This is a genomic window from Nocardia arthritidis NBRC 100137 (assembly GCF_001612765.1).
Lineage (GTDB): Bacteria > Actinomycetota > Actinomycetes > Mycobacteriales > Mycobacteriaceae > Nocardia > Nocardia arthritidis.
The window spans coordinates 228,636-315,312 of record NZ_BDBB01000002.1 but is presented as its reverse complement, the minus strand read 5'-3'; the positions used below and the strand labels follow the sequence as shown (position 1 = coordinate 315,312).

The following is an 86,677-nucleotide window of genomic DNA, read 5'->3' as shown; positions in this document are numbered from 1 at the left end:
GGCGTCGCGGGCGGCTCGGCGGCCGCGCCAGCCCAGCGAGGGTTTGCCCTCGGTGTCGGCCGCGGTGATCATCAGCCCCCCGAGGAGTCCGAGGTCCTTGAGGAACGCGGTCCGCTTCGCCGATTTGCGGGCCGGATCCTGCTCGTTCCAGAAGTCCTGCTCGGTAACGGCCGCGGGCACGACCGTCGCCGCGAGCACCAGGGCGGCCAGTCGCGGCGCCTTGCCCAGCGCCAGCAGCACGCCGCCGCTCACTTGGGCGAGGGCGTTGACCTGAACGACCGTCGTCGGGTTGGACGGCAATTTTGTGGCAATTTCTTCGGGCAGCTGCCGCTGCCCCCGTTCGAGCAGTGCGTTCGCGGCCTTGACCCGCTCATCCGGGCGCCGCAGCGTATCGACCCCGTCTACTACGAACGCGGTGGCCAGTAGCGGCCGGGCGAGTCGGCGCAACAACATGACAGAACCCCTTCCCTTGATGTAGTCACGATTCGGATTCCCGCGCGCTTCGTCACCAAACAAGCCGGTCCGCCGCCGTGTGAATGCCGCCTCATCCGGGTAACAGCTAATCGAGAGAGATCGATTCAGGGGGAAAGGCGCCGCGGCTCACGCTCCCGCCTCCCGCCCTGCTCCGCTGGAAGGTATCCGCTGTGAACACCCACACGGCCACAACGGCTTTCGAAGCCGTCGTCGCCGAGTTGCCCGCTGCACCGAGGTGCACGTTCCGCTTCGACTCCGTCCCGTGTCGTCATCGCGCGGAATGGTTCATCCGTAAACGGTCCTGCTGCCACCCGGCGGGTGTGGATTTCTTGTGCGAGACCTGCCATACCCGCATCCATTGGATGCTGGATATCGGCATGGTGTTCGAATGCGCCGGATGCGGCGTGCACTCCGACAGTTTCGCCGAACTCTGCCCGACCGCGGCTCCGCTCTGAGCGCGGCTCAGCGCTCGCCCGCACGCTCCCGCGCGCCGGTATCGGCGAGGAAGCCGGTGATGATCGAAGTCACCTGCTCCGGGGACTCCACCATGGGGAGATGACCACAGTCGGGTAGCTCCACCGACGTGTGCGGGCGCAGCCTGTGGTTGAGCCGCCCGCCCGCCTTCGCCGACAGAATGCGATTGCGCCGCCCCCAGATCGTGCAGATCGGCGGGAAGCCGGCAGGTGCATCGAAGGTGTCCAGCGCGCGGTAGGACGGGAAATCCTGGACCAAGCCGTGCAGGGCCAGCAGCCTGCCCCGATCCGTCCAATGCGCCCGCACGCGCGGCTCGTGCCGGAGGTTTCGGCCTCGGCCGCGGGGGCCGAGCTGATTGCCGACGATCAGCGACACAACCGGGTCCGGCAGACTGATCCGGCGGGCCAGTGGCGCCAGCGGCAGCCGTGCGTCGAGCCAGGCCAGGCCCGCCGATTGTCCCGAACTGACGGTGTCCAGGGTGAGCGGATTCATCAGCACGAGCGCGCGCACCCGCTCCGGATGACCCATGGTGTAGCGCAGCGAGGTGGCGCTGCCGAGGCAGTTGCCGATCAGCACCACGTCGGTGCGCCGGTGGGCGTCCAGGAACGCCGTGAGCATGTCGACGTAATCGGTGAGGCGGTAGCCCGTGGCGGGCTGGTCGGATTGCCCGTAGCCGGGGAGATCGAGCGCGAAGACCTCGTGCTCCTCGCGCAGCGCCGCGACCTGGTCGTCCCAGATCCGGCGTTGCGTGCCCGCGTTGTGCAGGAACACGATCGCGGACCCGTTGCCCACGCGGTCGTAGACGACGGCCCTGCCCCGATGCTCGAAAATGTCCACGCCGACCCCCTACCAACGACCGGCGACCGAGCCGCCGGTCCCCGCGATTCTACCGGCGGGCACGGCCGCGCGGGGGCGCTCCGATCACCGGACGGCGGTCGTCGCCCGCAGGAACCGGCCGGTCCGGCGGGTGCCGAGGATCGCAGCGGGAGCGCCGTCACCGAAGACCCGCACGCCTCCGACGAACACCGCGGTGACCGTGTCGTCGTTGCGGTTCACCATGCGCGGCAGGTTGTCGAACGGGGCGATCGGCGATTCCTGGTAGGCGTCGAGCGAATCGTCCAGGCGGGCTGGATCGAGGACGACGACATCGGCGCGGTCGCCCGCCCTCAGGTGCCCGGCGTCCAAGCCGTACCAGTCCGCGAGTTCGCCGGTGAGCCGATGCACCGCCTGTTCCACCGACAAGAACGGGCGGCCGCCGTCCGCGGCGTCCCGCACGCGGCGCAGGAAGCGGAGCCCGAAGTTGTAGAACGCCATGTTGCGCAGATGCGCACCCGCATCGGAGAAGCCCAGTTGGACGCCGGGGTCGGCGGCGAGCCGATCGAGCACCTCCGGCCGATGATTGGAGATCGTCGTGCGCCAGCGCACCTTGTTGCCGTGCTCCACCACGAGGTCGAGGAACGCGTCCACCGGATGCACGCCGCCGCGCTCGGAGCCCACCTGGCCGAAGGTCTTGCCGATCACGGTGGGGTCGGGGCATTCGACGATCTGCGCGTCGAAGAAGTCGCGGTGCCAAACTCGTGGACCGAACTTCTTGTCGTAGTCCGCGCGGAAGCGGCGCCGATAGTTCTCGTCGCGCAGCAGCTCCCGTCGTTTGTCCACCTGATCGGCCAGGTGCAGCGCTTCGGCGCCGGAACCGAACTCCTCGAACACCACCAGGTCGATGCCGTCGGCGTAGACTTCGAAGGGCACCGGAAGGTGCTGCCAGCGAAAATTGCCGCCCAGCTTGTTCAGCACCCGCGCGATCAGCGGAAACAGGTGCACGACAGCGGGAATCGCCTTGATGTCGGCGGCCGAGAGCAGGCTGACCTTCAGCGGCCTGCGCAACAGGCCGAGGCTACTGGCCGCCATGGTGATCAGGCTGTGCGGCCGGGACACATCCGGGCCGCCCTGCAGCGCCCCGCCGCGCCGTCGCAGCACGGTGTTGAGCCGGTGCCGTTCCCGCAGCGTCGCATAGGTGGAGGGCAGCGTGCGCGACCGGCACACCTCGCCGTCGAGTTTGTCGAACAACAACTGCTGAGAGGACATGCCGACGAATCCCGCGTCCAGCGCCTCGGTCAGTTTCGCCTCCATCCCGGCCAGTTCGGCGGCATCGGGCCGGACGTCCTTGCGGGTCGCGCGCTCCAGACCGAGTTCGGCGGCGCGAATATCCGAATGCCCGATGAACGCGGCGACATTCGGGCCCAACGGCAGCCGGTCCAGGGCGGCCGCGTACTCGTGCGCCGAGCGCCAGGTCTTGTGCTCGCCCACCGCCGCGACGACGTGCTTGCGCGGAATCGCCTCGACCCGGGCGAACAGGTCGCCCGCGTCGGAGGCATCGACGTGCACGGTCGACAACGAACACGAGCCCAGCAGCACCGTGGTGATGCCGTGCCGCAGAGATTCGGTCAGCGCCGGATGCTGGAGCACCTCCACGTCGTAATGGGTGTGGATGTCGAGCATCCCCGGGATCACCCATTTCCCGGTGGCGTCCACGACATTCGGGCAGGCCGGGTCGTCGATCGGCTCGGCCGAGATGGTCGCGATCCGCCCGTCGTGGATGCCGAGGTGCCTGATCGCCGAGGGCGCGCCGGTGCCGTCGAACCAGCGGCCGTTCGCGATGATGGTGTCGTACATGGATTCACACCTCGAGTTGGGCGCGGACGACCTTGCCGGTCGCATTGCGGGGGAGTGCGGTGGTGGTGAGCCGCCAGCGGGCGGGCACTTTGTAGTAGGCGAGCCGCTCGGTGGCGAACGCACGCAGCTCGTCTTCGCTGGTGGCCGTGCTGTTCTCGACCACGACCAGGGCGGCGACCTGCTGACCCAGGTCGGCGTCGGGCACGCCGAGGACCGCGCATTCGCGCACCGCGGGATGCTGCTCGAGGCATTGCTCGATCTCGGTGGGATAGACGTTCTCCCCGCCGCGCAGGATGAGATCCGAACGGCGTCCGGACAACCGCAGCCTGCCGTCCTCCAGGATCCCGATATCGCCGGTGCGCAACCAGCGATCCGCGGTGATCGCCGCCGCGGTCGCCGTCTCGTCCTGCCAGTACCCCAGCATCACGTAGGGGCTACGCACCCAGATCTCGCCTTCCGTGCCGTCGGGCACCGCGTTGCCCGCGCTGTCCCGGATTTCCAGCGTGACCCCGACGACCGGTCGTCCCACGGTGTCCGGGAACGCCGCCAGTTCGGCCGGACTCGCCAGCGTCGCGGCGGTGCTGCATTCGGTGAGCCCGTAGCTGGTCACCAGCGCGTTGCGGGCGACGGCCAGTTGATCGCGCAGCTTCTGCTGCAGCGCGGCCGACGACGGCGCCGAGTTCAATGAGAACGAGGCCAGCGAGGACAGGTCGTAGCCGGACAGGTCGAGCTCCAGCATCCTGGTGGCCATGGTCGGCATGGCGCCCCAGTTGGTGACCCGCTCGGTCTCGATCAGTCGCAGTACCCGGTCGGCGTCGAACGACCCTTGGTGGATCACCGCCGCGTCGCCGGTGACCAGCCGGGGGACCACCAGGTTGTGCAGGCTGGCGATGTGGAACAGCGGCGAGGTGAGCAGGAAGCGTCGCCCGCTGGGCAGCTCGCTCGCGCCGGTGAGCGCGGCGGCCAGCGCGTCGTTGAAGAGGTGGTAATCGGTGACGGCCACCAGGTTCCGGTGCGAGTGCACCGCTCCCTTGGGGCGTCCGCTGGTGCCGCTGGTGTAGAGGATCACCGCGGGGTCGTCTTCGTCGATTTCGGCGTGCGGCAGCTCGTCGGTCCGGTGTTCGGCGATGAGCGCGGGTACGTCGTGCTCCATGGTGAGCAGGGGAATCCGGATGTCCGATTCCGCCACCGTCGCGGCGCGCTTCGCGTCGGCGACGAGCACGGTGGGGCTGGTGTGCTCGAGGCCGTAGGCGATCTCGCGCGGCGCCCACCACGCGTTGTAACCCACCGCGATCGCGCCGAGCGTCTGGGCCGCCCAGAAGGTGAGGACCCACTCGGGTGTGTTCGCCGCGAGAATGCCGACGCGGTCGCCCTTTCCGACGCCGAATCGGTCGCGCAGGGCCGTGGCCAGTGCCGCGACCGCGGCGGCGTGCTCGGTGAACGAAATCCGGCGGTCCGCGGTGACCAGGTAGTCGTGGTCACCGTGCGCCGACCCGGCGACGAGTACCTCGCGCAGCGAGGACTTGCGGTGGCGTACCACCGGCATCGGTGCGCCGAGCACGTCCTCGACCACCATCTCGAATCGACCGCCGGGTCCGGTGAGCCGGCCCGCGGCCTCCGCCACGAACGCCTGCTGGTCGAAGGGCTTTGTCATATCGGGTACTTCCTCGTGGGTCGATTCGTCACGGCTCGGGGATCAGGACCGCTCGGCCGGTGACCAGGCCGCGTTCCAGCCGGTCCAGGGCAGCGCGCCCCTCGGCAAGGGGGTAGCGCTCCACCTCGACGCGTAGCTTGCCCGACGTGGCCAGTGCCACGCAGTCGATCAAGTCGGATCTGGTGCCGCCGTAGGTCTTCCGGACCGACGCGCCCCACGGCCAACCGGTGCCGTCGGCCGGCGCCGCGGTGATCTCCGGCGCGCCGCCGCCGAGGCCGATCATGCGGTATGCCCCGTTGGGCGCCACCGACTCCACCGCGAGCCGGGCGGTGGTCTCGACGCCGACGAAGTCGAACACCGCGTCCGCGCCGCGGCCTCCGGTCCGGTCGAGGATCTCTGCGGCGGTGTTGTCGCCCGCGACGAATCCCTCCGCCGCTCCGCAGCGCGCGGCGAGTTCGAGTTTGCCGGCGCTCACGTCCACGGCCAGCACCCGGGCGGCCGTGGTCGCGGCGAGGATCCGCACTGCGACGTGACCGAGCCCGCCGATCCCGATGACCACTGCCACCGACCCGGGGCCGAGTTGCTCGCGAGCGTCGCGGATGGCGTGATAGCTCGACAATGCCGCGTCGGCCAGCGGCGCGGCCTGGGCGAAATCGAGGTCGCCGATCGGCACGAACGAACTCGCGGGCACCCGGATGTAGTCGGCCATCCCGCCGTCGGGCCCGAGACCGGGGCACGGCGGCATGGCGGTGCGGCCCGCGGCGCGGCAGACGTTCTCGTCGCCGCGGGCGCACTCCCGGCAGACCCCGCACGACCAGCACAGATACACGACGCCGCGCTCGCCGGCGCGGCGGCCGCCCACCCCGTCGCCGACGGCCTCGATGGTGCCCGCGATCTCGTGGCCCAGGGTCAACGGCTCCTCGCGCATCCGGAACGGGATGTGCAGCACGTGCAGGTCCGAATGGCAGATTCCCGCCGCGCCCACGCGCAGCAGTAGATCGGTGGGGCCGATCTCCGGAATCGGCACCTCGCGCAGTTCCAGCACACCGGGTTCGGTCAGCTGCAACGCCCGCATCATCCGCGTACCGCCGCGAAGGTCGCGCGCAGATAGGCGTCGGCACGGTCGGAGCCGATCAGGCCCGGCGCCATCCGGTTCATGGTGTAGGCGAACGTGGTGCGGTGCTCGAGGTCGTTGACCACCATCGCGCCTCCGTACCCGGCCCACCAGCACACCCGGCCGTCGGGCACCTCCGGGGCGGTCTGGCGCTGCGGCAGACCGTAGCCGATGCCGAACCGCAGCGGCGTCGCGAGCGCGAGATCCACGCCGTCGGACTGCTGCCGGAAGATCAGCTCGATCGTGTCCTCCGACAGCAGCCGCCGTCCGCCGAGTTCGCCGCCGCAGGAGACCAACGACTGCACCCGCGCGACCGAACGCGCGTTGCCGTGACCGTTCACCGCGCCGATCTCGGCTTGCCGCCATGCCGCGCTCGCCGTCTCGGCGATGTCGAGCAGCGGGCTGGTGAGCGTCTTGACCAGCACGCTGTCCTGGTCGAGCGCGGCCATGTCGAATTCCGGCATGGTGGGCGGGACCAAGGTGGCGATCCGCCCATGGTGCTCGGGCGCGGTGCCGATGTGGAAGTCCGCGCCCAGCGGCCCGGCTAGTTCCGCGGCGAAGAACTCGCCCAGCGAGCGTCCGGTGACGCGGCGGATCACCGCGCCGATCAGGTGGCCGTAGGCGAGCGCGTGGTACCCCGAGGCGGTGCCCGGCTCCCACCACGGCGGTTGGCTCGCGAGGCGGGCGGCGGACGCCTCCACGTCGTAAATCTCGGCGAGTTCGATCGGCGGCTGCCACCCCGAGACGCCCGAGGTGTGCGCCAGCAGATGACGAATCTCGATGTCGCCCTTGCCGTTCGCCGCGAACTCCGGCCAGTACTCGGCCACCTTCGCGTACACGTCCAGCTCGCCGCGCTCGACCAGCAGCAGGGCGCACAGCGCCGTCATGGTCTTGGTGAGGGAGAAGACGTTGACCAAGGTGTCCTCGGTCCACGGCGCGGTGCGGCCGGGGTCGCGGTACCCGCCCCAGAGGTCGACGACCGGTTCGCCGTCGACGGTGACGCAGATCGAGGCGCCGAGTTCGTCACCGGAAGCGAGCCGGGTCTCCAGCTCCGTTCGGACCTGCGCGAATCGCTCGGCGCAGAAGCCCGATGTGGCGGTTCCCGTGGTAATGGTCATCGCCGCCTCACACCTGTTCGAGTGCCCGGGCCTGCACCGGCAAGGCGTTTCCCGCGGCGGTGGCGCGTTTCGCGCCACGCGCGAGTTCCCGCCGCAAGTCCCGCACGTACGGTTCGAATTCGATCTGGATGGTGTGCCGGGGCGAGTCGTAGTAGCGGCCCGTCCTGGCCGATTCCGCGGCCCGGATGGCCGCTCGCATCTCCTCCTCCGACGGCAGGTGGTAACGGCCGGTGAGGTAGGCGGCGACCAGCTTGCTCTGCTGCTCGGCGAAGTTCACCAGCGTGGGCAGCGGCTGGGCCAGCCCGAGGAAGAACAGATTGTCGATGCCGGGCTTGATCATCTGCTTGAACAGCGGGAAACGGTTGTCGCGGTCGGGCAGCAGCTCGGGGTCGGAGAAGAACGGGAAGCAGATGCGGTAGCCGGTGGCGCAGACGATCACGTCCACCTCTTCGACGCTGCCGTCGGCGAAGCGCACCCGCGAGCCTTCCAGCGCGGCGATCGCGGGCTTGAAGGCGATGTCGCCGCAGCCCGCGCGGTGCAGGAATTCCTCGCTCGCGGAGGGATGGGCCTCGAACGGCAGATGGTCCGGCTCGGGCAGGCCGTAGTCCCGCATATTGCCGCGGAACTTCCGGACGAATCGCTGCTTGAGCTTGAGACCGAGCTTCGGCGGCATCCACCGTGGCATCGAGCGCTTGTCGCCGACCTTGCCGTTGACGTACTTCGGCAGTACCCAGACCCCGCGCCGGGCGGAGACGTAGAGCTTCGCGGCGATGAACCGCTGCGACAGCTCGGAGGCGATATCCAGCCCCGAATTGCCCATGCCGACCACCACGACCCGTTTGCCACGCATGTCGACGGGGTCGAACGGGTCGTTGTAGGCGTGGCTGTGCAGCAGCGTGCCGTCGAATTCTCCCGGGTAGTCCGGCAAGCGCGGATCCCAATGGTGCCCGTTGCAGACGACGAGCGCGTCGTAGTCCTCGGTGTGCCCGTCGCTCGTCGTGATCAGCCAGCGACCGTCCGCGCCACGCTCGGCGGCGGTCACCCTCGTGTTGAACACGATCCGGTCGCGGATGCCGAAATGGTCGACGTAGTCGCGGAAGTACTGGAACAGCTGCGAATGATGCGGGAAGTCCGGCCACTGGTCGGGCGCGGGATAGTCCTCGAAAGCCAAGCGGAATTTGGACGTGTCGATGTGCAGGCTCTGATAGCAGGCCGACATGCCGTTGGGGTTCTTGAAGTACCAGTTGCCCCCGACTTCGTCGGATGCCTCGTAGCAGTCGAAGGGGATGCCGTGGTCGTTCAGCCGTTTGGCGGCGGTGATCCCGGAGGGACCCGCCCCGATCACGCAGACGCGCGGGAGTGCGGTTGACGTCATTCACTGTCCTCGTGCTGGAGGGCCGTCGTCGATGACGGCCGAACCGTCCGGCGGGGGTGGCGCCGGAGTGACGTAGGCAACAAAATAACACTCGCTAGACATTGCGTCCAGTAAGTGACGAGCTGTCTATCAAGACCGTCCGTGCGTAGACTCGGTCAGCGGAAGCAGCACGTCAGCCCGGCTTTACGGAGACGAGGTACCGGTTCACCATGCGGACGAACGCGAACACGAACCTGCGGGACGAGCAGAAGCAGCAGACCAGGGCCCGCCTGATGGAGGCCGCCAAGGAGCTGTTCGCCACCCGCGGCTACGCGGCCGTGCGGGTGGACGAGATCGCCGCCGCGGTCGGGTGCAGCCGCGCCACGTTCTACCTGCACTTCGCGGGCAAACTGGAGATCCTGCGCGCGATCGCCGAGCAGGGCACCGCGCCCACCGCGCTGCACTTCTATCAGGACCTCGACCGGGTGCTCGAGACCGGTTCGCGCGCCGAGTTCGCCGGCTGGATGACCCGCGCGATCGAATGGTTCCACGAGTACAAGGACATGCTGCTCGCCTGGGACGAGGCGACCGCACTGGAGCCGGAGTTCCGCGAGATCGCCCGCAACGGCATCCTCGCGCTGCCCAACGCGATGACCGCATACCTCGCCGGGTGGCCCGCCGGTCGGCGCGACGAAGCGAGGTTGCGGGTGGAATTGCTTGTCGCGCAACTGGAACGATTCTTCACCCGCTGGGCGATGCAGGGCACCATCGACGTCTCGGCGGACCAAGCCGTCGAGGTGCTCACCGACATCTGGTTCCCCGCGCTGCGCCCACCGACGGCGTCGAGCTGACCGCACCGAGGGGAATCCGGTGTGCGGTAGCGCCTCCGCGAGCGCCGTCGTATGCCGCGCATGGCTGATGTCGCGCGTTTCCGGATACCGATTCGCCGGTGCTGCTTACCGATTCACCGGAGCTGATCATGTCGTGCCGGAGGCGTCGGAGTCGACTGCCGGGTTACCGCTGGCGGAGCTCCCGATCTGTTGCCAGATATTCGCTGGTTGCGCGGGCCGGAGTATCCGCGGCCTCGATCCGACGGTGGCCCGCAAATCTGTCGGCGGCGTGGGGCATCATCTGTGCACGCAGCCAACCACGAAATCGCTCGGAGTCACCATGCCCTCCCCACGAACCAAGCCGCAACCATTGTCGGACAGCGAGATTCAGCAGATCGCCACGGACATCGCCGGTGGCCGCCCGCCCATGGTGTGGTTCACCGCCGCAGCGGTCGGCGTTCCGGAGGGGCGCTCGGGCAAGGTGATCGCCCTCGGCGACCCTGCCGACGGTGACTTCCTGCAGGTCCGGCCGACCGGATCGAAGGATGTACTGTCCTTCTCTCCCATCGAGGTGACCTTGACCAAGCCGCCGCGAGGGGCGGCGGGCGCCACCGCCCAGCCGAAGTCGACCCCTAGGAAGGAAACCCCTGTGAGCCAGTCGTCGACCACGACGAGCACCGCGACCCAGCCAGCGCAGGCGAGCGCACCCGAGCCGCCGGCGGGCCCGAAGCCCGCGGAGACCACCGCGGCGGGGAGCCGCGCCGAGAGCGCGGGCAAGCAAGCCGCGGCGACGGCGCCGAAGCCCGCCAAGACGTCCGCCGCCGCCCGCAAGACCAAGGCGCCCGAGGTCACCGTGACGCTCACCGGCACCGCCGACGGCGAGTGGTCGATCGACGTGGTCAGCGGGAAGAAGCGCACCCTGCGCGGCCTGCCGGTGGCCGGCTCCACGGTGGCGCAGGCGGCGAAGATCCTGCATCCCGAGGTGGCCGAGGTGGTCGCCGGGGTCCTGGACGCGTTGCGCGGTGTGCAGGAGGCCAAGGTGCAGCAGTTACAGGCCGAGCTCGAGGAGGCCAAACGCCTCTTGGACGAGCTGAGCGACTGAGTCACACCGCGGGACTGGCGGATCGGGCGGCCGCGCGCCAGATCCGGCGCTCGGCGCCGGGAGTCGCGCGCCGCACGTCGTCGTGGAACGCGTACCCGAGCGAGTACTGCTTCGCGTGGTACATGGCCGCGTCCGCGTCCCGCAGCAGGCCGTGCGCGTCGGTGTCCGAGCTGCGCGGACCCATGCACGCCACGCCCACGCTCGCGGTGATCGGGATCTCCCCCGCGCTCAGCCCGAACGGCCGGACGAACGCGCCGAGCAGCCGTTCGGCCAGCACGGCGGCCTCGGACCGGGGGAGCGGAGCGAGCACGACGAATTCGTCGCCGCCGTAGCGGGTCACCACGTCCTCCTGGCGCACCACCCGCCGGATCCGGCCCGCCGCCGTAGCGATCAGCTCGTCGCCGACGGCATGGCCGTAGCTGTCGTTGACCCGCTTGAAGCCATCGAGGTCGATGAACAGCAGGCAGATCGGTCGCTCGGCCCACTGTTCGCCGCGCTGCCGCAGCGCGCGCAGCAACGCGGCCCGGTTCAGCAATCCGGTGAGCATGTCGTGGTCGGCCTGGTACTGCGCGCGCCGCTCGCTGCGGGCACTGCGCACGATCGCGCGCTCGCTGCGCACCAGCATCCCGATCAGCAACAGCGCGAACAGCGACGACACCACCACGCGGTCGTGCGGGCGCAGGCTGGACCCGACCACCGGCACCAGCGAGGCCACGATCAGCGCGATCGCGATGAGGCTGGCGCGCTGCCGGGAGTGGTGCGGGTGGATGCGCCGCGGCATGCCGAGCGCGGCCATGGTCGGGTGCAGCGCCGCGACGCCCACGGTGGCGTAGGCGGCGAGCAAGGGAGCCAGCAGCGCTTCGCGCCCGAGCGCGGTCGCGCCCGCGGTCTCCAGGCTGTAGCCCAGGTCGCCGAGCAGCACCGCGATCAGCCCGGCGTGCAACAGCCACAGCGAGGTCTCCGCGCGCGTGGAGGTGGCCATCGAGTGCGCGACCAAGGTGAGCAGCAGTGCGTCGAGCACCGGGTAGGTGGCCGCCACCACCGCGTCGAGTCCGGTCTCGGTGACCTGCAGGATCGGGGAGATCAGGAAGGTCCAGGAAGCCAGCAGCGCGCCGAGCCCGATGAGGGCCGAGTCCAGCAGCAGGTCGTAGTTGCCGTGCACGTGGCGCGGCCACAACCAGATCAGCGCGGCGAGCCCGACGCCGAGATTACCGAGCAGGGTGAACGCGTCGTCGAGCGGATGCAGCGCATCGTCGCCGATGTCACGCAGCGTTGTGCCGGTGGCGAACAACACCGCCGAGCCGGACAGCAGATACCACGGCAACGGGCGCGCGGGCCGGTGGGTGCGCACGCCGACGGCGATCAGGGCAAGGGTCTCGCCGACGATGACGGCCATCGCCACGAACGCCACCACCTGCGAGTCGAGCGTCAGGTGGACCGCGATCGCGGCCCCGCCTCCCCCGAGAAGCACCGCGTACCAGCCCGATCCGATACCGCGCCGACAGCCGGGCTGTGGCTGTTCACTGGGTGTCATCAGCCCCCCTTGGTCGCTCCATCCCCGGTGAACCGGGCCGCGTAATCGATCTGGAATCCTCCACCGCGACTTCGACGTTCGCCTGTTCGTCGAGCACTGCCCGGATGCTGCCGGCGAACGAGAACCGAGTGTTGTTGTACGAGCAGATGTCCCAACCGACCGCAGCGCGCTCGGCAACCAATGCCTGGACAACTGATTTGATCATGGCATGGAATGCCGCCCCTTCGCGGCCAGTTGGCGCAACAAGGTGAAGCCGTGTGCGCCACATACTCGGCCTCGTGCTCGACGAACAGGCCCGCGCCGGATCAGGTCGGCTTCGCCCACGCCGAGCTCGCGCGGGCGCCGCGCCGGACGCCGACATGGCGGTCGATCCCGTCCTGGTCGCGGCGCCGATCTCGATCGTCAGCGGCGCCGAAAACAACGGGCGGCGCGTCTCGTACCCTGACACGACCGACGAGGACAGCGAGGGACGAGCTTGCGGACATGGGTGGCGCCGGGGCGGGTCAACATCATCGGTGAGCACACCGACTACAACGACGGTTACGTCCTGCCGATCGCGTTGCCGCTGGTGGTGCGGTGCGCCGCGGCAGCGCGCACGGACGGGCTGGTGCGGCTGGGCTCGCGGCAGCGGCCCGGCGAGCCGGTGCTCGTCGCGGTGTCCGATCTCGCCCGGCAGCGGGCACGGGTGCCCGGGTGGGCGCGCTATCCGCTCGGGGTGGTCGCCGAGTTCGCCCGGCGCGGTCACCGGATTCCCGGCGTGGATCTCGACCTCGACGGCGCGGTGCCGATCGGTGCGGGGCTGTCGTCCTCGGCGGCGCTGTCGTGCGCGGTGGCCGCCGCGTTGCGTGACCTGTTCGCGCCCCGCCTGACCGACCGGGTGTTGATCGACATGGCCCGGGCCGCCGAGAACGACTACGTCGGCGCGCCGACCGGCTTGCTCGACCAGTCGGCCGCGCTGCTGTGCACGGCAGGGCACGCGCTCTTGCTGGACGTACGGGCCTTCGCCGCCGACACGGCCACGCCGCGCGGGACCGGGCACGAGCAGATCCCCTTCGACCTCGCCGCGTTCGGACTCGAACTGCTGGTGATCGATACCGGGCAGCCGCACGAACTCGTGGACGGCCGCTACGCCGAGCGTCGCGACCAGTGCGCCGCGGCGGCGGGGGCGCTGGGCGTCACCGCCTTGCGCGATGTGGCGGCGGCAGACGTCGACCGGATCGCCGACGACGTGCTGCGCCGCCGCGCCAGGCACGTGGTGACGGAGAACGCCAGGGTGCTCGCGGTTGCCGAGAAATTGCGGGACGGCGTGGACCCCCGGGAAATCGGGCCGATACTCACCGCGGGGCACGCATCGCTGCGGGACGACTTCGAGGTGTCCACCCCGGCACTCGACACGGCGGTCGAGGCCGCGGTGGCGGCGGGAGCGCACGGCGGGCGGATGGTCGGCGGCGGGTTCGGCGGAAGCGCCATCGCGCTCGTCGACCGGGAGGGCACGGAGGCGGTGGTGGCGGCGGTGCGGCGGCGGTTCGCCGACGCGGGTCTGGCCGCCCCGCGCACCTTCGTGGTGGTTCCCGCCGCCGGAGCGCACCGGGCCGGCTGAGCGACCGATCTGATTGTGCGCGAATGTACCGCCCGTAGGGCATGATCACGCAGAGTGGTGTCATCCGACACCATTCGGCGGGCGGCGAGGAGGTCGCGGGCGCCGGGCAGGACCAGCACGACGCACGCACTCGCCACGACGGACGATCTCACTCGCCGCCCCGGTTTCACCGCCAGGAGGAACGCTGTGCCGCTCGCCGATCCGTCCGTTCTCGCCGCCGTGCCGATCGTGTCCGACCTGCACCCGGGCGCCTCACCCCCGCACCTGGTAGCCGCCGAGACCCTCCGGCTGGACGCGCAGCCGGTCGATTACGCGCTGGTCGCCCTGTATTTCGTGTTCGTGCTCGGCATCGGCCTGCTGGCCAGGCAGCGCGTGTCCTCCAGCATCGACTTCTTCCTGTCCGGGCGCTCGCTGCCCGCGTGGGTGACCGGTCTGGCGTTCATCTCCGCCAACCTCGGCGCGGTGGAGATCATGGGCATGTCCGCCAACGGCGCGGAGTACGGGTTCCCGACCTTCCACTACTTCTGGATCGGCGCGGTACCGGCCATGCTGTTCCTCGGCGTGGTGATGATGCCGTTCTACTACGGCTCCAAGGTGCGCAGCGTGCCGGAATTCATGCGCCGCCGCTTCGGCACCGGCGCCCACCTGGTGAACGCGCTGAGTTTCGCTGTCGCGCAGATCCTCATCGCCGGGGTCAACCTGTATCTGCTCGGGTCCATCGTGAACGTGCTGCTGGGTTGGCCGCTGTGGGTCTCGGTGATCGTGGCCGCGGTGATCGTTCTGTCCTATATCACGCTCGGCGGTCTGTCGGCCGCGATCTACAACGAGGTGCTCCAGTTCTTCGTGATCGTGGCCGCGCTGCTGCCGCTCACCCTGGTCGGCCTGCACAAGGTCGGCGGCTGGGACGGCCTGCGGGACAAGATCGGCGCGTCACCGGGCGGAGCGCAGCAGTGGGAATCCTGGCCGGGCAACGCCCTCAGCGGGATCGGCAACGACTTCCTGTCGATCCTCGGCATCGTGTTCGGACTGGGTTTCGTGCTGTCGTTCGGATACTGGACCACGAACTTCGTCGAAGTGCAGCGCGCCATGGCGACGCATTCCATCTCGGCGGCGCGGCGCACCCCGATCATCGGCGCCTACCCGAAGATGTTCATCCCGTTGATCGTCGTGATCCCCGGCATGATCAGCGCGGTGCTGGTGCCGCAGATGTCGGAGTACAAGGCGGCGGTGACCGCGAACCCGGACTTCGAGAGCGACACCACCTACAACCAGGCGCTGCTGTACCTGATGAAAGACGTGCTGCCCAACGGCCTGCTCGGGGTGGGGCTGGCCGGCCTGCTCGCGGCGTTCATGGCGGGCATGGCGGCCAACATCTCCGCCTTCAACACGGTGTTCAGCTACGACCTGTGGCAGCAGTACGTGCGCCGCGACCGCCCGGACGGCTACTACCTCGGCGTGGGCCGGTTGGCCACCATCGGAGCGACCGTGGCGGCGATCTTCACCGCGTTCATCGCCTCCGGGTTCAGCAACATGATGGACTACCTGCAAACCCTGTTCAGCTTCTTCAACGCGCCGCTGTTCGCCACGTTCATCCTCGGCATGTTCTGGAAACGGATGACGCCGACCGCGGGCTGGATGGGGCTGGTCAGCGGAACCGGTTCGGCCATCCTGGTTTTCCTCCTGCACAAGGCAGGCGTCTTCGAGTTGTCCGGGCAAGGCGCGAGTTTCGTCGCCGCCGGTGTGGCCTTCGTGGTCGACATCGTGGTCAGCGTCCTCGTCACCCAGGTGACGCGGCCGAAGCCGGCGTCCGAACTGATCGGGCTGGTGTACTCGGAGACGCCCAAAGAGGTCCGCACCGATCCCGAGGCAGGCACGCTGCCCTGGTATCAGCGCCCGGTCCTGCTGGCGGGCATCGCGCTCGCACTCGTCATCGCGCTCAACGTTGTCGTCGGATAAGGAGCCGCCACAATGCTTTTCGATATCCGCACCATCGTCGGCGCGTTGCTCGGTTGCTACGCGGTCGTTCTCGTCGTCACCGGCCTGGTGCACGACACCGCGGCGGAGCAGGCCAAGACCGGCGGGATCAACGTGAACCTCTGGGCCGGGCTCGGTATGGGGGCCGTGGCGCTCGCCTTCGTGGCTTGGGTCCTGCTGCGTCCGGTCCAGGCGCCGCCCGAACCGCGCCCGGCGGACGACGCCGATGAGGAGCGCGACTCCGCCTGACACGACGGTGCCCCCCGGGAAAACCCGGGGGGCACTGGTTGTCGCAAGGATCAGGCGTCAGGGGCGGGTGGTTCCGCCGGGCCAGGTGCCGGTTCCGCCGGTGCCCGGCGTACCACCGACGCCCGGCGTGCCGGTTCCGCCCATTCCCGGCGCGCCGGTCCCGCCGACACCAGGGGTGCCGGTCTGGCCGGCGCCGGGGCGCGCAGCCGCGCCGCGCTCCGTGGCGGTGTCCGCGGCGCCCGGTCGCGGAATATCACCGCGCCAAGCGCCTGTTTCGCGGCCTCGTTCTTCGACGAAGTGCTTGAAGCGCTCGAGGTCACCGCTCACGCGGTGCTTCAGCACCCCGAGCTTGTCGGCGACGTTCTCCACGAACCCTTCGGGGTCGACGTCCATCTGCGCGGTCACCCGGGTGTGGGTGTCGTCGAGCCGATGGAAAGTGACGACACCCGCGTGTTTGGGTCCGCTGTCGGACTTCCAGGCGATCCGTTCGTCGGGATGCTGCTCGGTGATCGTCGCGTCGAACTCACGCGTCGACGGGCCGACATGGACACGCCAGTGCGTGTGCCGGTCGTCGAGCTGGTTCACCGCTTCGACACCCTCCATGAAATGCGGAAACGACTCGAACTGCGTCCACTGGTTGTAGGCGGTACGAACCGGAACCTCGACGTCCACCGTGGCGGCCATTGTGCTCACTTGCTACCCCTTTCCTCGCCCACCCACACCATCGCGTGGACAGGCGTCTTTCGGTTGACAAGCGCTCCCTTGGGGGCGACTCGGGACATTCATCGCTTACCCGAGGGGTGGGAGGACAAACAGGGCGAGGTCTACACCAATACGGTCGCCGCGTAGAAGTCCAGGTCCCGGACCGGTTGTGTCGTGGCCCACGGTTCGAATTCCGCCCGGGTTTGCGCGTATGCCCGGCGCAGCCTCGGCGAGGTGTTCTGCGCGGCCAGCTCCAGGGCATGCCTGGCGGCTGCGCACGCACGGTCGACGTCACGTGGCACGGTCAGTTGCGCGAGGCTGAGATTCCACAAGGCCCGGTCGCGGGCCGCATGGGCCGGGATCAGTCCCAGCACTCCGTCGATCGTGTCGGCCGCCGCTTCGAGTTCGCCACCCGTTTCCAGGCAGCGGGCGGTCATGGCGCCGGTCGTCCACGCACTCTGGTAGTAGCAGTAGGACGCGTTCGGAGTCGTCTGCTCGGTGAATTCGTCGCGTACTCGAAGCAGCTGTCGCCACGCGTCGAGGGTGCGTCCGTCGGAGGCGAATGCCTGCGCGGCGCACAGCTTGCGAAAGTCGTCGACGCGACCGTCCTTCACCCGCGGCCGCAGCATTCCGTCCGCGAGGGCGGCGGCAGTTCGGAATTCGCGCATGTGGACCGCCAGTTGGGTCCGGTGACAGAGGATGCCGGTCGCGATATCAAGGTCACCGGATTCGTCCGCGTGCCGATAGGCGATTCGAAACTGCTTGTCCGCGTCGGCCAGATCGCCCTGATCCCACGCGGACCACGCGCTGCTGGCCATGGCCTCCGCGGTCAGCGATTGCAGTGCCGGGCGCAGACTCGCCGGACAGTCGCGCAGCAGCGATACGCATGTCCGCGCTTGTGCTTCGATGATCGGTCGCGCCGCATCCGACCCCAGCTGGTCATCCAGTAGTTGCGCGGAGTGCACGGTGTTGCGCAGATGGCCGATCGCGTCGGACGTGACGGCCGGACAACCACCGCTTCTGCCCATCGTCGCCACGCCGATGACCGCGCCGGTGGCGGCGATGAAGTGTCGCCGGTTCACGTCCAGGTCTCCGATCAACGCCCGGAAACGCTTCTGCGCACCATGGTCCGCATCTTTCAACACCGTGTCCAGCCGCGCTTGATGGCCGATACCGATGTGACGGTTCGGCCGGCTCTCCCAGAAGCTCACCGTCCGTTGACCGCAACGCAGCAGGTCCGCGAGGTCGCTCTGCGTCAACCTGCACGCGTGGCGCAGCGTCTTCACATCCGCGCCGGTCCACATCGTCACCTCTGCCACGGTGCCCCCTCGGCCCCTGCTGAACGGTCGTTGCTGCCGATTGCTCGAACTTGCGTGTCCGTTGCCTTCCACCAGGCATTTTGCCCCGGCATTGTGGCCTGTGTACCTGGAACCGGGAAACCTTGTCGCACAACCGAACCCTGTGCGGCGGGACGTCCGAATCGTGCACGACACATCGTGGCTGGTGGCGTTGCGTCTCTGGGCCCGGCTCGACCGACGATCGCGAGGGGCCTGTCCGTGCAGAACATTCCTGATGGGGACGCTCCGTCGTCCCGCCGCGGTCGACGGCCACCAGCGCGACCCAGAGGCGACCGCATGATCTACGACCAACGCGCCGAAGCCGAGATAGCCGTTCTCACCGACGTCATCGTCGCTGTCGACGCCGCACTGGCGGTCGCCGCGTGCGAGGGCCGCCGCCCCAGCGATCAGCGCGCTCACCTGGTCGCGATCGTGCTCTACGAGTTGATCGACAGTGCCCGAACGGTGGCCGGACCCGATACCGGCCGCCTCTACGCCGCCCCCCTTCTCGATCACCCTCTCGAAAACGCGGCACCCGACCTGTCCCCGCTCGACCTCTTGATCCCCCTCCTCATCGACCGCCACACCTCCTGACGCCCCCGCCTGCCGGAGCGCAGCCCCGATGCCTCCCTCGGCAGCCGCATGTAGGAATGATCAGCCCTCCCTGGATATCGCACGGGTGGCACATCGCCCGGCGAGCCGCGATACGCCACTCGCGAGATCAGCGGCAGCAGTTGGGATCCAGGACCACGCACAGTGCTGCCAGAGCGTCGCGGCGGGCGCGGTGGAAGGTGTTCATGCCGCGGCGTTCGGAGTCCACGAGACCGGCTTTGCGAAGTTGGCCGAGGTGGTGGCTGACCGTCGATTCCGACACTCCGACGGCTGCGGCGAGGTCGCCGCCGTTCTCCTCGCCGGGCGGGCTGGTCAGCAGCAGCGACAAGAGTTTCACGCGCACCGGGTCGGCGATCGCCTTCAGGCGCAGTGCCACTTCCAGCGCGGCAGCGTCGTCGACCGGTCCGGCGGCGACCGGCGGGCAGCAGACCGGGGCGGACATGTCGATCACGGGCAGCGTCTTGGGCATGCGATCAACACTACCGACTCTGTTGACATATGTCGAAAAGGTGGCAGACTCGGCACTGAAGAAGTTCTTCGATATATGTCACACAAGTGGAGGTAGTCATGTCCCGCATCCAGCTCGCCCTCAACGTCGACGACATCGACCGGGCCGTGCAGTTCTACTCGACCCTCTTCGCCGCCGAGCCCGCCAAGCGCAAGCCCGGCTATGCCAACTTCGCCATCGACGAACCACCGCTGAAGCTCGTGCTGATCGAGAATCCCGGCCATGGCGGCAGTGTCAACCACCTCGGTGTCGAGGTCGAGACCTCCGGCCAGGTGCACGCCGAGATCGCGCGCCTCTCGGAAGCGGGATTGTTCACCGAAGAGCAGATCGCCACCACCTGTTGCTTCGCCACCCAGGACAAGGTCTGGGTCGCCGCCCCGGACGCCGAACGCTGGGAGGTCTACACCGTCCTTGCCGACAGCGACACCTTCGGCGCCGCCCCCGCCGGTGCGGCCGAACTCACCGACGCCGAAGCGGTCCAGGCCTGCTGCGGCACCGCCGAGGAAGCCGCCGCCGAAGGCGCGTGCTGCGGCTCGACCGCGAAGAAAGCGGCGGTCGCCTCCGGCGCCACCTGCTGCAACTGATTCGGCCGGCTGAAGATTCTCACCCCCGAAGCCGTCGAAGCCTCCGATGCCGTCATCACCACGGGTGGCGGTGACGCTTGCCCCTACTATCCGGGAAAAACCCCGTTATCTCGACGGGAAACTCGACGACCCCGCCGGGCAAGATCACGACACCGTGCGTGCCATCCGCCACCAGATCGAACGACATGTACGCACCCTGCTCGCCGACCTCGCGATAGCGACGACATGATGTAGGCCGCGCATATCGCGCCCGGCGCGCTTTCACAGAGAAAGCCGGGCGGGTCCGTGACCCACCCGGCTCGTGTAGATACTTGGAATTCGGTCCTCCGTATCGATCAGAACGGCGTGAAGAAGAAGCCGAACCACGCGCCGACGGCTGCGCCGACCGCGCAACCGATGACGGCGCCGACGATGAAGAACCAGATGCCGATGGCAATGCCGATCGCGCAACCGATCGCCGCGCCGAGCACGGCGCCGCCGAACAGGGCGTCGTGCATCAAGCCCTGCACCTCGGGTGCGACCGCGCCGGGCGACGGCACACCGGCCGCCGGTGTCAGCGTCAGTGTCCTAGCCGACGGGTCGACCGATGGTATGACGCTGAAGTTCTGACCGGTCTCCATACGCAGTGTCGTCGGGATCGCGCCGACGATCGTGCCCTCGTCGGAGAGCACGTTGACCGCGGCCGGTGTGACTTCGAACCGTCCCGAAGCCAGGTCGACCGTAGCCGTGCGGTGATCCGCCGCGAGCGTTGTCGTGTAGGAGATAGGCCCATCCACCCCGTTCATCGTGAGGTCTGCCAGGGTGCCCTCACCGTGTGCTGTGGCCATTGCTATGCCCGTTGACGCGACGGCCAACAGGGCGGTAGCCACCAATTTCTTGATAAACATTGGAAGTCCAATCATCGGACGATGTTGTTGGATTTCCCCCGGACGGGCGACAGTGACCGTCGCGTATAATCTTTCACCCTCAACCTGAGCACTGTCGATAGGCGTCGGGTATGAGAAATTTTCGTATTCGCGGTCGGATTTTTCCCCTAAAGATCGACGCTGCCGCACTCCCGGGTCGCTACTCGGTGGCATGGAATCGGCGAAGCTCTAACCACGCGCAAGCCCTGTGATTCTTCTTGACCAGAAAACAGCCCGATGACCGAGTCGGAAATGAATACTCCCGTACCTCCCCGGCTCACGCCGAAGCCCCGGCACCGGTGCCGGGACTTCGGCGAGAAGGTTACTTCTGGGGTTCAGGTGCCTTGGGCATGGGCGAATTGATCGTGCTGAAGTACATGATCGCCGCGCCGATGGCGACCGGGGCCGTCACCAGGATCTGGCCCGCCACCGTGCCGAGGGCGCCGACGGCGACGATGCCGCCGAGGCAGCCGACGGCGGCGGCCGGGATGAACGGGCCGAACATGCCGACGATGGTGGCCGCGGCGACGGTCGCTCCGGCGATGCCGCCGAGGATGCAGCCGACCGAGGCGCCGCCGATACCGCCGACCAGCGTGCCGATGGTGGCGCCCATGGAGACGGTGCTGGTCAAACGGGACCAGGCGGCCTGCTCACGGTCGTACTCGGTCTTCCACGGCGCCTTGTCCTCGAACGGCAGGGCGACCGGCTTATAGGTCGCGTGCGCCAGGTCGAACTGTGGCGTCAGCGTCGCGGTGCGTTCGGAGATTTCGGCGGCGATGGGGAATTCGAACTCGTCGAGGTGGAAGGTCAACGGCGCGCCCGCGACGACGGTGCCGTCGGCGGCCTTCAGCTTCAGCACCTGGTCCTCGACCACCAGCGAGCCGGAATCGGTGGTGATGATGCTGGAGGTCTCGGTGGCGTGTGCGGTGAATCCGACACTCCCGGCGGCAGTCTCGGTAGACGCGGCCTCCGCGGACGCGGCGTCGACGGGAACGGCGGGCGCGGCGGAACTCGTGCCCGCGCAGATGCACACGGCGGCGGTCGTGAATGCCGCGGCCAGGGCGAGTTTCGTGATGTGCATGGAAATCCTTGGTTTCGGAGGCATGGCGAAGCGACGGCCATACCTTGTGAGGTTCGGTAGGTCGTGGAAGAACGGGCTTTCGCCCGTGGTCACGCGGTGGCGCGCCTGCGTCCGGCAACGCCGATCAGCACGTCGATCGCGAGGAAGACGAGCAGGCTCCACCCGACCAGCGGGACGAACGACCCCACCACCAGCGCGGCGGCCGCCAGTGGAACGACCAGCCGCAGCGAGGACTTGCGCAGCGCGCCGCGTCGCGGAGCCCGGCCGAGGGCGAACCGGCCCGCATCCCGGGTCGGCCGTCGGCGCCACCACATCAGGTAGCCGCGCACGATCACGGTGGTCAGGCCGATCATCGCCGCGAGCAGCAACAACTGATTGAGCAGCCCGAACATCAGCCCCATGTGGAACTGGATGCCCCAGTTGGTGAGCTTGGCCATCAGCGGCCACTCGGCATAGGGCAGTCGATCGGTGACCGCGCCGGTCGCGCCGTCGACGGCCACCGAGTCGACGGTGTAGACGCCGGACATCCGGCGTTCCTTCACCGCGAACGCCTTGCCCGGCGCGGCCGGGACGGCGATCTCGGCCGCCTGCGTGATGCCTTCTGCGCGGGCGCTCGCGTACACCCGATCCAGCTGGGCGATCCGGTCTGCCGGGTCGGCGGGTGCGTGCTCCGCGTGGCCGCCGCCATGGTGGTCGGAGCTCGAATCATGCTCGGAAGCAACGGCTCCGGGCAAGGCGGTGCTGACCGCGGGTGTGGTCCAGCTGAACTGCTCACGCAGTTCGGTGATGTTCTCGCCCGCGTAGGTCGACCAGGTCATGCCGGTGGCCGACAGCAGTAGCACGAGCGCAAGCACCCACATCCCGACCGCGCCGTGCCAGTTCAGGGTGCGGCCCCGCGCGCGCTGTGACCGGTCGACCGCCCAGAGCCATCCCCAGCCGTCGCGGGCCCGGCGGGCCCGCACCCGGCGCACCCAGATGAGAAGACCGGCCAGCGCGACGATCCACAGCCAGGACGCGGCGAGTTCGCTGTAGAGCCGGCCGGGCTCGCCCAGATGCAGGTCTCGGTGCAACCGATCGATCCAGGTGCGCATCGGCAGCGCACCGGAGCTGCCGTACACGACGGCATCGCCCACCGGCTGCGCGGTGTAGGGGTTCACGAACACCGCCCGCCGCTCGGATTCGCCCAGCGACGGGTCGCTGAACAGCACGCGAGTGGTGTCTTCGGCGCCGGCCGCCGGGGCGACGGCGACGAGCGGCAGATCCGGCCGGGTGGCGACGGCCGCGCCGACCTGGTCCGCCAGCGGCTTCGGCGTTCCGCTCTCGGTGACCGTCAGCAGGTCGCGCGACGCGATCGACTCGAGCGTCGGCGAGATCGCGTAGAGCGCGCCGGTGACGGCCGCTATGAGGATGAACGGCCCGACGAACACTCCTGCGTAGAAGTGCAGCCGCATGGCCAGCGCGTACAGGCTGTTGCGCGCGGTGGTCCGGCGGGCGGCGGCGGGGGAGTCCGACGTCTCCGGCAAGTCGGCGTCGGAAGTGATGGTTTCTGTTGTACTCACGGTCGTTTCGTTTCTCACGGCGGGAACCCCGGACGGGCGCACACCGCTTCCCGGTGGCCGGGGACAAGCGGCCACTGCGGCGACAGCGCGTACCTCGCGGACGCTGGTCGCCGAACTACCGGAAGCGGCGGCCTTTCGGCCGACGGTGAACGCGCTCATCAGGGGAAGCGTGATCGCACCGCGGCTCGGAAGGATGGTTCGCGACCCGGACGGCACATCGCGTCGGCACGCTCAGGTATGGGCACGAGAGTGCGCGGCGATAGGCGTGCTGCACGGGAAAGACCATGACGGTGAGCAGTACTCGCGCCACGGCGCCACGTGCACCGGGTGGGGGGTGGAAATCAGAGAACGACCGCGAAGGGCGGAGCCCGCGTGCGCAACGCCTCCGCGGCGAACACGCGCAGGACGACCCGATCGCGGTGGAGCGTCCGCAGAGCGACGCGCTCGGTGACGAGGGGCGGGGTGTGGCGCAGCGGGAGCACGCGGCGCAGCACCGCGGTCCCGATCCGGTACGCGGTCTCCGCGCCGCGGATCACGATGGCCGCCGCGAAGGCCGCGCACAGGTGGGCGACGAGCATGGCCGGAGTCAGCTGGGCATCACCGTGGTGCAGGTGCCCCGAGCTGATCCCCATGGTGAAGTGCCCGAGCAGCTGCCCGGCGACCAGCGCCGCGATCAGCCCGGACGACGTCTCGCGCAACGGGGCCAGGCTCGCCACCAGCGCGCCGATCACGGCGGACGCGGCGGCGAGCAGCGCCACCGCGGTGGTGTCCGGCAACATGCCGCCCGAAGCCCAGCCGTGCGCCGCTACGGAAACGGCCCCCGAGATCGCACCGGCCGAACCACCGCGCAGCCGCGCGACGGCGCCGCGACGTCCCGCGGCAGACCGGTCGAACTCATAACTCACCCGCTGATGATAGCCGACCGATTGCAGGCGCTCGACCGCGTCGGCAGGCGCCGATAGGCGACGTGACGTGCGGTTTCCGAGTGGAAATAGGTCGGTCTTCCGGGGAGCGGCATACGCCACCCCGGAAGACCCGGTCCGCGCGCCGTCAGCCCGCCTCGACCTCCATCTCGATCAGCGGCTTGCGTAGCAGCTTGCCGGTCGCGTTGCGGGGCAGCTCGTCGAGGAAGACCACCTCGCGCGGAACCTTGTAGCGGGCGAGGTTCGCCTTGACGTAGTCCTTGATCTCCTGCGGGTCGCGCTTGGAGTCGGGGCCGGGGACGACGAAGGCACGCAGCCGCTTGCCGAACTCACGGTCGTCCACGCCGACGACAGCGGCTTCGAAGATGTCGTCGCGGCCCGCGATGAGGTTCTCCACCTCGAGCGGGAAGACGTTCTCGCCGCCGGAGACGATCATGTCGTCGTCGCGACCGTCGATGTAGAGCAGGCCGTCGGAGTCGAAATGTCCCACGTCGCCGCTGGACATCATGCCGTCGACGACCTCCTTGGTACGGCCGTCGGTGTAGCCGGTGAAGGCGAAGCCGTTGTCCACGAAGATGGTTCCGGTGACGTTCGGCTCGGTGATCGGCTTGCGGTTCTCGTCCAGCAGCACGATCCGGATGCCGACCGGCGCCTTGCCCGCGGTGGTCGGCGCCTTGCGCAGATCCTCGGGGGTGGCGACCGTCATGACGGCGCACTCGGTGGAGCCGTAGAGGTTGTAGAGGCTGTCGTTGAAGTGGTCCAGCGTGCGGGTTACCACGTCGGGCGCGATGGCCGAGCCCGCCGCGAAGATCACCTTGACGCTGCTGACGTCGTACTTCGCCAGCACGTCCGCATCCAGGTCGAGGATGCGTTGCAACATGGTCGGGACCACGACCAGCGAATCCGCCTTGTAGGTCTGGATATTCGCCAGCGTCTGCTCGGGATTGAAGCGGCGCTGCTGGAAGACCACCCGATTGCCCAGCGCGAGACCGAGGGTGAACTGGGACAGGCCGGTGCCGTGGAAGATCGGCGCCGCCATCAGCATGGTGCCGTTGTTGGGCAGCGGCACCCGGTCGATGAACTGAGCCGAGGCGAAGGGGCTGACCCGGTCGCGTGGCGCGCCCTTGGGGGTGCCGGTCGTCCCGCTGGTCAGGATGACTATGCCGCCCGGCTTGGCGGGCGCGGGCAGCGCGGCGCCGGACTGCCCGGTGATCAGCGAGTCGATGGTCGGTACCGCGGGATCGGCGTTGTCCTTCTCGTCCACCCAGGTGAGGATGCGCGGGATCGCGGCGGGGATGGCGCTCATCAGGTCGATGAACTCGCTGTCGTGCAGCACCGCCTTGACGTTCTCCCGCTCGGCCACGTCGGCGAACTGCGGCTTGGCGAACCCGGTGTTCATCAGCACCCCGCGCACGCCGAGCTTGCCGGTGGCCAGCAGGCTCAGCACCATGCCGCGGTGGTCGCGGGCCAGGATCGCCACCACGTCACCGGGATTGATGCCTTTGTTCTGCAATCCGCGGGCGAGGGCGTTCGACTGCTCGTTGAGCTGGCCGAAGGTCAGCTCCCCGCCTTCGTCGACGATGGCCACGGCATGCGGCCTGGTCTGCGCGGCGTGCATGACGACCCCGGCGAACGGGCCGAACTTCAAGATATTGAACGCCGACCGCGCCGCGTGGTCGGGGCGCAGCGGATTGAACAGCCGCCGCTTGACCATCACGTTCACGCCAAGGGCCAGATCGCCCGCCTTGCGGGCGGTGCCGCCCAGCGCGGGGAGGGAAAGAGACATCGACGACAACCTTCCGGCGGTGTCACCCGGTGGTCCTCCGGGTGGTGCGGACCGCAATTTCGATACCCAGTGCTGGCGCTAACAGTAGCAAGCTCGTGTAACCGGCTGTGTCATGTATCTCAGCGGGTGCTACCCGCTGGTAGCGGGCCGGGCGCGGGAGCCCGGCCCGCTGCGGATCAGGCCTGGACCTCGTAGTCCACCAGCACGCGGCGCAGCAGCTTGCCGGTCGCGTTGCGCGGCAGGTCGTCGAGGAAGACCACCTCGCGCGGCACCTTGTACCGCGCCAGGTTGTTCTTCACGTACGCCTTGATCTCCTCGCCGTCGGGGGATTGGCCCGGCTCGGGGACGACGAAGGCGCGCAGGCGCTTTCCGAATTCCACGTCGTCCACGCCGACCACCGCCACGTCGAAGACGTCGGGCCGTTCCAGCAGCAGGTTCTCCACCTCCTGCGGGAAGACGTTCTCGCCGCCGGAGACGATCATGTCGTCGTCGCGGCCGTCCACCATGAGCAGGCCGTTGTCGTCGAAATGGCCGACGTCGCCGCTGGACATGTAGCCGTCGATGATCTGCTTGTGCCTGCCGTCGGTGTAGCCCTCGAACGGCGCGCCGCTGCGGATGAAGATCCGCCCCGTGGTGTTGATCGCGGTGACGCGCTGGTCGTTGTCGTCATAGAGCCGCACTTCGCAGGTGATCGGGGCGCGCCCGACGGTGCCGGGCGCGAGGGCGAGATCCTCCGGATTCGCCACGGTCGCCACGGCGCACTCGGTGGAGCCGTAGAGGTTGTAGAGCACCGGGCCGAACGCCTCGGTGGCCTTGATGGTGAGTTCGGGCGACAGCGCCGAACCGGCCAGCACGATCGCCTTCAGGGAGGACGTGTCGTACTTCGCCCGGATCGCCGGATCGAGCTCGACCATCCGGTGCAGCATCGTGGGCACCGCCACGAGCATGTCGGCCTTGTGCTCGGCGACCAGGGCGAGCGTCGCCTCGGCGTCGAACCGGCGGCGCACCACCACCTTGTTGGACAGGGCCGCGCCGACCAGCCAGGTGGCCAGGCCGGTGCTGTGGAAGATCGGCGAGACGATCACCTGGGTGCCACGCTGCGGGAACGGGATGCGATCGACCATCTGCGCGGTGGACAGCGGAGTGACCTTGGTGCGCGGCGCACCCTTCGGCAGGCCGGTGGTGCCACTGGTCAGGATGATGAAGCCGCCGGGCTTGCTCGGCGCGGGCAGCGGGTCGGCGGAGTTGGCGGCGACCAGATCGTCGATGGTCTGCGCGCCCTCGGGCAGTGCGGTGCCCTCGTCGACCCAGGTGAGGTAGCGCGGCAGGTCGGTGGGCAGCGCGTCGAGCAGGCCGAGGAACTCGCTGTCGTGCAGCACGGCCCTGACCTTCTCGCGCTGGCACACCTCGGCGAACTGCGGCTTGGCGAACCCGGTGTTCATCAGCGCCACCCGCACGCCGAGCTTGCCCGCGGCGGCCATGGCGATGATCAGGCCGCGGTGGTCGCGCGCGAGCAGGCCGATCACCATGCCCTCGGTGATGCCCGCCGCCTGCAATCCGCGGGCGACGGCCGTGGACCGGTCGTCCAGTTCGCGGTAGGTCAGGGCGCCTGCCTCGTCCACGATGCCGGGCGCGTCCGGCGCCACCCGCGCGGAGTGCCTGATCAAGGTGGCCTGGGGGCCGAGGATGCGCGACTCCTTCATCGTCCGCAGCGTCTCCAGTGGCTTCCGGGGATCGGTGACACCTCGGGAGCGCAGCACACCCAGCGCCTTCACGGCCTCCAGCGTGTGGGCCAAGTTCATGTCGAATTACCTCCACAAAACCCTCGCGTCGGTCCTCGACCTAGCGAACCGGTACGGCGTGTTGACTTGCCACCGTAGCAGTGCGGAGTGTGACAGGTCACAATTGAACCGGACAAATCAGTCTCGGATCGGTAGCGTCCGCCGCTGGTAGGAGCGGTGCGCGGCCCGATTCCGGGTTTCGGCTAGTGGCTACCGGTCAGTAGCGCTACCCTCGCAACGTCTCGATCCCGCTCGAAGGGAGATGCGGCCGATGTCCGCTCCGCAGGACCGCCAACCGTTCATCGATGTTCCCGGCGATCTGCCCGGCATCCGGAGTCTGTTCGCGTTCAAACCCGAAACCGGCGCGGCGCTGAGCGAATTCGCGCAAACCTTGTTGCGTGGGTTGTCTCCGCTGACGCCGGGGGAGCGCGAGACGATCGCCGCGTACGTGTCCTCGCGCAACGAGACCTATTTCTGCACACAGTCGCACGCGGCGACGGCGGCGGCGTTGGTGGACGGCGGTCGCGACGTGATCGATGCCGTCATCGAAGACGTGGAGTCCGCCGCGATAGATCCGAAACTCCGTGCGCTGCTGAGGATCGCGGACAAGGTGCGGCAGTCGGGGCTGGCGGTGACTGCCGAGGACGTCGAGCAGGCGCGCGCGGCGGGCGCGAAAGACGAGGACATCCACGACGCGGTGCTGGTAGCGGCCGCGTTCTGCATGTTCAACCGCTACGTCGACGGCCTCGCCACGGTCGCGCCCCGGGAACGTGCGGCCTACGAGCAGATGGGCGCGGTGCTCGCCACCGCCGGATACGTCGCCGCCGCTGCGGCGCCCGGATCAGCGCCTGGCGCTGGCGAGGGCGACCAGTAACGGAACCACCCTGGCGGCCGGGACCTCGAACCGGCCACGGCCCGCGGTGTGCAGCCAGCCCACCGCGGCCAGCTGCCGCAGATGGTGATAGATCTGGCCGGAGTCGCCGACGCCGTCTACTCCGGCGAGTTCGGCCGCGGTTCTGCGCCCGCCCATGATCTCGCGCAGCAGACGCAGCCGGACCGGGCTGCCCAATGCGGCAAGGCATTCGGCGGTCTCGGCCCAGTCGTCCTCGATCAGGTCACCGGTGGTGAACCTGGCCTGCCATGCGCGCTGCTGGTCGTTGGGCAGGCGGACCGACCCGGCGAAGACGACGCCGCCGTTGGGCTCGTCGGCCGCCGCGAACTCCTCCCGCAGGCGAGCCACCGCCCACTCCGCGGTGACCGGAGGAAGGCTCTCCGGCCGTACTGTCTCTTCCAGCGCGCTGAGCCGCCGCTCCAGCTCGGCGACTCGGTCTTCCAGACTCACGGATCCAAAAGTTACGGAAGTACGTATTCTCCGACAAACCGAGGGCTCCGGTCCCGCGGGCGGCGGGAGCCGGAGCCCGCGGATCTCAGTTGTAGACGGCGCCGAACGACGGGACCGAGATCGTGCCCAGCCGGTAGGCGTATCCGTCCGGGTTCTCGTCGCTCACGGGCACCGACCAGCGGTGCCACAACGATCCGTACACCGCGGCGACGACCGGACCCGCGCCGTGTCCAGGGCGCGGGTGCGAATGGTGGTGTCCACCGGAACATCGTTGTGCTCGTAGAGGAGTTCGGTGCCGCTGCGTCCGTTGGCCAGGTTGATCCACAGCACCTCGAGCTTCGCGCCGCCCTGGTTCGGCGAGATGGTGCCCGGCCCGCCGAAGAACCCGAGGCGCAATCCGTCGACCCCGAGGGCGATGCCCGATCCGTAGACGCCAGGCCCCTCGCCGCGTCCGATGTCCGACTGCGCGGGAATCTGGAACGGTTGCGCGGGCAAGGCCGCCTGCTCGGCCTCGGCCAGCTGCCCGGAGGCGATCAGCCGATCGATTGCCTGCTCGGCTGCCGCGTTCCCGGCCGCGGCGGCACGCAGTTGCTGCGCGGCGGCAGTCCAGTCCACTGTGGCAGGCTGCGCGGCGGCGTGCCCGGCGAAGGGCGCTACCAACACCGCGGAGGCGGCGAAGGCGGTAGCGAGGCGACGCGTAAGACTCAGTCGTTGCATAACCAGTTCTCCTCGAAGTTTTCTGGTACAGCTCGAGTGAAAATACGTCCGCTGATTCGTCGATCCAGCGACTCAGGGCGATAGGCTGCCTGGTCGGTGCGCCACCTGTCCAGGGGTGAACGCCGAATGGTGTGATCGTGTCGTTGACTCATCGACGCAGCGGCGTGCCCGTCAGCGGGTCGAGCGCGATGGATCCTAGGGGCGCAACGGTTTCCGCGCCCCGCGCCGCCCTACGAAACGGGCCGCCGACGGCGTTGGGACATTCCGTGGTCGACATCATGGCGCCAAGCGATGTGGCTGCCGACCAGGGGCTGCGTGGGCGCATCCTCGATAAACCGTTCCGTATGGTCTGGCCGAGGGTAGTGTGGGTTTCGAGGCGACCGCCGAATCCGCGGCGGCGGTGACCGTATCTGTACGGTGTGCCACCCAATCGGGCGTCATCGATCGCGAATGAGCGGAGAATCCAGAAAATGCATCGAAGTAACCGGTCACCTTTGTTCAGCCATCCGAGTGAGCCCGCCGAGGTCGGCGCGCCTGCGGCCGGAGTTCCCGTGCCCGTATTCAGCGACGTCGTCGCCGCGACGCCGTCCGCGGCGACCGACGAAGCGGGACCGGTCGACTCCGGCGGCGATTAGTGCATCCGGCCGGCCGGGTTTGGGACCTGGGTTACGCCGCCGGCTGGCGGCTGGTGCGCGCCCTGCCGGAACCGCTGGCCGTCCGCCTCTTCGACGCGGGAGCCGAACGCGCGGCCCGCGACGGTGGACCGAACCAATTGCGGCGCAATCTCTCCCGTGTCATGGGCACCGCGCCGGACGAGGTGCCGCATGCGCTGGTCCGGGCGAGTCTGCGCTCCTATGCCCGGTACTGGCGGGAAGCCTTTCGGCTGCCGTCGATGGACCCGGTGCGGCTGGCCGACACCATCGAATCCTCGGCGTCCGGGCTGGAACACATCCACCAGGCGGTCGACCGCGGCACCGGCGCGGTGCTCGCCCTGCCGCACAGCGGTAATTGGGACCTGGCCGGAGTCTGGCTGGTGCAGCGCGTCGGCTCGCCGACTGTGGTCGCCGAGCGGCTCGCGCCGGATTCGTTGTTCCGGCGCTTCGTCCGTTTCCGTGAACGTCTGGGTTTCGAGATCATCCCGCTCACCGGCACCGCGACGCCGCCGTTCCCGCAGCTGCTCGCCAGGATCCGGCAGGGACGAATAGTCGGACTGCTCGGTGAACGCGACCTGTCCGGTACGGGCGTACCAGTCACCTTCTTCGGTGAGCCCGCTCGGCTACCGGCCGGTCCGGCCCGGCTGGCGATCGACACCGGCGCGCCACTGCTTCCCGTGCACTGCTGGTTCACCCCGGACGGGTGGGGAGTCCACGTGGATCCACCGCTCGACACCAGCCGTGGAGTGGCCGAGACCACCCAGGCGCTGGCCGATCACTTCGCCGCCGGTATCGCCGCCCACCCCGCCGACTGGCACATGCTCCAGCCCCTCTGGACGGCCGACCTCACGGCCGCCCAGCTCGCGCGCCAGACCCCCGTCCCGCCGGACCGAACCGCTCAACAGTCGGATGGTTAGGTCAACGACCTGCGCGGGTGAGCGCTGTCACCGAGGAGCCGACCCGCACGCCCCGGGTCCTCCTATGCCTCGCCGACACCGACCGCCGGATCGCCGACGAACGCATGCGGAAAGCAGCGGGACAAGTGGCCGACCGTGAATCCTTCGTCGGAGCGTCGCACCGCGACATCATCCGACATGGCGAGCGAACCAGGTCCTGAGGTGCCTCAGTCGCCGGGCAGCCCCCACGCGAATCCAGCGGCGATCACGAAACAACTGACAATCGAAATGAGAACAATGCTCCACATGTGCGCGAAGGATACGGAACATCCGGTCCGGAAGCCATAGTTGCCTGATCGCCAAATCGCTTCGGTGGACACGTCATTCGTTTTGCTCAACGGACTGGAAACGAAAAATCCGGTGCGAGTCCGAGAAGCTCGCACCGGATTTCGTTACCGGATCGTCTAAGCCGGCATCACTTCAGCTCGGCGCTGGTCTTGCCCAGCACGCGGCGGGCGACGATGAGCTGCTGGATCTGCTGGGTGCCTTCGAAGATGTCGAGAATCTTCGAGTCGCGGCCCCACTTCTCCAGCAGGGTGCGCTGGGAGTAGCCGATGGCGCCGGCCAGTTCGACGGCCTTCAAGGTGACGTCGGTGCCGGTGCGGCCCGCCTTCGCCTTGGACATGGACGCCTCGAGCGAGTTGGGCTTCTTGTTGTCGGCCATCCACGCGGCGCGCAGGGCGAGCAGGTAGGCGGCCTCGTAATCGGCTTCCATCCGCAGGAATTCGGCGGCGGCGGCGTGCTGGTTGTTGGCCGGGCTGTCGTAGGAGATCTCCACACCGGCGCCGGTCAGGATCGAGCGCAGCTCCTCGAGCGCGGCGCGGGCGACGCCGATCGCCATCGCGGCGACGAGCGGACGGGTGTTGTCGAAGGTCTGCATGACCCCGGCAAAACCCTTCTCCACGTTGACTTCCGGGCTGCCGAGGATGTTGTCCTTCGGAATCCGGCAGTCCTGCAACAGCAGCACGGCGGTGTCGGAGGCCTTGATGCCGAGCTTGTGCTCGAGCCGGGCCACCGAGAGGCCGGGAGCGTCGCGCGGCACGACGAACGACTTGATCGCCGCGCGTCCGAGGCTCTTGTCCACCGTCGCCCAGACCACGATGTGGGTCGAGCGCTGACCCGCGGTGACGAAGATCTTCTCGCCGTTGAGCACCCACTCGTCGCCGTCGAGCACGGCGGTGGTGGACACGGCGGCGGAGTCGGAGCCGAACGACGGCTCGGTGATCGCCATCGAGGCCCACACCTTGCCGAAGCGCTTCAACTGCTCGTCGGTGGCCACGGCGGCGATGGCCGCGTTGCCCAGGCCCTGGTAGGGGATCGACAGCATGAGGCCGACGTCGCCCCAGGAGGTCTCCAGCGCGTTCAGCAGCGCGGACATGTTGCCGCCGTTGGTGTTCCCGAGCAGCTCGGTAGCGTGACGGTCGGTGTCGCTGTCGTCGGAACGGCCACCGGCGGCGCCGCCGATCTTCTGGGTGCCGGAGTCGGCCAGACCCTCGACCATGGCGGCCATGGTGTCCAGCTCGACCGGGTAGTCGTGCTCGGCGAGGTCGTACTTGCGCGAGATCGGGCGGAAGATCTCCTGCGCGACCTGGTGCGCCTGGTTCGCGCTGGCCCGCAGCTTCTTGGGGAGTTCGAGATTGATCATGGGTGAGGTCTCCTGGAGAACGGAACGGGCCGGTTAGATGAGCACGACACCTTCGGCGATGCCGATGGCCCGCAGGTCGCGGTACCAACGCTCGACCGGGTGTTCCTTGGTGAAGCCGTGACCGCCGAGCAGTTGCACGCCGTCGAGGCCGATCTGCATGCCCTTGTCGGTGGCGAGCTTGCGGGCCAGCGCCGCCTCGCGGCCGAAGGACAGGCCCTGCTCCGCGCGCGAAGCGCCGCGCAGCGTCACCAGCCGCAGGCCGTCGAGTTCGATGGCGATGTTGGCGACCATGAAGGCGACCGCCTGACGGTGCGAGATCGGCTCGCCGAACGCTTCGCGCTCGTTCACGTACGGGATCACGTAGTCCAGCACGGCCTTACCGGTGCCCGCGGCCAGCGAAGCCCAGCCGAGGCGGGCCAGGCGCACGGCGTCGGCGTACTCCTCGGCGCGGGTCGCCGCGTCACCATCGCCCAGGATGGCGTCGGTGCCGACCGCGACGTTGTCCAGGATCAGGCGGCCCAGGCCCGCGGCGCGCAGACCCATGCTCGGATCGGCCTCCACCACCAGGCCCGGCGCGTCCGACTCGACGATGAACAGCGCGGGACGGCCGTCCAGCTCCGCGGCGACGAGGAACAGCTCGGCATCGGCCGCGGCGGGCACCAGGCTCTTCACGCCCGAGATGCGGTAGCCGCTCGGCGAGCGCACCGCCTTGGTGTCCAGGGCGAACGGATCGAACAGGGCGCGCGGCTCGCTGATCACCACGGAGGCCTGCGGCACGTTCTCACCGGTGAAGGACGGCAGGTAAGTCTTCTGCTGCGCGTCGCTGCCCCACTGCGAGAGCGCGACCGCGACGCCGCTGGGCGCCAGGATGGGCAGGGCCAGGCCCATGTCGCCGTGCGCGAGCGCCTCGGCGACCAGCGAGTTGGTCACCGCACCGCGCTCGGAGGCCGCACCCTCGAGTTCCTCGGGCACGTTGATCAGGGTGATGCCGAGTTCGGCGGCGCGCTCGAGCAGGTCGCGGGGCGCGTTGGCGGCGTTGTCGGCCTCGTAGGCGGCCGGGCGCAGGATCTCGGCGGCGAACTCCCGCACCGTCTCGACGATCATCTGCTGTTCGTCGGACGGCGTCAGGTCGAAGAAGTCCTTGTTCTTCGCCTCGTTGGTGGCCAGGCGCTTCGGCGCGCCGCTGCCCGCCACCCTGGCGAACGCGCGGGTCGCCGCGCCGAGCGTACGGAAGCCGGTCTTGGTGCCCTCATAGGTGACGCGCTCGATCGGCTTGCGCAGGTTGTATTTCTCGGCGAGTTCCGACCCGGTGAGGGTCGTCATGACCCGCATCGCCGCGCCCATCCAATCCCGCTTGGGTTGGGTCAGGCCGACCGCGGACGTGTCTGGACGTCGCGTCGTTGCGCTGTCTCGAGTGCTCATCATCACCTGTTTTCTCGGACGGATTCGGTGCGGTGCTTCCCAGCTATCTTACTCTGGAGTAAGGCTATCTTACTCCGGAGTAAGAAGGACGTCGAGGTGCAGCATACGCGGGGAATCCGCGCTTTGCTGGACAAGTGCCCGAACCTGGGTGGTCGGCGATCGGGCTCATCGCCCTGGCGAGCGTGGTACCCCGCGCGGTACCCCCGCCACCGGCCGTCCAGCCAGAGTTGACCAACCATCGCCGGAATCCACCGATGGGCGACGTCGGTATCCGCCGCCGTGGCCATCGCCGAGGCCGCCCGCGAGCGCAAATGATCCGGGCTGCGTGCTCTACGTGCTGTCGGTGTCGGGGTCTGATGGTGGAGGGCGCCAGAGTAAGCGGAAAGGCTTGGTGGTGCCCGCGAAAACATGCTGAATGCTGGCGGCCAGGGCCGAGCCGATAGAGGTGAAGCAGGCAAGTAGGGCCGTGAGGGTGAGGCTGGAGGTGGAGTATCGGGTCTCGCTGATGCCGGGGAACGGCAGTTTGTCGTTGCCGAAAACCCATGACATCACTGATCCGAGCTGCCCGCCCAAATCCCATCGGCGCGAGGTCATTTCCTTGAGTTCGGGCGCTTTGCTGTTGATGTAGAGCAGGGTGCAGATCGTGAAGATCGCTACTGCCACCGAGGATATCGCTGTCACGCGCTCGAGTATCTTGTTGCGGGTCCGCAGATTGATCATCGCGGTGAGCACACAGACGATGATGGCGGCGGTGGTCAGGAGCGCCCAGAAACCGGTGATGTGAGCTAAAGGCATTGGTTTCGTCGACGACCAGACGGTCAAGTATCGGGTAGAGGCGTTGATGCGGCCGAAAGCGTTGGTCGCGGCTTTGCCGTTGGGTCCGGACGCGGTGAGCCACGGCTGGAACAGCAAGACCAAGGTGATCAGGCTGCCGACTGCCGCCCAAACGTAACCCCAGTTCCCGTTGAGGGCCACACGCAGCCCACCTTCCTTCTCGGTCGGTTCATCGGCAGAATTTTCGGCCGGGCTACTCTGGTTTTCAGCTTTATTCCAAGGAGTCAGGTTTTCCATGGAATTATATTATTAATATTCCCAACAATGGAAATTCAAGCATTGTGACATCGCCCTTGCGGAGAGCGTGCCCGGTTCTGTTCGTTCGAGCAGCGGTCGTGTAACGATCATTTGCCGCAAGTGATTTATATTGCGGTACAACAGTTTTCGTAATTTATTTAGATGTGCATCCTGTCGCGAATGCCGATTCAGTTGATCTTGGATACTGCTTGCTGTCGCTCTTTCGCATTGAGCGAGCAGGGATTTGGGGATTAATCTGCCCGGCTCCGGCTTACCCGGTGCACCTCACCGGGTAAGCCGGAACTCGGGTGGACGCTGTGGGCCGCGGGCGCATTCGGGTCGCGGTGGCAGTCGATGCGTCATCCCATGGGGGAGGGCTACGCCTCGCGGGAGGGCTCGCCCCCGGGCACGGACGAGCCGGTGGCGCGGTGGCCACCGGCTCCGGGCGCTCACTCGCGCACGTAGTAGCGCAGCGTGGCGTAGGCCGTGATCGCCGCGAAGACGATGCCGACCGGGGCGATGACCAGCGCGGTCATCGCGATGTCGTCGCCGGTGATGCGCGGGAAGACCTTGCTGGCGAACAGGTCGCCGAGGGCGCGGTCGATCACCAGCGGGCGGGCGATGAGCAGACCCAGCACCGCGAGCACCGAGCCGGCCAGCGCGGCGACCATGGCCTCGAGCAGGAACGGCAACTGGGTGTACCAGCGGGTCGCACCGACCAACCGCATGATGCCGACCTCGGTGCGCCGCGTGAACGCGGCGATCTGCACCATGTTGGCGATCAGCATCACCGCGGCCAGCGCTTGCAGCACGGCCAGACCGAAGGCCGCGTTGCGCAACCCGTCGAACAGGCTGACCAGCCGGTCCACGATGTCCTTGTCATTGCGCACCATGCCGACGCCGGGGCGATCGTAGAACTTCTCGTAGATCGTGGGATAGAGCTCCGCGTCCTCCATCTTCACCCGCAGTGACGCGGGCAGCGGCGTCTCGCTGACGTATTTGGCCAGCTCGGGCTGGTCTTTGAAGGTCTTCTCCTTGGCCTCGCGGACGGCCTCCTCCCGATTGAGGAACTGGACCGACTCCACGCCGCCGGTGGCCTTCAGGTCCGCCATGAGCGACCGGCACGGGTCCTGCGAGCAGTCCGGGTCGTTGGCCGAGACGTCCTCGGTGAGGTACAGCCGCACCTCCAGCCGGTCCAGGAAGTACTGCTCGGTCTTGTCCGCGATGCGCACCGCGAGCAGGCCGCCGCCGAGCATGGTGAGCGAGACCGCCGTGGTCAGGATCATCGCGATGGTCATCGTGACATTGCGGCGCAGGCCCGCGAAGACCTCGCCGAACAGGAAGCTCGCGCGCATTACCGGCCCACCCCGTACACGCCCGTGGCCTCGTCACGCACCAAGCGCCCGTGATCTAGCTCCACCACCCGCCTTCGCATCGCGTCGACGATGTGGTTGTCGTGGGTGGCCATCACCACCGTGGTGCCGACGCGGTTGATCCGCTCCAGCAGCATCATGATGTCTGCGCTGGTGTCGGGATCGAGGTTGCCGGTCGGTTCGTCGGCCAGCAGGACCAGCGGCCGGTTCACGAACGCCCGCGCGATCGCGACGCGCTGCTGTTCACCACCGGAGAGTTCAGTCGGCAGCCGGTCGGCCTTGCCGCCGAGCCCCACCATGTCGAGCACCTCGGGAACGGTGCGGTCGATGAACTGGCGCCGCTTGCCGATCACCTCCAGCGCGAACGCGACGTTCTGGTACACCGTCTTCTGCTGCAGCAGCCGGAAGTCCTGGAATACGCATCCGATGCGCTGGCGCAACTTGGGCACCTTGCGGCCGGGTAACCGGTCGACCCGGAAATCGGCGACTCTGATCTCGCCCGCCGTCGGCGCCTCCTCCTTCAGCAGCAATCGCATGAAGGTCGATTTGCCCGAGCCGGACGGTCCGATGATGAAGACGAACTCGCCCTTGCCCACATCGACGGTGATGTCGTCCAGCGCGGGTCGCGTCGAGGTCTTGTACGACTTGGTCACGTTCCGCATGGTGATCACGGGGAGCCAGTGTAACCAGCAACCGGTCGCGGCCTGCGTCGTCAACCATGGGTGACAGCGTGGCGGCGGGCCGTCGCGCTCGGCTCAGCGGCCCGGCGGTTCCGTGATCACCGCTGCTGGAACAGCGTTGACGAGGGTGGCCGGAGGGGTGGTGGTTTCGTCGGGTTTGACGAAGACGTACAGCACGAACGTGGCGACCCAGGTTGCCATCAGGATCGCCGTGGATCTACGTGGTCTCACTGATTCCCTCCCGGCGCAGCGCCGCGGCGACTCGCACGCGCAGCTCGCGGCCGACTTCGAACTGTTTGCCCGGCAACGTCCGGGCAACCATTCGGATGTTCATCTGGTCGACGGTGAGGTCTTCCACACCCATGACGGTGGGCTCGTCGAGCAGCAACGGCTTCAGACGAGCGTCTTCGTACGCCTTTGTACCGACCTCGTGCAGGATCTCGTTGACCCTGGTGATGTCAGCGCTGGCGGCCACCGGCACGTCGATCGCGGCGCGTGCCCAGTCCTTCGACAGGTTCGTGACCTTCACGATCTGGCCGTTGGGCACCGTGATCACTTCACCGTCCGCGTTGCGCAACGTGGTGATCCGCAGCGTGACGTCCTCGACCGTACCTTCCGCCTGCTCCGCGGCTCCAGTCACCGCGATGCGGACCACATCGCCGAACCCGTACTGCCGCTCGGTGATCAGGAAGAACCCGGCGAGAATGTCCTGCACGATGCGCTGCGCACCGAAACCGAGCGCGGCGCCGAGCACCGCGGCGGGCGCCACCAGGCCGGTGACGGCGAAGCCGAGGCGCCGCAGCACCTCCATGGTGATCAGGACGTAGACGATGGTCAGCACCACCCAGGTGATCACCTGGGCCAGCGCGTGCCGATGCTTGGCCGCCTCGGTGCGCACCAGGGCGTCGCTGCTGTGGAATCCGGCGTCGATCCGGCGGGTTACCCGGTCCCTCAGGTAGGTGGCGAACCGGCTGAACAGGATGGCCCCGAGGATGAGCAGCACGATCTCCAGGCCCGCGCCGCGTAGCCACGTGGTGAAACCGGTGGAAGCGATCGCCTGGATGCCCGCGACATTCATCTAGCTCGCCTGCTCTCGCATTCGCCAGCGGATACCCGACTCGATGAACCCGTCGATGTCGCCGTCGAGCACCGCCGACGGATTGTTGACCTCGTAGTTCGTCCGCAGGTCCTTGACCATCTGGTAGGGGTGCAGTACGTAGGAGCGCATCTGATTGCCCCAGGACGCACCCTCGTTGGTCTTCAGCGCGTCCATCTCGGCGCGCTCTTCCTGCCGCTTGCGCTCCAGGAGCTTGGCCTGCAGCACGCGCATGGCCGAGATCTTGTTCTGTAGCTGCGATTTCTCGTTCTGGCAGGTGACCACGATGCCGGTGGGCAGGTGGGTGATGCGGACCGCGGAGTCGGTGGTGTTGACGCTCTGGCCGCCCGGGCCCGACGAGCGGTACACGTCGACGCGGATCTCCGTCTCCGGCACCTCGATGTGGTCGGTGGTCTCGACCACGGGTAGCACCTCGACCTCGGCGAAGGAGGTCTGGCGGCGACCCTGGTTGTCGAACGGGCTGATCCGCACCAGCCGGTGGGTGCCCATCTCGACCGACAGCGTGCCGTAGGCATAGGGCGTCTTCACCGCGAAGGTGGCGCTCTTGATGCCCGCTTCCTCGGCGTAGGAGGTGTCGTAGACCTCGACCCCGTACTTGTGCCGGTCGGCCCAGCGGATGTACATGCGCATCAGCATCTCGGCCCAGTCGGCGGCGTCCACGCCACCGGCGCCGGAACGGATGTTCACCAGCGCGTCGCGCTTGTCGTACTCGCCCGACAGCAGCGTGCGGACCTCCATCGCCTCGACGTCGCTGTGCAGCGCGACCCGCTCGGCGTCGGCCTCGGCGAGCGCGCTGGTCCTGGCCTCGCCCTCTTCCCCCTCGGCCAGTTCGTAGAGCACCGGCAGATCGTCGAGCCGCTGGCGCAGCTCCTCCACCCGGCGCAGTTCGCCCTGGGCATGTGACAGCTCACTGGTGACCTGCTGGGCGTGGTCCTGGTCGTTCCACAGGTCGGGGTCGGCGGCCTGATGCTCGAGCTCGTCGATACGACGGCGCAGCTCGTCGATGTCGAGGACCGATTCGACCGTCTTCAGGGTGGCGTCGAGTTCGGCGAGATCAGCGGAAACGTCAGGATGCACGATCGTCAAGCCTAGCTGCCCCTCTGCGGCGGCAGCACACGAGTGCGCGCGGGATGACCGGGGACGGCGTCGCCGGGGGTGGGGACCGTCGTGCGCGGGCCGGCCGGTCGGGTCGCCGGGACGTCACACGCACGTTCCCGGCTCCCCGCGGGGCGGGTTTGCTGTGAGGGACGCCTCATGGGTTTCCACCCTAAACGGCGACCGCGCTTGGCGCAGTTGGTGATTGGAATTCGTGGGGTCGATGACCGCTTTCTCGCACGGCGAGATGCCGTCGCGGCCGATCGGTCGTCTTGCCGGACCGGCGGACCGGGCCCGGCCGAGCGGTGTGTCGAACTCCACTGATTCCGGCCGTGGTCGAAGTTCGTGCTCCGCCCGCGCCGGGGTACTGCCCGCTCAGCCCGAGACCGCGTGCAGTCCGCCGGGACGGCGTCCGTTGAGCGCGTCGAGGGCGGCGGCCGTGGCGTCGTCGGCGGGCAGGTAGACGATCACCCGCTGGTCGTCGTCGGCGGAGAGTTCGAGGGATTCGTAGGCCAGGCGTAGCGAACCGGCCCCGGGGTGGGCGAGACGGGTGATGCCGGTGGCGGCTGCCAGGCTCGGCACCGTCTCGACCCGATCGGCGAACGCCGGGCCCACGGTGACGGTGAGCTCGTCGGCGAGGGCGGCGATATGCGGGTCGGCTCGGAACGGCCCTTGCTTCAATGTGGCGACCGTCGCGTCGGCGATGTGCTCCCAGTCCGGGTAGATGTTGCGGGCGCCGGGCAGGCGGAAGACGAAACGCGCCAGGTTGGGCGGGGCATGCGGGCTGTCGAACAGTCCGGTCGGCGCCATCAGCCGGTGGTAACCGGCGGTGTAGGCGAGCACTTCGGTGAGGCGGTTGACCACTACGGCGGGCGCGGGTTCGAGCCGATCCAGGATCGCGCGCACGGTCGGCCGCACCTCGCGCAGCGGCTGCGCGTCGCCCACGCAGGTGAACCCACTGTCCACCGACTTGCTCAACCGGTGCAGGTGGATGCGCTCGGCGGGGCTCAACCGCAACGCGTCCGCGAGCGCGGAAAGCACCGGTGGCGAGGGATGCCGGTCACGACCCTGCTCGAGGCGCGTGACGTATTCCACGCTGACCCCGGCCGAGGTGGCCAGCTCGGAGCGCCGCAAGCCCGGGGTGCGCCGCCGCGGGCCGGTGGGCAGGCCGACCTGCGCGGGCGTCACCGCTTCGCGGCGGCTGCGCAGGAAGAGCCCGAGTTCGTTGTCGCTCACCTCTCGAAGCTAACAAGGCGCGCCGCCCGGAGGGTGTCCCTGTCACTACCACTCTTACGACGGTCTCCCTGCTCCGCGCGCCGGGCGGCAGATTGAGTGGGCGGCCCGAGCCGGGCCGCTTCAAATCCGAGGAGGAACAGCATGTCCAACGCTCCCTTGAAGCTAGCGGTGATCATCGGCAGCGTCCGGGAGGGCCGCTTCGGCCCCGTCGTGGCTACCTGGTTCAGCGAGCAGGCGTGGCGCCACGGTGGGTTCGAGGTGGACGTCATCGATCTGGCGGAGGCGCACATTCCCCTGGAGTTGCCCGCGGTGCCTCCGGCGATGGACCCGAACCCGCCGCGGCCCGAAGGCATGACCGACCTCACGCGCGGGCTCGCGGCGGCCGACGCCTTCGTCATCGTCACACCCGACTACAACCGCAGCATCCCCGCCTCCCTCAAGGCCGTCATCGATTGGCACTTCACCCAGTGGGACGCGAAGGCGATCGGCTTCGTCGGCTACAGCGGAGCCTCCGGTGGCCTGCTCGCCATCGAACACCTGCGGCAGATCTTCAACGAACTCAACGCGCACACCATTCGTCACTACGTGTCCTTCCCGCGCTACTACCTGCTTTTCGACGAGGAGGGACGGTTGAGGGAGCCGGAAGAGCCCGCGGCCGTCGCGACGGCGATGCTCGACCAGCTGCACTGGTGGGCGAGCGCGTTGGCCGCGGCACGGTCGCTGGAACCCGTGGGGTGAGCGCCGGACGGGAACGAGAGCAGCCGGGGCGAACCGATAGGGTGCGGAGCGTGGCTGTGTACTCCTCCGATCTCGAACTGGCCCTGGGGCTGGCCGACGCCGCCGACGCGATCACCCGGGCTCGCTTCGGTGCGCTGGACCTGAAGGTCGACGCGAAGCCGGACCTGACGCCGGTGTCGGACGCCGACCTGGCCGTGGAGCAGGCGATCCGGCAGGTGTTGTCCGAGCAACGACCGGACGACGCGGTACTCGGCGAGGAGTTCGGCGGCGACGCCGAATTCAACGGGCGGCAATGGGTGGTCGACCCGATCGACGGCACGAAGAACTTCGTGCGCGGGGTGCCCATCTGGGCGACGCTGATCGCGCTGCTGGAGAACGGCGAACCGGTTGTCGGCGTGGTGAGCGCGCCGTCCCTGGTACGGCGCTGGTGGGCGGCCGCGGGGGCGGGCGCGTGGTCGAGCTTCGACGGGCAGGCGGCCGAGCCGATCTCGGTCTCCGCCGTCGGCGAGCTGGGTTCGGCCAGCCTGGCGTTCTCCAGTCTGTCCGGCTGGCGCGAGCGCGGCTTGCGTGAACAGTTCATCTCCCTGACCGACGACGTGTGGCGCGTGCGCGGCTACGGCGATTTCCTCAGCTACTGCCTGCTCGCCGAAGGCGCCGTCGACATCGCCACCGAACCGGAGGTCTCGCTGTGGGACCTGGCCGCCCTGGACATTCTCGTCCGCGAAGCGGGCGGGCGTTTCTCCGCGTTGGACGGCGAACCCGGTCCGCACGGTGGCGACGCGATCGCCACCAACGGCCTGTTGCACGAGAAGGTCCTCGACCGCCTGCGCGGCTGAGTTGTTTGCCGTCGCCTCACCTCTCGCGGGGACGCCGCTTCGACCACGGCTTTCCTCCTCTCGGATGTGTACAACGCGGCGACCTCCCCATGCCGGAGGTCTCTCGAGCTATCCGGCCCGCGCCGGGTTCGCCGGGGTGAGATCGATCCCCGGCGGTGGGCGCAGGCGGCGCAGGGTGCCGTCCATGCCGGTGACGAACAGCGCCCACGCATTCCCGTCCCGGTCGATGCGCACCGACGTGGCGCCGTCCGGCGGATTGCGCACCGGGCCGGGCTTGATCAGACCCGTGATGATCGCGCAGGTGGCGCCGGTCGTCGTGTCCACCCGATAGACGGCGCCGAGAATGTGATCGGCGACGAACAGCGCACCGGCCCGGGTGGCCTCCATATCGTCGGGCAGCGCGACCAGGTCCGGGATGCCGGAGACGACGGTGGGATGCGCCGGATCGTCGAGCCGCACGCGCAGGATCTGCAGCGTCATGGTGTCGACGAAGATCGATTCGCCGTCCGCGGCCAGCGCGAGGCCGTTGGACGGCGGCAGCGCCGCCCAATCCCGCTCGTAGTCGTTCGTCTCGGGCCAGTAGCGGGAGATACCGCTCGGACCGCTCAGGCCGATGGTGGTGAACAGCAGGCTGCCATCCGGCAGCAGCAACAGGCCGTTCGGCCCGTTCAGCCCGGTCAGCAGGACGTGCACCGCGCCGGTCTCGATGTCGTAGCGCTGGAGCGTGCCCGGCGGCTCGCTGAGGCCGTCCCCGGTGAGGAAGTAGACATAGCGCCCGGCAACTCGCACCCCCGCAGGGCGGTGCAGATCGGTGACCAGCTTCGTCATTCGCCCGGCGCTGTCGACGTGCGCCAGGTAACCGTCCATCAGACCGGTGAGGTAGAAACCGCCGCGTCCGTCGGAATCGAGATTCTCGAGATTGCCGACTCCTTCGACGATGGTCGTGGTCTCCCAGCCGTCCGAGCACATGGCGGGAAATGTCTCCGCCTGTGCCGCCGGCATCGCCGTGGTGAGCCCGGCGACCACGGCGACGGCGCTCAGTACCGCGGCGCGCACCCGGATCCCTGTCCCTTTTGCCATGAGCGACAACATAACAGCGCCGAACCGAGCGGTAAGACTCGAGATTTCCGCCAGAGCGGAGGAAACCCGAGGTCGGTGCACCGCGGCGAGAGCTTCGGATCTGGGATTATCCACATGTGGACAACTCGGTGGCCCACCAGGGCGAACGCCGAACGGTGCCGGTACCGCCCCGCCCTGGCGCTCGTAGGATGGGCCGGGTGACTTCCCCCGATGATTTCGCGGCTGTAGCGACCGGTGTCGCGTCCGGATCGGACGCCGGATCCGTTGCGGCGCAACAGGTCCTACGCCGAGTCTTCGGTTACGACAGCTTCCGCGGCGATCAGCAGGCGATCGTCCAGCACGTGATCGACGGTGGTGACGCGCTGGTGCTCATGCCGACCGGCGGAGGCAAGTCGCTCTGCTATCAGGTCCCCGCACTGGTGCGCCCCGGCGTCGGGGTGGTGGTCTCCCCGCTGATCGCCCTCATGCAGGATCAGGTGGACGCGCTCAGCGCATTGGGCGTGCGTGCCGGCTTCCTCAACTCCACGCAGTACCCCGACGAGCGCCGGGCCGTCGAGGCGCAATTCGTCGCAGGCGAACTCGATCTGCTGTACCTGGCGCCGGAGCGGTTGCGCCTGGATTCCACCGGGCAGCTGCTGGATCGCGGCAAGGTCGCGCTGTTCGCCATCGACGAGGCGCACTGTGTCTCCCAGTGGGGTCACGACTTCCGGCCCGACTACCTGGGTCTTTCCATGCTGCACGAGCGCTGGCCGGACGTACCCCGGATCGCGCTGACCGCGACCGCCACCGAGAAGACGCGCGACGAGATCATCCAGCGCCTCGACCTCGGCACCGCCCGCCGGTTCGTGTCCAGCTTCGACCGTCCCAACATCCAGTACCGGATCGAGCCGAAGAACCGCCCCGAGCGTCAGCTGCTGGAATTCATCCGCAACGAGCATGCGGGAGACGCGGGCATCGTCTACTGCCTGTCCCGCAACTCGGTGGAGAAGACCGCGGCGTTCCTCACCGAGAACGGCATCGCCGCGGTGCCCTACCACGCAGGCTTGGACAATCGCACCCGCGCGGCGAACCAGTCGCGCTTCCTGCGCGAAGACGGACTGGTCGTCGTGGCGACCATCGCCTTCGGCATGGGCATCGACAAGCCCGATGTGCGCTTCGTCGCCCATCTCGACCTGCCGAAATCGGTCGAGGGGTACTACCAGGAGACCGGGCGCGCCGGCCGGGACGGGCTGCCCTCCACGGCGTGGATGGTCTACGGCCTCAACGACGTGGTGCAGCAGCGCAAGCTGATCGACTCCTCCGAGGGCGACGCCGCCCACCGTCGCCAGCTCCAGCTGCACCTGGACGCGATGCTCGCGCTGTGCGAGACGGTCGGCTGCAGGCGCACCCAGTTGCTGGCCTACTTCGGCGAGCCCGGATTGCCCTGCGGCAATTGCGACACCTGCCTGTCCCCACCGCAATCCTGGGACGGCACGGTGGCCGCGCAGAAGCTGCTGTCCACGGTGCTGCGGCTCAAGCGGGAACGTGGCCAGAGCTTCGGCGCCGGTCACATCGTCGACATCCTGCTCGGCAAGAAGAACCCGAAGGTTCTGCAGTACGACCACCACGAACTGAAGGTGTTCGGCGTCGGCACCGACCTGCGCGATACGGAGTGGCGCGGCGTGGTGCGGCAACTGCTGGCCCACGGGCTGCTGGCCGTCCACGGTGACTACGGAGTGCTGACGCTGACCGAGGCCAGCAGCGAGGTGCTGTTCGACGGACGGCAAGTACCGCTGCGCCGCGAGCCCGAACGCGCGACGAAGCCCGCGCGCGCCGCGAAGGCCGCCAAATCGGCCGCCGCCGAGCTGCCGCCCACCGACCTGCCGCTGTTCGAGAAGCTGCGCGAATGGCGCGCGGCCATCGCGAAGGAGCAGGGCGTGCCCGCCTACGTCGTCTTCCACGACGCCACCTTGCGCGAGATAGCGGCTCGCAAACCCGCGAGCCTCGCGCAGCTCGGCGGCGTCAACGGTGTCGGTGAGAACAAACTCGCCAAATACGGCGAACAGGTGCTCGAAGTGCTCGGCGCCGAATGAGCCGCTACCGTCACACGGGGTACCGAGGGGCGAGGATGGCGACCGGACGGGACCGTCGAGGACTGTGGAGGACAGCGTGAGTCGGAGCGAGACGATCGGGCGCCGGGAGTTCCTCGCCGGTGCGGCCACTCTCGCGGCCGGGGCCACGGTGGTCGGCCGCACTCCGGCGCACGCGGTACCCGTCGCCGAGGGGGTCACGAAGTTTCCCTTCCCGGCCGAGCGCCGGGTGCGGGTGCTGGTGACCGGCGACGCGGGCACCGGTACCCGCACCCAGTGGGCGGTCGCCGACGCCATGCGCGCGCTGCACGGCCGCGAACCCGTCTCGCTGGCACTCGGCCTCGGCGACAACATCTACGAACACGGACCCGACGGCGCCGCCGACCAACAGTTCGCCGGCAAGTTCGAAAATCCCAATACCGGATTGGATTTCCCTTGGCTGATGGTGTTGGGCAACCACGACAACAGCTCGGTGCTCGGCGGTGACGGCGGCTGGCTGCTGCGCGGCAACGCCGAGGTGGAATACCACGCCGTCTCCAGGCGCTGGTGGATGCCGAGCCGCTACTACTCGGTGCGGATTCCCGAGGCGAACCCTGTCGTCGAATTCTTCGTCCTCGACGTCAACCCGTTGGCCGCCTACCTGCCGCCGGTCTTCGCACCCTATTGGGCGGTCGACGGACAGTTCATGAACGAGCAGCGCGAGTGGCTCGATCGCGCCCTCACCGAATCGCCCGCCACCTGGAAGATCGCCTGCACCCACCACCCGTATCTGAACAACGGCCCGCACGGAGACGCAGGCCGCTACGAAGGCTTGTCGCTGGAACCGATCAACGGCGTGCACGTGAAGCGTTTCATCGAAGACCATGTGATCGGCCGCTGCCAGTTCATCCTGTCCGGTCACGACCACTCCCTCCAGGTGCTCGAACCCACGGCGGCAACGAAGGGAACCAGGCAGATCGTGTCCGGCGCGGCCGCCAAGACGGTCGGGGCCGAGCCGCGGCTCACCGCGAGCGCGGGCCACAATGCGCTGTACGAGAACTATCACGAGCTGGGCTTCATGGTGCTCGAGCTCACCGAGGACGGGGTCGAACTGGGCGTCCACACCGTCGACCTGACGACCGGCGCGTCCCCCGAGGCGTTCCGGCGACGCCTGGCCTGAGTTCCAACTGGGTTGCGCCGCGCGGGAATTGCGGCGGGTCGCCGTCGTGGCGGCTACCGTTCTGGCTATGGCACCGGGTGAGGGTTCCAGTGACGTGGGCGATGACATTTCTACCGGCTCGGTGGGGGGTGAGACTCCGGACGCGCCGCCGTACGTCCGCAGCAGAACCGATCCGGCGGTGGAGAACGTATGGCTGCGGCGCCGGCCACCACCACCGCGCCCCGGCCTGCCGCGAATGTCGACGGTGGCGCTGCTCGTCGCGTTCCTGGCCGTCCTCACGCTCTACGCGGTGCTGCATCAGGGTGGTTAGGGCCTGCGCGACCTGCGGGAATAAACCGGTTGCCGAGTCACTTAGAGTGGACCGTTATGAAGGAGAAGGGGCGCAAGGTCATCGCGACCAACCGCCGGGCGCGGCACAACTACACGATTCTGGACATCTACGAGGCCGGAATCGCGCTGGTCGGCACCGAGGTGAAGAGCCTGCGTGAGGGCAAGGCATCGCTGGTGGACGCGTTCGCGACGGTGGACAACGGCGAAGTGTGGCTGCGTGGGCTGCACATCCCCGAGTTCAGCCACGGCACCTGGACCAACCACGCGCCGCGCCGGGTGCGCAAGCTGCTGCTGCACAAGCGTGAGATCGAGCGGTTGGTCGGCAAGTCCCGAGAGGGCAACCAGACGCTGGTGCCGCTGTCGATGTACTTCTCCGACGGCAAGGTGAAGGTCGAGCTGGCGCTGGCCAAGGGTAAGCAGGACTACGACAAGCGCCAGGACTTGGCCCGGCGCACGGCCGAGCGAGAGGTCACCCGTGAACTAGGACGGCGGGTCAAAGGCATGCGTTGACCGCCGTCCTGCTCGCGCTGGTAGCCGCGGTGGGCTACGGCGTGAGCGATTTCTACGGTGGCGTGGCGTCGCGGCGGGTGACCGCACTGCGCGTCGTCATCTATTCCTATCCGTTCTCGGTGCTGCTGGTGCTCGCGCTGCTTCCGTTCGTGTCCGGGAGCGCGGACGCCGCCTCGCTGTGGTGGGGCGCCGCGGCGGGTGTCGCCAGCGGTGTCGCGGTGTGGTGGTTCTACGCCGCGCTGGCAGGCGGTCCGATGGCAGTGGTCTCACCGTTGACGGCGGTGCTGGTCGCGGGCATTCCGGTACTCGCCGGGCTGGTGACCGGCGAGCGCCCCGGCCCGCTCGCCTTCGCGGGCATCGTGTTCGCGCTGGTCGCGGTACTTCTGGTGAGCCGGGAGTCGCCGGACGAGGTGACGGAGGAGATCACCGGGGGACGCGAACTGCGGTTCACCCGCAAGGTCGCCGCGCTGACCATCGGATCAGGCGTCGCGTACGGATTCGCCTTCGTCTTCTTGCACGAGACATCGGCCCAGTCCGGACTGTGGCCGCTGCTCATGCAGCGCCTCGCGGCCACCGCGGTGGTGTGGCTCACCGCGCTGACCGCCCGCGATTTCGGGCGGCTGCGGGGCGAGCCCCTACGACTGGCCTGCTATATCAGCGCGCTGGACGTCATCAGCAACGCCGCGCTGCTGTATGCCTTCCACGGCTCGCTGCTGTCGCTGGTGAGCGTCATCGGCTCGCTCTATCCGGCCGTGACCGTGCTGCTGGCGATGGTCCTGCTCGGCGAGCGGGTCCACCGGCAGCAGCAGGCTGGCCTGGTCCTGGCGTTGGCCTCGGTCGCGCTCATCGCCGCGGCCTGAGCCCACCGAGCGGCTGCACCGGTTCTACCGCCCAGACCGACTACGTCCGGCGCAGGCCGGGCCGACTCGGGCGGCGGCTGATCGAAGGAGGCCGCTGCCCGAGTGCGGGAGAACGCGGGTCGCGAGGGCCCGTCCCCCCGGAACCCGAATTCCGTCCTTCCACAAACCGGTTGCGGCTCATCGCGTGCACGGTTCGCGCAGCGATATCCGTTTCAAGGTCGGGCTGCGGTAGTCGGCGACCACGGTGCGCGACCCCAATGACGTGGACGGATCGGGCACGTTGACCACCGCGCGTTGCGCCGCGACGTCGGGTTCGTCCCGCCCGTAGATCTGCTGCGCCGCCATTCCCTCGGAGTCGACGGTGAGCCCGGCAAGGGTCTTGCGCAGGGTCGGCCGGTCCAGTCCGCCGGTCTCGGCTGCCTTGGTGAGCAGCGCCTTCATCGGATAGGAGATCGCCCAGCCCAGGTTGTAGCCGAAATTCGTCGGTTCGCTCGGCGCGGCGTTCCTGGCCCGTTGGGCGCCGAGGCTCATGCCGTCCCAACCGTCGAACGGAGAGGTGTAGTTGTAGAGCGACATCAGCGCGGGCGCGGCCGGGGTCTTGAGCAGCGCGCTGTTCCAGGTCGGGGTCGATCCGAGGAACCGGCCCGTGTAACCGGATTTCGCCAGTTTGCCGACGATCTCGGCGGCTTCGGCCGGTCCGGTGGCCAGCAGGACCACGTCGGGCGGATCGGCCATGATCTCGGCGACCGGGTAATCCTGGTTGCCGACTTCGGGGTTGGGCCCGGTGTCGATCCGAGCGGTGATGGTCGCGCCGTTGTCCAGTGCCCACTTGAGCGCCCCGCTGGCGTAGTCACCGCCGTAGTTGCCGCGGTAGGCGACCACGCCGAGAGTGCGCGGCTGGTAGTGGTTCTGCGCGAACCAGTCCAGGCCCAGCACGGCTTCCGTGCAGTACGAGAAGCCGTCGTCCAGCACCAGGTCTCGGTCGGTGGAGCGGTATTGCCAGCCGGACCAGAGGGTGCCTGCCCCGGTGACCAGGTCCGCGTCGTCCATCTCGCCGAGGACGGCCAGGGTCTGCGCGGTCCCGAAGCTCATCGCGAGGGCCAGCACATGAGGGGCTATGTTCTCGAATTCCGCTACGTGCCTGCGCGGATCGTAGGCGGTGTCGCGGGTGTAGGTCGCGATGTCGATCTCGTATCCGCCGATGCCACCCTGCTTGTTCACCTCGTTCCAGAACGCGAGTTGTCCGTCCTGCAGCGACTTTCCGAGCGGAGCGAAGGGGCCGTTGTTCAGGTCCGACAGAACACCCAGATAGATACAGCCCTTGTCGCGGTGGATCGCGTGCGGGCACGCCTCGCGGGTGACACCGGGGGCGGCGGCGGGCTCGGAAGCCGAACAGCCGCCGGTCAGGACGAGCCCGAGCGCGAGGGGGGCGGCCACGAGACGCAGCAGCCGACGGAGATTACGGTGGAAAGGCATGTCTCGCTCGCTTACGGCTGCACGCAGGGCTCGGTGAGGGTGACGCGGTCCTGGGTCGGGCCGTGATAGTCGGTCGCCAGGGTCTTCGCGCCCAGCGGCGCGGTCTGATCCGGCGCTTCGATGACCGCTCGCTGCCGGGTGAGGTCGGGTTTCGCCGCGCCGTAGGTGTATTCGGGTATCGCGCCCTCGTAGTCGACGCGCAGGCCGTGGACGGCTTGACGGACGCCCTTGCGGGTCAGCTTGCCTTCGTTGACCGCTCGGGTGAGTAGCGCCTTCATCGGATAGGAGAACATCCACCCGGCGCTGTAACCCCAGGTAGAGGGCTCGCGAGTCGCCGAGGCCCTGGCCTTCTTGGCGCCGGCGCTGATGCCGTCCCAGCCGTCCAGCGGCGAGGTCATGTTGTAGCGCGTCGTGATCGCCGACGCAGCAGGACTTTTCAGCAGGCCGCCGTTCCAGGTCGGGCCCGAGCCGAGAAATCTGCCCGGGAAACCGGCCAGCGCCGCTTTGCCCATGATCTCGCCCGCCTCGGCGGGCCCGGTGGCCAGGAGCACGAGATCGGCTCTGGCATTGAGGATCTTGGCGACCGCGGCGTCCTGGTTGCCGATCTGGGTGTTCGGCTCGGTGTCGATCTGCGCCACCATGTCGACGCGGTTGGCGGAGGCCCATTTCTTGGCGCCGGTGGCGTAGTCGCCGCCGTAGTCGCCCTGATAGCTGACCGTGACGATCGAAGACGGCTTCGCTTGGTGCTCGGCGATCCAGTCCAGGGCGATGATCGCCTCGGAACAATAGGAGTAGCCGGACTCCAGCAACAGGCCCTTGTCGCTGTTCTCGAATTGCCAACCCGACCACAGGGTTCCGGCAATGGCGATCATGTTCGCCGCGTCCATCTCGGGAAGTACCTTCTGCGTCTGCACGGTGCCGAAGCTCATGGCGAGCGCGAGGACGTGCGGCTCGATTCGCCGGTACGCCTCGGCGTGCTTCTGCAGATCGTAGTTCGTGTCCTCGGTGTAGGTGGCGATGTCCACCTCGTATTTGCCGCCGATGCCGCCCGCTTCGTTCACCGCCTTCCAGAACGCCAGCTGGCCGTTGTGAATGTCCTTGCCCAGCGCGGCGAACGGCCCGCTCGTGAGATCGGAGAGCACGCCCAGGTAGATACACCCCTTGCGGGAGTCGATCGCGTTCGGACACGGATCGGCGGTGACACCGGGTTCGGACGCGGCGGCCGACTTGTCGCTCAGGGCGGAGCACCCGGTCAGGACGAGTCCGGCGATGACGGTGAGGGCGGACAGGCGCAGCAACCTGTCCCGAATGGTGCGAACTGCCAAAGTGTTTCCTTAGTCTGAAATCGAGATCCGCTGCTCAGAGCCGATCGTACGGCTCGTGCAGTGTAAGTCGGGTTCCTCGCCGGGCCCGGAGAACCGGCTACCAGCATCCGGGAAGGATGGGGTCTACGAGCGGGCGGTGACGGGGATCCAGGTGAGCTGCGTGCCGTGACCCCCGGACCATATCGGAGGAACAGAGAACACGGTGCGTTCTCGACACCGCCCGAGGGTAGGAGGTTCCGGCCCGGGAACGCGGTGACCCCGAATGCCTCCTCCGACCCGCGGTGCCCACCCACCTCACTGGCGTCGGTGGCCCCGGCCGACGCCGTCGAGTGTGGGGATGGCCACGACCGGATATCGGGATGATCCGGCCTCTCGCCGGTGTTAATATGAACAGCCCGGCAAGGCGCCGGACGTACGGGGCTGAACGGTTTCGACTGCGTACGTAGATCTAGGGGAAGCGTGTCGGTGCAGGCAAGAGACCACCGTAAGCGTCGTTGCAACCAATTAAGCGCCGATTCTCATCAGCGCGAGTACGCTCTCGCTGCCTAACCAGCGAAGCGTCTCTGTCGGCCCGGGGCATGCCCTCGGCTCCGGTGCCGGCATCAGCTAGAGGGCTAACCGTCCTACTCGGTCGCGGAGTAGGACGGGACATCGAACAGCGACTGGGATCGTCATCCGGGCTTGTTCGCGGGACCCGGAGATCCGAGTAGAGGCATAGCGGACTGCACACGGAGAAGCCCTGGAGACGCGGCGGAGGACCCGGGTTCGATTCCCGGCAGCTCCACGACAAGGCCCCTCACTTGCATCGCAGGTGAGGGGCATTTTCATGCCGCTACGTCGGTCTCTTCCCGGGCCGTGCCCACATTTGCCCACTTCTCGGCGGCAGCGCGCAGACCTTCGCTCATCCGATCGGCCACGTCGTCGAGATCGTGCTCGAACAAGTGCCCGTAGTTGTCGAGCGTCATCGTGGCTGTCTTGTGCCCGAGCTGCCGTTGGGAGTTGCGGAGCTGCGACCCGCTCCTGCTGGAACTGCTGAGGAGGTCGTGGGAGGCGGTTGGTCAACCCTGGGTTCACGCATTCGGCTCGCCGTAGGTTGCGCCGATGTCCTGGGAACTGCTCCACCGGCTGTAGGTCGGCGACTGTGGCCAGCCGTCGGGGGAGTCCTGCCATTCCTCCTGCCTGCCGTAGGGCAGTAGGTCGATCAGGGCGAAGGAGTGGCTGAGCTGTTCGGTGCCGCGGCCGTTGGTGTGCCAGGTGCGGTAGACGGTGTCGCCGTCGCGGAGGAATACGTTGACCGCGAACCCTGCGCCGGGCGGTGCGCCGACATCGGCGCCGAAGGAACTGTTCGCGGTGGAATACCAGGCCATCTTGTTCCCGACCCGCCGCTTGTAGGCGAGTGCCTCTTGAATCGGGCCTTGGGTGACGATGACGAACCGGGCGTCGTAATTGCTCAGGAACTCCAGCCGGGTGAACTGCGAGGTGAATCCGGTGCAGCCCCCGCACTGCCACTGCTCGCCCGGAAACCACATGTGGTTGTAGACGATCAGTTGCGACATACCGCCGAAGAGGTCGGCCAGCTGGACCGGTCCCTCTTCGCCCTCGAGGGTGTAGCCGGGCATCTCGACCATCGGCAGGCGGCGGCGCTGAGCGGCGATCGCATCGAGTTCCCTGGTCGCGGCCTTCTCCCGGACGCGCAGCGCTTCGAGTTCGCGCTGCCAGGTATCGGCGTCGACGACGGGCGGCAGTGCTTGAGTGCTCATAGGGTCCTCCCTGTCCGGGTTCATAGCTCGAGGGCTGTAGGTGTAGACCCCGCCCGCTCGCAGAACTCATCGGCGACCGGCTACTTCCTCTCTATCGGGGCCTCCCACCCGCCTTCCGCTGACCGGAAAACGGCAAATCGGGGAAAACGGGCGGATTCTGTTTGGTTGCTGACTGTGGTGGAATTGCCGGAGTAATGTCCACTGAGCAGGGAAAATGGGGTGTTTGCCCCCCGGTATCTGGATGGCTGCCATGAAGCTCGAAGCCGAGATTCGCAACTTCTCCCGAGATGGGAGCGGGGGGCTTGGGAGGCTGACATGACTGCGGGAATCGCGGGTAACGGGATGCGGTCGATCCTGCGTGCCGCCTGTGTGAGCGTCGGGATAGATGCGAGCGATGCCGAACCGGTGGGGTCACAGGGGACCTATCGGTTGCGCGGCGGGCTCGTCGTGCGGATCGGCGAGCGGGGACAGAAACTCGCGACCGGGCGGGAAGTCGCGGTCGCTCGATGGCTGGAGACCTGCGGGGTGTCCGCGGCGCGCGTGGTCGCGAATATTCCGCAGCCGGTAGTGGTGGACGGCCGGCCGGTGACCTTCTGGCAGGAGCTGCCGCCGCATCACTCCGGCACGCCCGGCGAAGTCGCCAGGGCGCTGGGACAGCTGCACCGGTTGCCGCTGCCGGGGTTCGAGCTACGCCGGATGTCGCCCCTGGCCCGGGTGGAGGAGGAGATCGCCGCCGCGCACACGGTGACCGAGGATGACCGGCGCTGGCTGGGCAAACACTTGGAGGAACTGCGCGGCCGCTGGAAGGCGCTGCCGAAGGGGCTGCCGTGGTCGGTGATCCAGGGTGGCGGCTGGGAGGACGGCGTGGTGGTCGGCGACGACGGCGACGTCATCCTGGTCGGCTTGGGGCAGGCGATGATCGGCCCGCCGGAGTGGGACCTGGTGCACACGGCGATCGAGTGCTGGACCGCGGGCGAGTTCACCGCTTCGCAGTACGCCGAATTCTGCGCCGGGTACGGCCGCGACGTGATGCGCTGGGACGGCTTCTACCTGCTGCGCGACATCCAGGAGTTCCGGATGGCCTTGCAGTCGATGCGCGCCGCCACCGTCGACCCCGCCTATCAGCGGCAGGCGATGCGCCGCCTCGCATACATCCGCGGCGACGAGGGCATGCGGCCGTGGCCCGAGTGGGCGACCCTCGAATAGCTCGCCCGCCACGCCGCGACCCGTGGTCTCCGAACGGATGGCAGGCAGGGAGGACGTGGCCCAGGTGCCCGTCCCCGGCCAGGGGCGATGCAGTACCTGGGCAACGTCCGCCGGGGCGGTAGCGGCGAGCCGGTGATCAGCCCTGCTGAGTAGGGACGACGACGAGCTCGGCGATGTTGACGTGCTCGGGCACGCCGACCGCGTAGGCGATCGCGTCGGCGATGTCGCGGGGTTCCAGGATCTCGATCGCCGTGCGCCACTGTTCCAGCCCGGCGCGCTGTTGTTCGTCCTGCATCCCCGCGCCGAGTTCGGTGCCGACGAAGCCGGGTTCGATGTTCTTGACCCGCACGCCGCGCGGCCCGAATTCTGCCCGCAGGTTGCGGGTCAGGTGCGCGACCGCGGCCTTGGTGGCGGTGTACACGGCGTAGTTGGGGAAGACCGTGTGCCCGCCGATCGAGCCGACCAGCACCAGATCCGCTTGCCCGCCCCGTTGCGCGGCCGCGAGCAGGTCGTCGATGAACGCTCTCGCGGTGTAGAGCAGGCCGGTGATGTTGGTGCCGACCATCTGGTCCCACTCGTCGGTGAGCGCGGACTCGAACGGTGCGGCGAGCATGACGCCCGCGTTCGCGACGACCAGGTCGACGGAACCGAATGCCGCCCGTACGGTGGCCGCGGCGTCTCGCGTGGACTGCTGGTCGCCGACGTCGGCGAGCACCGCGAGCGCGTCCGCGCCGATCTCGGCGGCGAGTTCTTCGATGCGATCCTTGCGCCTGCCCAGCAGGGCGACCTTCGCGCCGCCTCGCGCGAGCTGTCGCGCGGTGGCCGCGCCGATTCCACTGGATGCTCCGGTGACGACCGCGACGCGGCCGGTGAGGTTGTTTGTCATGTCCACAACGTTGCGCGCCCGCGCGGCCGCCCGACAGGCTGCGGTCTTCCTGGTAGTCGCGGGGCCACCCAGGCTCACGTCGGCTCACCTAGGCTCGGATCATGGACTCCGACAATCGACTGGGCGCTTTCCTGCGTGCGCGCCGCGAGCTGGTGCGGCCGGAGGATTTCGGGATGTCCGGTGGTGGTCAGCGGCGGGTCGCCGGACTGCGCAGGGAGGAGATCGGCCTGCTCGCGGGGGTCACATTTCGGTTACGCACTCCTCAAATTGTGCGGGAAAGGCGACGATGTCACCTCTGCCTACACAGCCCCGTGATTCGACGCGGCAAGAGCACGAATCCTGTTGGATCGGTTAGGCAGTGGTCGAACCGGGAGCCGAGGAGTCGAGAGCGCGCCGACAGCCATCAGCAATACGGCAGCTGGGAGTGATGTCACTGCCGCGATGCCTCCGCGGACGAATACCCGGTCCTCGGATTCCCCTGGCAGGCCCGGGGCGGCTCGAAACTGAAGAGGAGGTGCTCGAGGACTGCCTGGTCAGGGCCGATGAAGGGGTCCGCGTCGGGTGCCGCGGCGAGCATGTCGAGGAACTGGGAGGTGCGATCCATGGCGGGTGGCAGATGGGTGCCGAGGAGCAGGGGCGGGTCGAATGATCGCAGCGTGGTGAGGGTGTCGAGGTATTTGGCGTGGTCGACGGTGTGTACCCAGGGACTGTCCACGGTGGCCCAGAGGAGTTGGCGGTCGCGTAGGTCGGTCTTGTCGAGGTAGGCGACGTCGGGGCAGGTGGCGAGGTCCGCGGAGGGCATCGGAGCGCCGAAGCAGTCCGAGGTGAAGCAGGCGCCGGTGTGTTCGTCGTAGCAGCCGGTGGTCGACGGGTTGTCGAACAGCGGTGGACGGAAGGCGGTCAACCGGCGGTCGCCGACGTCGAGTGATTGGCCCGGATTGAGTAGGTAGACGCGCTCCAACGGGACCGGAGCAGCCATCGACATGATGCCCATCCCGAGGAACGTGGTGATCAGGCGGGCGCGCGGCGCGGCGTCGAGCAGTTCGTGCAGCGCACCGGTGTGGTCTCGGTCCGGGTGGGTGATCCAGATCCACTCGACATCCCCCGGGTCCAGCACCGACCCGAGGGTGTCCATGAAGCCGCGGCCGGGCAGGCTCAGGCCGGTGTCGATGACCACCGGCTCGGCCGCGTGCAGGACGAAAGCGTTGACCGGGACGAACCCGATTCCGGGCACCTGCTGATAATCGCTGAGGATGCTGATGTCACGACCGATGCAGTTGATGTCCATGACAGTTCACTCCTGGTCATCGAAGTCGACCCGGATCCGCCAACGCGCGATGGTCGACAGATCCTCGGCGGTCGGGGCGTAGCCGCGGCTGGTCTTCAGTCCGAGCTCGAATGGTGACGCGCCGTTGTCGAGTGCCTTGCGCATAGCCGTTCCCAGCTCCTGCGGCGTAGACGACACCAAGACCGCCCGGCCGTGCCGGACGCGTCCTTGCCGGGTCACCGCGACCGGTATGGAATCGGTGAAGTTCAGCCGCCACGGCCGTTCAGTGAAAACCGTCGGCACGCCGTCGATCGTGTGCAGGCATACCGGTACTCGTAGCGCCTTGCCGCTGCGTCGGCCGGTGAACTCCAACAGGGCCTGCAGGGCGATGCGCCGCCCCAGTACCGGATTGGTGAGAACCCGCCGGACGAGTGGGTTGATCATGCGCATGAGGGCCGGGGGTGGCGGGGCCAATCGGACCCGCGTCGTCGTTGTTGTCATCGCTGACTCCTTTGTTACCGACGACGCTAGGGACCTGCCGGCCGCCTCGAAATACCACAAACTTGGCATTTCGGGACGTACACGCCCGGTCGTACTGTTGGCTGATGAGCGCGGATACCTTTCAGCGCGCAGCCGACAAGATCAGCCGGCTGTGTACCGAGCCTCGAGATCTGGTGTCGCTCTGGCAGGAGTCGACCGAAGTCCTCGCACGCGCCGTCCCGCACTTCTGGACACCGTGCTTCTACACGCTGGACCCGGCCTCACTGCTGATGACCAGCCACTTCCATCACGGTCTCGACGAGTTCCCGAGCGATTGGCTGGTCAGCGAGTATTACGCTGACGACGTCAACCAGCTCGCTGACGTGGCCCGCTCGAAGTCGGGCATCTCCACCCTGCACGAGCTGACCGGCGGCGACCCGTCGAGCAGCCCCCGGTGGCATCGGAACATGACCATGGGCGGCGACCAAGAGCTCGTCACCCGCCTGCGGACCCGCTCCGGTGAGGTCTGGGGTGCGCTCGCGCTCTATCGCGAACCTAAGGCGCCGATGTTCACCGAGGACGAGAAAGGCTTCGTGCAATCTGTGGCGCCCGCACTCGCCGAGGGCGCCCGCGCGGCGTTGTTGCTGGGGCAGGCGCGTCAACCCGACTTCGCCGATTCACCGGGTTTGCTGATTCTCGATCACACCGGAGACATCGAATCCACCACACCAGGTGTCGCACATTGGCTTTCGGAACTCCCGGACGGCGATCCGGACACCGGCAGACTACCGTCGTCGGTGCTCTCGCTGGCCGGTCGAACGCTGCGCGCGGCCGAGCACCCGCGTAGCGGCGACATCACCGTGGCCCGGGTGCTGTCACGCAGCGGCGCCTGGGTCGTCTTGCACGGCGCCTGCCTCGACTCAACCGGTCACCGGCGCATCGCGATCATCATCGAGCCCGCCGCCCCGGGTCGGCTCTACCCGCTGTTGATGTCCGCCTACGGCCTGACCGAGCGCGAAAAGGACGTCACCCGGCTGGTCCTGCAAGGCGCGTCGACTTCCGAGATCGCCACCGACCTGGTGGTCTCCGCCTACACCGTCCAGCAGCACCTCAAAAGCATCTTCGGCAAGACCGGCGTCCACAGCCGCCGCGACCTCATCGGCAAGGTCTTCTTCGCCCACTACGAGCCCCGATTCCGCGACAACGAAGCCCGAGTCCGCAACGACCAACCGCTCCGCGGCGAACCGTGGCTGACGTGAACAGCGCGGTCCGTGGCTTCCTCCGTCAGGGTGACTGCGAGCCATGGAATGCACGTCCGCACATGCCGATTTCAGTGCGTTTCCTCCGGCGCGACTGGCCTTCGTGGCTCTCACGTACTCATAGTTGCGGTCAGCATGATGGACTCGTCGGATGGAGAAAGCCATGGGTCTCGACACTCATTTCGCCCGGCGAGCACAAGACATGGAGCTGAAGCCGATCGACCCCAACCGGCTTCCCGAGCGTGAATACCTCCGACAGTTCGCGGCGCGCCCGGCATGTTCATCGGCTTCACCAGCGTTCGTGGCGTGACGTGCTTCCTCGACGGTTACGACTATGCCGCGCGGCGATCAGGCAGTCCGGGCCTTGATGGCTTCCGCGACTGGCTTCTTGCCAATCACCTTCGCCGCCGAAGCAGCTTCGCCTGGCCCGGTCTGGTCAAGCAGATCGCGCTGCCCGAGTGGGACTTCGTCACAGACCTCAGTCCCGAGCAGGAAATCCACACCCTCGAGGTTCTGTTCGACCTGCTCGATCGATTCCTGGCAGAACGTGAAGCCGTAAGCTGAATATCCGCTTCTGCCGCCTACCGCGCGACCGGCCAGCCTCTCCGGCACAGGCAATGCCGCCTCCGCGCAGCCTTGATCGGCTGACCGGCTCGGTGGTGGGACTGAGCGAGGAATTCTGAGGTGCTCTTTGCGCTGGGTGGCGCCGGGGCTACTGCGCCTGATGGAGGCGTGGCCGCACACGCCCGCGGTGGTGCTCGGCAGATACTTGGACGTCCTGGCGGCGAATCCGCTGGCCGCGGCCGTCAATTCGTGCTCGGTTCCGGGCGTCAATCAGGTGCGCATGGTCTTTCTCGATCCCGAGGCGCGCGATCTCTACGGTGACTGGCCGACCATCGCGGCCGATACCGTCGCCAGCCTGCGGGCGACCGCGGGCGCGGACCTGGACGATCCGCGATTGACCGAGCTGGTCGGGGAGCTGTCGCTGAAGAGCGAGGAGTTCCGGCAATTGTGGGCGCGCCACGACGTCCGGGTGAACACCGCGGGCGTCATACACTTCCGCAACCCCATGGTCGGGGACCTCACGTTGTCCTACGAGACGTTCAGCGTCAACGGCGCGCCGGGCCAAATACTCATCGCCTACCACGCGGAACCGGGTTCACCCTCGGAGCGATCGCTGGCGCTGCTCGGCAGCTTGATCGCGGACGACGGGGAGACGACCGGTGCCGAGCGCCGTGACGCCGGTGCGTCTCGGCCACAGCGCTGAGCGAGTCCGTCCCCGATCGGCCGACTCAATCCTTCGCTTCGGTCCGTGTCGCCCCCGCCGACGCCGCCACCACACACCCGACGCCCGCCCACTGTCCCAGATTCATGACCTGACCGAGGACGACCAAGCCCGCGATCGCCGCGACCGCGGGCTCCAGGCTCATCAGGACACCGAACACGCGGGGCGGAATCCGCCGCAGCGCTTCCAGCTCCACCGAATACGGCAACACCGATGACAACATCGCCACCGCGAATCCCGCGGCGAGCACGGCGGGCTGCAACAGCGCGGCGCCCGCATCGATCACGCCGACCGGCAGCATCACCACCCCGCCGAATGCCATGGCGAGCGCCAGTCCGCCCCCGCCGCTGGTCCGTTCGCCGAGGGCGGCGCTGAGCAAGATGTAACCCGCCCAGCACGCCGCCGCGGCCAGCGCGAACATCACCCCGACCCAGTCCACGTCTCCATCCGCCCGGGTGAGCAGCAGCACCCCCGCCCCGGCCAGCGCCGCCCACAGCGGGTCGATCCAGCGCCGCGATCCGGCCAGCGCGACGGTGAGCGGTCCGAGGAATTCGATGGTCACCGCCATACCGAGGGGGATCCGGTCGATCGCCTCATAGAACGAGAGGTTCATCAGCGCGAGGACCCCCCCGTACCCGAGCACGACCGGCAGCGCACCACGCCCCACCCGTAGCGACGAACGCCAGATCACCAGCAGGACGATCCCGGCGAAGACCAGCCGCAGCGTGACCGCCCCGGCCGCGCCGGTCGCCGCGAACAGCTGCGTGGCCACCGCCGCGCCCACCTGCACGCTGACGATGCCCGCCAGCACCAGCGCCGTCGGCGGCACGCCACCGAGCCCCTGCGCGGCGACCCTGCGCCGGACGGGTGCAGGCTTCGCGCCACGCACCATCCGCTCGAAGTCGATCGCTACCACACCGCACCTCCGTCGCTCCAGGGGAAGCCCCTCGGATACACAACCACGAGGGGACGACACGACCGTCAGTCGGCACGAGACCCCGTCGCCGAGCCGGGCCGCACGCCGCCGGTGCGGTGAGCGGCTGAGGTGGCGCCGGGTCGAACACGGCGGAACCGGCCCCTCCGAGCGGGGCCACCGAGGAGGACATGCGACGACGGGATCTCGGTGCGCCGGTGCGAGCCGAATTCCGCGGTTCGCACCCCGTCGAAGCCGCGCGGGAGTGAGGATCTAGTAATCGCGTCGGTGCGCGCGGCCGGCGTTCGTTCGACGAGGAGCGACTCACGACCGATAGGACCACCCGAATGCGAAGACGAATCGGTGCGACAGCGGCGGCGATCGGAGCCGTCGCGGCGGTCACGATGGCCGAACCGCCCTGGGCTGGGGCCACGGTGACCCAGGTCGGGATGTATCCCGGCCTCAATTTCGGGTTGGTGACAAATTACGGGACGGGCTGCACCTATACCGCGCGAGCCGCCGTGACCGACGTCGTCGCACCGGTGGTGTTCTACGACAACGGCATTCCGTTCGGCGTGGTCCGGCCTTCCGGCGGCGTCGCGCTGATCGAGTGGGTGCCTGCCACGCAGGGACCGCACACCATCAGTGCTGTGCAGGAGCCGGACGCGCCGTACGTGGCGAGCATCGACCTCCCGGTCGGCGAAGGCGTCCACCTGGGCTACGCCTGCGTCGTCCGCGGCGGTTGACGGCGCCGTCCGCGGGTCCGCCGCGCCGGTGATCGGCGGTCGAGCTCGATCTCTTCGGCGGGAAGGAAATGAGCATGCGAAACAACCGGCCGATCATCGTCGGTGTGGACGGGTCCGCCGGGTCGGCGGCGGCGGTCGCGTGGGGAGCGCAGGCCGCCGCGCAGCATCGGGCGCCGTTGCGTCTGGCGCACGTGGTGGATCCGGTCGCCGACTACGGGCCCGGGGTCACCGAACCGCTCACCAGCACCGACTACGCCCGATTGGAGGGGCACGGTCGCTGGGTGCTGGACACCGCGGCCGAGGAGGCGCGCATCGCGGTCCGAGCGCTGCACGGCATCGAGATCAGCACCGAGCTGGTGCACGAGCCGGTCGGTCCGGCGCTGCTGGACCGCACCGGCGGAGCGCGGATGATGGTGGTCGGCACCCGCGGTCGCGGGACCGTACAGCGTGCTCTGCTGGGATCGGTCAGTGCGGCGCTGGCGCGCCGGGCGCGCTGCCCGGTGGTCGTGGTCCGGGAGGGCGCGCCGCTCACCGCGGAAGCCAGGAAGAAGCTGATCGTCGTCGGCGTAGACGGCACCGAGATCAGCGAACCCGCGATCGAAGCGGCGCTGCACGAGGCCTCGGCGCGGGGTGTGCCCCTGCTTGCCCTGCACGTGTGGACGGGGGTCGAACTGCCGTCGGTGAGCGCCGAACTCGCGGTGGATACCGAGAAGCAGATCGTGCTGGCGGAAAGCCTTGCCGGGTGGCAGGAGCGTTTTCCCGATGTCGAGATCCGGCGCGAGATCGTGACCGACCGGCCCGAGCGCTGTCTGCTGGAACGCTCCGGGCAGGCTCAGTTGCTCGTGGTGGGCAGCCGCGGTCGAGGCGGGTTCGCCGGCATGCTGTTCGGTTCGACCAGTCAGGCACTGCTGTTGTCGGTGGCCTGCCCCATCATGATCGTTCGCGACGTCTCGATGGCGGTCCGCTACCTGCCCGACTGAGCGTCACGCTCCGGTCGTGGAGCCCGGCCGCACGATCATCAGAACGGTGACCGCCGCCCACAGCAGGTTGAACACTCCCGTGTCCATGGCGAGACGGCGGGTCAGCGCCGGAGTGGTCCCGGTGAGGTCGGCGAGGACCTTCTGCTGCCCGGGCAGCACGAGCAGTGCCAGCACGCCGGCCGCGGCCGCGGTCAATCCGATCGACACCACCAGCCAGGTGTCGCCGAGCACGCCGAGACCGAACGCGGTGAGCACACCGAAGGCCGGGACTGCCACGCCGAGCAGGGCATAGACGCGGCAGATGCGATGCAGCGTGCCGAGGACGGCGGGGTCGTGCCCGGTCGCGGTGGCGGCGAGGGCGCGGCGGGTGGTGGCGGGAAACATGCTGGCCGCCACCGCCACCGGGCCGACGGCGATGATCACGGCGAGCACGTGGACCGAGAGGAGGAACTTCGTCACGGCGGTCGACACTAGCCAGGATCTGGTGCCAGCGGAATTGGCGAAAGTGCCACATACCGCTCGATTCTCGCCAGGGCGATGAAATGCGGATATTCGGCAGCAGCCAGTTCAGCGCATTGGCTGGAATCAGCCGGACGCCTAAACTATCGCCATGCACACCGTGGTCGTCCTCGCGCTGGACCAGGTGATCGCGTTCGATCTGGCGACGCCGGTGGAAGTGTTCGGGCGTACCTGTCTCCCTGATGGCAGGCCCGCCTATCGCGTGCTGGTCTGCGCGGGCACCCCGACGGTCGACGCCGGGCTGTTCACGATGCGAGCCCCGCGCGGGCTCGACGCGCTGGACGAAGCCGACACGATCGTGCTGCCCGGCTGTGCCGACCCGGCCGTTCCGGTGCCGGACGAGGTGATCGACGCGCTGCGCCGGGCCGCGGCCGCGGGCACCCGTCTCGCGTCGATCTGTTCCGGCGCCTTCATCCTGGCGGCGACCGGATTGCTGGACGGGCACCGCGCGACCACGCATTGGCTCGCCGCCGCGGCCCTCGCGGCCCGCTACCCGGACATCGACGTGGACCCCGACGTGCTGTACGTGGACAACGGCTCGCTGCTCACCTCGGCGGGCGCCGCGGCCGGAATCGACCTGTGCCTGCACATGATCCGCCGGGACTACGGCTCGGCGGTCGCGGCCGACGCGGCCAGGAAGTCGGTCGTCCCGCTGGAACGGGAAGGAGGACAGGCGCAGTTCATCGTGCACGACCAGCCGCCGACGCCGCGCGGCTCGGCGCTGGAGCCGGTGCTGCGGTGGATCCAGGACAACTCCGCACGGGATCTCACCCTCGACGACATCGCCGCCCAGGCCGGAATGAGCACTCGGACGCTCAACCGGCGGTTCCGCGAGCACACCGGGACCACGCCCCTGCAGTGGCTGCTGCGTGCGCGAATCCGCCGGGCCCAGCATCTGCTCGAAGCCACCAGCCACCCGGTCGACCGGATCGCGGGCCAGGTCGGCTTCGGGTCGCCCACCGCGTTCCGCGACCGCTTCAAGCGGGTGGTCGGCACCAGTCCGCACAACTACCGCGCGGCGTTTCACGGCTCCGATGCGAACCTGTCCGGCTAGGGCGGGGGCGGCCCGGATGGGGCGCGGCGACGGCGGTCGCGCCGACCGATGAGTTCTCGCGCGTCGTCCCGTCGGATCAAGCGACATCGCAATACCGATCCAGGAGCAACGCACATGAGGAAAATCACCGCCGGTCTGTTCATCGCCCTCGACGGCGTCATCGAGGATCCGCAGGACTGGCACTTCCCCTACTTCGACGACGCCATGGGCGCGGCGGTCGACGCCCAGCTCGGCGCCGCCGACACCCTGTTGCTCGGCCGCAAGACCTACGACAGTTTCGCGGGCGCGTGGCCGGAGCGCGAAGCGGCCGGCGGCCCGGACGCCGCGTTCGCGAAGAAATTGGGCGACGCGCGCAAGATCGTGGTGACCCGGCAGGATCTCGACTTCACGTGGCGCAACTCCGAAGTGATCGACGGCGATCTGATCGACGTGGTGACGGCGCTGAAGAATGAGCCGGGCGGCGACATCGGCATGAGCGGCTCGGTCTCGGTCGTCCGTCAGCTCCTGGCCGCCGGTTTGCTGGACGAGTTGCACCTGCTGGTGCACCCGATCGCGGTCGGGAAGGGCGAGCGCCTGTTCCAGGACGGCGCGGCCACGGTCCCGCTGCGCCTGCTGTCCTCGGAGGCTTTCGCCACCGGCGTGCTGCATCTGGTCTACACCCGCGACGAGGTCGCGTCCACCGCGTCCTACGACGACGCGAAAACCCATCTTTCGCAAAGCGTTCAGTAGGCGCAGTCGTCCGGCCCGGGGGTGTCGGCGGCCGTGGCGCGAACCGCTAGTGTCCCAGCGTTTTCGCGACGATGCCCCCGGTGACGGCTTTGATGAGATAGCTGGTCGAGTCGTGTGGCGACGCGCCGTTGTCGAAATGCTGTTCGGTGACCGGGATGACGGCGCTGCCGGGGTACGGCGGAAAGAATGAAGCGAGGTCGAGGTGCGCCGCTACGAGGTCGTCCTCGTCGACCAAGTTGTGCCATTCCGTCACCGATTTCGGCACGGTGCTCGGCTGGGGGCGCAGGCGGTCGTACACGACCGAGCGCAACCCGAGCGGCGAGCCCATGGTCAGCAGGGTGACCGGATGGTCGGTGCGGTGCAGCGCCTCGTAGGCCACCACGCTGCCCAGCGAGTGCGCGATGACCAGGCGGGTGTCGGGACCGACCTGCTCGAGCACCTGCTGCTGGGCGTATTCCCGTACGTCGTCGTCGGTGAAATACCGGGCGACCTGGGACAGGGCGCGGATGACGAACTTCTGCGCCAATCCGAAACCGAACGGCGCGAACCAGCGCAACCGCATCAGCGCGTTGAGCGCGGGCCGCAGTCTCGCCTGCGCTCCCTGCGCCACCGCGTCCGGCGGCGGGAGAGTGCCGAGGCGACGGGCCGTCGCCCGGTCACGCTCGTCGCCCGCGTGCGCGGCGGCCGTCGCCAGCCACTCGGCGGCGAGCTGTTCCATCAGGTCGAGCTGGGCGTCGTCGGGTTCGATCCCCGCGCCCTGCGCGCCCTCGACCAGGAAACGATTGCCGTAGAAGGCCATCCGGGTCGACAAGTCGCCGGGAGAACCGTTGCGCCACAAGCGGTCCGCCAGCTCCGGCGCGCCGTGATTGCGGACGCCTCCCGCGAGTCCGGGCAACCAGCGCGCCTCCAAGGTGTCGGCCGATTCCTGTTCCTGCGCGATGCCGTGTACAAGGACGATCGTCGCCAATGTCCCCACCCCTTTCGATCCCCGGTGTCGCCGAACAGTGTCCCTCATCGCGGCCTGCTCGTCAGCACGGGCCATCTTTCGGGCCGGTGCCGCCTGGGAATCGCTTTGCCGAGTGGCCCAATCGAATTGGCGAGACCGAACGGCACACGTTCGGCGATCGAGTGTTGGGGGAGACCGATCCCGAGCTGCCGGCCGAGCGGGAAGCAGGGTCGCTCCACCGCGCACATCATGGCGCTCCCGGCGTCGATCGACACACGGTCAATGCAATGAAACGCTGATTCTTTCTTTGACTCATCATCGGAAGGGTCGACGATGACCAGATCGGAGGGGCGCGGCCCGGGCAAGACGGTGCGCATCGCGATCGTGACCTTTCCCGGGATGACCGCGTTCGACGCGATCGGCCCGTACGAGGTGCTGCGTTTCGCGCCGGGCGCGGAAATTCGCTTCGTCTGGCATGAGCCGGGGCCGATCATGACCGACAGCGGGGTGCTGGTGCTGGGCGCCACCCATTCGTTCGGTGAGACGCCCACACCCGACATCTGCTGGTTCCCGGTGGCCCCGGCTCGGCGGCGGCTGCCGTCGCTGACGCGTTGCTGAGCTGGCTGCGGCGAGCGCACAAGGGCACCTTGTGGACGACCTCGGTCTGCGGGACGGAAGAATCGCCACCGCCGCGGGGGTATCCGCGGGCATCGATCTGGCGCTGTGGCTGGTGGGGGAAGTCTTCGGTGCCGAGCAGGCACAAACCGCTCAATTGATCATCGAGTACGACCCGCAACCGCCGTACGACGCGGGTCACGTCGGCAAAGCATCGCGCGCCGTGCGGCTGTCCGCCACCGCCCAGCAGGCCCGGACCGTGGTGGAACCGGGGAACTTCGGAGAATTCGCCAGATTGTCGGCCGCCGTGCCGCAGCTGGCGTGGCGCAGTGCGATCCGTCGGGTGCGCGCACGCGGGAAGATGCTCAGGCGTCCCGCCACTTGATCGAGCAACCCATGCTCGGTCGGTGCGGTTCGGGGGCGGGCTCGCCTGCCAGCACGGCTTCGACCGCCGTGCGCAAGTCGTTTCCGGTCAGCGGCTTCCCGTTTCCGGGCGTCGATTCGTCGAAGGCGCCGCGGTAGGCGAGCCGGAGGTTCGCGTCGTAGAGGAAGAAGTCGGGAGTGCACGCGGCGCGAAAGGCCCGGCCCACGTGCTGCTGCTCGTCGACGAGATAGGGGAAGGTCCAGCCCGCGCGGATCGCTTGGTCGCGCAGCCGCAGCGGTGCGTCGTCCGGGTAGGCGGACGCGTCGTTGGTGCAGATCGCCACGGTGGGCATGGACGGCAGGGAATCGACCAGTTCGCCGAGCGCCGCCTCGATGTGCTTGACGTAGGGGCAGTGGTTACACGCGAAGACGACCAGTAGTCCGGGGCCGGCCGCGAAATCGTCCCGGGAGTAGATCCGCTGGTCGAGGTCGGGAAGCGAGAAGTCGGGTAGCGCTGTGCCGATGGGGACCATGTGTGAGGTATGCGCCATGGTGTGCCTTCCGTCGGGATCGCAGAGGACAGCGGGAGCCTAACCCCGTGTCGTCCGATTCGTCGGAAATACGCCGCTGAGCCGTCAGTCGGCGTGGCGGCCGTCCGAACCGGTCAGATCGGACGGATCGGTGTTCGCTCCGCACAGCACCACGCATACGCGTTGGCCCGGGCGAGGCCGGAACGCGGGCTCGTCGCCGAGGATCGCCGCCAAGGCGGTCGCCGCACCGTGCTCGACGGCGATGCGGCGTTCCTCCCACAGCTCGTGGCGCGCTGCGACGATCGCGGCGTCCTCCACGAGCACCGACGCCACGTCGTAGTGTCGCGCGGCCGCCAGCGCCAGTTCCGAGGCCCGCCGGGCACCGAGCGAGTCGGCGGCCACCGAGTCGACCTCCACGTCGACGACCTTCCCGGCCGCGATCGCGGCATGCAGTGCGCGGCAACGGGCGGGCTCCACGGCGACGGTTCGGACACCATAGTGATCGGCGGAGGTGGCCACACCCGAGAACAGCCCACCGCCGCCGACGGCGACCACGACGGCCCCGAGATCCGGGATCCGCTCGCGGATCTCCGTCATCAGCGTGCCCGCGCCTGCGGCGATGAGCGGGTGGTCGTAGGCGTGGGAGAGCAGGGCGCCGGTGGTGTCGGCGAATTCGCGACTGGCCGCGAGCGCGTCGGCGTATTGCGTCCCCACCAGATGGACGTCGGCGCCGTAGGAGTTGAGCCGGTCCACCTTGACCCGCGGGGCGGTGGTCGGCAGGAACACCGTGGCCGGAATCCCCTGACTGCGGGCAGCCCACGCACAGGCGAGTCCGGCGTTGCCGCCCGAGGCGATCGTCACGCCCACCCGCGGGAGCGTGCCGTTCTCGCGATGCGCGAGCAAGAAGTTGAGCGCGCCGCGGGCCTTGAAGCTCCCGGTGTGCTGGAGGAACTCCAGTGCGAACCACAGTTCGCCCGCCTGGTCGGCCTGCGCCACCGCCACCGGCCTGACCAGTCCGCTCACCCGTTCGGCGGCGGCCTTCACGTCGCTGTGGGTCAGTTCCACGCGGCTCCTCGGGACATGGTCGTGCGCCGCCGCTCAGAACTCGCGGCGATGCGGGACGAACTCCAGGGTGAGCAGGGCGGCGGCCGCGATCACCACGTCCCGCCAGCGGACCAGGACGTAGCGCTGATCGGACAGCGCGTGGAACTTCCGCAGGAAGCGGTAGAGCGATTCCAGCCGGATCAGCGGATCGGCCAGGTGCGCCAGCACATAGAACAGGGTGGCCGTGCGCGATTTGTCCTTTTCGGCGAACAATTCCGGGAACGGGGCGAACGCCAGGGAGATCCGATGGATGTCATGCGCCGCGGCGTAGTCGACCAAGTCGACGATCATGCGTTCGTCGAGGCCGTTTGGCGCGTCCTTGCGCCGCCACGGGACGTCCAGGCTCAGCTCCCGTCCGCGCCCGGAAATGCCGTAGCGCTGGAAGCCCACGGGACTGCCGTCCGCGTCGTTGGCGATGACCACCAGCATGTTCGGATTCCGCCCGTCGAGCAGATGGTCGAGGATCATCGAGAAGCCGCGAGTCTGCCTGCCGCGGCGCCATTCGTCGACGATGGCCAGCAACTCCTCGCGCCGCGCCGGGGTGAGGGCGGACTCGTACACCACCTCGGTGGTGACACCGAAATTCCTGGTGCGGCTCACGGCTTGGCGCAGATTGCGGAACTTGCGTCCGACGAGGTTGAACTCGTCCACGTCGATCGCCACGTCGCGGCCGATCGGCACCGCGCGCAGCCCGCGATGCGCCAGTGCCCACATCTGCCACAGCTCGGTCAGTTCCGGGCTCGCGCCCAGCACGGCGACGCGCCAGCCATGGTTGACCGCGAAGTCGGAGAACGCCGCGACCAGTTCGGGGAATGCCGCGCGATCGCCGATCGGGTCGCCCGCGACGACGGCGATGCCGAAGCGGGTGCGATAGCCGATCGCGGCGGTCGAGGACGCGTTGAAGAAATAGGCTTTGGACGAGTGCAGGGCGAAGGGAGCCAGCGGGTCGCCCTCGGTGCGGCCGATCAGTTCGGCCACTCGATACACCTCACCGGGCTGCGGTCTACCGGCGCGCGGCAGCACCACGACGAAACCGGTGGCGGCCAGCAGGACGAATCCGGCATCGGCATGCTCGGCGCGGTAGGCGAGATGCGCGACGGCGAGCACCAGGACCGCGGCGGTGACGTGCGGAAGCGTGATCGGCCTGCGCAGGTGCAGTCCGCGTGCGACGAAGACCCCGGACAGCGCGAGCCCGACGAACCAGCCGTGGTCGGCCCCCTCTTGCGCGGTCAGGTTGGACTCATAGGCCAGGATCAGCGCGATCAGCAGCGCCACCGTGATCAGTGCGGCGCGCGTTCCGGGGGTGGTGGTGAAGGCGGCTGCCCGGTAGCCGCCGAGTGTGGTGGCGCGCAGGGCGCGCGAGCTGGAGGTTCCCCGACCGTCAGGCACGACCGAACTCCGCCCTGCCTTCGCGCTTCGTTACCCACGACAGCTTCGCCATGGTGGCCCTCCACATGATCGCCTACCGAACACACTATGCGGCCCCCTTGGTCCAGGGGAAACACCTTTCCGAAACCAGCCGGTAGGCGGCACGAACCAAGGCGTTACAGACCAACGGCGCTGCACGGCAAACATCGGATGAATCTTGTTTATTCCTTCGTCGCCGAAGTGATCGGTCCGGGGGAGCGAACGGTCACGGTGGAGTCGCGGGTCGGCCCGTCGTGGGAAACGGTCGAGTCGTACATGGTGATGCCGTGCCGCGCGCCGGGTAGCCCACGGACGTTTGGACTGCGAGCCGATTGCCCGAATGTCGGCAGAGGTCATCTCAAGGAATCTGCAATTCAACCCTATTTCCTTCTCTGCGGGGCGCTTTCGGGCAATTGCGGCCCAATTGCCGATTTATCGGCGTGTATCCGAGATTTTCCTCCTTTCCGTTGACATGCTCAGTGCCTGGCTGCTCCGAACCAACCGCCTGATGAGTGGGCGCGACGAGAGGTCCGACTGTGAAACTGAGCTGGATGGCGATTCCCGCGCTGGTCGCTGCCGCTGTGTCCGGATGTTCCGACGACACCTCGGCGAGTGAGGCGGCGACCGCGACGAGTGCCGCCGCCGCCCCGAACGCTCCGGCGACGACGACCGGGGTGCGCGACGAGGAAGTGGCGGACGGCGGTATCCGAATATTGCTGGGCGAATCGAAGAAAGTTCCGGTGCCCACCGATGTGGTGCTCGATATTCGAGCGCCAGCCGCTTGGGGACAGGCTGCCAACGGCATTCGCTGCACGGTGACCGACAGTTCCGGGCGGAATGAAGATCTGCGCTCGTCGGACGCGAAGAAGACCGAGACGTTCGGCGGGACGGAGTGGGTGACGGTGTGGACGTTCTCCTCGGTGCCGAACAGCGACGTCACCGTGGGTTGCCGGGACCCGGAATCGAAGATCGCCGCGGACCATCGTGAGCCGTACCTGCGCGTCGTGCCGCGCGTGATCGTCCCGATCGCTGCGCCGCAGCGCTGATCCCGCAGGCCACCTGCTCAGTCGGCGCGCACGGCGACCGGCCGGTAGACGCGGGACGCCAGGGTCTGTAGCACCATCAGGCGGGTCAGCTGGTTGCGCAACCAGATGTGGCCGCCGGTGGCCGGTATCAGCATGGAACTGCTCGCCCGTACCGAGCGCTGTGCCCGCAGCACCGTGGGACGCAGGGCTTGTTCATAGCGGCGGAAGGCGATCCGGTGGTCGCCGCCCGCGGCGGCGAGTTCCGTCGCGAGCAGGTGTGCGCCTTCGATGGCCAGTGCCGCGCCCGCGCCGGACAGCAGGGTCGCGCAGTACCCGGCGTCACCGACCAGGGCGACCCGTCCGCTCGACCAGGCCGGCAGGCGGACCTGGCTCACCGCGTCGAAGTAGAAGCCGTCGTCGGCCGTGGCCTGATCGAGCAACGCGGGCACCTGCCAGGCTCGGTCGTCGAAATACGCGCGCAGCAGGGCTTTCTGGGCGTTCTCGTCGCGGTGGTCGACATCGAGCACGCGAGTCTCCCGGAAGGCGAAGAACGCCGTGGCGCCGTCGTGCGCCCCCGATCGGTAGACGCCCGCCACCTTTCCCGGCGTGTTGTAGAGCGTCACCGAGCGCGGGCGTCCGAGACCTGCGTCGACGCGGGCGGTGGCGAAGTACATGCCGAGGTGATGCAGTGCGTCCGACTCCGGTGTGACGGCGAGATTCCTGGTTCGCGAATGCAATCCGTCGGCGCCGATGACCAGATCGAACTCGGCCTGCTTGCCGCTGTCGAAGGTCACCTCGACGGCGTCCGGGCGCTGGGTGATCGCGGCGATCGAATCGCCGAACGCGAACTCGACGTCGTCGGCGGTCGCCTCGTACAGCACCTGGGCCAGGTCGCCGCGCATGATCTCGATGTCGCCGTCGGCGTTGAAGGTGCGCGTGCTCATCCCGGCGACGCGGCGATCGGTGGCGTCGACGAATGTCAGCTCGCGGATGTCGGTGGCCAGCCCGCGCAACCGTGGCAGTATGCCCATCCGCTCCGCGAGCCGTACCGAGGACCCCCGGATGTCGACGCCGTTGCCGCCCGGGCGCAGTGCCGGGCTCCGCTCGACCACTGTGGGCCGGAAGCCGTTGCGCGCCAGCCAGTACGCGAGCGTCGGTCCGGCGATGCTCGCGCCGGAGATGAGAATGCGGGGTTGGTGCGCCATGGGTGCCTCCGTGGTATCGACTGACCGTTGGTCAGTCAGAAATGTAAGGCACTGACCATCGGTCAGTCAACGGGTAGGATCCGAGGCGTGAGCGACGACACGACGACCCGCGCGCGCATCCTCGAGGTGGCCATGGACCTGTTCGGCACGCATGGTTATCACCGCACCTCGGTGCGCGCGATCGCCGAGCAACTGGGCATTTCCAAGGCGGGGGTGCTCTACCACTACCCGAGCAAGTACGACATCCTCGCGGGCTTGGCGGAGCCGTTCCTCGCGGCGATGGAGCGTACCGTCGCCGAGGCGGGCGATCCCGATCCGTGCGAGGCGCGCCGCCGGGTGATCGAAGGGTTGCTCGACGTCTTCCTCGCTCATCGCTACCTGTTGCGGCTCAACGTCCGCGATTTGGCGCTGGCCGCTCCCGGCAGCATCTTCGAGCGATTCAGCAAGGTCATGATGCAGGCGAACATCCTGGTCGCGGGACCGGACGCCAGCTTCGCCGAGCGTGTTCGCGCCACCCAGGCGGTGGCGGGGCTCAGTGACCCGGTGGTGCTGTACGCCGAGGCTCCGGTCGACCAGTTGCGTACGGAGGTGCTGGAAGGGGTGCGCCTGTTGCTGGCGCCCACGGACCGGACTCCTCCGGCAACCGTGTCCAGGGGAAGGCCGGTGGCGCTGACTCCACAGCAGGTCGAGTTCGCACGGCGGCAGCACGACGTGGAGGGTCGCGGCGTCGCCGAAATCGCACGGGAGCTGGGTGTCTCCCGTGCGACCCTCTACCGGTATCTTAAATAGCGACTTATTTTGAGACGATATTTTTGAGACGCCGCCTACGCGCGGTCGCAGGTCCGGAGTAGCGTCGGTGTCATGAACGATGTCGCCTACCGCGAGCGTCCATCGTGGTACGACGGCGCCGTGCTGTGGATCAAGACCGTCCACGGCGGTGGCGCGGCGCTGCCGGTGCTGCCCGACGGCTGCATGGATCTGATCTGGATGGACGGCCGGTTGGTCGTCGCGGGGCCGGACACCCGCGCCCACCACCCCGGTGGAATCGCGGGTGATCGGTACGTCGGGGTCCGGTTCTTTCCGGGTACCGCGCCCGCGTTGCTGGGCGTTCCGGCGCGCGAGTTGCGGAACCGGCGGGTCGAATTGGCTCAACTGTGGCCATCGGCTGTGGTCCGGCCGCTGGTCGATCGGATCGCGGCCGCCGACGATCAGGCGGCAGCGCTGGAACGCATCGTGCAGCGGCGCGCGGCCGCGACCGAACCGGCCGATCCGCTCATGCGGAAGGTGGTCGGCGCGCTCGACGCCGGATGGCCGGTGGCGGCGGTCGCCGACGCGGCCGGGCTGGAGGAACGGACCTTGCACCGCCGTTCCCTGGACGCCTTCGGCTACGGCCCGAAAATGCTTGCGAGGGTGTTACGTCTGCAACGCGCGCTGGCAGCGGCACGCAGCGGCGTGCCGCTCGCCGACACCGCGATGCGGGCCGGATTCGCCGACCAAGCGCACCTGTCCCGCGAGGTGCGCGCGCTGGCGGGAATTCCGTTGAGGCGCCTGCTCGCCAAGCCTTGACCGCGTCGATGTGCGCGTGGGCTGGTCCCGTTCCCGGGGCGGATGGACCGGTCGAGATGGCGTACGCAGCGGATTTCGTCGGGAAGCGTGCTCGGGTCCGTCTCGCGCCGTGAGGGTGGAGGTGGTTCAGCTGCTTATGGCCGGAACAGCGGCGTACAGGTCGACGCCGTTGCCATCCGGATCCTGCACCACCGCGTAGCGCTGCCCCCAGAACGCGTCCCACGGTTTCAGCTCGCCGCGGTACCCGGCATCCACGAGTTCGGCGTACACGGCGTCGACTTCTGTCGGATCTTCGCAGCGAAAAGCGATTCCGATACGGCCCGCGCCGGTCGGGGGTTTCCACCCGGTGTGGAACGACTCGATGACGGCTTCGGTGTCCAGTGTGAGCCGCATGCCGTTGGGCAGCGCCGCCTCGGCGTGCCCTTCCCGCTCGGAGCCCTCCGGGAAGGCGAGCCCGAGGCGGCGGTAGAAGGCCACCGAGGCGGCCATATCGCTGACGACGATGCCGATGACGTCGAGTTGTGGTGTCATACCCGCAGCGTAGGCAGTGGCGTGCGGGCGCGTCTTGAACGAATCGGACAGCGCCTAGCGCGCGGGCGCGGGGACCAATTCGGCGATCAGGTTCTCCACCAGGATGCGGATATGGTCGCGGATCGTGCGCACCACATCGAGGGACTGGTCGGCGGGGTCCGGCAGCATCCAGTCGCGGTAGCTGATGCCGGGGAAGAACGGGCACGCGTCGCCCGCGCCCATGGTCACCACCACGTCGGAGATGCCGATCGCGTCCATCGTGAGCGGCTTGGGAGCATGGCCGGAGATGTCGATGCCGATCTCGGCCATGGCGTCCACCACCGTGGCGTTCAGGGCCTCGGCCGGCGCGCTGCCCGCCGATCGCACGTCGAACCGGTCACCCGCCAGGGCGGTGAGGAACCCGGCAGCCATCTGCGAGCGGCCCGCGTTGTGCTCGCAGACGAACAGCACACTGGGCTTGTGGGACATGGGAACGCCTTTCGATGTGCAAAGTGGAGCATAAGTGTGCTGGCCGTCCGGCCGCGGTGAACCGAAACGCTTTCGTAGCGTACGAGATACGTATACCAGCGCGCCGCGAGGCGTTACGGCGCGCCGTGCTGTCGCGGGTGCGCGCATACGGCGACCGCAGGTCACAGGCCCGAATCCGTTATCGCGCAGCGTTGGCAGTGCCTCGGGCCGCCGGAGCATCGGAGTGGACTGCACGGTAGTGCGACGAGGGCGTACGGCAAGACGTCACCGGACAGTACGCCACCAGTACCCGCGTATTCGAAGAGGTTGTCTTACGAGGAATGACGCCGTGCACAGGGCGCCGCATCGCCGCGTCGCGCTCCGCTGCTGAGGAATGCGTCGCGCGTTCGGCGCTGTCAGGGCGGCGCGGTTCGACCGCTACATCGCATCGCGAAAGACCGGCTGCGAGTTCGCGCCGCCGACACGCGTACCCCGGTCGACGAGGGTCGACCGGGGTACGGGCAGTGTCGGCGAATGGGATCGGATCGCCCCACCCCACCGGCGGTGGTCACCCGGAAACTGGTTTTCCGGGATCGTGTCAGATCGGGCGCAGGTCGATCATCTTGCGCAGCCGCTGCCGGTCGCGCTCCAGGCGGCGTGCTTCGTAGGCGATCGGGAAGTAGCGCAGGCGCTCCGGCAGCAGCGGAACCAGTCGCGCGATCAGCCAGCCGAGCACGCGCAGCTTGCGTTCGTCGGCCGCGGTCCAGGTCAGTCCGAGCTTGCGCCGCGCGACCTCGGGCGTGGTGCCGACCGTCACGAAGTACTGGAGCCAGCCGATCGGCGCCACCGCCGCCTTCCACGCGGGACGCAACGCGCGCGGCAGCTGCTTCGGCGGAGCGACGGAGCGGATGACCCGCAGGTAATCGCGCGCGGTGTCGGTGGCGACCAGGTGGTTGGCGACGGTGTCTTCGAAGAACTTCTCGAATTCGGTGTAGTTCGCGGGGATCTCCTTGGGCGCCACCGAGAAATTGCGCAGCAGCTGCAACGTCTCCTGGAAGTACGCCTCCTTGTCCGCCGCGGTGAGCGGTCGCTTGGCGAAGTACTTGGCGCTCTCGGTGAAGGCGAAGGTTCCGGTGTGCAGCACCCAGGCCCACGGTGCGCTGGACAGCGCGGTGTGCCGGACGCCATTGGCGTCGGTGGTGTTCAGCGACGCGTGCAGTTCGCGCAGGCGGTCGGCCTCGGCGAGCGCTTCCTCGCCGCCGTAGACCCACATCATCACCGACGCCAGGCTGCGCATCGCGCGGCCCATCGGATCGGTGCGGAAGGTGGAGTACTCGTCCACCACCGCGGAGATGGTCGGCTCCATGGTCTGGAGCAGGAAGGCCGAGCCCGCCGTGAGGGAGAAGGTGACCAGACCGGTCTGCTCCCACATCTGGGTCCCCGGTTCGATCGGGCGGCGGGGCGGCAGCGTTCGCGCGCCGGTGGATTCGCGTGCGACGGACGCGGTCATCGTGATCTCCCTTGATCGGCCGAACTCAATACAATGAGATGATAACCCTACAAGTCTCTCATCGTCTATCCGTGATCGGCGATCCCCGCGCTGCCCTTAAGCTGTGCGGATATGACGACCGAGTGGCGCAGTCGTAGCGGCCGGATCGGGGTGCTCACGGGAGCGGGCATCTCCACCGATTCCGGTATCCCCGATTTCCGCGGCCCGCGTGGGGTGTGGACGAAGGATCCGATCGCCGAATTGCTGTCGACCTATCAGAACTATGTGGCCGACCCCGGCTTGCGGGAACGCGCCTGGCTCGCCAGACGGGACAATCCGGCCTGGCAGGCCGTACCCAACGCCGCGCACAACGCCCTCGCCGACTTGGAGCGCGCCGGGCGGGTGGTCACCATCATCACCCAGAACATCGATCGCCTCCATCAGCGGGCGGGGTCTTCGCCGGACCGGGTGATCGAGATCCACGGCAACATGTTCGAGGTGGTCTGCATCGAATGCGACTACCAGACCTCGATGTCCGCCACCTTGGAACGGGTGGCCGCGGGTGAGCCCGACCCGCCGTGTCCCGGCTGCGGCGGCATCCTGAAGTCGGCCACCGTGATGTTCGGTCAGCAGATGGACCGCCGCACCTTGACCAAGGCCGCGCTCACCGCGCAGACGAGCGACATTTTCCTGGCCGTCGGAACGTCGTTGCAGGTCGAGCCCGCCGCGTCGATGTGCTCCATCGCGGTGGACAACGGCGCGGATCTGGTCATCGTGAACGCTGAGCCGACGCCCTACGACCACATGGCCACCGAGATCATCCGCGAACCCATCGGCACCGCCGTGCCCCGCCTGGTCGCGGAGATGCTCGCCTCGTGACCGCGGCGGCGCGCTTCCCGTGAGCCGGGTTCAGCCGACCGGGCCGAGCACCCGGTCGAGGTAAGGATTGGCGAAACGGCCTTTCGGGTCGAAGCGCCGCCGCACCTCGGCGAACCGATCCCAGTCGGGATAGCGGTCCCGCAGGGTCGCCGCGGTCTGGAAGTGGCGTTTGCCCCAGTGCGGGCGGCCCTGGTAGCGGTCGAACACCGCTTCGCAGGCGCGGAAGTACGGCTCGAAGTCCATGCCCCGGTATTGGTGCACCGCGATGTAGCAGGTGTCCCGGCCGCCTGCCGGGGACAGGAACGCGTCGTCGGGTGCGACCCACCGCACCTCGATGGGCATCGGGGTGTCGAAGCGCGTGGTCAGTTCCTTGATCTCGCGGATCGCGTCGACGGAATGCGCGCGCGGGATGGCGTACTCCATCTCGGTGAAGCGGACCAGGCGGGGCGAGGCGAACACCCGATAGGAGCGGTCCACCTGACGCCGGTAGCTGCCCGCGTAGGCAGCGCTGCGCTGGATGAAGGGGACCAGGCGCGGTTGCCTGCGGCTCAGTCTGCACAGCGTGTCGAACAAGTGATTGGACATCAGGATGTCGGCGAACCAGCCGACCGCCTTGGGGCGCGGCTGCTCGGGCAGGGTCACGCGGTTGTTGCGCTTGGTCATGGCCAGCGGACTGTGCGCGAACATGTAGAACTCGAAATGGTCGTTGCCGTCGACGAACGAATCCAGGTCCGCGAGCACCTCCTCCACCGGGATCGGCCGTTCGACGCCCTCCAGGACGAACGACGGCGCCATCCGCAGGGTCACGGCGGTGACGACCCCCAGCGCTCCGATGCCGACCCGCGCCGCCCGCCAGCCGTCGGGATCGGTGTGCTCGTTCAGTTCCACCCGGGTGCCGTCCGCCTGCATCAGTTCCAGCGAATGCACCGCGGCGGAGAGGTTCTGCAAGGTGGCGCCGGTGCCGTGGGTGGCGGTGGCGATGGCGCCCGCGACGGTCTGCACGTCGATGTCGCCCAGGTTCGGAAAGGCGAGGCCGTGCTCGTGCAGGGCGGTGCTGGCCGCGTTCAGGCTGATGCCCGCCTCCACCCGCACCAGGCCGCTCGCCCGGTCGACATCGAGGACGCGGTTCAGCTTCGCCAGGCTCAGCAGCGTGCCGTCGGTGAGGACGGCGTCGGTGAACGAATGGCCGGTCCCGGCGACGCGCACCGTCCGGCCGGCGGCTTCGGCGTCGGCCAGCAGGCCGGCCACTTCCTCGATGGAGCGCGGCGTGGCGATGATCGCGGGCGCGCACTGCTGGTCGCCTGCCCAGTTCACCCACGAATTGGTCATGTGACCAACTTTACGGGAGTGAACGTGACCTGCGCTACTTACGGTGCAATTTCGCTACCGCTTGCGCCAGCCGCAGGTCAGGTGCTGCTTGGCCTGCTCGACCTCGTCGTCGGTCAGCGGTGGGATGTCGAGATGCCTGCGCGGCGTGCCGTCGCCTCGCAAGCCGTTCAGCATGATGGCCATATACCGCTGCCAGACATCGGGATTGACCGGCTTGGCGAACTCGGCGAGCCCGTCGACCATGTGCACGAGCGCGAAGAAGTCCGAGGGCTCGATGCCGTCGGCCAACACGCCCGCGTCGCGCGCGCGAGCGCAGATCGCGGTCACGGTGGGCTTGATGCGATCGCGCACGACGGTGAACCGGTCGGTCTCGTCGTCCTCGAGTTCGAGCATCACCTCGCTGAAGCCTCGATTGGTGGCCATGTGTCTGCACGCGTATTCGAAGAATTCGACGAGTCCGAACCATGGGTCGGGATGTCGGTAGGCGGCGTCGGCCGCGTCGGCGAAATCGTTCAGGTTCTGGTCGAAGACCTCGACGATCAGTTCCTTCTTGTTCGCGAAGCGGCGATAGACCGTGCCGACACCCACGCCCGCGCGTTCGGCCACGTCGTCGAGCGTGATCTCGAGTCCGTGGTCGGCGAACAATTCCCGCGCCGCGGCGATGATGCGCTGCTGGTTGCGTGCGGCATCGGCCCGCAGACGCCGGGGTGGAGAGGCGACCGTGGCGTGATTCACACCGCCATTCTATCAACCTCCGGGATTAACCGGAGGCGTTGTCTCCGTTATCGTGATACCTTCTTCAGGTAACCGGAGGAGTCGCCTCCGTATCAAGTCTCGAGACAAAGGGGACACATGACTACCGCCATCGACCGTGGGGCCCCGGCCCCGGAGCAGACGGGAAGCGAGCGGCGCGGCTCGCACGCCCTGCGCTGGTGGGTGCTCGCCGTCCTCGGTGTCGCCCAGCTGATGGTCGTGCTCGACGCGACCGTGGTGAACATCGCGCTGCCCGCCGCGCAGGCGGATCTCGGCTTCAGCGACGGCGACCGCTCCTGGGTGGTCACCGGCTACGCGCTGGCGTTCGGCAGCCTGCTGCTGCTCGGCGGACGCCTCAGCGACCTGTTCGGCAGGCGCAACACCTTCATCATCGGCCTGGTCGGCTTCGCTGTCGCCTCCGCCATCGGTGGCGCGGCCACCAGCTTCGAGATGCTGGTCGCGGCCCGGGTCGGGCAGGGTGTCTTCGGCGCGCTGCTGGCGCCCGCCGCTCTCTCGCTGCTCACGGTGACCTTCACCGAACCGTCCGAGCGGGCGAAGGCGTTCGGCATCTTCGGCGCCGTCGCGGGCACCGGCGGTGCGATCGGGCTGCTGCTCGGCGGCGCGCTCACCGAATGGGCCTCCTGGCGCTGGGTGATGTTCGTCAACCTCGCGTTCGCGGCCGTCGCCCTGGTCGGCGCGGTGTTGCTGCTGGCCAAGCACGCGAGCACCGAGCGGCCCAAGCTCGACATCCCCGGCACGCTGGTGGTCACCGCCGGTCTGTTCGGCATCGTCTACGGCTTCTCGCACGCGGAGTCGGACGGGTGGACCAATGGCGTCACCCTCGCGTTCCTGCTCGGCGGCGCGGCGCTGATCGCGGTGTTCGCTTGGCTGGAGACCCGGGTCGCGCACCCGCTGCTTCCGATGCGGATCGTGCTCGACCGGATGCGCGGCACCTCCTACCTGACGGTGTTCGTCATGGGCATCGGGATGTTCGCGATCTTCCTGTTCCTCACCTACTACATGCAGCTCACCCTGGGCTATTCGCCGATCATGACCGGCGTCGCGTTCCTGCCGATGGTCGCCGCGATGGTGGCCTCCTCGACCACCGCGCCGTCGCTGCTGCTGCCGAAGTTCGGCCCGAAGATCGTGGTCAGCGGCGGCTTCCTGATCGCGGCGGCGGGCATGGCCTGGCTGACCCGGATCGGCTTGGACACCGGCTACGCCAGCCACATCCTGCCCGCCCTGATCCTGCTGGGTCTCGGCCTCGGCGGCGCGATGTCGACCGCCTTCCAGGGCGCCACCTCGGGCGTGCAGCACGAGGACGCGGGCGTGGCCTCGGCCATGATCAACACCAGCCAGCAGGTCGGCGGCTCGATCGGCACGGCGCTGCTGAGCACCATCGCGGCGTCCGCGGCCACCGACTACCTGTCCACCCGCGCGCCGGACCCGCTGTCCATCGCCCAGTCCGCGATCGAGAGCTACACCACCAGTTTCTGGTGGGCCACGGCGATCTTCGTGGCGGGCGGCATCCTCACCGCGGTGCTGATGCCGAGCACGGTGCCGGTGCCCGCCGAGGGAGAGCCGGTACTCGCGCACTGATCCGAGTGCGCCACCGCCTATCCGGTTGCGTACCGCACGGCCGCCGCTCCCGCGACCTCGTCGCAGGAGCGGCGGCCGTCGTCGTCGAACCGCGCGGCGCGCGATCCGCTTCGTCGGCGAGCGTGGCGAGACGCACCCGCCGTACTCGGGCCGAATCTGTGCTCCGGGATTGCCAATCGGCTGCTCCCGGCGGGAGAGTGCAGTGTCGAGGATCGACCTTCCCGTGCGCCGCCGTCGTCCGAATCAGGGTTGTCCACAATGCCGCCCGGCGTCGCGCACGACACGCGCCGCTCGTCCGCCGCGCAGGGCAAAGCGCTCCAGAATCACCATTATCGGTGCAAAATACGGGGTAAGTAGAGGTGGCGGGCTTTGCCGTGCGCGGTCCCGTTTCCGACCTACGGGGTGAAGGTCATGGGATGCTCTGCACATCGGAATTCGCGAGGATTCCAGCCGCTTCGGCGTGGGTAGCCAAGAGACTGCTGCGCACCCTTCTCGGCATCGGCGCACCCGGCGGTCGCACCACCCTCTCCACCCCTCCCGCGGGGTTCGTAGACTCCTCGGACCGGGCGCGGCGCTCCCCGCGCTCGGCCGCCTCGGGGAGTGGCGGTGGTGCGGCCGGGACGGCGGAGCCCGGCGGGCATGGCACGGTGGTTACCTGGTTCGGCTCGGCGATCGACGGGAACGGCACGACGGAAGGGGGCAGGCAATGAGTGGTTCGCAAACGGGCGCTGCCACGGCGGGACGATGGCGGCCCGCCGCACGGCTCACCGTGCTGCTCGACGAGGACGACAAGTGGCGGCACACGCCCCTGTATCACGAGATCGTGCGCCGGGCCAGGGATACCGGCCTGGCGGGCGCCAGCGTGTGGCGCGGCATCGAGGGCTACGGTGCGTCCTCGCACGTGCACACCACCCGGATCCTCGACGTCGCCGACCACCTTCCGTTGCTGCTGATGCTGGTCGACGAGCCGGAGCGCCTGCGCGCCTTCGTCGAGCGGAATGCCGAGCTGTTCGCTTCGGTCAACGTCACCTTGGCGCCGGTGGACCAGTGGCAGGAAGGCGAGCGATGACCAGACCGCGAGGCAAGCCCGCCGGATCCGCCGTAGCCCCTGTGGCCGCAGCGGGTTTCACCTCGCCGCTGCCGGTCCACGCGGCGGCCGTTACCATTGTCGGTTCGGCGCGGCTCGGCGATCTGAGCGGCGCGTCGGCGGGCCGTCGGCCGCTCGCCGCCGCGGAAGCGGGCTTCCGCACCGTGCCGACCACGTTCAGCATGTACGGCTACGAGAGGTTCCGGCGGGTGGCCGACGTGAACGACGTGGCCGTGGGGTCGGCGGTGACCGGGCGGTCGTGGACATGATCCTCATGACGAGCCGGGCGCAGCCGATACGGAAGGGAGACCCGAGCATGGCCCACGATCGAGCCGGGCGTTCCGCACGTCCCACCGATCTGGAAGATATCGCGCACCTGGTGACGGCGTACTACAGCCGTGTGCCGGACGCGGGAGATCCGGCCCAGCGGGTGGCGTTCGGAACGTCGGGACATCGCGGCTCCAGCCTGGACGGCGCCTTCAACGAGGCGCACATCCTCGCGATCACGCAGTCGATCGTGGAGTACCGCGCCACCCGGGGCATCACCGGCCCGGTCTATCTCGCCAGGGATACCCACGCCCTGTCCGAGCCCGCCTGGACCACCGCGCTCGAGGTGCTCGCCGCCAACGACGTCACCGCGGTGATCGATGCGCGCGACCGCTACACCCCCACGCCCGCGCTGAGTCACGCTGTGCTGCGCCACAATCGGGGCGGCGCCAAGCGTCAGGCCGACGGCATCGTGGTCACCCCGTCGCACAACCCGCCTCGCGACGGCGGCTTCAAATACAACCCGCCGCACGGCGGCCCGGCGGACAACACGGCCACCGACGCCATCGCCGCGCGCGCGAACGAACTGCTGCGCGACGGGCTCACCGAGGTCAAGCGCACCACGTTGCAGCGCGCGCTGGCCAGCGGCGTGGAACGTTACGACTACCTCGACTACTACATCGACGACCTGCCCAACGTGCTGAACCTGGACGCGATCCGCGGCGCGGGCATCCGCCTCGGCGCCGACCCGATGGGCGGCGCCAGCGTCGACTACTGGGAGGAGATCGGCCAGCGCTACGATCTCGAGCTCGAGGTGGTCAACCCGTTCGTGGATCCCACCTGGCGGTTCATGACCCTCGACAGCGACGGCAAGATCCGGATGGACCCGTCCTCCCGCTACGCGATGGCCTCGCTGATCGGGATCAAGGACGACTACGACATCTCCACCGGCAACGACGCCGACGCCGACCGGCACGGCATCGTCACGCCCGACGGCGGGTTGATGAATCCGAACCACTTTCTCGCGGTGGCCATCGAATACCTGGTCGCCAACCGGATGGGGTGGGATGCGCTGACCAAGATCGGCAAGACCGCGGTGACCTCGTCGATGATCGACCGTGTCGTCTCCGTGCTCGGACGCGACGTGCACGAGGTGCCCGTCGGATTCAAGTTCTTCGTTCCCGGATTGTTCAGCGGCAGCCTGGCATTCGGCGGGGAGGAGAGCGCCGGCGCGTCGTTCCTGCGGATGGACGGCACGGTCTGGACCACCGACAAGGACGGCATCCTGCTCGCGCTGCTGGCCGGCGAGATCGCCGCGGTCACCGGCCAGAGCCCGTCGGCGCGCTACGTCGAACTCGAGCGCCGCTACGGCAGCCCCGCCTACGCGCGGATCGACGCACCCGCCACCGCGGAACAGAAAGAGCTGCTCGCGAAGTTGACTCCGGACATGATCACGACGAAGGAGATCGCCGGGGAGCCCGTCACCGCCGTGCTCACCAGGGCGCGGGGCAACGGCGCGCCGCTGGGCGGCCTGAAGGTGACCACCGAGAACGCGTGGTTCGCCGCGCGCCCCTCCGGCACCGAGGACAAGTACAAGATCTACGCGGAGTCGTTCCACGGGCCCGAACACCTCGCCGAGGTGCAGACGGCCGCGGAGGAATTGGTGGGGCAGGCGCTGTCCGGTGACCGGTAGATCCAAGCCCCTGCCCAGCGAGATCTGGGTGCTGGTCGGGGGCGCGTTCGTCATCGCCATCGGGTTCGGCCTGGTCGCCCCGGTGCTGCCGCAGTTCGCCCGTGGATTCGGCGTCGGCGTGGCGGCCGCCTCGGCCATCGTCTCCGCGTTCGCGCTGATGCGGTTGCTGTTCGCACCGGTGAGCGGGCGGCTGGTGCAGCGGCTGGGGGAGCGCTCGGTCTATCTCGGCGGGCTGCTGATCGTCGCCGCGTCCACCGGCGCGAGCGCCCTGGCCCAGAGCTATTGGCAGCTCATGGTGCTGCGGTCGCTCGGCGGCATCGGATCGACCATGTTCACCGTGTCGTCGTTGGCGCTGGTCATCCGGATGTCGCCGCCCGAACAGCGCGGCCGGGTCTCGGGATTGTGGTCGACCAGCTTCCTGGTCGGCTCGGTGAGCGGGCCGCTGGTGGGCGGCGGGTTGTCCGGGCTCGGGCTGCGCTGGCCGTTCGTGATCTACGCTGTGGCGTTGTTCGTCGTGAGCGTGGTGGTGTACTTCAGCCTGCGCGATTCGGAGCTGGCCGCGCCGGAGCCGGTCGGCGGCGCCCGCATGATGTCCTTCCGCGAGGGCTGGGCGCGGCCGGAGTACCGGGCGGTGCTGCTGTCGAACTTCGCCAACGGAGCCGCCGTTTTCGGTGTCCGGATGGCTTTGGTGCCGCTGCTCGTCGTCGAGGTGCTGCACCAAGCGCCGGGGATGGCCGGCGTCGCGTTGACAGTGTTCGCCGCGGGCAACGTCACGGTGCTGTTCGCCGCGGGGCGGCTGTCCGACCGGTGGGGACGGAAACCGTTCGTGATCAGCGGCTCGCTGGTGTGTGCGGTCGGCACAGCGGGACTCGGCCTGGCCACCGACCTTCCCTGGCTGCTCGCCACCTCGTTCCTGGCGGGGGTCGGTTCCGGCATGTTCACTCCCACCCAGCAGGCGGCCGTCGCCGACATCATCGGCCCCAAGGCGCGCGGCGGGCCGGTGCTGGCCGGTTTCCAGATGGCCGCCGACCTCGGCACCGTCATCGGGCCGGTCGCCGTCGGCGCCCTGGCCCAGCAGGTGTCCTACGGGCTCGCGCTCGGCGTGACCGGCGCGCTGCTCGCTGTTGCCGCGCTCGTCTGGATTGTCGTGCCCGAGCCGCTGCGGCGGGGAGTTCCCGTTCACCTGGAAATTCCGTCCGAACGCTCCCCAGGAGCGGACGACGCCGGGCGGCAATCGGCGCGGATCGACCGTGCGCTGAACGAGGTATCCGGCGCGCCGGTCGCCGACCGTCCGGTGCCCGTGGTGGCCGAGCCCGCGGCGGTTCCGGGAGAGGGCGCGGCAGATCCGCGGACCGTGGTTGATCGGCGCGAGTCGGCGACGGACGGTGTCCGGACGGCGGCGGAGTCCGACGGACCGGCGGGCTGTCCTCCGGCCGGGATCGGCGATCGCCGCGGTGCGGTAGCCGACGCCAAACCCGTGCGGACCGCGCCGGGCACCGCGGTCGTCGACTCGGACGAGGCGGGATATCCGCCGGGGCGCCCGATGTCTCGCGGCCGACGTCGGCGGCCGGAGTGGCGTGACCGCCGCAGGCGCTGAGCTACGCGGAAACCGCCCGGAATTCCCTGGCAGGTATTCCGGTAGCCGCGCGGTAGACGGCCGTCGGATCAGTGGCCCGGCGGGGGGAACGATGATTCGTTGCGGCAGAGTGTCAATGTGAGCGAATCGCGTTCGAACTACACTCCACGGCCGATGTCCAGTGCGACCACCTACGCGCTCGGCGCGGTCGCTCTCGTGCTGATCGTGCTCATCGTCATCGCTGCGATCCGCTGGGGGCGGGATGACGCGGCCGTCCGCAACGACGGCTACGGTTCGGTACGGGACCCTGCGGTGCACTCGGTGCTCGAGCTGAACGGCTCGATCCTGCTCGGCCGCCCGGACGCGAAGAAGACCATCGACATCTTCGAGGACCCGCTGTGCCCCGGCTGCGGCAGCCTGGAGCGCATCTACGGCCAGGAGATCGCGCAGCAGATCGATGCGGGCGCGCTGGCCGTGCGCTATCGCCTGGTGAACTTCCTCGACGCCCGCTCTCGGAGCAAGGACTACTCGACGCGCGCCGTCGCCGCGAACCAGTGTGTGGCCGAAGCGGGTTCGGGGCCGGTCTACTCCAAGTTCCACACCGAACTGTTCACCACGAAGCGTCCCAGCGAAGGCGGCGCAGACCTGAGCAACGAGGAACTCGCCGCGATCGCGGGCGACGCCGGAGCCGCCGAGCCCGTGCGGCAATGCATCGCGACCGGCGCCGAGGTCGACTCCGCGCGCAGCACCGCGATGGCGCAGACGGCGGCGCTCGGCGAAGCGCTGGGCGGCTCCGCGGCCACCCCCGCGGTGTTCGACGGCACGACCAAGGTCGACACCAACGACGAGAACTGGGTGGTCGCGCTCGCCGGTTCAGTGCGACCGTAGTCGCTGCGCGCGAGTGTATAGCTGACATCCGCCGAGCACGTCCCGACCTCAGACACGGCGGACCTTCACCAGCTGCATCGACGGGTGTCGGCGGCATCCTCGGCCGCCCATGGGGGAGAGGACATAGGCGCGGTACCCGACTCACGCCCAGCTCGTACCCGGCAAGGCCGGTGATCTTGTCCTTCCGGCGTGCTCCGTCGCCGGATGCCGACTCGGCAATGTAGTCGACCTCCTCGTGATCCGGCAGCTTTCCGGCGAACGGAAGGGCCGGAACGCCGACTCCACCAAATCGACGCCCCGGCCCACTCGACGGCGCGACCCGACATCCCCAGCCCCCGAGATCGCCGCTCGCCGAGTTTTTCAGGTGGCCTGGGGCCGGGCAGCGGCTCCACCTGCCGCTGCCCGGCCCGCGCACTCGACAGCGCGATCCGGCCCCCTGTCCCTAGACCGCACCTCGAGGTGTCTCACATCCGCTCGATCCCCGTCGGGGAGTCGGACACTCGAAACGAACAAACCAGCAACCCCATCCGCTCTGGCCGTTCCGAGCGCCCGACTGGCTAGCGCCCTTCACCCTCATCGAATCGTTTCGAACATGTGTTCGATACTAAGCCCATGCGCCCGCTCTTGTCACCCCCGAATCGAGGCGATTTGGTCGCCGACATACCGTTGGTGTAAC

General features: G+C 68.5%; 84 protein-coding genes, 1 other RNA gene and 4 pseudogenes. 40 read left to right on the top strand and 49 right to left on the bottom strand.

Annotated elements, in window-relative coordinates; all coding sequences use genetic code 11:
* Positions 1–453 (bottom strand): DoxX family protein (locus NA8_RS02765; protein ID WP_157106486.1); only part of this gene is annotated, 453 nt, incomplete at its 3' end.
* 191 nt (positions 454–644) lie between these two features.
* Here NA8_RS02765 and NA8_RS33415 point away from each other — a divergent pair.
* Entirely contained in the window at positions 645–929 is a 285-nt protein-coding gene (locus tag NA8_RS33415) for a hypothetical protein (protein ID WP_157106485.1), read from the top strand.
* Between the two features lie 7 nt (positions 930–936).
* Here the strand turns inward: NA8_RS33415 and NA8_RS02760 are convergent, their stop codons facing one another.
* The 6 genes from NA8_RS02760 to NA8_RS02735 all read right to left on the bottom strand — a co-directional run bounded on the left by NA8_RS02760 (position 937) and on the right by NA8_RS02735 (position 8,882).
* Positions 937–1,785: an alpha/beta fold hydrolase gene (locus NA8_RS02760; RefSeq protein ID WP_063048727.1), complete on the bottom strand. Its 849-nt coding sequence runs from the start codon at positions 1,783–1,785 to the stop codon at positions 937–939.
* An 84-nt stretch (positions 1,786–1,869) separates the two neighbouring features.
* Complete coding sequence (locus tag NA8_RS02755; RefSeq protein ID WP_063048726.1) at positions 1,870–3,621, bottom strand: N-acyl-D-amino-acid deacylase family protein; 1,752 nt, start codon at positions 3,619–3,621, stop codon at positions 1,870–1,872.
* Between the two features lie 4 nt (positions 3,622–3,625).
* Positions 3,626–5,275: a steroid-24-oyl-CoA synthetase gene (casG, locus tag NA8_RS02750; RefSeq protein WP_063048725.1), complete on the bottom strand. Its 1,650-nt coding sequence runs from the start codon at positions 5,273–5,275 to the stop codon at positions 3,626–3,628.
* Between the two features lie 28 nt (positions 5,276–5,303).
* On the bottom strand, positions 5,304–6,350 hold the full coding sequence (locus NA8_RS02745; protein WP_063048724.1) for an NAD(P)-dependent alcohol dehydrogenase: 1,047 nt from the start codon (positions 6,348–6,350) through the stop codon (positions 5,304–5,306).
* Complete coding sequence (locus NA8_RS02740; RefSeq protein WP_063048723.1) at positions 6,350–7,507, bottom strand: serine hydrolase domain-containing protein; 1,158 nt, start codon at positions 7,505–7,507, stop codon at positions 6,350–6,352. Before NA8_RS02740 ends, NA8_RS02745 begins: the two co-directional genes overlap by 1 nt.
* Before the next feature lie 7 nt (positions 7,508–7,514).
* Positions 7,515–8,882: a flavin-containing monooxygenase gene (locus tag NA8_RS02735; RefSeq protein ID WP_063048722.1), complete on the bottom strand. Its 1,368-nt coding sequence runs from the start codon at positions 8,880–8,882 to the stop codon at positions 7,515–7,517.
* A 209-nt stretch (positions 8,883–9,091) separates the two neighbouring features.
* Between NA8_RS02735 and NA8_RS02730 the strand changes: the two genes are divergently transcribed.
* A complete protein-coding gene (locus NA8_RS02730; protein ID WP_063048721.1) occupies positions 9,092–9,712 on the top strand; it encodes a TetR/AcrR family transcriptional regulator in 621 nt (206 codons plus the stop codon).
* Between the two features lie 319 nt (positions 9,713–10,031).
* A complete protein-coding gene (locus tag NA8_RS02725) occupies positions 10,032–10,793 on the top strand; it encodes a DUF6319 family protein (RefSeq protein ID WP_063048773.1) in 762 nt (253 codons plus the stop codon).
* 1 nt (position 10,794) lies between these two features.
* Here the strand turns inward: NA8_RS02725 and NA8_RS02720 are convergent, their stop codons facing one another.
* The gene (locus tag NA8_RS02720; RefSeq protein ID WP_084466462.1) at positions 10,795–12,327 is read right to left on the bottom strand and encodes a GGDEF domain-containing protein; all 1,533 of its coding nucleotides are present in this window, start codon (positions 12,325–12,327) and stop codon (positions 10,795–10,797) included.
* The gene (locus NA8_RS33410; protein WP_174550025.1) at positions 12,314–12,532 is read right to left on the bottom strand and encodes a hypothetical protein; all 219 of its coding nucleotides are present in this window, start codon (positions 12,530–12,532) and stop codon (positions 12,314–12,316) included. The genes NA8_RS02720 and NA8_RS33410 overlap by 14 nt, the downstream gene beginning before the upstream one ends.
* A gap of 270 nt (positions 12,533–12,802) precedes the next feature.
* Between NA8_RS33410 and galK the strand changes: the two genes are divergently transcribed.
* The 3 genes from galK to NA8_RS02700 all read left to right on the top strand — a co-directional run bounded on the left by galK (position 12,803) and on the right by NA8_RS02700 (position 16,150).
* Positions 12,803–13,927, top strand: coding sequence for a galactokinase (gene galK / locus NA8_RS02710; protein ID WP_084466461.1), 1,125 nt, complete (start codon positions 12,803–12,805; stop codon positions 13,925–13,927).
* 264 nt (positions 13,928–14,191) lie between these two features.
* Positions 14,192–15,883: a sodium:solute symporter family protein gene (locus NA8_RS02705; protein ID WP_157106491.1), complete on the top strand. Its 1,692-nt coding sequence runs from the start codon at positions 14,192–14,194 to the stop codon at positions 15,881–15,883.
* Positions 15,884–15,895: 12 nt separating this feature from the next.
* Positions 15,896–16,150 carry a hypothetical protein gene (locus tag NA8_RS02700; protein WP_063048719.1) on the top strand — a complete coding sequence of 85 codons (255 nt, stop codon included), beginning with the start codon at positions 15,896–15,898 and terminating at the stop codon, positions 16,148–16,150.
* Between the two features lie 234 nt (positions 16,151–16,384).
* Here the strand turns inward: NA8_RS02700 and NA8_RS02695 are convergent.
* A pseudogene (locus NA8_RS02695) lies at positions 16,385–16,843 on the bottom strand (SRPBCC family protein); the annotation flags it as partial.
* Positions 16,844–16,974: 131 nt separating this feature from the next.
* Complete coding sequence (locus tag NA8_RS02690; protein ID WP_157106484.1) at positions 16,975–18,171, bottom strand: helix-turn-helix domain-containing protein; 1,197 nt, start codon at positions 18,169–18,171, stop codon at positions 16,975–16,977.
* Between the two features lie 315 nt (positions 18,172–18,486).
* Between NA8_RS02690 and NA8_RS02685 the strand changes: the two genes are divergently transcribed.
* Positions 18,487–18,783 carry a hypothetical protein gene (locus NA8_RS02685; protein ID WP_063048717.1) on the top strand — a complete coding sequence of 99 codons (297 nt, stop codon included), beginning with the start codon at positions 18,487–18,489 and terminating at the stop codon, positions 18,781–18,783.
* Positions 18,784–18,910: 127 nt separating this feature from the next.
* Here the strand turns inward: NA8_RS02685 and NA8_RS02680 are convergent, their stop codons facing one another.
* Complete coding sequence (locus tag NA8_RS02680) at positions 18,911–19,270, bottom strand: Rv2640c family ArsR-like transcriptional regulator (protein ID WP_040868902.1); 360 nt, start codon at positions 19,268–19,270, stop codon at positions 18,911–18,913.
* Between the two features lie 98 nt (positions 19,271–19,368).
* On the opposite strand from NA8_RS02680, the gene NA8_RS02675 reads away from it, so the two are divergent.
* Positions 19,369–19,893, top strand: a complete 525-nt coding sequence (locus tag NA8_RS02675) for an ArsI/CadI family heavy metal resistance metalloenzyme (protein ID WP_063048716.1) — start codon at positions 19,369–19,371, stop codon at positions 19,891–19,893.
* 46 nt (positions 19,894–19,939) lie between these two features.
* Positions 19,940–20,122 carry a hypothetical protein gene (locus NA8_RS33405; RefSeq protein WP_157106483.1) on the top strand — a complete coding sequence of 61 codons (183 nt, stop codon included), beginning with the start codon at positions 19,940–19,942 and terminating at the stop codon, positions 20,120–20,122.
* A 106-nt stretch (positions 20,123–20,228) separates the two neighbouring features.
* Here NA8_RS33405 and NA8_RS02670 read toward each other — a convergent pair whose 3' ends face one another.
* The 6 genes from NA8_RS02670 to NA8_RS02645 all read right to left on the bottom strand — a co-directional run bounded on the left by NA8_RS02670 (position 20,229) and on the right by NA8_RS02645 (position 27,949).
* Positions 20,229–20,948, bottom strand: coding sequence for a DUF8020 domain-containing protein (locus NA8_RS02670; RefSeq protein WP_245663644.1), 720 nt, complete (start codon positions 20,946–20,948; stop codon positions 20,229–20,231).
* A gap of 172 nt (positions 20,949–21,120) precedes the next feature.
* Positions 21,121–21,879: a DUF8020 domain-containing protein gene (locus tag NA8_RS02665; protein ID WP_063048714.1), complete on the bottom strand. Its 759-nt coding sequence runs from the start codon at positions 21,877–21,879 to the stop codon at positions 21,121–21,123.
* 89 nt (positions 21,880–21,968) lie between these two features.
* Positions 21,969–23,438 carry a PepSY-associated TM helix domain-containing protein gene (locus tag NA8_RS02660; RefSeq protein WP_245663643.1) on the bottom strand — a complete coding sequence of 490 codons (1,470 nt, stop codon included), beginning with the start codon at positions 23,436–23,438 and terminating at the stop codon, positions 21,969–21,971.
* Between the two features lie 341 nt (positions 23,439–23,779).
* Positions 23,780–24,343 carry a hypothetical protein gene (locus tag NA8_RS02655; RefSeq protein WP_169810443.1) on the bottom strand — a complete coding sequence of 188 codons (564 nt, stop codon included), beginning with the start codon at positions 24,341–24,343 and terminating at the stop codon, positions 23,780–23,782.
* A gap of 145 nt (positions 24,344–24,488) precedes the next feature.
* Entirely contained in the window at positions 24,489–26,147 is a 1,659-nt protein-coding gene (locus tag NA8_RS02650; protein ID WP_063048712.1) for an acyl-CoA synthetase, read from the bottom strand.
* A gap of 176 nt (positions 26,148–26,323) precedes the next feature.
* The gene (locus tag NA8_RS02645) at positions 26,324–27,949 is read right to left on the bottom strand and encodes an acyl-CoA synthetase (protein ID WP_063048711.1); all 1,626 of its coding nucleotides are present in this window, start codon (positions 27,947–27,949) and stop codon (positions 26,324–26,326) included.
* 250 nt (positions 27,950–28,199) lie between these two features.
* Here NA8_RS02645 and NA8_RS02640 point away from each other — a divergent pair, with 250 nt between their 5' ends.
* Complete coding sequence (locus NA8_RS02640) at positions 28,200–28,802, top strand: carboxymuconolactone decarboxylase family protein (protein ID WP_063048768.1); 603 nt, start codon at positions 28,200–28,202, stop codon at positions 28,800–28,802.
* Here NA8_RS02640 and NA8_RS02635 read toward each other — a convergent pair.
* Both NA8_RS02635 and NA8_RS02630 read right to left on the bottom strand, forming a co-directional pair.
* Positions 28,770–29,270 carry an ArsR/SmtB family transcription factor gene (locus NA8_RS02635; protein WP_063048710.1) on the bottom strand — a complete coding sequence of 167 codons (501 nt, stop codon included), beginning with the start codon at positions 29,268–29,270 and terminating at the stop codon, positions 28,770–28,772. The two genes, NA8_RS02640 and NA8_RS02635, sit on opposite strands and share 33 nt — an antisense overlap.
* A 162-nt stretch (positions 29,271–29,432) precedes the next feature.
* Positions 29,433–29,987 (bottom strand): hypothetical protein, encoded by a 555-nt coding sequence (locus tag NA8_RS02630; RefSeq protein WP_245663642.1) that lies wholly within the window; start codon positions 29,985–29,987, stop codon positions 29,433–29,435.
* A gap of 470 nt (positions 29,988–30,457) precedes the next feature.
* On the opposite strand from NA8_RS02630, the gene NA8_RS33400 reads away from it, so the two are divergent.
* Together NA8_RS33400 and NA8_RS02625 are read left to right on the top strand one after the other, a co-directional pair.
* On the top strand, positions 30,458–30,622 hold the full coding sequence (locus NA8_RS33400) for a hypothetical protein (protein ID WP_157106482.1): 165 nt from the start codon (positions 30,458–30,460) through the stop codon (positions 30,620–30,622).
* On the top strand, positions 30,622–31,557 hold the full coding sequence (locus tag NA8_RS02625) for a phosphatidylinositol mannoside acyltransferase (protein ID WP_063048709.1): 936 nt from the start codon (positions 30,622–30,624) through the stop codon (positions 31,555–31,557). The genes NA8_RS33400 and NA8_RS02625 overlap by 1 nt, the downstream gene beginning before the upstream one ends.
* 454 nt (positions 31,558–32,011) lie before the next feature.
* On the opposite strand, the gene NA8_RS02620 is transcribed toward NA8_RS02625, so the two are convergent.
* The 9 genes from NA8_RS02620 to NA8_RS02585 form a co-directional block, all read right to left on the bottom strand.
* Entirely contained in the window at positions 32,012–33,241 is a 1,230-nt protein-coding gene (locus NA8_RS02620; protein WP_062969375.1) for an acyl-CoA dehydrogenase family protein, read from the bottom strand.
* 33 nt (positions 33,242–33,274) lie between these two features.
* Positions 33,275–34,669: an acyl-CoA dehydrogenase family protein gene (locus NA8_RS02615; RefSeq protein ID WP_439957359.1), complete on the bottom strand. Its 1,395-nt coding sequence runs from the start codon at positions 34,667–34,669 to the stop codon at positions 33,275–33,277.
* Between the two features lie 324 nt (positions 34,670–34,993).
* Entirely contained in the window at positions 34,994–35,734 is a 741-nt protein-coding gene (locus NA8_RS02610; RefSeq protein ID WP_157106481.1) for a hypothetical protein, read from the bottom strand.
* Between the two features lie 449 nt (positions 35,735–36,183).
* Positions 36,184–37,089, bottom strand: a complete 906-nt coding sequence (gene ftsX / locus NA8_RS02605; protein ID WP_062969379.1) for a permease-like cell division protein FtsX — start codon at positions 37,087–37,089, stop codon at positions 36,184–36,186.
* The gene (ftsE, locus tag NA8_RS02600; RefSeq protein ID WP_040868868.1) at positions 37,089–37,778 is read right to left on the bottom strand and encodes a cell division ATP-binding protein FtsE; all 690 of its coding nucleotides are present in this window, start codon (positions 37,776–37,778) and stop codon (positions 37,089–37,091) included. Before ftsE ends, ftsX begins: the two co-directional genes overlap by 1 nt.
* An 84-nt stretch (positions 37,779–37,862) precedes the next feature.
* Entirely contained in the window at positions 37,863–37,988 is a 126-nt protein-coding gene (locus NA8_RS35445) for a hypothetical protein (RefSeq protein ID WP_281032555.1), read from the bottom strand.
* A 16-nt stretch (positions 37,989–38,004) separates the two neighbouring features.
* Positions 38,005–38,865, bottom strand: coding sequence for a mechanosensitive ion channel family protein (locus tag NA8_RS02595; RefSeq protein WP_062969381.1), 861 nt, complete (start codon positions 38,863–38,865; stop codon positions 38,005–38,007).
* A complete protein-coding gene (gene prfB, locus NA8_RS02590) occupies positions 38,866–39,981 on the bottom strand; it encodes a peptide chain release factor 2 (protein ID WP_063048767.1) in 1,116 nt (371 codons plus the stop codon).
* Positions 39,982–40,374: 393 nt separating this feature from the next.
* A complete protein-coding gene (locus NA8_RS02585) occupies positions 40,375–41,235 on the bottom strand; it encodes a helix-turn-helix transcriptional regulator (RefSeq protein ID WP_063048706.1) in 861 nt (286 codons plus the stop codon).
* Positions 41,236–41,376: 141 nt separating this feature from the next.
* On the opposite strand from NA8_RS02585, the gene NA8_RS02580 reads away from it, so the two are divergent.
* Both NA8_RS02580 and hisN read left to right on the top strand, forming a co-directional pair.
* On the top strand, positions 41,377–41,973 hold the full coding sequence (locus NA8_RS02580) for an NADPH-dependent FMN reductase (RefSeq protein ID WP_063048705.1): 597 nt from the start codon (positions 41,377–41,379) through the stop codon (positions 41,971–41,973).
* Between the two features lie 50 nt (positions 41,974–42,023).
* Positions 42,024–42,809 (top strand): histidinol-phosphatase, encoded by a 786-nt coding sequence (gene hisN / locus NA8_RS02575; protein WP_063048704.1) that lies wholly within the window; start codon positions 42,024–42,026, stop codon positions 42,807–42,809.
* Between the two features lie 108 nt (positions 42,810–42,917).
* Here the strand turns inward: hisN and NA8_RS02570 are convergent, their stop codons facing one another.
* Positions 42,918–43,889, bottom strand: coding sequence for an NHL repeat-containing protein (locus NA8_RS02570; RefSeq protein WP_063048766.1), 972 nt, complete (start codon positions 43,887–43,889; stop codon positions 42,918–42,920).
* Between the two features lie 197 nt (positions 43,890–44,086).
* On the opposite strand from NA8_RS02570, the gene recQ reads away from it, so the two are divergent.
* From recQ to NA8_RS02545, 5 genes are all read left to right on the top strand, one after another.
* Positions 44,087–45,961 (top strand): DNA helicase RecQ, encoded by a 1,875-nt coding sequence (gene recQ, locus NA8_RS02565; protein ID WP_157106480.1) that lies wholly within the window; start codon positions 44,087–44,089, stop codon positions 45,959–45,961.
* A gap of 76 nt (positions 45,962–46,037) precedes the next feature.
* Positions 46,038–47,117 carry a metallophosphoesterase gene (locus NA8_RS02560; RefSeq protein ID WP_063048765.1) on the top strand — a complete coding sequence of 360 codons (1,080 nt, stop codon included), beginning with the start codon at positions 46,038–46,040 and terminating at the stop codon, positions 47,115–47,117.
* A gap of 67 nt (positions 47,118–47,184) precedes the next feature.
* The gene (locus NA8_RS02555; RefSeq protein WP_063048702.1) at positions 47,185–47,427 is read left to right on the top strand and encodes a WLR motif membrane protein; all 243 of its coding nucleotides are present in this window, start codon (positions 47,185–47,187) and stop codon (positions 47,425–47,427) included.
* Positions 47,428–47,483: 56 nt separating this feature from the next.
* On the top strand, positions 47,484–47,957 hold the full coding sequence (gene smpB / locus NA8_RS02550; protein WP_062969387.1) for an SsrA-binding protein SmpB: 474 nt from the start codon (positions 47,484–47,486) through the stop codon (positions 47,955–47,957).
* Positions 47,954–48,817: a DMT family transporter gene (locus NA8_RS02545; RefSeq protein WP_174550024.1), complete on the top strand. Its 864-nt coding sequence runs from the start codon at positions 47,954–47,956 to the stop codon at positions 48,815–48,817. The genes smpB and NA8_RS02545 overlap by 4 nt, the downstream gene beginning before the upstream one ends.
* 177 nt (positions 48,818–48,994) lie before the next feature.
* Here NA8_RS02545 and NA8_RS02540 read toward each other — a convergent pair whose 3' ends face one another.
* Positions 48,995–50,293 (bottom strand): ABC transporter substrate-binding protein, encoded by a 1,299-nt coding sequence (locus NA8_RS02540; RefSeq protein ID WP_063048701.1) that lies wholly within the window; start codon positions 50,291–50,293, stop codon positions 48,995–48,997.
* 11 nt (positions 50,294–50,304) lie between these two features.
* Positions 50,305–51,618 carry an ABC transporter substrate-binding protein gene (locus NA8_RS02535; protein ID WP_063048700.1) on the bottom strand — a complete coding sequence of 438 codons (1,314 nt, stop codon included), beginning with the start codon at positions 51,616–51,618 and terminating at the stop codon, positions 50,305–50,307.
* A 416-nt stretch (positions 51,619–52,034) separates the two neighbouring features.
* Between NA8_RS02535 and ssrA the strand changes: the two genes are divergently transcribed.
* Positions 52,035–52,405: a transfer-messenger RNA gene (gene ssrA / locus NA8_RS02530) on the top strand.
* 37 nt (positions 52,406–52,442) lie between these two features.
* Here the strand turns inward: ssrA and NA8_RS33395 are convergent.
* Positions 52,443–52,583 (bottom strand): hypothetical protein, encoded by a 141-nt coding sequence (locus NA8_RS33395; RefSeq protein ID WP_157106479.1) that lies wholly within the window; start codon positions 52,581–52,583, stop codon positions 52,443–52,445.
* Between the two features lie 105 nt (positions 52,584–52,688).
* Complete coding sequence (locus tag NA8_RS02525) at positions 52,689–53,378, bottom strand: DUF899 domain-containing protein (protein WP_063048699.1); 690 nt, start codon at positions 53,376–53,378, stop codon at positions 52,689–52,691.
* A gap of 315 nt (positions 53,379–53,693) precedes the next feature.
* Between NA8_RS02525 and NA8_RS02520 the strand changes: the two genes are divergently transcribed.
* The gene (locus NA8_RS02520) at positions 53,694–54,584 is read left to right on the top strand and encodes a phosphotransferase (protein ID WP_084466456.1); all 891 of its coding nucleotides are present in this window, start codon (positions 53,694–53,696) and stop codon (positions 54,582–54,584) included.
* Between the two features lie 136 nt (positions 54,585–54,720).
* Here the strand turns inward: NA8_RS02520 and NA8_RS02515 are convergent, their stop codons facing one another.
* The gene (locus tag NA8_RS02515) at positions 54,721–55,470 is read right to left on the bottom strand and encodes an SDR family oxidoreductase (RefSeq protein ID WP_063048763.1); all 750 of its coding nucleotides are present in this window, start codon (positions 55,468–55,470) and stop codon (positions 54,721–54,723) included.
* 101 nt (positions 55,471–55,571) lie between these two features.
* On the opposite strand from NA8_RS02515, the pseudogene NA8_RS34815 reads away from it, so the two are divergent.
* Positions 55,572–55,715: pseudogene (locus NA8_RS34815) on the top strand (transcriptional regulator); the annotation flags it as partial.
* 185 nt (positions 55,716–55,900) lie between these two features.
* Here the strand turns inward: NA8_RS34815 and NA8_RS02510 are convergent.
* Together NA8_RS02510 and NA8_RS02505 are read right to left on the bottom strand one after the other, a co-directional pair.
* Positions 55,901–56,758, bottom strand: a complete 858-nt coding sequence (locus NA8_RS02510; RefSeq protein WP_063048697.1) for an MBL fold metallo-hydrolase — start codon at positions 56,756–56,758, stop codon at positions 55,901–55,903.
* Between the two features lie 6 nt (positions 56,759–56,764).
* Positions 56,765–57,238: a grhN gene (locus NA8_RS02505; RefSeq protein ID WP_245663641.1), complete on the bottom strand. Its 474-nt coding sequence runs from the start codon at positions 57,236–57,238 to the stop codon at positions 56,765–56,767.
* A 104-nt stretch (positions 57,239–57,342) separates the two neighbouring features.
* Between NA8_RS02505 and NA8_RS02500 the strand changes: the two genes are divergently transcribed.
* The 3 genes from NA8_RS02500 (at position 57,343) to NA8_RS02490 (ending at position 59,743) form a co-directional block, all read left to right on the top strand.
* Positions 57,343–58,476: a helix-turn-helix transcriptional regulator gene (locus NA8_RS02500; protein WP_063048695.1), complete on the top strand. Its 1,134-nt coding sequence runs from the start codon at positions 57,343–57,345 to the stop codon at positions 58,474–58,476.
* Positions 58,477–58,752: 276 nt separating this feature from the next.
* The gene (locus NA8_RS02495) at positions 58,753–59,040 is read left to right on the top strand and encodes a hypothetical protein (protein WP_063048694.1); all 288 of its coding nucleotides are present in this window, start codon (positions 58,753–58,755) and stop codon (positions 59,038–59,040) included.
* A gap of 136 nt (positions 59,041–59,176) precedes the next feature.
* Positions 59,177–59,743, top strand: coding sequence for an MmyB family transcriptional regulator (locus NA8_RS02490; protein WP_245663649.1), 567 nt, complete (start codon positions 59,177–59,179; stop codon positions 59,741–59,743).
* A 25-nt stretch (positions 59,744–59,768) separates the two neighbouring features.
* Here the strand turns inward: NA8_RS02490 and NA8_RS02485 are convergent, their stop codons facing one another.
* Positions 59,769–60,677: an EamA family transporter gene (locus tag NA8_RS02485; protein ID WP_245663640.1), complete on the bottom strand. Its 909-nt coding sequence runs from the start codon at positions 60,675–60,677 to the stop codon at positions 59,769–59,771.
* A 344-nt stretch (positions 60,678–61,021) separates the two neighbouring features.
* Between NA8_RS02485 and NA8_RS02480 the strand changes: the two genes are divergently transcribed.
* Positions 61,022–61,420: an Ig-like domain repeat protein gene (locus NA8_RS02480; RefSeq protein ID WP_063048693.1), complete on the top strand. Its 399-nt coding sequence runs from the start codon at positions 61,022–61,024 to the stop codon at positions 61,418–61,420.
* Positions 61,421–61,494: 74 nt separating this feature from the next.
* On the top strand, positions 61,495–62,400 hold the full coding sequence (locus NA8_RS02475; protein ID WP_169810442.1) for a universal stress protein: 906 nt from the start codon (positions 61,495–61,497) through the stop codon (positions 62,398–62,400).
* 3 nt (positions 62,401–62,403) lie between these two features.
* Here NA8_RS02475 and NA8_RS02470 read toward each other — a convergent pair whose 3' ends face one another.
* Complete coding sequence (locus NA8_RS02470; protein WP_063048761.1) at positions 62,404–62,859, bottom strand: hypothetical protein; 456 nt, start codon at positions 62,857–62,859, stop codon at positions 62,404–62,406.
* 151 nt (positions 62,860–63,010) lie between these two features.
* Here NA8_RS02470 and NA8_RS02465 point away from each other — a divergent pair, with 151 nt between their 5' ends.
* On the top strand, positions 63,011–63,973 hold the full coding sequence (locus tag NA8_RS02465) for a GlxA family transcriptional regulator (protein ID WP_063048691.1): 963 nt from the start codon (positions 63,011–63,013) through the stop codon (positions 63,971–63,973).
* A gap of 114 nt (positions 63,974–64,087) precedes the next feature.
* Positions 64,088–64,702, top strand: a complete 615-nt coding sequence (locus NA8_RS02460; protein WP_063048690.1) for a dihydrofolate reductase family protein — start codon at positions 64,088–64,090, stop codon at positions 64,700–64,702.
* A 46-nt stretch (positions 64,703–64,748) separates the two neighbouring features.
* Here the strand turns inward: NA8_RS02460 and NA8_RS02455 are convergent, their stop codons facing one another.
* Positions 64,749–65,678 (bottom strand): hypothetical protein, encoded by a 930-nt coding sequence (locus NA8_RS02455; protein ID WP_084466454.1) that lies wholly within the window; start codon positions 65,676–65,678, stop codon positions 64,749–64,751.
* Positions 65,679–65,981: 303 nt separating this feature from the next.
* Between NA8_RS02455 and NA8_RS32375 the strand changes: the two are divergent.
* Positions 65,982–66,648: pseudogene (locus NA8_RS32375) on the top strand (DJ-1/PfpI family protein).
* Here NA8_RS32375 and NA8_RS02440 read toward each other — a convergent pair.
* The 3 genes from NA8_RS02440 to NA8_RS02430 all read right to left on the bottom strand — a co-directional run bounded on the left by NA8_RS02440 (position 66,629) and on the right by NA8_RS02430 (position 69,649).
* Positions 66,629–67,177 (bottom strand): thioredoxin family protein, encoded by a 549-nt coding sequence (locus NA8_RS02440; protein WP_063048686.1) that lies wholly within the window; start codon positions 67,175–67,177, stop codon positions 66,629–66,631. The pseudogene NA8_RS32375 and the gene NA8_RS02440 sit on opposite strands and share 20 nt — an antisense overlap.
* 84 nt (positions 67,178–67,261) lie before the next feature.
* On the bottom strand, positions 67,262–68,221 hold the full coding sequence (locus NA8_RS02435) for a threonine/serine dehydratase (protein ID WP_063048685.1): 960 nt from the start codon (positions 68,219–68,221) through the stop codon (positions 67,262–67,264).
* Between the two features lie 33 nt (positions 68,222–68,254).
* Entirely contained in the window at positions 68,255–69,649 is a 1,395-nt protein-coding gene (locus NA8_RS02430; RefSeq protein ID WP_084466453.1) for a bifunctional lysylphosphatidylglycerol flippase/synthetase MprF, read from the bottom strand.
* Positions 69,650–70,218: 569 nt separating this feature from the next.
* Here NA8_RS02430 and NA8_RS02425 point away from each other — a divergent pair.
* Positions 70,219–70,713, top strand: coding sequence for a hypothetical protein (locus tag NA8_RS02425; RefSeq protein WP_063048684.1), 495 nt, complete (start codon positions 70,219–70,221; stop codon positions 70,711–70,713).
* A gap of 17 nt (positions 70,714–70,730) precedes the next feature.
* Here the strand turns inward: NA8_RS02425 and NA8_RS02420 are convergent, their stop codons facing one another.
* Positions 70,731–71,897, bottom strand: a complete 1,167-nt coding sequence (locus NA8_RS02420; protein WP_063048683.1) for an FAD-dependent monooxygenase — start codon at positions 71,895–71,897, stop codon at positions 70,731–70,733.
* Positions 71,898–71,984: 87 nt separating this feature from the next.
* Between NA8_RS02420 and NA8_RS02415 the strand changes: the two genes are divergently transcribed.
* Together NA8_RS02415 and NA8_RS02410 are read left to right on the top strand one after the other, a co-directional pair.
* Positions 71,985–72,686: a TetR family transcriptional regulator gene (locus NA8_RS02415; protein WP_063048682.1), complete on the top strand. Its 702-nt coding sequence runs from the start codon at positions 71,985–71,987 to the stop codon at positions 72,684–72,686.
* Between the two features lie 72 nt (positions 72,687–72,758).
* Positions 72,759–73,463, top strand: coding sequence for a helix-turn-helix domain-containing protein (locus tag NA8_RS02410; protein WP_063048681.1), 705 nt, complete (start codon positions 72,759–72,761; stop codon positions 73,461–73,463).
* 126 nt (positions 73,464–73,589) lie between these two features.
* Here the strand turns inward: NA8_RS02410 and NA8_RS02405 are convergent, their stop codons facing one another.
* From NA8_RS02405 to NA8_RS02395, 3 genes are all read right to left on the bottom strand, one after another.
* Entirely contained in the window at positions 73,590–73,994 is a 405-nt protein-coding gene (locus NA8_RS02405) for a VOC family protein (protein ID WP_084466452.1), read from the bottom strand.
* A 54-nt stretch (positions 73,995–74,048) separates the two neighbouring features.
* The gene (locus NA8_RS02400) at positions 74,049–74,462 is read right to left on the bottom strand and encodes an arsenate reductase ArsC (RefSeq protein ID WP_040868829.1); all 414 of its coding nucleotides are present in this window, start codon (positions 74,460–74,462) and stop codon (positions 74,049–74,051) included.
* A 577-nt stretch (positions 74,463–75,039) separates the two neighbouring features.
* A complete protein-coding gene (locus tag NA8_RS02395) occupies positions 75,040–75,951 on the bottom strand; it encodes an oxygenase MpaB family protein (protein ID WP_062969478.1) in 912 nt (303 codons plus the stop codon).
* Between the two features lie 111 nt (positions 75,952–76,062).
* Here NA8_RS02395 and NA8_RS02390 point away from each other — a divergent pair, with 111 nt between their 5' ends.
* The gene (locus tag NA8_RS02390) at positions 76,063–76,809 is read left to right on the top strand and encodes an SIR2 family NAD-dependent protein deacylase (protein ID WP_063048679.1); all 747 of its coding nucleotides are present in this window, start codon (positions 76,063–76,065) and stop codon (positions 76,807–76,809) included.
* Positions 76,810–76,839: 30 nt separating this feature from the next.
* On the opposite strand, the gene NA8_RS02385 is transcribed toward NA8_RS02390, so the two are convergent.
* Both NA8_RS02385 and NA8_RS02380 read right to left on the bottom strand, forming a co-directional pair.
* Complete coding sequence (locus tag NA8_RS02385) at positions 76,840–78,138, bottom strand: D-arabinono-1,4-lactone oxidase (protein WP_063048678.1); 1,299 nt, start codon at positions 78,136–78,138, stop codon at positions 76,840–76,842.
* A gap of 54 nt (positions 78,139–78,192) precedes the next feature.
* On the bottom strand, positions 78,193–78,873 hold the full coding sequence (locus tag NA8_RS02380) for a TetR/AcrR family transcriptional regulator (protein WP_063048677.1): 681 nt from the start codon (positions 78,871–78,873) through the stop codon (positions 78,193–78,195).
* A 117-nt stretch (positions 78,874–78,990) separates the two neighbouring features.
* Between NA8_RS02380 and NA8_RS02375 the strand changes: the two genes are divergently transcribed.
* The 6 genes and pseudogenes from NA8_RS02375 (at position 78,991) to NA8_RS02350 (ending at position 86,001) form a co-directional block, all read left to right on the top strand.
* Positions 78,991–80,490, top strand: coding sequence for an MFS transporter (locus NA8_RS02375; RefSeq protein ID WP_063048676.1), 1,500 nt, complete (start codon positions 78,991–78,993; stop codon positions 80,488–80,490).
* A 706-nt stretch (positions 80,491–81,196) separates the two neighbouring features.
* Positions 81,197–81,559, top strand: coding sequence for a DUF190 domain-containing protein (locus NA8_RS02370; RefSeq protein ID WP_063048675.1), 363 nt, complete (start codon positions 81,197–81,199; stop codon positions 81,557–81,559).
* Complete coding sequence (locus NA8_RS02365) at positions 81,556–81,846, top strand: fluoride efflux transporter CrcB (RefSeq protein WP_157106478.1); 291 nt, start codon at positions 81,556–81,558, stop codon at positions 81,844–81,846. The genes NA8_RS02370 and NA8_RS02365 overlap by 4 nt, the downstream gene beginning before the upstream one ends.
* Positions 81,847–81,893: 47 nt before the next feature.
* The gene (pgm, locus tag NA8_RS02360; RefSeq protein ID WP_063048673.1) at positions 81,894–83,537 is read left to right on the top strand and encodes a phosphoglucomutase (alpha-D-glucose-1,6-bisphosphate-dependent); all 1,644 of its coding nucleotides are present in this window, start codon (positions 81,894–81,896) and stop codon (positions 83,535–83,537) included.
* Positions 83,527–84,705: pseudogene (locus NA8_RS02355) on the top strand (MFS transporter); the annotation flags it as partial. The gene pgm and the pseudogene NA8_RS02355, both read left to right, overlap by 11 nt.
* Positions 84,706–85,287: 582 nt before the next feature.
* Positions 85,288–86,001 carry a DsbA family protein gene (locus NA8_RS02350; RefSeq protein ID WP_063048672.1) on the top strand — a complete coding sequence of 238 codons (714 nt, stop codon included), beginning with the start codon at positions 85,288–85,290 and terminating at the stop codon, positions 85,999–86,001.
* Positions 86,002–86,677 lie beyond the last annotated feature (676 nt).

Bases quoted from the DNA above. Each gene is read 5' to 3' on its own strand.
- NA8_RS02755 (WP_063048726.1), bottom strand. From the start codon at position 3,621: ATGTACGACACCATCATCGCGAACGGCCGCTGGTTCGACGGCACCGGC.
- casG (WP_063048725.1), bottom strand. From the start codon at position 5,275: ATGACAAAGCCCTTCGACCAGCAGGCGTTCGTGGCGGAGGCCGCGGGC.
- NA8_RS02745 (WP_063048724.1), bottom strand. From the start codon at position 6,350: ATGCGGGCGTTGCAGCTGACCGAACCCGGTGTGCTGGAACTGCGCGAG.
- NA8_RS02740 (WP_063048723.1), bottom strand. From the start codon at position 7,507: ATGACCATTACCACGGGAACCGCCACATCGGGCTTCTGCGCCGAGCGA.
- NA8_RS02735 (WP_063048722.1), bottom strand. From the start codon at position 8,882: ATGACGTCAACCGCACTCCCGCGCGTCTGCGTGATCGGGGCGGGTCCC.
- NA8_RS02730 (WP_063048721.1), top strand. From the start codon at position 9,092: ATGCGGACGAACGCGAACACGAACCTGCGGGACGAGCAGAAGCAGCAG.
- NA8_RS02725 (WP_063048773.1), top strand. From the start codon at position 10,032: ATGCCCTCCCCACGAACCAAGCCGCAACCATTGTCGGACAGCGAGATT.
- NA8_RS02720 (WP_084466462.1), bottom strand. From the start codon at position 12,327: ATGACACCCAGTGAACAGCCACAGCCCGGCTGTCGGCGCGGTATCGGA.
- NA8_RS33410 (WP_174550025.1), bottom strand. From the start codon at position 12,532: ATGATCAAATCAGTTGTCCAGGCATTGGTTGCCGAGCGCGCTGCGGTC.
- NA8_RS02700 (WP_063048719.1), top strand. From the start codon at position 15,896: ATGCTTTTCGATATCCGCACCATCGTCGGCGCGTTGCTCGGTTGCTAC.
- NA8_RS02685 (WP_063048717.1), top strand. From the start codon at position 18,487: ATGATCTACGACCAACGCGCCGAAGCCGAGATAGCCGTTCTCACCGAC.
- NA8_RS02680 (WP_040868902.1), bottom strand. From the start codon at position 19,270: ATGCCCAAGACGCTGCCCGTGATCGACATGTCCGCCCCGGTCTGCTGC.
- NA8_RS02675 (WP_063048716.1), top strand. From the start codon at position 19,369: ATGTCCCGCATCCAGCTCGCCCTCAACGTCGACGACATCGACCGGGCC.
- NA8_RS33405 (WP_157106483.1), top strand. From the start codon at position 19,940: ATGCCGTCATCACCACGGGTGGCGGTGACGCTTGCCCCTACTATCCGG.
- NA8_RS02665 (WP_063048714.1), bottom strand. From the start codon at position 21,879: ATGCACATCACGAAACTCGCCCTGGCCGCGGCATTCACGACCGCCGCC.
- NA8_RS02650 (WP_063048712.1), bottom strand. From the start codon at position 26,147: ATGTCTCTTTCCCTCCCCGCGCTGGGCGGCACCGCCCGCAAGGCGGGC.
- NA8_RS02645 (WP_063048711.1), bottom strand. From the start codon at position 27,949: ATGAACTTGGCCCACACGCTGGAGGCCGTGAAGGCGCTGGGTGTGCTG.
- NA8_RS02640 (WP_063048768.1), top strand. From the start codon at position 28,200: ATGTCCGCTCCGCAGGACCGCCAACCGTTCATCGATGTTCCCGGCGAT.
- NA8_RS02630 (WP_245663642.1), bottom strand. From the start codon at position 29,987: ATGCAACGACTGAGTCTTACGCGTCGCCTCGCTACCGCCTTCGCCGCC.
- NA8_RS33400 (WP_157106482.1), top strand. From the start codon at position 30,458: ATGCATCGAAGTAACCGGTCACCTTTGTTCAGCCATCCGAGTGAGCCC.
- NA8_RS02620 (WP_062969375.1), bottom strand. From the start codon at position 33,241: ATGATCAATCTCGAACTCCCCAAGAAGCTGCGGGCCAGCGCGAACCAG.
- NA8_RS02610 (WP_157106481.1), bottom strand. From the start codon at position 35,734: ATGGAAAACCTGACTCCTTGGAATAAAGCTGAAAACCAGAGTAGCCCG.
- ftsX (WP_062969379.1), bottom strand. From the start codon at position 37,089: ATGCGCGCGAGCTTCCTGTTCGGCGAGGTCTTCGCGGGCCTGCGCCGC.
- NA8_RS35445 (WP_281032555.1), bottom strand. From the start codon at position 37,988: ATGGCAACCTGGGTCGCCACGTTCGTGCTGTACGTCTTCGTCAAACCC.
- NA8_RS02595 (WP_062969381.1), bottom strand. From the start codon at position 38,865: ATGAATGTCGCGGGCATCCAGGCGATCGCTTCCACCGGTTTCACCACG.
- NA8_RS02580 (WP_063048705.1), top strand. From the start codon at position 41,377: ATGTCCAACGCTCCCTTGAAGCTAGCGGTGATCATCGGCAGCGTCCGG.
- NA8_RS02570 (WP_063048766.1), bottom strand. From the start codon at position 43,889: ATGGCAAAAGGGACAGGGATCCGGGTGCGCGCCGCGGTACTGAGCGCC.
- NA8_RS02555 (WP_063048702.1), top strand. From the start codon at position 47,185: ATGGCACCGGGTGAGGGTTCCAGTGACGTGGGCGATGACATTTCTACC.
- smpB (WP_062969387.1), top strand. From the start codon at position 47,484: ATGAAGGAGAAGGGGCGCAAGGTCATCGCGACCAACCGCCGGGCGCGG.
- NA8_RS02540 (WP_063048701.1), bottom strand. From the start codon at position 50,293: ATGCCTTTCCACCGTAATCTCCGTCGGCTGCTGCGTCTCGTGGCCGCC.
- NA8_RS33395 (WP_157106479.1), bottom strand. From the start codon at position 52,583: ATGACGCTCGACAACTACGGGCACTTGTTCGAGCACGATCTCGACGAC.
- NA8_RS02525 (WP_063048699.1), bottom strand. From the start codon at position 53,378: ATGAGCACTCAAGCACTGCCGCCCGTCGTCGACGCCGATACCTGGCAG.
- NA8_RS02520 (WP_084466456.1), top strand. From the start codon at position 53,694: ATGACTGCGGGAATCGCGGGTAACGGGATGCGGTCGATCCTGCGTGCC.
- NA8_RS02515 (WP_063048763.1), bottom strand. From the start codon at position 55,470: ATGACAAACAACCTCACCGGCCGCGTCGCGGTCGTCACCGGAGCATCC.
- NA8_RS02510 (WP_063048697.1), bottom strand. From the start codon at position 56,758: ATGGACATCAACTGCATCGGTCGTGACATCAGCATCCTCAGCGATTAT.
- NA8_RS02505 (WP_245663641.1), bottom strand. From the start codon at position 57,238: ATGACAACAACGACGACGCGGGTCCGATTGGCCCCGCCACCCCCGGCC.
- NA8_RS02500 (WP_063048695.1), top strand. From the start codon at position 57,343: ATGAGCGCGGATACCTTTCAGCGCGCAGCCGACAAGATCAGCCGGCTG.
- NA8_RS02495 (WP_063048694.1), top strand. From the start codon at position 58,753: ATGTTCATCGGCTTCACCAGCGTTCGTGGCGTGACGTGCTTCCTCGAC.
- NA8_RS02480 (WP_063048693.1), top strand. From the start codon at position 61,022: ATGCGAAGACGAATCGGTGCGACAGCGGCGGCGATCGGAGCCGTCGCG.
- NA8_RS02475 (WP_169810442.1), top strand. From the start codon at position 61,495: ATGCGAAACAACCGGCCGATCATCGTCGGTGTGGACGGGTCCGCCGGG.
- NA8_RS02465 (WP_063048691.1), top strand. From the start codon at position 63,011: ATGCACACCGTGGTCGTCCTCGCGCTGGACCAGGTGATCGCGTTCGAT.
- NA8_RS02460 (WP_063048690.1), top strand. From the start codon at position 64,088: ATGAGGAAAATCACCGCCGGTCTGTTCATCGCCCTCGACGGCGTCATC.
- NA8_RS02440 (WP_063048686.1), bottom strand. From the start codon at position 67,177: ATGGCGCATACCTCACACATGGTCCCCATCGGCACAGCGCTACCCGAC.
- NA8_RS02425 (WP_063048684.1), top strand. From the start codon at position 70,219: ATGGCGATTCCCGCGCTGGTCGCTGCCGCTGTGTCCGGATGTTCCGAC.
- NA8_RS02420 (WP_063048683.1), bottom strand. From the start codon at position 71,897: ATGGCGCACCAACCCCGCATTCTCATCTCCGGCGCGAGCATCGCCGGA.
- NA8_RS02410 (WP_063048681.1), top strand. From the start codon at position 72,759: ATGAACGATGTCGCCTACCGCGAGCGTCCATCGTGGTACGACGGCGCC.
- NA8_RS02405 (WP_084466452.1), bottom strand. From the start codon at position 73,994: ATGACACCACAACTCGACGTCATCGGCATCGTCGTCAGCGATATGGCC.
- NA8_RS02400 (WP_040868829.1), bottom strand. From the start codon at position 74,462: ATGTCCCACAAGCCCAGTGTGCTGTTCGTCTGCGAGCACAACGCGGGC.
- NA8_RS02395 (WP_062969478.1), bottom strand. From the start codon at position 75,951: ATGACCGCGTCCGTCGCACGCGAATCCACCGGCGCGCGAACGCTGCCG.
- NA8_RS02390 (WP_063048679.1), top strand. From the start codon at position 76,063: ATGACGACCGAGTGGCGCAGTCGTAGCGGCCGGATCGGGGTGCTCACG.
- NA8_RS02385 (WP_063048678.1), bottom strand. From the start codon at position 78,138: ATGACCAATTCGTGGGTGAACTGGGCAGGCGACCAGCAGTGCGCGCCC.
- NA8_RS02375 (WP_063048676.1), top strand. From the start codon at position 78,991: ATGACTACCGCCATCGACCGTGGGGCCCCGGCCCCGGAGCAGACGGGA.
- NA8_RS02370 (WP_063048675.1), top strand. From the start codon at position 81,197: ATGAGTGGTTCGCAAACGGGCGCTGCCACGGCGGGACGATGGCGGCCC.
- NA8_RS02365 (WP_157106478.1), top strand. From the start codon at position 81,556: ATGACCAGACCGCGAGGCAAGCCCGCCGGATCCGCCGTAGCCCCTGTG.
- pgm (WP_063048673.1), top strand. From the start codon at position 81,894: ATGGCCCACGATCGAGCCGGGCGTTCCGCACGTCCCACCGATCTGGAA.
- NA8_RS02350 (WP_063048672.1), top strand. From the start codon at position 85,288: ATGTCCAGTGCGACCACCTACGCGCTCGGCGCGGTCGCTCTCGTGCTG.